Source organism: Agarilytica rhodophyticola (assembly GCF_002157225.2).
In the GTDB taxonomy this organism is placed as follows: Bacteria; Pseudomonadota; Gammaproteobacteria; order Pseudomonadales; family Cellvibrionaceae; genus Agarilytica; species Agarilytica rhodophyticola.
The window spans coordinates 3,435,795-3,551,137 of the sequence record NZ_CP020038.1 but is presented as its reverse complement, the minus strand read 5'-3'; the positions used below and the strand labels follow the sequence as shown (position 1 = coordinate 3,551,137).

Below are 115,343 nucleotides of genomic sequence, written 5' to 3'. Positions count from 1 at the left end.
CTTCGACAGCGAGTTATGCCTTAGAAAACCTCTCCCAGGACATCACTAAAGACTATCAAAGCAAACTCGGACCATTGTTTGAGCACTTTCACCGCAACCCCGAATTATCTCACTTAGAGTTTAAGACATCTAAACGCCTGGCCAAAGAACTTAGGGCTGCAGGCTTCGAAGTGACCGAGGGCATCGGTAAAACAGGTGTGGTAGCGATTATGAAAAACGGCAAGGGCCCACTAGTGATGATGCGGGCGGATATGGATGGTCTACCGGTAAAAGAAAAGTCAGGACTAAAATATGCATCGACTAATACTCAAAAAGACTGGGATGGTAACCTCGTACCTGTTATGCACGCCTGCGGCCATGATGTTCACATTACCAGTTTGGTAGGTACAGCAAGACAGATGGCAAAGCACAAAAAGGAATGGTCTGGCACTTTGATGCTTATTGGTCAACCCGCCGAAGAGCGTGTTGGTGGCGCCAAAAGTATGATGCAAGATGGTATCTGGAAGCGTTTTGGTCAACCTGATTATGCTATGGCGTTTCATGTCAGCTCTGAAATTGAAGCGGGTAAACTGGTGGCTGTGGAGGGATCACCCTACTCAGGGGTGGATACACTCGATATTATCGTACCGGGCATTGGCGCCCACGGTGCTTCTCCCCACCGCGGCAAAGATCCGGTTGTTATTGGCTCACAAATTGTTATGGCCTTACAAACCATTGTCAGTCGAGAAATAGCGCCCAAAGAGCCTTCTGTCATTACCGTTGGATCATTTCATTCCGGTAGCAAGCACAATATTATTTCTGATCAAGCAAAACTGCAGGTAACGGTACGCAATGATAATTTGGAAACACGTAATTATTTAATTAAAGCCATCGAACGTGTTGCTGTAAATATAGGCCGTGCCGCGGGTCTTCCTGAAGACCGTTTACCAAAAGTTATTATTGCTGATGAACCCACACCGCCCACAGTAAATGATATTCCCATGACCCAACGATTAAAAACGGTATGGCAAAAAGAAATGGGTGAGGATGCTTTTGCTAAGGGTTATAAACGTTTGGGAATGGGAGCTGAGGATTTTCCCTTCTTTACCACAGACCCTTATATTCCCTCTGTTTATTTTGCGGTAGGTGGCACATCTAAAGAAGATTTTGCAACGGAAAAAGCTGGTGGTGCAGCTGTTCCAAGTCACCACAGCCCTCTGTTTAAGATTACCCCTGAACCTGCCGTTACCAAGGGTGTTGAAGCAACCGTAATTGCATTATTGGAATTATTGAAAAAATAATGGTGATTAATAAAAAAGGCCATTGGCAACCTTTGGCCTAAAACAAACTGATGGTGGCACAAGTAGCTCCTGCCACCATCATCAACGACACAACTAAGACTTCTTTAAATCACGCCTTACCTATTTTTACTGCTGGAAAAGATCGCGCGTAAAGTTGATTGGAAAAGAAAGATGCTCGTGATGAACCATTAAGCTTAATGAACTCTCAAATGTTTCCCCTTCCCTACTGATAAATGTTGTACTCACGTTCGCCGCGTCAGGCACACCAGCATAGAGATTGCTATCCGAGTGGAAAGCTGCCGCTACCCACAATAACTGGGACTCGTTTTCCGTGGTTTCTGATGGGCAAAAAGCTAAGTCTCTAACAAACTCCGCACGACCGTGGCGGTCTGGTACAATAGCGTTGGGCACACCACCGAAAGGCACAGGTAGATCGACAAAGACACCGTTGGGTAATGGCGTCTTCCATATTCCCCAAACTGAGTACACACCGTTGGGAATCAGGTTACGCATTCTAATACGCACTTGAGCACCGCCATCATCGTTACAGCGAAACGTTAAACGACCTCTCGCTCTAGCCCATTGGCCAAGGGTGATAGGATCACTATCACGGGTTTGCACGATAGGAAAAGGATCAACGGGAAAATCCCCAGCAGGCTCTATAAAATTACGAATTCCATTTGTTCCCCCCTGCAATATGCCCGCATTTTTAGGCACATCTCGTAAAGGAACATTCTGCAATCTTGAGTCTGGCTCTGAGGTAATAGCCGGCGCTGGGCCTGGAGGATCAAAACTTAATTGAGGATCGTGAGTACTGGCGAGAATAGCATCTGGTGGACAGACTTCAGCGCTTAAAACAGTAGGAAACTCTTCACCGGGTGCATAGGCAGCTACTTGACGAAAGCTTAACGGATCTATGCCTTGATCCTCAAAGCTCCAGCGTTGCTGGCCACAAAACTGATTAGCGCCGGTTACCGGAACACCTCGAACAGACTGCGTTGGCTGCCATCTGTAAGAATAAGCCGAGCGATATTTTTGAGCTTTGAAGCTGTGACTTATACTGTCTGCCGATACTATATTCGATACCGAAGCGGCAAGTACTGATAATGCAGGTATGGCAAGCAAATGTTTGCCTTTTTGCAAGCGTTTGCATGTTCGACTAAAGAGGTTTTTTACACCCTCGACAGCTGAAATATTATGGTTCATTACTTATCCTCGTTGTCTCTGATTAATTAAATTTTTTTTAATTTACTTATCAACGTATTCTTTTTCTTTGGTCGATCTCTTAGAGTTTTAAACCACTAATACTTAACAATTTAAGCTTTCATCTACCACAGAAAACTTTACCAACTTTTATTTTGTGAAATAAAAAACCCAAACACCCGATATGCCAAAAATTAAAAATAGAAAACATATAAATCGATAGTTGCACTATGAAGAAAACAGCCAGTATATAATTCATATTAGTTATTTCATTACTAAGCGACGACAAAGGCTTACTAAAAATAGACGCTTAGAAAACAGCATCAGGCAAAAACACACATGTGTGTTAGAAGGCTTGCTGATAGGCCTAAAAACAAAGATACAGGATAGACCGCAAGAAAATAAATAAAATTTTTGTCACGAAAAAATCAACAAAAATAAATCTTATGATTTTATGAACAAATACATTGTAAACAATCACTAAAATTGTAAAGCACCACACAGAATATTTTTAAGAGATGTTTTTTTGTTAGACGAAAGCTAAACAATAGAGCAGGAAATTAAAGCCAACATATTATCTATAGACAGATAGTGACTAAAAGCGTAATAGATGAGTGAGTAAATTTATGAAAGACTTCACAAAAGCGAAGATGACAAACAATGGTGCCTAAGCTTTATTTCTAGGGCCTGTTCACACTAATGGAATCGCACCTGCTAGTAAGCATTTTTTCGACTAGCTAGGCAACACAAACGCCGTTTAGTTATTCTCGGCAATTGCTCCTGCATTGCTCTAATTACCTGTATCCATACAGGCATAAATAAGTGCGTGTTAACGACGCTAGGCGGAAAAATGCTACCAGCCCTTGGCAGTTGCTCCTGCACTGCCCTAATACACCACATCCATGTGGCTATTCGGGTTTGCACTCAAAGGCGCTACTCTGCGTTACTCATCGCTCATTTAGAGCGACTAAACTACACTCTTCGCGCCTTGATTAGCGCCTTTGAGTGCAAACAGGAGCGGTTAAATTAGTGTGAACAGGCCCTAGGACAGACTCTGATCACTCTTCTAATTTCCGATATAATGATCGGATGCTTATACCGGCAATTGTTGATACTTTTTCTTTATCGCCAGAGAATTTCGCCATAAGTTTACTTAGGTAGTTTTTTTCTGCTGTTTTTAAATCAACAAGTTCATTAAAACTATCCACTTCGTCTTCTATCGATACGACTGGATGAAAATCAGCACTAATACTTTCCGTAATAATATTCTCTTCTAGCATATTAGTGTCTGCCAAAACAATGGCCCGATTTAGAATGTTACGCAGTTCGCGAATATTACCTACATAGTGATGTTGTCTTAGCACTTTCATCGCTGAATCTGTTACATAGTACTCTTTATTTGGACTTATCTGGTGTATGAGTGTTTTGACTAATAAAGGAATATCTTCTTGCCTTTCAGCAAGTGAGGGTGTGCGAATGGGAAATACATTAATACGGTAATATAAATCTTGTCTAAAAGACCCCTCCTTCACCATATTTAAAATATTTTTATGGGTTGCACAAATCAAGCGAAAATCGGCACGTTTCACTTCAGCACTACCAACCGGGCGATAGCTTCCACTCTCTAATAAACGTAACAGCTTTACTTGAATACTTAATGGCACATCGCCAATTTCATCGAGAAAAAGCGTGCCGCCATTGGCCAATTCTGCCAGGCCTTGTTTACTATTATGCGCCCCGGTGAACGCCCCTCGCACATGCCCAAAAAGCTCACTTTCAAAAAGCGATTCAGTTAAACCAGCACATTCTAAGGTTACTAGTGGCTTATCTTTTCTAACACTCGCCATATGAATCGCTTGTGCCGCTAATTCCTTACCTGTACCCGACTCTCCGAGCAATAAAACCGATGTTTCGGTAACCCCCACACGGGCGATCTTACTTAACATGTGATTAAAAGCCTCACTCATACCCACCAGCTTCTTCTCAGAATCCTTGGCACTGGCTAATGGCACTGCACGCAAAAGCTCAACGAAAAAAGACAAACGATTGTTTTCATCAAAAATAGGCAGCATTTCCACATTAACATGCTCACGGCCACGAGGCGTTTGATGTATATGCAAAACCCGCTCGCGATGCCCCGATGCGCGTGCAGCACTTAGTGGACAGTCTTCGCCAGCTTGATCACAAGGTACTTTATAGCCGTGGGAAACTTCGAAGCAACGGGGCTTATGATTGAGTTCAATTTCGCCAAAGGCATCGCGATACAAATTGTTGGTCGCCAAAATTTGATAGTCCACCGAAACCAAGATGGCTGGACAGTCGTAGCCTTCAAGCATGCTTCTCAGAGGTGAGGTAGCACGATCACTTGCAATCAATTTCATAAAGATTTGCCATTTTTGTCAAAGTTATCAGTCAAAATTGACAAAGTCTCAGTAGCAAGTCAAGAACAAAAAACGGTCAGATATTTATAAACCCTTTAAAAACAAATAGTTATAAGCTTATACAAAATTGGTATAAGTTGTGCTCTATGCAATTTTACTATGTATACATACCCGTTTATTTGATTTGCTTGGAAAAAGAGTAAGAAAGATGACTACATCAGAAGTTTCACCCACAGCAGTGCCACCTATTGTTGCGCCATTTTTTGATTCTGACTCAAATACCTTCTCCTATGTTGTGCAAGACCCGACCACAAAGAGCTGTGCAATTATTGATGCGGTCTTAGATTTTGATTATGCCTCAGGAGGAATAGGCTTCGAGTGCGCTGATCGTATTATCGAATATATTGAGAAAAAGCACCTCACTGTGCAATGGCTTATTGAAACCCATGTACATGCCGATCACTTATCTGCGGCACCTTATATCCAAAGTAAGCTTGGAGGCACGCTCGCCATCGGCAAAAATATACAGGTGGTGCAAGAATCGTTCGGGAAGATTTTTAATGAGGGAAGTGAATTTGAACGAAACGGTTCGCAGTTTGATCACTTATTTGAAGATAATGAAGTTTACAAAGTGGGTAATGTAACGTGCAAAGCAATTGCAACACCGGGCCACACTCCCGCATGCATGACACATGTTATAGGCGATGCAGCGTTCGTTGGAGACACTTTATTTATGCCAGACAGTGGCACAGCCAGAGCCGACTTTCCAGGTGGAGACGCCGCCACTCTTTATGATTCTATTCAGAAAATATTTAGTTTACCCGAGCAAACTAGGCTCTTTATGTGTCACGACTATTGTCCTAATGGGCGGGACTTAGAATACCAGACTACGGTAGAAGAACAGCGTCAAAAAAACATTCATATTAATAATCAAATGCTAAAAAATGCTTTTGTAGAATTGCGTACCGCACGTGACAAAACGTTATCAATGCCTCGACTTATCCTGCCTTCACTACAGATCAATATGCGCGCGGGAAATTTTCCTAAACCCGAAAACAATGACACCGTTTATTTAAAAATCCCTATAGACGCGTTCAAATAATCCATAAATTTGCCCACATAATAATGAGACAAGAAGGTAACAACATGAATATTACGCAACTCTCCAACAAGGTATCGGTATCGGGACAACTGACGTCTAATGATATTTCTCAACTTGCTGACATGGGCATTGAGATCCTAATTTGTAATCGTCCCGATGGCGAAGCGGCCGACCAGACGTCATATAATGATATCGAAACTGTAGCCAAAGGTTTTAACATAGAGTGTATATATTTACCTTTTACCATGGGTAATATGGACAAGCGCTACATCAGAGAGTTTTTAAAATACCAAAACGCCGGAAAAAATATTCATGCTTATTGCCGCACGGGCAGGCGCTCGGCTCACCTTTGGGAAGAAGCACAAAGCCAAGCCAATGACTCGTCAGCTTCTAAAGTAGATAACAAGCGAAGCAATATCGCCAGTGAGCGTTTTGATGTTCTTATTGTCGGTGGCGGTTCAGGTGGAATAGCTATGGCATCCAGCCTTTTAAAAAGGCAACCTAAGCTACTCATTGCCATTGTAGACCCAGCACAATATCACTTCTACCAGCCTGGATGGACCATGGTCGGCGGAGGTGTTTTTGACGTTAAAACTACCCGACGAGAAACACAAGATCTAATTCCCGACGGCGTTTCCTGGATACAACAAAGCGTGGAAGGTTTCCAGCCCACAGAAAATAAAGTGCAGCTAGATAACGGTAGCCATATTTATTACCAACACTTAGTTATCGCACCCGGTTTAAAGCTTGACTGGCAAGCCGTTGAAGGCTTATCAGAAACCTTAGGAAAAAATGGCGTCACCTCTAATTATCGCTATGATCTGGCTCCCTATACTTGGCAGTTAGTGACAGAACTAAAACAAGGAAAAGCGATTTTCACACAACCTCTTATGCCTATTAAATGTGCCGGCGCGCCACAAAAAGCCTTATATTTATCTGCCGACCACTGGTTCAAGAACAATCTACTCAATAATATCGACATACATTTTTACAATTCTGGTGGCGTATTATTTGGTGTAAAAGATTATCTTCCAGCGCTTGAATCTTATATGCAGAAGTATCAAGCCACACTTAATTTCAATCAAACCTTGAAGAAAGTGGATGGCGAAAATAAAAAGGCATGGTTTATATCTAAGGATGAAGAAGGCAATGAGGTCTTCAATGAAACTGACTTTGATATGTTACATGTCTGCCCTCCTCAAGTGCCGTTAGATTTTATCAAGCACAGTGAATTATCTGATGACAAGGGCTGGTTAGAGGTTGACCCTAATACTTTGCGTCATACACGTTATGACAATATTTGGGGGTTGGGCGATACTCTCAATACTCCCAATGCGAAAACTCTGGCAGCCGTTAGGAAGCAAGTTCCAGTAGTGGCAGAAAATATTACCGACTCCATGAATCAAAGAGCAATGTCAGCGGCTTACGATGGTTATGGCTCTTGTCCATTAACCGTTGAACGAGGCAAAATAGTGCTCGCAGAATTTGGTTATGGCGGCAAACTCCTGCCAACTTTTCCAAGCTGGATAAATAATGGTTTAAAGCCAACTAAACTCGCTTGGTTTCTAAAAGCACGTATGTTGCCAGTAATTTATTGGCAAGGCATGCTCAAAGGTCATGAATGGTTGGCAAAGCCAATAAAACGTTGAGTTAAAATGGAAAACATATCTCATTATCTGCCTATTTTAAAGTGGTTACCGAGCTACAATAAATCCCTATTAGTCAGTGATTTAATCGCAGGCTTTGTAGTAACGGTATTATTAATTCCACAATCTCTGGCCTATGCAATTTTGGCAGGTGTTCCTGCCGAAGTTGGTCTGTACGCCAGTATCACGCCTTTGGTTATTTATGCCTTGCTCGGCAGCAGTAGAACTTTATCTGTGGGCCCAGTAGCTGTTATTTCATTAATGACCGCGACAACATTGGGAAATATTGTGGCACAAGGTAGTAGCGAATATCTTAATGCCGCCATCACCTTAGCCGCACTATCTGGCATCATGTTGTTGTTAATGGGAATACTAAAGTTGGGTCTTATCGCTAACTTTTTATCTCACTCGGTTATTTCAGGCTTTATTACTGCGTCGGGGGTTATTATTGCTCTTAGTCAGCTAAAACATATTTTTGGTGTGCAGGCCTCCGGGGATACACTAAGTGAGATCCTTCATACTTTTTCTACCCACGCTCACCAGACCAATGTCATAACATTAATTCTTGGTTTGTGTGCATTATTGTTTTTAATTTGCGCAAAAAAATATGCAACGACCATGTTAAGGGCGTTTGGCTTGAGTGATAGAACCACCCTATTTTTAGCAAAAATATCACCTATCATTGCTGTCATTAGTACCATATTAGTGGCCTACATCTTTGATCTTCAAACATATGAAGTTGCTCTCGTAGGCCATATTCCGTCAGGCCTTCCCACTTTTTCATTGACTCTACCATCCTGGGAATTGGTGAAAACCCTCACTCTTCCAGCCTTTTTTATCTCTATCATAGGCTATATTGAGTCGGTATCAGTAGGGAAAACTTTGGCGGCAAAACGGCGGCAAAAAATTGATCCTAATCAGGAATTAATTGGCTTAGGTAGTGCAAATATCGCCTCTGCGATCGCCGGCGCTTTTCCAGTAACCGGGGGATTTTCTCGCTCGGTGGTAAATTTTGATGCTGGTGCATCCACTCAAGCTGCGAGTATTTTTGCGGCCATTGGCATTGGTCTGGCCGCACTGTTTTTAACTCCCGTACTATTTTACTTACCAAAAGCGACTTTAGCAGCGACGATAATTGTCGCGGTTATCTCGCTTATTGACCTATCTATTTTTAAAAAGACCTGGAAGTACGATAAACATGACTTTCTTGCCGTCAGCGCCACTGTCTGTATCACTTTATTTTACGGTGTTGAGAAAGGTGTCTCGGCAGGAATTATTGCCTCCATATTATTGCATCTATATCGCGCGTCAAAACCTCATATTGCAGAAGTAGGCTTGGTTGCAGGCACAGAGCATTTTCGTAACATTCGTCGTTACCATGTGCAAACCCATCCACATTTGCTGTCGTTGCGTATAGATGAGAGCTTATATTTTATTAACGCAAACTTTTTGGAAGATGCCATCTACAGTGCCATCTATCAACGGGACGAAATTTACCATGTTATTTTAATGTGCAGTGCAGTTAACGAAATTGACTACAGCGCACTTGAGACTTTGGAGACCATTAATACACGTCTAGCATCACAAGGTGTGACATTGCATTTGTCCGAAGTTAAAGGCCCGGTTATGGACGCATTAAAAAAGTCCGGCTTTCCTAAAATGCTTTCGGGTAATATATATTTAACCCAATTTCAAGCAGTAAACGAAGTACTCAAAGATAAAATAAATTGTAGATGATGAACGACTATATACTCGCCTCTATTGGCGGTTTACTCATCGGGCTTGCAGCGACATTAATGCTGTGGGCACTTGGTAGAATTAGCGGTGTTAGCGGTATTTTTTGGGCCGCCATAAGCCGTCCGCAGGATGGCTTATGGCGCCTTGCCTTTTTACTTGGTTTACCTCTAGGCGCTGGACTGTTCCATTGGCTCAGTCAAATGCCACCACCTGCTGCGAATGCTTCTTATATTGCAGCATTAGTTGGAGGCTTCATCGTCGGCATAGGTGTTCAACTAGGTAGTGGATGTACTAGTGGCCACGGTGTATGTGGTATTGCTCGCCTATCACCGCGATCTATTATTGCAACCATCATTTTTATGCTTGCTGGAATAATAAGCGTAACTTTAATTAGGTTTTTCTCATCATAGAAAATAATTTATAAGACACAAAGCCACTTCTAATTATCAGAGGTGGTCATAACAAAACGAATATCAAAATGAAAAATATCTTTTCTTTACTTGCAGGTATTTTATTTGGCGTAGGACTGGCTCTATCAGGTATGACGGATACGAGTAAAGTGCTGGGTTTTTTAGATGTATTTGGCGCCTGGACTCCCGATCTTATGTTTGTTATGGCTGCGGCACTGTGCACAACGCTCTTATCTTTTAGCTTTATTATGAAAGGCAAATCACCGCTATTGGACAAAGAGTTTTATTTGCCTAGCACAAAAGATGTGGATAAAAATTTAATTTTAGGCGCCCTACTCTTCGGCATAGGCTGGGGTATTTATGGTTACTGCCCGGGGCCGGCAATAGCTGCTCTGGCGTACTTACAACCAACAACCTTGGTATTTTTATTAGCGATGAGCGCCGGCATGCTAGCGGCTAATATGATTTCGAGCCGAACAAAAGTATCACACACATAAAAACGAGCATCAATATGAGTTTCTTCCACCCATCGATGGGCAACCTTGGACTTAAAGAAGATTTTTTTATCGCAGGTGATTTAAGAGCCCAAAGCATCCAGTTCAAAAAGAACGATGCTTTGTTTCGTCCAGGAGATCTAAGTAAAGCGTTTTTAATTATAACCAAAGGCTCAGTGCGAGTTGAGCTAACGTCTCGTACAGGAAGGGACATTCTGCTATATCGTATGAGTGAGAATCAAACTTGTGTTCTGACGACATCAGCACTACTGAGTGATCAAATATATGCCGCACGCGCGCTGGCAGAAACAGATATAGAAGCGGTTGCCCTACCCTCAGATCAGTTCGAGAAAGCACTACGGATATCAGACGAATTCAGCCAATTTGTACTGCGAGATTACGCCCAGCGCGTCGCGTCATTGGTCTCCTTAATCGACCGCATGACATCACGTAATATCGCAGCAGAAATGAGTAAACTGCTGCTGGAGAAGTGTGATGCCAACCACTGTGTTAGTATGACCCAGGAAAAAATTGCCAAAGATATTGGCTCGGCAAGAGAAGTGATTGCCAGAAAGCTCTCTAAGCTGGAAGCAGAACAGGTTATTAAAAAGCAACGAGGCAAAATTATTATTACTGATATAGACGCCCTTAGTCGCTATGCAAAGGCTTGTTGATAAGGGCCAAGCAAAATTAAGAAAGCTCAACAGTAACTTGATCACATGACTCACTAAAACGCCTATGTGAGTATTAGTAGCGAGACTATTAATACCAAGACGCAATACATATTTATGTGTCGCAGCACTATTTACTTCGAAGGAGTTACATCATGTTTACTACTAATGTTGGCAGTATCGATAGAATTTTACGCATTATTGTTGGTCTATGCTTGTTGAGTTTAGCCTTTATTGGACCGAAAACTCTATGGGGCTACGTTGGCATTATTCTTATTATTACTGCTTTTATAAATTTTTGCCCGCTGTACAGTGTATTTAAGATAAATACCTTAACTAAATCAAAGTAAGGATTTAGGAGTAGGCGGTTAAGAATTTAAGGAGTTAGGAGTTTATAAAGTTAAGAATAACAGAATAAAGTAGCCCCTATCTCAAAATTTAGGATGTACCATCGATGTTAGAAAGTACCGCTGTCCGTTTAAGTGTGTTTTTAATTGTATTGCTACTTATGATAAGTATCGAAGCGCTCTTACCTTATAAGAAGAGAACACAAACCCGCAGCAGACGCTGGGTCACCAATCTAGGGTTAGTTTTTTTAAACAGCCTAGCCCTAAAATTATTAGGTCCAATAACAGCAGTGGGAGTTGCGGCATATGCCTTAGACAATGGTTGGGGGCTGCTCGCTTTGGTGCCACTGCCCCTTTATTTAGACATTATAATTGGTGTAATACTGCTAGATTTTGCGATCTATGTGCAGCATGTATTGTCGCATAAACTGCCTTTATTATGGAAATTACACCGAGTGCATCATTGTGATCGCGATATCGATGCAACTACTGGGATTCGCTTCCACCCGATAGAAATCCTATTCTCAATGATATATAAATGCTTAATCGTAGTTATTTTAGGCCCTCTACCCCTCGCAGTGATCGCCTTTGAAGTGATTCTGAATGCTTCAGCTATGTTTAATCATTCAAATATTAAATTGCCTTTAGCCGTTGAAAGAATCGTAAGGCTATTGTTTGTGACCCCAAGTATGCACCGAGTTCATCACTCTATTTTCCCTCACGAAACCGACAGCAATTACGGATTTTGCTTATCAGTATGGGATAGATTATGTCGCACCTATATTAAAGATGTTCAAGGAGGGCAAGATAACATGACAATTGGTTTGTCAGAATATCAAAATGACTCCCCCTCCTCCATCGTATGGTGTTTAAAACTTCCCTTTAAAAATAACCCTAATTAAATAGATTAATCACTATGACACTATCCAAAAAAGCAATAACACTACTACCTTTAATATGTATGTTATTCGTATATTCACTATTTACCAAGGCTGGCGATACCGGAGTAATCCATTTAAGTCAGCAAGAGTTTAAGGATAAAATCGCAGCGGATACTAAAAACGTTACTGTTATCGATGTTCGTACACCATCGGAGTTCAAGCGTGGGCGCGTACCTGGTGCGATAAATATTCCCCATGATCAAATACTTGATAATATATCTTTATTGGATAAGTTCGCTGATAAAGACATTGTATTTTATTGCCATAGTGGTGGTCGCGTGGGACGTGTTACTGATTACTTAGAAGATGCAAATTATTCAAAAGTATATCACCTAAAAGGAGATTACCGGGCTTGGCGAGCCAATAGCCAGACGATTGAAAAATAGCTGACGGGCAGCCTAAGCATCATCATTAGACTGCTCGACATATTAACCTGACAAACCTATTTTCCATGTTTTGCAGGTTAATAGTAGTTTTAGAAAAGAAATAACTTGGCTGTTGACCATAATCCTAGAGCCAAGGAAATAAGCACAGCCAAGCCTGCTAGAGTATTCGAGCCACTCAAGCCAATAGATACAAACGCATCACTTAGAGCCTCCCTCACCCCTTCACCTACAGACTGCGTATTAAGCCTGTCCAACTATACCACTCCATATGTATAGTTAGACAGATTAGCGCCGGCCGTTTAGCTTAGAGCCTGATAAATAGACGACGAGATACGTTGTAGATAGTCTTGCGGTGAAATATTGAGAGAATTGAGAGCCGGTTCTATATCGGCAAGTAAGGTGTCAATATCATCAAGATATGAATCACAAGATCGCAGAAGCGTTTGCCTAGATGCTAAGGTAAATTTTTGCTCAGCAATATAGCGTTCACCAAAGGTATGATGTGCTTTCTCTTGATTTAAAATAATGCGTCTGACTTTATGTAAACCAAAGCGATATTTTTCTAAGGTAATGTCCAAATCATTCAGTGCGCACTCACCAAGTTCTTCAATCATTACCTGTAAACCGAGAATGCTCTCCTCTATCCTTCCATGATCAATGGCATCTTCTAATTGCTTTTGCATATTGGTGAGAATAGGATGCTCTTTATGCGTATAGCGTGACTTAGGATTAAGCCATAATAAAGAGGCACGAAATACGCTGGCATGGAAGCTTTCTTGTCGAGACTGTGCCTTTAAAAAGCGTGACACCTTAGGGTTACTGGATTTCAAAAACTTTGACTGTTTAGCACTGACCGATGCCGCGAGACGCTCACCCGCCAGAAGTACAAAAAGAAAGTGTTCAGTTTCAATACTTGGATTAGCTATAGTGATCACGCTATTTCTTTCCGTTTAGTGACCAATCGTATTTCTTATGTTTAATTTTAAAATCATCATTCAATAACAGCGTCTTAATTTCTTCATCTTGCATATATTGCGCAATATAGGACTGCAAACTCATATTTTCGGTGAAGTCTTTTTTAAACCAGTCAAATATTTTTGATACTTTTGCTTTCTTTTTGCTGGCATCAAAGATGTTTTTTTCCTTATCGTTAATAAAGTCGATCGCATTTTCATTGAGCTGTCGATCTAAATCCTCAGCCAGATACACTTCAGATCGTAGTTTTGGACAAGAGTGTGAAGCACACACTAAGGCAAAGTGAATTCTAGGCTCCCCTAAAGGACGTATAACTTTATGTTCAAAATTATATAGATTGATTTTTTTGCCAGCAATTTTATACTTATTTAAATAAAAATAACGTACTTTACTAGTAAATGAAGATGGGGAATAACCGTCGATAATGCCTTTAATCGCCAATGCGTTATAAGCATTTATGTAGAATGCTAGCTTTTCTTCTAGGGAGAGATCTTCAGTTATTTCTTTATTTGCGATATCTTTAATATAATTATTAAAGCCTTCGTTATTAACAAATGCACTATAGTTAACAAAACCATCTTTGACATTGTTTTTCAACAGTTCTGAAAAGGCCTCTTCTGAAGCCATCGCGGCGGCGGAATATAAAGAGCATAACATTGTGAGTAATATTGAGAACAACACTATAAAGCGTTTAAAAAAAAAGGAGACTGCTTTCATTAACTCATCATCCTATCGATATATATTTGCATGTATAGTTGCACTACTAACGAGTATAACTGCTTTTTCTGATGAAACATCGCAACATGACATTCATCAAGCTGATAATAAAAAGACCCAAATAAGCGATATAAGTTTCGACAGTAACTGGAAAACACTGGGATTAAAGAAGAAGTCCGAAACCGTGTTTATTCCCATAAACAATAGGCTTAGATTGGAGTCTAAACAAGCCGTGGCATTTTACTATTACCACCAAAATGAAGTATCACAAAAGCCTCACTCAATACCTACATCAGGATATATGCTCACCGACCACTGGGGTTTGTCCCCTAAGTGGCAACAAACATTCACCAATCCGTATCTGTTGGTGCGTGCATATATCAATATACGCCGACAAGAAAGTGAGATCGGCGATATATGGCATAAGGAAAGTACAAACCTCAGACAAGATATACAACGATACGTCAACTCGGAATTGACGCAAAAGAAGCGCTACTTGGCCGTATCGGCATATACTGAAGATAGCATGGAACACATAATTGCAGAAGTTAAATACTTTAGCTTAATCGCTAGTAACTGCAGCCATTCATCAGAGCATACAACGTGAGTCAAAGCATTTACCTATCCATAATTATCCCCACTCTAAATGAAGCGAGTAATATTGGACAGTTACTTAAAACCTTACCTTACCATAGAACAGATATCGAGATTATCGTCGTCGACGGTGGTAGTGACGATGGTACACGAGATATTACTCAGCGCTTTGGTATACCCTGTTTCACCTGTCCCCCGAGTCGAGGTCGTCAGCTGCAATTAGGTGTACAACAAGCTAGAGGTGATGTGTTTTGGTTCTTACATGCCGATAGCCACGTTGATAGCCGTCATGTGGATGTAATCATAGAAACATTGAAAGCTAACACTCAGATTATTGGTGGCAATTTTGCTATTACTTTCAGCGACAACGACCCTTTTAGTCTTTGGCTAAATAGATTCTATAGCCATATACGAGACCGTGGTTTTTACTATGGCGACTCAGGGATATTTATCAGAAGACACATTTTAAATGAGTTAGGCGGTATTCCTGCCAAGGACTTAATGGAAGATTATGCCCTAGTCAGGCGCATGCAAAAACACTCGTTGCCCACCACTTGCATTAATCATCCACATATCGTTAGCTCCTCTCGACGTTTTCAAGGGCGATCTAGAAAGTCTATTATTGTTGGTTGGATCATGATTCATATTATGTTCTATCTGCATCTCCCGGATAGCTGGTTGGCTTATTTTTACGACTCAAAGCGCAAACGCTCCAAAGCCTACCCCAATCTTGAAAAGTAATTTCTGGCTGTTCTAAGTAAAAATACAATTTTATATGGTGATAACAATTATCTTGTTGTCACCGAGTGATGGAAAGAGCGAGTGTCGAAAAGATTAACACGTGTTATTAGGTAATTTATATATACTTATTTGGCTAAGGCTAAAGTGAGCAGCGCTTATTGAATAAATTGCATGGTATAAACTTGTTACTACCCATTAACACCGTATTGTTTTTAGTGTATGTCGCTAAAAATAAATGATAGAAAAGGTTAAAATAAAAAACCACGATTTTTATATACCATTTCAAATATCTACTGACTTAATCAGCATCAATGCTTGATTGGCAGCCTAAGGCGTATAAGCTTTGCCAAGAAAAAAGCAAATAATGTCACTATTTGTAACATAAAAAGTTAAAGGGTTAAAAAATAAAAAATAGCGTAGATTTAAAGGTCAAAATGAAATAAAAAGTCTTTTTATACAACTAACTCGACATTTATAAACAGGCACTAATGCTGTAGACAACGAAATAGGTGCTAAATCTCGATTTTTGATCAAATGTATGAGTTTTATTTGCACCAGATCCTATTGGTTTCAGGCTTATTTGTTCCAAGAAAGGTTATCAAATACCAGTTTCATAAAATCCTCCTCTTAGCGCTACTTCCTATGCTTGAATTAAATACACGTATTCATGTGTAGAAATACATAATAGAGACTGAAATATATTTATCCAAATAGCCAATGAAAACAATAAAGTGTATTAATAATGGGCAAGTACGGAAGAAATGTTCATTATTTTAGAGAATAAGTACAATATAAAATATCTTTTTACTTCCGTTGAGAGTAGAATCCGCCAGCTCGACCTCCCGTGTTCGTTATTTTACCAATGCCAAAAAGTTGATATCATTTATACTAGTATGTGTGATACTCCATATGACTCGAACGTCAACACCGCAACTAGTTAAATTTTAACCACTTCCGAGAAGCTCAGCCGTGGCTGTGCTCAACTAGTGTGTTGTTTGGGTGTTATTTGTACACCCCTTATACGGAACTGAACAAAATCGTCAGTACTCTGTATACATAACTTTATAAAGCATTTGAATACGGGGTTACCCTTATTGGTTTACCTTGAAGTAAAACAATAAGATATTTGGTGTGGCTTATTTAAAGTAGAAAAATTAATCAAAGTTTATATCGAGGTAGAAGCAGGTTTGAAACATATTGCAGTGCGCTTGAAACGTTTTGTGGACTCTGAAATCGCATTTGGTTACAAAGAAACACACAAGTATAAAAGGCGCTTGGTAAATTCAAATATTGATCAGCGAGACCCAGCATTAAGGAACCTCACTGAGGGCTTGTATCAAAAAGGGCTCAGTTATGTTGTGGATGATTGCCAACTATACTGGTTTCAGATTGAGGATGGCAATTCGTTAGAATATTACCAAGGCAAAAACGAGGTGGAATGTGTATTTTATAGCGATTGGTTTGAAGAGCAAAAAACCAAAATTCGCTACTACCAAGGTATTCGTTATGTTGACGAATGCATTGCCTTAGCGGACCATTTTGATATTAAAGACCAGGATAGAAAAGTCGACTATGTCATATAAAACTGGCATAGATAAAAACTTATTCTAATAAGCTATACACAACATAAAGCCATTTACTTACTTAAAATCCCTTTATTTTGCCAAAAATAAAGGGCTGCTTGGCTAAACTCTGTGGCACTCTCTAACTGAGGATAATGGCCCACATCATGTAAGCGGGTTATATCTGGTTGAGAAATCAATTTCTCATAGTGGGCTGCCATATGCTCGCCAGAAATAGGATCGAGCACTCCTACGATTAAATGCAAGGGTACCGAGGCTTTTTGTAAAGCGCCAACCCAACGCTCTCGGTATTTCTTCCTCTCTTGAATATAGTAAATAATACGATGAAAATTCGTTGTACCGTTTTTATATCTCATCAGCAGCCACAAGTTTTGTAACTCTTCTTCGTTTATTGGCTTCGCACATATATGATCAAAGTTTTTTTTAAACTTTTTATAATTTGTTAATTTGCTAATTAAAAAACCGATAGGACTAAGAAGCAGCTTTTGCAACAGAAGAGGTCGATGCATTTCAGGAAATAATCCACCGTTACTCAGAACAACACTCAATACCCTACCCGTCTGCTGATGACGTGCTAATAGTTCTTGAGCAACCGTATCACCATAGTCGTGAGCCATTACATGAAAATGATCTATACCCAAACGCGCCAAGATTGCATCAAATATATCCGCTTGCTGCATGATAGAGTACTTTTGTCTAGGCTTATCACTAAACCCAAAACCCAGCATATCCACCGTCAATAATTGAAAATGTTGTTGTAAGTCAGCCCAGATTTTAGACCAATCCCAACTACATGTGGGAAAACCATGAACTAATAGCAGTACTGGAGCATCTTTATTAGCGTGAAACCGGTAAAATATCTCATGATCTTGAAAGTTAAAATATTGTCCTCCCTTTTCCCATTCACTGACACTTTGTTTCATCATATTATTGTTCTCATACATTGTGATAGGAGTAGGTGAACCTTCTGCTAAAGAGCTAAAAGACACAGAAAAAAGGCAAGAATAGCAGAAACACTTAGGGTCTGCAGGAAAACGCTAAAAAATAGAATTCGCTGATAAAATAGCGCGAGGGAGAAAAACGCTGAAAACGAAATAAACCTATAGTGATACCACTATAGGTTTATCGAATAACAGATAGTTAACTAGTTACAAGGTGAAGATCCGCACATACATACGCTAGCGTTGCTTCTACTGTTCTTACAATCAGTAGCGCGGTTACCAAAAATGTTCTTACATTGCTGCGTAGTGTCACACTGATCAATAATACTACCTCCGCCGGTGCGCACAACATCAATCCAGTTTAAATTGAAATTGCCCGATTGCACTTGAATCCGCAAGGTCTTATTGCCAGTAGAAAGCTGACCAATAGAAGTGGATTTGGTTTTCCAGCTTTGCCAGCCACCTGTAGACTCAACGCTTATAGCATTGCCGCGAGATACACCGTCAACTTCTATTGAAAACATACCGTTTCCAGGTTGAGAAGCCACTCGGGCATCAATTCTATATTCACCCGCCTGAGTAACGTTGATAGGAAATTCGAGCCACTCATTGCCATCTATCCAACCAACATTGTATCCACCATTGGCGTCTGTGGTAGTTTGAATATCGACATTATCACTACGGTAGGCGCGCCCAGCATTGCCTGGCGTCGTATCATAAAATTTGCTGTAATCTTCGGCTTGGATCTTGGCGGGCACAGATGTTCTGCCACCGGTGTTGCCACCTCCGCCAGAACCATTGTCGTCAACGAGTCGATAAGAACGAACCCAATCATAGAAAGTAGTTCGATCCTGGAAAGAGCCATTCATGCCGCCGTTGGCGGGAGGCGGGTTCCAATCATAGGTTTCAACAACCATTCTAAGATACATATCCAGGCTGAATTTAGCCGCAGGATTAACTCTGAATTTCTCGACACCGTCGAGGTAGAAGATGACTTCGGTAGGACTTTTCCACCAAGCACCATAAGTGTGGTAATCAGCAGAAGCCAAGCCACCAAGGTTGGCACCACCACCCTTCTGCCCTTCAGGATCACCACATGAAACGCGGCGACTGTGAGTATTTGAGTTCATGCGCCTCATTGTATTATTAATCCAGCTCTGACCACCGGAATTGAATCCCACAGTCTCGGTGATATCCAGCTCTGTTACTCTGCGATTACAACCAGTTTCCTCATTAGCATGATTAATTAACCAGAAAGTCGAGGACATAAACGTTTTATTCGCTTTCATTCTTGTTTCGAAATAGCCACGAAATGAAGCGGGTACTTTATTGATGGAGCGAACCAAACCACCTGCATGAGTCCAACCATTTCTTCTTTCATTAGGAGGTAGTATATCCGCTGTAATTCTTAGATTACCATTTTGTACCGTCACCTGGCTGGTTTTGAAAAGCCCTGGCTTTCGTCCAGCCCAATTAGGAGTATTCTTTGCCCACTTATTGGTGTTAAAGCCATTATTAAATTCGTCAGAAAGGTTATCGATAAGTTGCCATTTCTTTCCGGCCGGAGGAGTAGGAAGTGAAAGTGCGGTCTCGGTCATGAACAGCAACCCTACACATAGCAGCATTTTTTTCAAAGGTTTCATAGGTAAGTCCCGGTTGTTAAATATTACTTGTAATTGAATTTATCTTAATATTTAAATTTTTAGAATTAATTATTACAACATTAAAACACTAGTCGAGCTTCCAAAACGTGATAACGTTAATATATTAAGTATAAGAAAAACCTAAAAGCTAGTTAATAAAATATTTTCCTAAAAAATATTCGCTATATTCGCTCTTGGTCATACCAAAATCATATCTTAGAAAATCACAATAAACATTTGATAATTTATTTTTAAAACTTACAAGTATATTTTTTCATGTGGCTTAAAAAAATATAATTACTTGTATTTTTACAACCATCCCCTCTATGTTTTCTATTTTCAAAAAAGAAAAAATTAGAAAAACCTAACCAAAAAACACTTAAAATATAGAAGTAAAATTTTCGCAGTTTTCAAAGAAATAGATAATAAGAAATATATCTCTTCGATAAAAACACATACCTTAAATGTTTTTATCGAACAAACCTTACGTTAAAAATTTAGCAATAGTAGCAGAATACATATATTTGATTGTTGTAAACCTGTAGTCAGGTTTTCAAGAAATAGATTGTTTGATATAACATTATAGATTTTCCGACTTACTAAGAGTATGTAAAAAAATGTACGAAATTATTCATAGCCTAACAACAGGCACATTTATTGAAGCACATTACTCATAATATAAGTTTTTACTAGAGTTTATGCACCTTATAATCAACCAGATAACCGTATGGACAAGTATTTCTCACAAACAGATCTGTAAGTGTTCTCTAGAGAACTAGAAGAGCGCTACGCGGTTTAACACTAAGCGCCTTCAGCAGGCTCTAAACTATTTCAACAATCTTTATATCGTTAATAACAATACGATTAATCATCTATGTATATTAGAAGAGCTTAATAAGCACTTGAGAGCCCGGTGATGATGTTATATATCGAAGTGAAAATATTCGGCCCTTTGGCTATGATACATTTAAAATGCATGATGCGTCTCTTTTACTTTTTATATAGATTTGTGGTCAATCACAATTAATTCGGTACTGGCACACATTTTTTCATTGCACTTTCAATTCACACTCTCAATTTGCACTTCATTTTCAATCGCTGTTAATACTTGGGGAAATTTAGCTCCATCCCAATCTATTGAAAAAGTTATTGATTGTAATTCGCTGCAATAAATTCAGCATAGAAACTGGTATGTATAGAAAAATGATCATTTCATAAATAGGCAATACCAAAAATATACAATGATATTGTTTTATTCATTCATATAGAGGGTAAACGAAGCTTAGGATGAGCTGAACACCCATTACGTTAATTCTGAATCGATTGTGATGTTATTTTCTAGCAGAGGTGCTTATAAGGCTTCGACTATATGATATCTAAACCCATGTATTCCTATCACGTCAGTTTATTTAGGCTTTCAATATTTAACATTTATGATATTCATGCAATGATATATTTATACAACTATATGGAAGACTGTATAAGTAAAGCCTTAAACGACCAATGATTACCTTATACTAGTAATTAATAGGGTAATCCTTATAAGTATGCATGCAAATAATCGATGACCTTATCACTTTCTGCACGGATTTTATCGAGTTTCTCTATCGCATTAGCAAGGTTACCATCTCTCGATTGCGCTTCTAATTCCCAACTACATTCCACTAACTTAGCTGCACCAAAATTGCTCGCACTGCCTTTTATTGAATGAGAGAACAGCCTGGTCTGTTCGCTATCGTCATTAATAATTGCCTGCTCAAGCAGCTCTAAATTAGATTTTAATTGATCGTGGAAGCTGCGTACTACATCATTAATGGAATCACCAAGAAGCTGCTTGAGTTCACCAAATACCTTGGCATCTATCACTTTTAGCTCAATCTCCTCTTCAGCTTTGGGCTCTTCTATTCGGCGATTAGGAATATACTGATTACCATATTCGCGTGTATTGTTCTTCAATGAGAGTGTGCTGGGCTCCTTCGCATCTGCTTCTAGCCAACGTGCTACCGTTTCACCTAATTCGAGACGACTCAGCGGTTTAGGAAGATAATCGTCCATACCATGCGCTAAGCATTTTTCTTTTTCTCCACTTGAGTTATTTGCCGTCATGGCGACTATGGGGATATGCTCATCTTTTCCTTGCTCTTGTTCACGAATATTCATCGTCGCTTCATAGCCATCCATTACGGGCATATGACAGTCCATAAGCACAAGATGATATGTTTCTTTGCGAAGCTCATCCAGGCATTCTTTACCATTATTAACCACCTTTGCATTGCAACCTAGGGTTTCAAGCATTCTAGTTGCCACTAACCAATTAGTTTCATTATCTTCACAGACCAATATTTTCTTATCACCGTAAGATTCTTTCGGTACTTCGAGTACATGTACGTTACTTTCGGCGCGATGTGAATATGAGGGATCATCACAATATAGCGCGTCAACCATACAATCATACAATTGCTTACGCCTGATAGGCTTAGATAAATAATGATTAATTTCTACATTCTTAACAAAAGATGAGGTTACCGAACGCTGTGCCATCACAATGACTGAAATGGAGCGCAAATCCAATACTTGGCCAAGTTTTTCTATCAATCGATTAAACTCACTAAACTCTTCATCAATGATAATCACATCATATTTGAGATTTTCTCCCTGCGGCTTTTCTGTTTTTCTCAAGGTATCTGTAATCGCCGTGGTTACATCTATGGAAGTCGCATAGGGTTCTAACATATTGCATATACTTTTACTTAATATGGGCTCCTCATTAACGAGCAATATATCGAGTTTGGCATTTGTCAGGTTTTGATATTCCTCTTCAACATAGTGCTTATCATCAGGCTCGAGGGGCAATTTAAACCAAAAGTTACTGCCGCTACCCAACACACTATCAATCCCGATTTCGCCATTCATAAGGGATACCAGTTGGCGAGAAATTGATAACCCTAAACCTGTGCCACCAAAGCGTCGTGTTGTAGAATTATCAGCTTGGGAAAATGCTTCAAATATTCGCTCTTTCGCCTCATCTGAAACGCCTAGCCCGGTGTCTTTAACATTAAAGATAATAATGGTGTTGTTGTCATTACTTTCAACTGAGATACCCACATACACATACCCCGCTTGAGTAAATTTAAGAGCATTACCTACCAAGTTTATTAAGATCTGCTGTATTTTTTCAACATCACCAAATAATCGATTAGGCACATCAGCATCGATAATATAAGAAAACTCTATACGCTTTGATTGTGCCTTACTGCCAAGCAGCGCAATAATATCATCGAGTAAATCCACCAAATTGAATTCACAAATTTCAACGACAGCATGCTTAGATTCACCTTTAGAAAAAGCCAATACATCATCAATCAAGGTCAACAGCGACTGAGCAGACTTCTTGGCAATTCTGACATACTCTGATTGGGTTTCCGTTAGACCGTAATCGGGCAATAGTTCAAGCATACCTAACACGCCATTCATAGGCGTACGTAATTCATGACTAACATTGGCAGCAAACTCGCCCTTTGCCCGCGCAGATTCAAAAGCTTCATCTCTAGCCAGTTTTAATTGTTTCGCTCTATCATTCAGAACATCCATCATCGAGTTAAAAGCTTCTATCATCTCAAAGATATCTCTCGGCCCACCCAAAGTGGCCCTTACCTCTTCCTCCCCTTCCTTAGCCGCCCTCATAGTTCTAGATAGATTATTTATAGGATTAGTCAAACGTTGAGTAATAGCTAAAAGGGTGAGTAGCAAAATAAAAGCAAGTATTATAGAAATAAGGAGGTTGTATGAAAAAATATCAGACGTTATCTTGTTAAGAGATTCCTTACCAATATACAGTTTGACGTAACCTATTAGCTGTTTATCATCATCAACACTGATACCATCGGATTCAATTTCAAGATCCTGATCTTCATAGAAGACATCATCCAAACCTTCATCGTCTTGCTGACTCTCTTGTTCCCGACCAGTATACACAGGAGACACAAATTCCCAGCCCCGGCTATCTTCTGATAATAATGATGATTCACCGGGCAATAGCAGTTTTGAATCTTGTTTCTTCGAGTATTTACCAACGTTATACAGCACCGTCATATCTCGTTGTATAACCTCTACACCGAGAACATCGGGAAAGGATAAAAATACGTCGCTCACCTCTGCAGCGCCATCATGACTTTGATAAAGAAGCGCCAGTGTACTTTGTTCAGCAAAAGTTTCTGTCAATTTCAAGCCTTCGCTAACGATTCTTTTATACATGGCTCGTGAGGAGACGTTCGAAATTACAAGCGTCGAGACAAAAGCCAAAATTAAAATACCTGCGCTAAAGATAATACTTAATTGATGTTGAAATTTTAATTTGCTAAACATTTTTGCCACTTAAGATATAATGTTCATTTCGAAGTTTTCTCATTTCAGTTGCGGTGGAAAAATAAGGGAGTACCGCCTTTTTTTATCTTCATCAAAATGGATACCTAAATGAGAGGCAGTACGGATATTAAGACCAGCATTTAGCTCTTTGGAGAGCACAACATGCGGCTCTATATCAGGATTGCTATGAATGTTGTTTAATATTTCAATCAAATATTCACCCGTTTTCTTATTATTTGGGTACAAAGAAAATAGTGCGCCTTTTTTTACATCAGTTAAATTACTTGAAAAAACAATAAATTTTTTCTTCCAAGCATCTCGTAATATTTCATTTAGTATGGCTTTTTCTATAGACTTTCCCGTTTTTGCCATCCAGAGAGCTTCGGTTTTAGGGTTTATTTTTCTTAGAACACTACGGTACATTTCAGCCATTTCGACAACATCTGACGCCCCCAAAGTCACTAGGTTAAAACCTAAATCATGTGCACTTAATGCAGCGATATCCATAAGTTCATCTTGTTTCCCTTCTTCAAAAACCACATATATCGTTTTAATAGCTTGATTGACAGTGCCAAGCTCTTGAAATAACTTTTTAGGTTCAGGCACAAGTGAGATAGCAAAAAAATCCCGTGACTTGTCTGGGTTAATGGCCGACACACCAAAGACTATCGATAAATCATCCTTATTTTCTAATTGATAAACTATATTAACTCCCCTATTACCTAGACCAACAACCTTGACCACCTTCTTTTTATCTATCCATTTTTTAAGCTTTTCTGAGGTTGCACCTTTTTCCACTTCGTACATTAGAACATTATTATTTGTCGACGCTTTTATTTCATCGATTATCGAAAGGAATATCTTGTTGTAAGGAGCTCTAACTTTAGGATATACAACGGCTACATCGTCTTCCCCTGCAAACGTCAAAGAAACGTTAACAGAAAGGAAGATACTAACTAGCAATAAAAAAACATAAGTCAAGTGAGAAAAGAATTTTGAGAAACGATATTCTATCCGATGAGCGCCTACTGAAGTTTTACAATGACTCTCCTCTGGGTAAGGTTTTGCTTGCCTAAAAAACTTCAATTTCATAGAACGGCGATAGAATTCCTGTTTGAAAACTCATACGATTTAAAAACAAATTGCCATCTTGTAAAACCTTATTAAGACAGGCGCTTAAATCCCAGATAACCACTATGCCCTACTATATATATTTGACTAAAAATCATTAGTATTAAACACCCACGAGCATAATAAGCTGCCCGTCTATGGGACAGTTAACTTGAGTATAGATATAAAATTGATAGTTGATAAAAGAAACCACGCGAACAGGCGCGGTTTTCAAAAAAGAGTGGCGCTGCTACTATTAGGCATTAACAACTGCCTCTAAAAGCACTTCTAATGATTGATTCCCGCGGTTCTCATGGGGCCCCATTATCATCTAAGGAAAGCCTATAGAATACGCTTTATATTACTAATACATATATCAAGCTGAAGCATATAAACCATTCTGCGAATGTAGAATGCAACTTTTAGAGAACATCAAATAGAAAATGGCAGCATAATAACTAAAGGAAATTAAAAATATAAAACTAAAGTTCTAATTCGCTTTGTTCAGCGCTTTAATTCTGACACCAATAGGAGGCACTTCCTCACAGTCCACCCTAACATCCAATAATATCGGGCCCTTACTCAGAGTGTTGTGATCAAAGCAAAGTTGTTGTAGATCTTGTGGCGACTTTATAAGATGGCTTTTAATCCCCATCGACTGCCCCCAAAGAGAAAAGTCAACACTTGGCAAGGTTGTCCCTATCATTTGTGCCCCAGACATTCTTTGACCGTGCTTCACCATCCCTAGTGCACTGTCATTCAATATAACAAACACAACAGGTAAATTGTGTTGTAAGGCTACAGTAACTTCCGAGCCGTTCATCAGCATACTACCGTCGCCCGTAATGCATACTACGGGGCGTGAAGTATTGGCAAAGGCTGCACCTATAGATGCCCCTATCGCCCATCCCATAGAAGAAAACTCTATCGTTACTTGAAATAAATCAGCATTATTTTTACGACGCCCCGACTTTATTCTCTCGGCGTATTTATCATAATCGTGGATACCACGCCGCTCGGACATACGTTGATTTCGAGGGTTGAGATAGTGTATTGCCCAAGCCATGCTACTGCCTGTATCGGCAAAATATCCAGTACCTACAGGAAACATCTCCGGAAGATATGTCATTAGAAACTGGGGCTTAATTTTATCCTCTGATGCCACCAAGTGCTCGGTTAGTTTACGATCCATGTATTCCTTAAATATTTTCTTATTATTGCTCGTTTGAGCTTTTCGATAATTTTCTTGTAAGTATATAAGTAGAGACTCAAATATGGATTTAACATCACCCCGAACATGCAAACGAGCCATCGGAGAATAGGTTAAATTCTTTATCATTGAGTCGACGTGTATTAAGCGATCACTAAAAAGTTCTTGCCAATCCCAACCATTACTTGACCACTCACCTAAGGTAGTGCCGGCAGCAACAATTAAATCTACATCTTCTTCCAGCATAACTTCGTGTGCAATTTCATGACCAGCGAATCCGACAACTCCTCGATAAAGCGGATGATCAACGCTAATTAGCCCCATCCCATCAGGGGTTGTCACCATTTGCGCATTTAACAAAAAGGCAATCTTTTCTATAATACTGACAGCGTCGTAACACTTCACTCCAACAATAAATACAATCTTTTTTGCTCTGATAATGTTGTCATATAAACTATCTAACGTTTTTTTATCGGCATTACCTTCTGGAGTAATGAGTGAGAGTGGTGTTTGGTAATGAGGAAACTTATCCGCAGGGGTTCTTAACACGTCGATGGGAATACTGATATGTGTTGGACGAGATTCGCTCATTGCCATCATTATCGCAGCGGTTAACTTTTGCTGCAGCTGGTCTACATGGCTAACCATGGTGTTGTAAACTGTGCAATGTTTAAACATACCGATAATATTAATGCCGGTATCTGAAGATTCCTGAAAAGCTCCACGACCAAAGTTGCTTAATGCTGTTTGAGCGGTGATAACCAACATTGGAATAGAATTTTCGTAAGCCGCCGCTACACCTGTAATTAAGTTGGTAGCACCGGGGCCTGTTGTCGCACAGCAAACCCCTAATCTACCACACGAACGCGTATAGCCATCGGCCATAAACGCAGCCCCTGTTTCATGGCGAGTGACAATGATTTTAGTTTTTCCTTGCCTTTCGCTTCGCGCTAACGAATCGAATAAAGGTTCAATTGCTCCACCAGGAATGCCAAAAACGTATTCCACACCAATATTGTGCAAATAATCAATGAGTACGTCACCGGCAGTCAAACTATAACTTTCGATAGCTCGATCCTCAAAGTTAACTGTTAAACAAATATAAGAAGCAATGCTCACTGACAGCAACATTATTTCTTAAATTAATTTATAGCCGCAATAAAGATTACAATTTGAATTGAAAGCACGATAAGTAATGAGTAACAAAAAGCTAATCACCAGCAAGTTAATTGCCAATAAAAGCTATCTCGAAGTAGCGTTATCCTAATCAACATCCTATCTAAAACTCTTCCAAGCCTCAATCCAACTCCCTAAAGCCCCTTAAATAATATAATTTAAGCCTCACATTGGCTTTAAACTATTACAAAATTATTTTTGATAAACAATTCATTTGTACTTATTATCTGAAACAACTTAATACCCGAAATAACTTAATATCTGAAACAGCTCAATATTAAATTTATCTATTGATCAAATAAAACTACTACTGCAAATAAAACCATTACCAAAGTAGTATTATTTAGATTAAACAAAATTATCCTTTTAATCGTATCGTGTCGTCCAAATAAAATCAATCGCTTGCAGATGTAATATTTGAAACACTTTTGTTTAAAATGATTTATAGCAAATAAATTTTCATCGAAGAAAAAATAAAAAATGATTCTTGCGCCAAACAGCAGCTAATGTCGAGCGCCGCCAATGGCGCGAATTAACATATAATATTTTATAATAAAAATCTAAAAGCTTTTTTATTCTATGTGGAGAGTTTTATTTTACTGGCATCGCGAAGAAGTTTGAGGCGGGCTATGAGAAGCTTCAAAGTTATTATGAATATTTAGTAAATGTTTCAAACTATATTCATACATTGATTCAGCCCGGCGAAGCACCAGGCTGAATGTGAATAAAATACCAATCCAAGATGAAAAAATAAAAATTAAAAACGTACAGCCACACCGAAACGAAATGTCCTTGGTGCTTGAAAGGATGTGGGAATACCGTAACGAATATCAGCGACGCCGGGTGCGGTTTCAGCATTCTCAAAAACTTCTAACTCGGCTTGAGCGTCAAAGAGGTTGAACACATCGGCTCTTAATTCTATATTCGCAGCGCCCCAAGCCAACGAGTAAATCGCCGCAAAGTCTACACTTGAAACCCAACTGGTTCTCCCCCTACTTCCTCGAGGTGTTCGAAATAGCACATCATCCGCAGTACCAACATTACCATCGATACCGGGACTTGTAAGATAGTATGTTTGACCATAGGCAGGCGTCCCGTTGGGGTGGCCTGTGCCAAATGAGTTAATGGGTCGACCAGATTGCAATAGCATATTCAACCCAAGGGTTAAATTCTCTGTTGCCTGCAAGCTGCCAAATATTTTAAATTGATGAGTCCGGTCGTTAGGCAAACGACCAAAGGCACCGTCAGTGAGTTCAGGGAAATCAAAATCCGTGGTAATCCCTGCGTCATCTTGGCCATTGTCCGATTTAACATAGCCTTCGGTATTACCTTTGCTACTAGACCATAAGTAGTTTGCACTGATTGTCAAGCGATCAAAACTCCGTTGTGTGCTGAATTCCAATCCCTCATACTCCCTCCTAGCACGAGGATAATTGAGGATATCAGCAGAAAATGTTGTTTGCACAACATCACCACTGTTATTTAGGTAGGGTATTGTAATGCTTGACCCGGGATTCGCCAGCACATAATGATTGCCACCATCCAGAGGTAAGCCCAGTGCTTCTATAGCATGATCTAGAATCACGTCGTCGATATGGCTTTTAAGTTCACGCTTGATATATTTAACACCCACTAGCCAATCTTCGATTTCCCTCTCGTAACCTAAAATAAGTTCGTCTTGATGCATAGGGTCGATATCTCTATCGGCCAATTCCGCACTATTTGGTACGACTCCATTCGCCGTTACTAGCACTGAGCCAATTTCTTGAGTAGTCGGTAGGCCAGTATTGGCATCTCGCGAAACAGGTGCAAAGGTGTTAGCTTCAAATTGTCCATCAAAGATAAAAAAACGTTGATTGTCAAACTCATTACCCGAAAGCCTTACATTTGTGTTGGCAGCGACAGGTAGAAAGTAACGTCCCCAGTGTGCGTAAACCCGTGATGAACCATCTCCATTAGGGTCCCACGAGGCGCTCAATCGTGGCGCCAATTGCTCATCAATTTCAATAAAGGTATCACCATTGGAGTTTAAGTTTTCAAAAGTTTCGTTACGCAAACCTGCAGAAACGGTCCAATTATCATTAATCACCCATGTATCTTCGATATACCAAGCACTTGCTTTAGTTTCGAAAGCACCGCCAACCTCGCGAATACGATAGCGTACAACAGTAACATTCGAACCGTCACCGTTAATATCGGGAACAATCCCCCCATTTGCCAACTGGGAACCCACAGCAGCATCAAAATATCGATAGAAAACACCGCCATCTTGCCTCAAAGCACTACCTGAATAAGTCTGCAAGGAGTCTGACTCGTTATCTTCGTTATCCACACCAAAAGCAAGGGTGTGCCCTCCTCCTATTTCCCATTCAAAGTCCACTCTTAATGCTTCACGCTTATCTCCACCAATTTCAGCAACGGCATTGGTTTCACAGCCAGGACGAGATGAAGTCGCCACAGCTCGAACATCCACTACCAGAGGACAAGTAATATCGGTAGAAGCTTGATTGGTAAGATTGTATTCATTTTCACCCCACAATACTGAAAGGGAAAGGGAATCGCTGAGCTGACCATCGTAGCGCACGAGCATATTGTCGCCACCCCGCTCTTCATTGAATACGCCGACAAAATTGCCTCTTGATCGATTATCCACATCATATTCAAAAACACTATTCTCTCGAGTTCTTTCGTCACTAAATGCCACTAGAGTTAAGGCGTGATTATCCGTGATATTCCATACTAAGCTTCCTCCCCAAAAAGGCTCTTCTGTAACTCGGTCATTAAGCTCATCAGGCGTTCCACGTGTATTAAACTCTTCGCTGGTATCGGAATACTCATACAAAGCATAGAAAAAAAGTTTATCTTGGATAAGAGCACCACTCACATACAAGTCACTAACAAATATTGAGCGTTCATTTTCACTATTTAAATCGTATAGAGAGCCGTTATTACGTAATACATTTGAAGCATTTTCTCGTAACGCAGCTGGCTCATAGTAGGAAACCAAACCGTAATTAAAATCGTTGCTGCCCTTTTTGACGACAGCATTTAATACACCACCTAAGGAACGGCCAAACTCAGCCCCATAGCCACCACTTTTAATTTGAAATTGATCATAAAATTCAAAAGGAACGGAAGAACCACCTAAACCGTTGCGGAAATTGGTAACATTTAAACCGTCAATAAAATATGCATTTTCACCAACAGATGAACCAGAAAAGGAAACCAGGCTCTTATCTTCGCCAAAATCTGAATCACCTAAAACCGTTCCCGGGGCTAGTAACGCGACACTTTCAATTGTTCTTGGAACGGGTAATTTCGCCACTTCCTCTAAGCTAATATTAAGCGAAGATTCTGCGGTGCCGGTTTTTATAAGCTGCGTTGCATTTCCTACAACCAGAACCTCCTCCATCGCTCCTTCTTGCAAAACAATTCTGACCGGCGAACTTGTACCAATAGCGACGGATACTTTTTCGATAGTCACCGACTCGTACCCCGGACGAACGCTGCTGACCTTATAATCACCACCAGGTACGTTTATTTTAAAGCTACCGTTGGAGCCTGTAGATATAGTGCGTCGAAATCCTTTTTCTTCATTTGTAATGGTAACTTCAACACCGGAAACTTGGTTGCCGTTGGCGTCTACAAATCTACCATCGATCGAACCGTTAACATTGCTTGCGGCAAAGCTGTTAGTCGCCATAGAAAGTACAAAAGAAAACCCCAATAGTTTTCTCACAAAGTCTTTTTTGGATATATAAAAGTTAAAAATAAAACACCCAAAAAAATAAAAAAACACCGGTTTTCTTACCATAGAAACCCCCAATAAAAAAAATTTAATTAACATGATAATTTATATTGTATGAACGCATGCTGTGCGCAAGATAAAAACGTATAAAACTTTACGTTTTTAAAAGAATAAAAATCGACACCCTATAAACCTTTGAACGGTCGACAAGTGGTTACCCTCAAAAATAAAATTAATAGCTAAAAAGCCAAAAAATAAAATTGCAGACAAACTGTCGAATCAATAGATTTTAACGACAAAAAGCTATACAAAATGAGAACAAAAACCTAACGTGTCGTCATTATTCTCTTAACAATAAAAACAAAGAGTTATATCCAGATGTAAAAAAACTAGGCTTGTTATCTTTGAAAGAAAATTAAAAAAATGGCGGAGCGAAGCTAAAAATATTTCTATAGAGATAGCCAAGCACCAAAAGCGATCAAGAAATAATGATCAGCAACGATTAACGAATTTAAAATGGGCACACATGTTAGGAGAAGGGAATTATCATATAAAAATTTGGCGAGCCAATATGAGCACACTCAACATCCAAATCGATAGGTAACATGCTGAACATAGGAAAAAGCATATTTACCTCGTTAAAGCCTATAAGCTTAAATGATGCCGATAAGGGCTATAGAATTTAACATCATTGCCCAATACCTATATTCCCGATGTTGATATTTATTGCATCTGTAGCTCTAGATGCTTGGCCGTTTGTTTATACACTATTGTATCGGCAAGAATAGAATACCTAACGGCATAACTGAAATAAGTACTGACATTAAAAGCACTAATCAGGCACAGAAAAAATCCATCCATAAAGTAAGCGTTTAGGAGCTTATATATTTTTCGTAAAATAACCACGGTTACAAATATAGACAAGCACTAAGAGTGGGCATAATTACTGTTATCATATCAATACATTCGAGCATACAAACCACAAAGACAGGTGAAACGTATTAGTTTATCGCGACCTTGTCCTGGCTCGTATAAAAAGACTGTATACAGAGTTTTCTACCATATAGAAGTACTTTGCATCTCGACAATATGTCAGAAATATATAAACTTGTACACTTAATAGCCTTGATTTCATCTAAGAAGCACTTTAAGTTTTTGTTTGATAGCTTCTTACTATTGAGTAACCGAATGTTTTTGATATAGTGGATGACATAGAAATGTCATAAGAATAAAGTTTCATTCAAAATTATAGGAGCCTAACCATGGGAAGAACAAATAAACGTGATACATTGCTTGATACCGCAGAATTATTGTTCGAGAAGAATGGCTTTGTTGCAACAGGAATTAACCAGATCACTCAAGAAGCTGGGGTTGCACCGATGACGCTTTATAACAACTTTGCCAATAAAGAAGAATTGGTTGTTGCTACACTAAAGCGCAGGTCTGAAAGGTTGTTAAGTCAAATAGAAGAAAAAATTGGAAGCTGCCAAGAAAATCCTAAACAGTGTATCTTGTCGATTTTTGACATCATGGATACCTGGATACGCGAGGAGCAAGGCAAGCAGACAGGTTTTGCCGGCTGTACTTTTGTTAAAGCAGCCATTGAATTTGGCGATCGCTCTCACCCATCGAGAAAGACCGCCATTGACTATAAGCGTCGAGTTATCGATATCTTTGAAAGCAAAGCAGAGGCTATGGGCGAAGGCAATCCTCGTGAACTGGCGCTTAAGCTGCACTTGCTTATGGAAGGGGCAATAACTCAGGCGCAGTTATTAGATGATCCAGAAAGCCTCAAACGTGCTAAAGATATTGCCGAGGTCTGGCTCAATCACTAGCGTTAAACAGAACCAGTAAAAAAGCACTTTTTGAGCGGTAGCGCTGCAGCCCCTACCGCTCCTGCATCACTAGAATCGGAGATGACAATGCGAGGGACTGGGCGCGGCGCAGAGCGGCGGGCATCATCATACACTTCAATATGAGGAATCACCTTCTCTGCCAACGAACGAGGTATTCGCCCTCCCAGCACTATTGCTTCGGTATCCAAGATAGCGGACAACGCCGAGATAATAAGAGAGAACGCATCCTGCGTTCGGCTTATCCATTCATCGACTCCAGGCCATGTGGGGTCAAAGCGCGCTAACATATCTGACAAGCCATCTACATGGACACCATTTTGAATGAGTGTCCTACGCAGCAGATCTAAGGTAGGATGTAAATAAACATTGCTCGGCAAAATTAAGCCAACTTCACCACCATTGCCATGGCAACCCCGCAGCAGCTCGCCGTTTATAATCACTCCGCCACCAATACCTGCGGCGATGTAGAGATACACGAAATTGTTATAAACCCTACCCTGGCCCACTAGGCTTTCACCTACGGCCGCTGCGTTCGCATCATTCTCTACCCAAACAGGTAAACCAAATTGTTCGGATAAAACATCTTCAAGATCAACTAGAGCCCAATCATCCAATGCCAGTGGCGAATTGTAACGACCATGCCCACCTAAACAGTAGCCTGATATACCTAGGCCGATACCAAAAATTCTCTGCTGTGGGATATTAAATTTTTCAATGAAATCATCGAACAGAGCCTGAATCTTGGGAATAACCACACTGCGGGTCATGGATACCGTATCACAGTGAACTTCATCGAGCACAGCGCCAGAGAAATCCATAAGTGCGACCGAAAAAGCATCGGTCATCAATACGATACCAAAGCTATAGGCAAAGGTCGGTTCAACCCTTACGGTCATGCTAGGTTGCCCACGCCGCCCATTGGATACACGGCCACCAACAAATGCGCCGCGATCGAGTAGGCCTTTGACAATGCGTGAAACACTCTGCTGTGCGAGACCTGTTTTATGGGCAATATTAGGCTGCGATATTTCGCCACTGCGTAATACAACACCCAATACTGTTTTTTCACTTTCCGACGTCACAGGAAAGTTATTGTCAGAAAAAAAGGGCAACACCCGTTCGGTTTCTGTATTGTTAGTGATTCTATTGGAAATTCCCATTGGTAATGTGCCCTACCATGAATACAATTTTATCCAGACTGTTGGTGACTAACATTTTCATCCACATACTGCTTAGCTAATAGTATTGCGCCCTGTAAAGCCCCTTCTCCATCAAGCCCAGCGGGCACAATAACCTCTTGCAAGTTTAAGTTATTACTAGCCAAATCAATATACCCTGCTAGCAGTGAGGTTAATTCTTCGCGGATAATGGGGAAAAGCTGACGCTGATTCATCACTCCGCCCCCCAGAATAATGCGTTTGGGAGTAACACTGAGCAATAGATTCATGCAAAGTGCTGCAATATAGTAACCTTGGATTTTCCAGGCTTTGTGGTTTTTATCAAGCTCAACCGCCTTACACGCCCAGCGTTTTTCTATCGCAGGACCTGAAGCCAAGCCTTCAAAACATTGTCCACCATGAAAAGCACAAATACCGGGAAAATCCTGATCATCAGGGTGTCTTACCGCAAGCATATGACCAATTTCAGGATGTGAATATCCCTGGATCAGCCGACCTTTATTCATTAGCCCACCACCAATACCAGTACCAATGGTAATATAAGCCAGATCCTCAACGCCTTTGCCCGAACCGAAAGCCGCTTCACCTAAAAGTGCACAGTTTACATCTGTCTCTAATGCCACATCAGTATTAACCGTTTTGCTAATAGCCTTAACAATATCAAAACCCGCCCAACCTTTTTTGGGCGTTGCGGCAAGCTTACCGAAATCAGCCGATTGCCTAGAAATATTAATCGGACCAAAAGAACCTAAACCAATAGCCCGTAACGCACCATTCTCTTCAATCTGTTGCAAGAAAAATTCATTGACCTTCGCCAGTGTTTCTTGTGGCGAGGTTGTTGGGAAACTGACCTTTGCCAACAACTTATCAGGTGAAGGGCCTACTGCACATATAAATTTAGTACCTCCGGCTTCTACTGCACCAAACATATTTCTCTACGCCTTTATCAAATAATGTTTATCTAAAAATTGCATCCTGCCTGTATTCTAGAAATCTTAAACCTACAACTTAATTTGAGCAGCACATCCTTATAATCTAGTCAGTAGTTATCTATTAACTACAAGACCACCTCCAAACAGTAACTAACTGGTACGGCCGTAACGGTCGTCGTAACGAGTGATGTCATCTTCATCTAAAATATCCCCAATTTGAACTTCAATAAAATTCATGTCCTCGCTACCGATATTAGCAATACGATGCTTCGCACGTTGAGGAATAAACACAGACTCATTAGCACCTAACTGCATTTTCTTATCGTCCAAGGTAACTTCTGCTTGCCCCGAAACAATAATCCAGTGCTCAGCGCGATGCTCATGACTCTGTAGCGATAAAATTTGATCAGGTGTTACAGTGATTTTTTTAACAATATGTTTTTCACCCACATCGACGACCTGCCATGCTCCCCATGGTCGCGTATTACTATCACCTATGTTGTATTTAATATCTGACTCTTTCACAATTAAAACTCCTTATTATTAAGTAATTCAAATGCTCAATAACCTTGATAATTTAATGATACGTAACTTCCGCTAGACAACTTAGAAGCTATATATCCAACCAATACAACCAGATTGCCGCAGTCCAGGTAAAGTGATCACCACCTGTTCCAGCTCCAGTGAGAGGACAAAATGCCTCGTAAAAACCAGATTCTTTAACAAGTGCTCGCGTATCATCTAAAATTCTCTGTGCCCAAACAGATTGTCCGCATTCTTTTAAACCTAGCGCAGCCAAATAATTTACCACACTCCAAACCGGGCCACGCCAATAACGCATGGAATCAAATCTATCTGACTCTGGATCTAAACTGGGTATTAAGTATTTAACTTTACTAGCGATGCGATCGAGGTGCGCCAGCAAATATTCACGTTGCTCTTGGGAACCAACATCCGCATAAAATGCTAAAAAAGAGGCACTGGTAATATGACCCGATGGCAAACCGCTAATAAGATCTTTTGAACAAAATGCCTTTAACTGATCGTCCCATAGATAATTTATATTATTTCTTGTCAAAGCAATTCTTGTTTTTAACTCTTCAACAATAGCCGCCTCACCTAACTCTTCTGCAAGTAGCATCAGGTCGTGATCAGCTCTTGATAAAATCATCGTCATGCACACATCGATGACTTTAAAAGGACTTTCCTTAGCAATACGATCATGATCCCACTGCGTAGCTCGACCAAATTTCAGTAAAGTGATATAGCGATCATACTCCTCATCCAGCGGCCGCATATCTTTATTGACATGAGTAATGTCTTTACGTTGATAAGTTCCCACTTCTGACGTATCAATACGTCGCGCAGCCGCATCCCATTCAGGCGAATTATCTCGTCCGGTTTCCCACGGGTGTACAGTTAACACCAAGCCTTTATTTAAAGGATCGCGCGTGCGATAAAACCAGCGATGACAAGCCACTAATTTCGGGAAAATAGCTTGCAAGCGTGCTTTATTTGCACGCTTATCTCCACTCTTCCACAAAGCCAAAATCATACTGGCGGAAACAGGCGGCTGAGTGATGCCGGTACATTCTGGTGAAGTATTACTTTGCCAAACATCGGGCCCAGGAAAATAGTTAGGATCTTGCTTATGAAAGATAATATGGGGCACAAAACCACTTTGCCACTGGGAAGCAAACAATGTTTCAATTTCAAGCCAGGCACGATCTTCAGAATAGGTATTAAAACCAAGTGCACAAAACGCTGAATCCCAATTCCATTGATAAGGATACAGCCCCTTAGTAGGTACGGTGTAATTGCCTAAATCATTATCCTGCATTACTTCTCGTGCGCGAGAGTCTAAATCCACAGTCACATTCGCCTCTTTAAAATTTTATAATTTCACTTTCATCAATTTATTAACAACTAACCACTAGTTATTAGTTTTCTCTGGAGTCCACTAAAATAATACGAATATCATTGACATTAGTGCCTGTTGGCCCAGTCACAATTAGATCACCTAGCGCTCGAAAAAGCTCATAGCTATTATTAGTGGCCAAATATTCTTCAACATCAAGGCTTGCGTCTTTCGCTCGTGCCAATGATGTGGAATTAATATAACCGCCAGCATTATCTTGCGAGCCATCAATGCCATCACTGTCACACGCGATAGCTTCAACATCATAAGGGGTATCCAACGCTAGCATCAGGCCCATAAGATATTCTAAATTGGGACCACCCTTACCTTCTGAATTGCGTACTTCAACGGTTAATTCACCACCTGAAATCAAAGCATAAAGGCCGGGTGTTTTACATCGTATATTAATTTCTTGGGCATGCAGTCTACCGATCTCACTGGCATTTCCTTGCCAAGCATCACCAAGAATAATTGCCTGCCTGTCACTTCCATTGAGATTTTCAGCAATCACTCTTAGAGCATCCATATTTTTTGCAACAACATGCACATCTCCACCTGCGTCGCTGGCAGAGGAATTATTTAATATGGCTTGTTTCACTTGATTAGAGATAGCAATATTGTATTTCGCCAATATATCAAGTGCCTGTTTGCGACACTCTGCTGTATAGACTGTCGGCCCAGAAGCAATATCTGCAGGGTCATCTCCTACAACATCAGAAATAATATAAGTAGATAACCGTGCTGGACTGACACTTGATGCAAGCCTGCCACCTTTAATTTTGGAAAGGTTTTTTCTCACCAAGTTAATATCAGTAATTGAAGCACCACTTAATACTAGTGATTTGGTGATTGCTTTTTTTTCATCAAGAGTAATGCCCTCACAAGGGCTGCACAAAAGCGCCGAACCTCCACCTGAGACCAAAAATACAACATGGTCATCGGCAGTAGCGGTCATCGCTTTTTCTAAAATACGCTGTGAAGCTAAAATACTATTATTGTCGGGCACAGGATGGGAAGCTCTGATCACTTCCACCGCTCCGGTATCCACATTTTCACCATAGCCATAACGGGTAACAACGGCGCCCTCTACAGTGCCTGTTAGATGTTGTACTGCAACGGCGGCCATCTCCGCTGCCGCTTTACCCGCCCCTAGGACAATCGTTTTTCCTTTTGGCGTTGAAGCTATTGTTGATAAAGCATCCGGCAAGCTATTTTTAGGGTGACAACGTTGTGACCCTAATAAAAAAAGCTCTGTAAGCATTTGTTTCTGATTCATAATCTAAAGGCCTAAAGCAACACTAACAGCGATAATCACGATAAAATATACGATCAAACTGATACTAGTTTTCAACTTTCCTGTGAGGACTTCAGTCTGACTGTGATTTTCAACCTCCTCTATCAACTGCACACCCGTCTCATTATTAGATAAAGTTTGACTTACAATTAAAGCAAGTACAGACGTAACGACTAGACCAATAAAATTCCACCACATCCAAAACACCTGTGGAACAAATAGCCATAAGCAAACATTGACAAATAAACCCGCGAGCAATCCGATATTAACCGCTAGACCATTGACTTTTTTATTAAGTATGGCGATTAAAAACACCCCTAAAATAGGCCCGTAAAGTGCAGACCCTACCTTATTAATCGCCTCAATCACGGTCGGAGCAATATTGCCGGCAAAGGCAGACAATGTGAGTATTACTATCCCCCAGAAAAAAGCCACATAGCGAGAAAGCAGAACTTCTTGTTTCTGGTCTATGGCTTTTATATTAAGCATCGTCAAATCTTCCATAGTAACGGCCGAGAGCGAGTTAATTGTCGAACTTAAAGTCGACATCGCAGCAGCCAAAATAGCTACTAACAGAAGGCCTATAACACCATTAGGTAGATACTCGATAATAAATATAGGCATCATAAAATCTGGCCTATCTGCGGGTATTTGTTGCATAAAATCTGTGTGTAAAGTCGCAAGCACACCAATAACTAAACCGGCTGTACAATACAGTAAGGTAATTGGAAAACGTAAAAAGCCATTAAAGAATAATAACTTTCTAATATCGCCCAGGCTTTTCGCAGAGAGTGCTCTTTGGGCTTGCGTCTGATCGCATCCGTAGTAGGACGCGTACAAAACAAAACCGCCAAAAATCATCGGTAAAAAACCAAACTCATCTCCAGAAAACCCAAAGGAGGAAAAATCAACAGCATATAAACGCTCAGGATCAACCTCTTTAACAAATTCACCAAAACCGCCTAATTCGTTTAAAGCGAAAAAGATGCAAAGGGTTAAACCAAAAATAATGAGTATCATTTGTACCGCATCACCATAAACGACAGCCTTCATACCGCCTTGTAAAGAATAAATAATGGTGATAACACTGATCAATAATATTGACTGCCAAAATGGAATTCCCAACACCGCTTCAATAATAATTCCGGTGGCGTAGACCATAATACCGGTACTAAAGGAACGGGCAATCTGAAAAGCAACACTGATAAACAAACGTGTTGAGCGACCAAATCTTTTATCGAGATAATCATAAATGCTGACCACACCCGCGCGGTATAAGGCCGGCATAATGACGAACATAACCAAAATCATCGCCAACGGTACGGAAAATTCATACGTTAACCATTTTAGCCCCCCACCTTCTCTCAAACCGACGAAGCCAGGAGCCGAAATAAAACTAATCGCCGATAATTGAGTGGCCATTGTAGATAGTGTTAAAGGCATCCAGCCTAATGACTTACCACCTAAAAAATAATCTTCCTCGCTGGATTGATCACGCAGAAAAAAACCAAAAGCCAGCATTGCACCGAGGTAACCAACAACAATAAGATAGTCAAGAATATTCATTTATTTGTTCTTTTTTATATAGTTTCAGATATGCTCACTTAAACTTGCCTCAAAAGGAGGCAAACAATGTAAGTACAATTCTTCATTCGTTGGAAAAGCACAAAAGCATTATAAATATCGGAGGCAGGAGGCGCGACTATAAATATAACCCCCTGCACATGTCATATTAAAAACTATATGTTGCCCGGAATGTTATGCGACGCGGTAAGATAGGTCGCCCTACCGCAAAATCCCCTTGTGGACCTGTACCCGCTCTGGGGTTGCCTTCGGTAAGACCATCCTCATCGGTAAGATTAAATACAGAAAGACTCAAACGCAGCTCTTCGTCATCCGCCATGGCAATGGTATACCCGGCATCAGCACGCCAGAAACCAAAAGATTCTAGTTCTCGTGTATTGGCGTCGTTACCAAAGCTATCGCCACGATAACTGTAGGTGATACTTGAATCAATTGTGTCGTTATTAAAGATTAAACTAAAACCGCCGAGGATATTGGGTTGACGCGAGATTTCATTACCCTCATTTGGCCCTTCGGAAAACTCGTGATCGGCAAAAGTTAAATTGACATCCAAATCGAGGTAGTCGTTAAAACTAAAAGTACCACTGGCATCAATACCGGTAGTTTCAGTATCAGAAATAACCGTCACTGCAGTAAAGGTTCCATCGGCATTTTCCAACTGCTGGAAAGTTGTGTTATCACTCAATGTTAAATAATAGGCACCGATAGAACCATCAAAGATACCGGAAGAAAACTTCAAACCAATTTCAGCACGATCAATCGTTTCCTCTTCAAATTGATCTTCAACAAAACTCACAGGATCAGCGAGGCTTGACAAACTATTAACACGCCCAGGTAAGGTACGGGCTTGCGGCCAGAAAAAACCGCGAGAAATATTACCAAACACATTAAGCGAATCATTGATACGATAAAGACCAGCAACCGCAGCTGCCCACGCAGTGCCATCCACATCAAGGCGAGTAAAGCGTCCATTACCCACCGTATCTGTTTGCAGGTTAGGCAATACACTATCGCCATCTGGGATTGCGTAAAGGCTAGGATCGATGGCTGCACTGGTGGAGCCTTCAGAAAAATATTCTGCATCAAATTGCTCAAGGCGTATACCTAAGTCTAGGCTCCATCTATCTCCTTCTATTTGATCGGCAAAATAGGTGGCAATACGATTGGCGCTGCCGCCAGCGTTAACATGGCCACCGGAGCCGGCAAAACCATTAACAGAATAATGACGAGTTCCTGTCTCGATAACACCAGGGGTTGCTGAATTATCACCCGATACACTCAAGGTTAACAACCGAGGCCGATTATTAAATTCGCCGAGATAAAATAAACGGTGATTAAAATCATCCGCTTGTGCACGTGACAACCATAAACCACCGGTAAAGGTATGAGTAACACCACCTGTGTCAAAGGATTTACTAATATCAAACTGAGAAGTGTAATCTTGAGCTGGACGAATTCTATCCCAGCCTTGGGTACGATAAACAAGATCAGTATCGCTTAATTGTTCCCCTGTATCCAAGACCGCAAACGACGCATTATCATAACCATCAAGACCTTGTTGCTGTAAAAAAGCTTGTGTGGTTAATACATTATCACCACCGGCGGGAATAAAGAGATTGAAGTTATGGGTATATTTTGAGTATTTACTCTTAATACCAAGACTCCAGCCACTATCGTATTCTTTATTTAATTCAAAGGCCAAGGAACCGCCTTTGGTTTCAACACCGTCACCTAAACGCAATTCGCGCAAACCATTGGCAGTAGGATAAACAAAATTATCAAGCTGATCGGTCTGTATTGTTTGCACTTCATTGCCATCATTACCGCTCGCAAACTCATTACTATCGGCATCTAATGGCAAAGGCAAATAAAATTGAACCTTATCGTCAATAGCTTGGGCAAAGATAGTAAAAGAGCCTGAACCATCGTCAAATTCGTGTCTAAAGTTTCCCTTAAGCTGGAAGCCATCGGTTTCTAAACCTGTATCTATCGGGCCTTCGTCGTAACGATAATAACCTGAAAGCGCATAATAATTGTTGCCTTCGCCGTTGCCCACAGGGCCGCTGGTAGCAAAGTTTGTCGCCACACGATTATCTTGTGCGACTTCTAATTGCACCTTACTTTCAGCTTCATCTTTACCTTGTTTACTAATGTAATTAACGATACCAGCAACAGAACCTGGACCAAAAAGATTAGAAGCACCACCACGAATAAACTCCACCCGCTCAACACCTAAATCAGTGCGATGGTAAACATCGAATGCTGAAGAGTTAAGACCAAAGTAGCTAAACGTTGTAAAACCATCAAAGTTCAAAGGGGTATAGGCATATTGTCCACTGGCAGGTAAGCCTGGAACAAATAAATTGACCGCCACTTCACCGCCACCCCCTTCGGCAGAAATACCAGGAACGTTGCGTAACAAATCAGCGTTACTACTGGCCGCTAAGCGAGTAATATCTTCTTCATCGAATGAATTCACGGATGCTGGAGTATCAAAAGAAGATCGGGCAATAGCACCTACTCCCGTAACGATCACCTCTTCCACTTCTTGATCTGTGTTTGCCGATTGCTGCGCATATAACAATGGCGTCTGTGCAACGCCAATAAGTGATAAGCTGATAGCTAAACTAAGTTTATTGCGATTCATATGACTTCTCTCCAATACAATTATTATTCTAAGTATCTAAACACGTCACAGGACGGCGCAATCTTTCTACAACCCTCTTTTTATGCCCCAATAAAAAGTAAAATTAATTAGCTACTATTAACCTGGCAGCTAAATATATCGTCCTGATATATTTAGCCATCGTCCCTTAAAATACGGCGCCATTATGCGAAACGGCTTGATTTTAAGAGGCTCGCGCATATCTATCGACACGCGGCGGAGCTTCCATGCACCACTACTAATCCGACATATACTACCGCCGGATTAATAACGACCCACTAGCAAATAAATTAATGCCATATAACAAGACTATAATGGCTTGAGCAACATATGGGTTAGGCAACATATTCGTTGAACAATGTATTTTTATATGAGCCACTTAAACTAGAACAATATTGAGCACTTTTTTATTGTTATGTTTTATCTCTTAAGAGAGCACCCATCGCACATCAACACTTTTAAACAACTTTAGGCTTAAGGCGAATCAGATTACAGGCTAACTATAAATCAATAAGGCACCCAAATACAACTCATCATGAGTTTTATTTAGAGATAAATGTTGTTAAAAGCTCATTGATACGTGTAGAACCGCTATAAAAACCGTATAACCTTCAACCAAAACCGTTTAAAAAATATCATTTCAAGTTGAAATCACACCATAAATGTTATGATAAAGTATTGATTTATAAGAAGTTAGCACTCCACTATCTAAATATTAATCTTACATGGATACAAAATGGACTGATTGGTCATGCGCCGGGCATTATTACCATTAATACTACCAATAATGGGTTTTAATTGCGTTTTTAGCGGCCAAAAGCCTATCTGCCTTTTACATAAAGGTGAAAAACACAAAAGTGATAGTAGGCATTATGAAAACAGAGGTGTTTAAGAAGGGTTTGTCTTTGCGCTTAGCGGCTTAATATTTTGGCAATGCCAGTACCTAAGGTATTAATCATTTATCGGCGGGCATGTGAACTTATCCATTTTACTACAGGCTTATTTATTTTCTTGCTGGCCATAGCTGAGTCCTTCAGAGACCATTTGCAATAACTCTTCGTTTTGCCAAGGTTTAGTCATAAAAGAATATATCTTACCATCATTGACGGCTTGATTAATCGAACTAAACTCCACATCTCCGGTAATAATCATCCGCGTTGTCGATGGGCTTTTACGTGCAACTTTCGCCAAAAACTGAGCGCCATTTTCACCAGGCATGTGCATATCACAAAGCACTAAATCTATTTTGTTATTATTAATAACAAACTCACCCTCAATGGCATCGGCGACACTCATAACCACATGATTAAGTGGACGTAGAGCCCTGGTGAGAGAATTTAATACCTGCGGATCATCATCTACCACCAGAATATTTACTTTCGAATTAACATGAGTTGCCATAAGCATTTGTACCAAAATGTCGCTTAAAAAAAAGTAAAACTGTTTAATGCAAATGTTCATTGTCGTTTATTTGATAGGCCGTAACAGCATCTTCAATAAGCGCTACCAATTCGTCATCAAAACAGGGTTTATGAATACAGTGCCAACTCTCAGTAGCACTATTGCCATCTAAATTATCAAAGTTACTCAAATAGCCGCTTAACATGATTTTCACGGCATTAGGCTGCTGCTCATGGGCATGTAAAAGGAAATGATCACCAGACATTCCAGGCATGCGAAGATCAGAAATAATCACCGCGAAGTTTTTCTTGGCCAGTTGCTTGATTGCATCTTGACCGCTGTGAGCAATACTTATAGAAAATGGCTGTTTGCGAAAGAGCCTGGAGAATGCACGAGTAAGTAATTTATCATCATCAACATAAAGAATAGAGTCATTCATAATAATACCTGCATCTATATTTAACATGTAGAGACTAAAAGGGCTTGACACCAAAAAGCTCGTCAACCTGGAATCTATAATAAATACAAATGTCTTTAATGTCACAAATGTCATTATATTGTTTTTTTCTAGTTTCAGTGATTTACTGTAAAAATGTATTGGAAATTTTCACTTCAATACTATTAAAAACCTTATTGCAAACTAATTGACATTGGATATAGGGGTTAGCTATTAAAAATGACGGATAAGCAACAGCGAGTTCTAACAAGTGGCGAAGTAGCGAAGTACTGTAGTGTGCACCTTAGAACAGTCATACGGTGGATACAGCAAGGGGATTTAAAAGCATATAAGCTTCCGGGGAGAGGCAATAACCGTATTGAAGAAAAAGATTTTTTAGCGTTCTTAACATCTAATGGTATGCCGATACCCGATGACTTTCAGGTATCCAAACCTCGTATCCTAATAGTCGACGATGAAAAGGATATGGCAAAGTCGATTCAGCGTGTACTGCGTAAAGAAGATTACGATATTTATATGGCCCATGACGGCTTTGAAGCCGGAGCACAACTTGGCATACTCAAGCCGCAACTTATGACACTTGATTTGAGTATGCCCAAAATGAACGGTTTTAGTGTTCTAAAATTTGTACGTAATCAGAGTGAGTTTGACAATTTAAAAATTGTTGTTATATCAGCACTAGATAATAATCAGCTAAAAAAAGCAGAAAAAGCGGGAGCAAATGCTAGCCTTAGCAAGCCTTTTGATAATCAAACACTTATTAACACCGTAAAACAGCTGTTGGAGCCTGTTAACACTAATTAAAATATGCTCTCTGGCAAACATTTTTTCGCATAGCAAACAAGGCTGGTCAAATTGCTGTTAACACGCCCTAGGTAAATGAGGCACATAAGCGTCATAAGTTTAAAGAGCGATATGGTAACCTATATGATATTGCAGCAATACCCATGCTGTCACTTCTAGGGCATCAATCACAGCATTAGGCTTTGGATCAACAGGCACCTGCGGTAAATGATTAAGAGCAGTAGTAAAAGTTGAATATTTAACAGAGTTTCTGTCTGCGTTTGTGCCTGTATCAACACTTACATCAACTGACTCTATTTTTTGATAGACACTTTCGTACGCTTTTTTCTCAGCGTACACACTATTGCACATCATAGTAATAACAAGCAGCGTCGAGACGAGTATCTTTTTCATAAAGGTGACTTTTTCAGTATACGAATACACGAAACTATAGCTTGTACTTTATGAATCACAGCTGAATAGTTGTATTACATTAGGCTTTAGGAAAGCGCCCAAGATTTAAAACGGTCGATCAATCGCCTTACAAATAAATGATAACAACGGCGATACCGCAGTAAATGTTTTTTTAACTTCATTCATCCACGTTTTACTCATGGCCATTTCTGGCGTGCTGGTTTTCATGGCAAAAAAACTTTTGCGTTTAATATCCTCGATAAAAGGTAGATCTGCATCAAAACCTCGAGGAGGACGTTTAAGGCCTTCGCCACTTATGCCACCAAAGATCTTTACCAATTGTTTATCGTTACAAACCTTCTGCCACTCTTGAGGTTTTTCTCGAATACGATCTCGTATAGCATAAAGGGTCTCGCTATCGGGTGCCCAAATACCACCGCCATAAATCACTTCCTCAATCCCCAGGTGTACATAAAAAGCCGGCGTATGGACATCTTTAGCCGCACTGTGTAAAAAACGACAGGCAGTATGTTCTTTGTAGGGGGTATCATCTTTTGAGAATCTCGCATCTTTGTAAATACGAAATAATGAACCGCCATGGGCTTTGGGAATAGCTAGAAAATGAGGTGATATATCAGCCAAGGGTCCAGATATAGCCACAATAAAATCCAGCATAGGAGCGACAACATCCGTTTTATAACGAGGCTTATTTTCAGTAAACCATTCCTTATTATTGTTGTAACGTAACTCTTCTAAAAAACGAAAAAGCGAAGGATCAAAATGTTTGAATTTTGCAGTACTCATGAAGATCTCAAGTAAGTATCATTATAGGTTTTTTATCGCACAGGCGGGGTTTAAAAAGATGGCGCACGCTTATATGCACCATCTAGGATTCGCTAACACATATTTATAACCGCAAATTAATTATCACCATCGAGGAGATCGCCAATACCTCCTAGTATCGAGCCTTCACCTCGACGACTGCCACCAGCGCTTGGTGCATGTTGCAATATACGATCACATAAACGCGAAAATGGTAGGCTCTGAACCCATACCTTGCCCGGCCCTTTCAAGGTAGCGAGAAACATCCCTTCACCACCGAAAAACATACTCTTAAGCCCTGAGACCATTTCAATATCGTAATCGACGCTGGAGGTAAAACCTACTAAGCAACCGGTGTCTAAGCGCAGCGTCTCACCGGCGGAAAGATCTTTTTCCACCACAGAACCACAGGCATGTAAAAATGCCATGCCGTCACCGTTGAGCTTTTGCAAAATAAAACCTTCACCACCAAAAAAGCCTGTACCCAATCGGCGATTAAACGCAATACCCACACTTGTTCCTAAGGCTGCGGCTAAAAATGAGTCTTTCTGACACAGAATCTCTTCACCGATTTGCGCCATATTGACAGGAATAATGGTGCCAGGAAATGGTGCAGCAAATGCCACACGCTTTTTGCCACTGCCTGTATTGGTAAAGTGCGTCATAAATACCGACTCGCCAGTAACAACACGTCTGCCCACACCCATTAAGCGCCCAAAAAGGCCTTGATCAGGTTCCGAGCCATCGCCCATTTTAGCCTCAAAGGTGATACCGTGTTGCATATAGTTCATAGCACCTGCTTCTGCAATCACAGTCTCCTTTGGGTCTAGCTCCACCTCAACCATCTGCATATCGTGGCCAATAATTTCATAATCAACTTCATGACAGCGCATATTCTTTCCTTTTTGTCTTATATCTAATCGGTTCTGAGAGTATTTGAGTTTATCAACAACGCCCCCATATTCATTCTATCAGCGAATGATTTTTGTAGAGACATAATGTTCACACTCTTGTTTTAGAGTTCGGCCCCAATCAACACATTACTTTTTACACTAACATCGAGCAACTCAATACCTTCAATACGACATAAATATACGCCATATGGATACCCCTCTACCGCCAAAACGCACAAATGCATTAAGAGTTATGCTGGGCTTTGTGGCGCCCTATCGGCTGCCTATTGTTATCGCCCTGTGTGCCCTGCTATTTACCTCGGGCATCACATTATTTATGGGGCAAGGTGTTCGTCTGTTAATCGATGAGGGCTTTGCTACCAGCTCTCCAGAACTGTTGCGTCATTATATATTGATTTTCTTTGGACTTATTGGTGCTCTAGCATTGGGCACCTTCATGCGTTTCTACTGGGTAACCTGGTTAGGTGAACGTGTGGTGGCCGACATACGTAGAACAGTATTCAGCCACATTATTGATTTGCACCCTGAATTTTTTGATAGCAATCGGGGCTTAGAAATACAATCTCGTCTGACAGCTGACACCACCATCTTACAATCTGTCATCGGCTCGTCCATGTCGGTGGCTCTGCGCAATTTTATTATGATGATTGGCGGTGTGATTTGGTTATTTATTACCAACATCAAGCTTACGAGTATCGTTGTTATCTCACTCCCATTAGTCGTTGCCCCTATTGTTATTTTTGGTCGCCGGGTGCGAGGTCTATCACGCCAAAGTCAGGACAGAGTCGCCGACGTCGGCGCTTATGTTGGCGAACGCTTGACGCAAATTAAAACGGTTCAAGCGTACAACCATCAGTCCATTGATAAAGCCACATTTAGCGCACATGTGGAGGAGGCATTTAGTATTGCCAAGCAACGGATTGTACAACGCGCAATGTTGATTACTCTTGTTATTGTGCTGGTACTAGGGGCTATCGGTATGATGCTATGGGCAGGCGGCATGGACGTTATTAATGGCAATATCAGCGGTGGTGAATTAGCGGCATTTGTCTTTTACAGTATTATCGTTGGTTCCGCACTGGGCGCTATTAGTGAAGTTATCGGTGAGTTACAACGCGCCGCCGGGGCAAGTGAAAGAATTGTCGAACTGCTGGAGGCACAAAATAATATCACCGCACCGAAGGAACAGCAGGCCTTCTTGCCGCAAAGAGTCTCTGGACGCATACAGCTGGACGAGGTCAGCTTTCATTACCCCAGTAGACCAGAATACAATGCCATCGACCGATTAAGTTTGGATATTCATCCTGGAGAAACCCTGGCTATTGTCGGCCCCTCTGGCGCAGGTAAATCCACCTTATTCGACCTGCTACTGCGTTTTACCGATAGCAGTAGCGGCCGTATTTATTTAGAAGGTGAAGATATACGACAACTCGACCCGAAAGATCTTCGTAAGTGTTTCGCTTTTGTATCCCAACACCCTGCCCTGTTCTTCGGCTCGATCAAAGATAATTTAGCCTTCGGTCGACCTGAGGCAACGCAGGAACACATCGAAACTGCCGCCATAGCAGCCAATGCTCATGATTTTATTTCGCAACTACCGCAAGGCTACGACACTGATCTGGGCGATAGCGGCTTAGGGCTTTCTGGAGGTCAAAAACAAAGATTGGCAATCGCCAGGGCACTATTAGTAGATGCACCGATACTGTTGCTGGATGAAGCCACTAGTGCCCTCGACGCTCATAGCGAATATTTGGTGCAACAAGCCCTCGATCATTTAATGCAAGGCAGAACTACACTGGTTGTGGCACACCGTTTGGCCACCGTAAAAAATGCCGATCGCATTGCCGTCATGGACAAGGGAAAATTACTGGCCGTTGGCACCCATCATCACTTAATTAAAAGTAATGCTCTCTATAAACGACTAGCAGACTTACAATTTCAAAGTTAGTCATAAAACGCTGGGCACAACAAAACGTATTTATAATAAAATAGTGCAGACAAATCTGGATGTAACAAAAAGTATGCAGTAGCTATTTCCATCACATGCGATTCGATATTTTATTCCAGTTAAAGAAGTTCGGAGAAACGACGGTATTTTCGAACCTTTTCAAACAGCCGTATCGTCACAAATTCAAGACGAATCACCGGAAGGCTCTAAACCCCGCCAAAGCGATCAAAAATTAGCCGCACATAACATCAAAAAGATTTACCTAAACGATGCCATTTAAGTTGATCAGATATAAGTTATTTATTTAAATATCAGAAACGCAATACCTCTTTCGACAACATGTTAATTTAGGTAACACATTAAATATAATTATCTCTTTAATAATTTTTTCCTATTAACTGCAACGAACTACGATACTCTTCCGTACTTAAATACACATAGGGCATACAGTTCTTTGGGAGTTTTTAAAAGATTCGAGTAATTAATGCGCTGAAAATCGTCTGAAGAAGATTTTCACATGTATTTCTACACCTTTATTTTTCGAACTTGTATTTTATATTAAGGAAGTAATAAAAATGGCTTATCAAATATTTGATCCGGCAAATCCTAACAATTATCGCCAGGTAAATGCACCGGCGAATCCACCGTGGAATCACCAACCTATCGGCATTGTGAATCAAACTGGCGAAGTAGTTTACGGGCCATTGCAGCAACGTAATCAAATCGGTGCGGCTACGCCACAAATTCGACGCTATACCACCCAAGAGTATAAACTACGACGTAAATATTGTGACTCGGCACTGGGGATGCTTATGATCGACAACCCCCAGTTTACACAGGCTGCTCGCACCCGAGTGACGGAAGGCATTCGGCAGTTTGTAGCCAATATGCCACCGCCGCCACCACCAACACCGCCAGGAGCAACCTTTGCTCAAAAAATGCAACGTGTACATCACTTAGCGGCGCAGCCTTCATGGGGAGCGTTGGTTCCTGGTAGAAGAGGCCCCATCAACACGGTAATGCAAGCCGGTCGGCATTTAGGTAGCCCTACCAGCTTTGGTCGGCATTTTGGACCGGGATTTACCCCAGTAATACAAGCGCAGCCTATGGCAAATATTGCCCGTTGGATTCGGGTTATTAATGGTGACGATGTGCCAAGAAGTATGTCGCTTTATGATGTATTTTTTGAGATTTATGTCACCATAGAGAGCCGACGTCCTGGTTCCGCAGTATTAGACACCACACGAGATGAAGCACGCAGACGTGGCGTGCGTGAGGCTTGGTTCGATCAGGGCGGGCCGCGTGGCCGCGCTAATCGTAATCCCAAAGCTCCGACACATAGTATTCCAGGCATCATTCCCAACACACCAGGCATTGTTCCAGGAGCCAGTATGGCTCAGGGCATTGCCGCCTTACAACGTGCTGGTGTTGGCAACAATGGTTTAGGCAATTATCCAACTGCTCAAATGACGCGACGCCGTGGTATCGATATGTTTGCCGTTACAGGCGCCCTGCACACCCCCTATGCGCAAGGTTTAGCAAACAATCGCCTTAATTTCAGTGCCTCAGCCTCAGGTACAACAAGTACATTAATAGCATCGGCCATGTCATTTTTTCCAGGTATTCTTACTAATAATGAATTTTATAAGCAATATGTCATGGCCTGTGTAGCCTATCTTGTAGGTGGCGGCATGCACACCTGTCACGAAGTTTTTTACACCGCAGGTTTAGCCGGCACTGTTGCATATATTCCCGGCACTTATCTTAACATGTTACCTTTTTCGTTTAGAAATTCTCCTGCCTATACTCAATGGCGAAATGAATTTTGGGATGTGGTGAGGTAGCTGTGAGATAAAGGTAATTCGACTATTTATTTTACTCGACACTAGTGACTGCACAATAGTGGCTGCAGACACTGATAGCTGCGCAAACTTTTCAGTATCAAAAAATGTTTTGCGCAGCTACAGTCAAAGATATGTTAATTTTATACGCACAAAGACAATGTGCGCCAAAATGTTGATTCTAACAACTTTTTCATTCCGCACTTGATTAATTGAGCCATATCATCGTCGTATACTATGCCAGTAAAACTAAACAGATTCACTGTTTGCAATTTAAACAACGGGGTTAAGCAAAATAAAATAATAAGTGCCCCTTATACATGTAAGTTGACTATATGGCGCCAATTACTTTAAGCAATGTTTTCGGAGTAAGTTATACACTTCACATATTAACGGATAACGCCTCGGCAAATAGAGATCCACAACAATTTAACGATGAATTAAGTGCACTGCGTTTTCTCAACAATTTTAACCGGGAAGACAAATATTGGTTGACATTGGTATCTGAGTTTACTGTCAAGGGCTATATTACAAGTAACCAAAATCATCATATTCCGAAACATATATTGGCGCAGCTTATGGTTGCCGGCAAAATAAAATTTTATAAAAATATACACACAGGCATCCTTTCTATACCCATCGAACAGCGAATCGTTAAAAACAAAAAAGGCATAACTTTTATACTTTCTCATACAGATGAGAAAACACTTATCAGTAAGAAAAAGCCCAACGTTCTGACTACCCAAAAAAACACCGAAGAATTTGTTGATGAAGTTCTCTCAGATGACTCTCAGGTAGATCTAATTACCAATATCTTGTCTGTAGATAATGATATAAATAATACTTCACCAAATAAAACATATACACCTAAGCTCAAAACATCCCAAGTATCTACAGCAAATAATACCGTTAAACAAAAGCTGACGGAAAAAATATTAAACAAAGAAATTATTATACTCGAAGACAGCGAGCCGATTAAGCCCGATGAAAAACCTATAGTGCAAGATGGTGTATCAAACCTACCTGGGGTGCGCCCTCATGAACTTGCACCCGAGACTCAACCTGAAGATCCCAAGAAGATCAATATTACCCCCAAAATTGACTGTGAATACCTTTTAATATTGCAAGATAGAAATGTTAAACAAAAAAATGCAAGCAAAGACAATAAAATCTTAACTCAAGCCACACGAATTGAGCTTTCCCTAACTCAAGACAGCCCCTCACCTGTTTTTGACAAGGGGGCCAGGTTTGAAGTTTCAGGGGCAGGTAAAATAGAGCTTTTCGAAGATGAAAAACTTACCAAAGTACTGAATATAAAAAAAGTAATAGACAAAAAACATATCACTGGAGGTAAGAAGTTAGAAGTATGGTTGAAAGGTAAGACATCGGGAAAAATAACCTTAAAGCTTACAGCAGAAAAATCATCTAATAGTGACTTTATTATCAAGCCTCCAGCAACTCAGGAGATGGGGGTTGCTGAGTTGATCTTAGAAGTGTACAAAAATGACATATCAAAACTCAATAAAGTCAAAATAAACCCAAATGTTGATCCTATAGACGACTACCATAAAAAACTCAAAGATGAAAAAATTCCTGACCAAATTAAGTTATCCGATGATGATAAAGTCAATAAAGGCCGTGTTTTACATGTGCAGAATAATGCTAACCATGACCGGGGTAAAATCGTTCTTAAAAAACTGGAAAAATCACACCTACCGAAGGGGTGTGATGATTACGATATTATACTCAGTGAAAAAAACACATCGGGAAGCACGACAATCTTTGATCAACAAGAAAGTGGCAAAAAAGCCACCTTCCCGGTCAAAGTCAAATTAAAAGACTTATTGGTCGATAACAAAGAGTTTTGGGTTGAAGGTACCACCGCGTGTCAAAAACAAGGGGATGTGGTGCTTGACCTTGGCCTTGACCGAAAACAAGGTGGTTTAAGCAAAACCCCGAAAAGAAATGCTGATTTTGCTGTGTTCAGTCCGATCAAACTTGAAGATATTGCCCTTGACTATACACCGACCCCAGGTAAGGCTGCGGCCTGGGACGCAAGTAACAAACGCTACTACATCAATTTAGACAGTGTTCCCAAAGGTAGAAAAATCACACTTAAAGCCAAGCTTAGTACAAAAATTAAAGATATCGACGTGCACTTCATGTTAGCCGCGAATGCCAATAACAAGAAAGCCGCCAATTGGGGGGCAAAAGGTCTACCCAAGACCTGGAAGTGGGACAAAATAGACAGTGATGTTAAACATAAAGACAAAAATAAAGAAGACGATTTTTTACATCTTTGTGGGAAAACAGATAGCAATGGTGAAGTGTCGCAAGAGGTAGTACTCAGCCAATTTGGCGGCGATATATTTACACCCGCCTGCTATATCAACGAAGATCCCCATTTGGCTAAATATATACCAGGTCATACTGATTTAGCGAAGAGAAAACCTGTAAGTGCCAAGGACGCCATTAACGTGTGGCGAAAGTTTTGGTGCCAATATGTAAAAGTCGATGGCATTAACATGCCAAGCTTAGCGCCGGCAATACAACAATATGACAATGTCAAAGCCTTCATGGATGAAGCGCCAGAAATAAAAGTTTCTACACAGCAAGTTTCTAAGTTCAAGCCACAAGCGCTCTATCCAGAATACATGGTGCGAGTCAATGGCGGAACAGATAATGTATTGGTGGTATCAGAAAACAATAAAAAACATTTTTTTAAAGGCGATGGCCCAATAGCGGATACTCCCATAAAAATTCCTATTCTGGTATGTGATGCTCAATGGGATCCGGATGGCAAAACCAAAGCTAAGAGCGCGAAAGATTACGCAAATAAATTCCCGATAGATATTGAGACAGATAAACTTGTTATAGATCCCCCTCTCCAAGGTAGAAATCTATTAGTGAGTGGCAAATGGGTTGCAGCAGAAAAAGTAAGCTCTAAATATGTTAATGTCAGACGCGGTAAATTAGGGAAAGGAGATATTACAGTCAATCAAAAAAGAAAAAAATTAACAGAAGTGACGGTTAAAACCCCTAGCAAATTAAAAGGGATTAAACCCAATACTCACATATGGATAGAAGATTTGGTTATTCAAGGCGCTGCTGGCTATTTAGGCGAATCATTTATGAAACGTATTTTAGCCGTTTATAAGGCAAAAGGCACACAGTTAGAAAAAGAGGATTTTCAAAATACCATTGTACATGAAATCGGCCATGCTTTCAGACAAGTCGTTGAGGGTGACCCCGCTGGTGGAATTAAAGGCATTCCGCGACATCCGAATCAGAAAAATGCAAATAATCAAGGTAATCACTGCCGCTACCTAACTAACAAGTGCGTGATGTACGATGCAGGACCAATAAAAGGATCGCTTAACCGTTATTGTGATGTATGTCACCCGTATTTGCTTGTACAAGATATGTCAGACATAGTATGAATATGTTATGAGTAAAAACTCGCTCCAACGGGCAACAAGTTGATCGATGAAAAATATAGGTAAAAAAAGACGAATATTAATAGCTCTGGCTTTTTTGTGGACGTCAGTGTCTTGCGCTAACCCCATATCAATGCCCCCGCCTTCAATGCAACAAGATCTGAAATCGAAGGCACAGCAAACCAGAACACAACAAAAAGGTAAAACGGGAATGAATGAAAAGCATAAAGTAATCAGTGATGTCTTAGACTTCTCTGATGAACAATATTTTCATATAAACGAAGAAGACAAAAGTGCTTACGAAGTAGCAATTGCGAAAGCTCTACGTGGCGATGCTATTTTTTCTGACGCTGAACCAGAAATCGTCTATGCCGTTAGCGCCCCCAAGAATGTAAATGGTAAAAACCATAGCCAATTACCGATTATATTTGTGTCTCATACAAGCACCCTGCGAGATTGGCAAGTATCGGAAGTGCTTAATACACATATCATCTTAGTCAATCGATCTTCAGGGCAAGTTAAGGTAGCACGCTTTTCTAAGAAAACACCATCCGGAAAGCGGCTTATGGTGCCCCCACCCTCACAAAGTAAAGCCAAGCCTTCAGAAGCGCGTGGGAAAGATATTGGCACTGGCATCAAAATCATAGATTTAAAAGATTTTTTTGATATTCCCAATATCAATGACGCTTACAGTGTTATGGTTATCTCTTATGACCACGGGAGCAATATTGAACACTTTAATATTACCGGTTACCCCTCCTTTATCGATGCAGACGCCCAAACGAGTAAAGTAAATAGCGAAGCAAAAGTTCCCTCTCCTTTTGTTAGCAATATCATCGCTACGGATACAACAGAAACAAAGCTGGCAGTTACAACAGAAGACGCAAAAACACATAGCCTCAATTGCCAGATATCCCTACCTAGCGAAGAGTTAAGTTTAATTCATGCTGACAAAACGCTATTACCTGCCTCGTTGATTTTTATGAAACTAGACCAGGAAGAGCCTTTACAAATAGACTTCTACGTAGATGTCTCTACTGGCAACATACAACAATTAAATCTTCAATGGCAGGTAGATATTCAACAGGGATTATCCTTACAACACGCTCAAGAGCAAGGTCTGGATCTCAGCTCAGAAGAGTTACAACAAATACTAAATGGAAATTGGCAAGTCTACCTTGTTGTGGGTAGTTTTCTATCTCAAGCACTGCCTGTTCAATTTTAATGTAGCGATTTGTGTTAACACATCCTATCCAGCCACCAATGTAAATTATTGGTGCGCTGCAAATCTAAGCTTTAAACACGAACTTGCACTTATAGCTTGTACTTACAGATATTCGAGACCTCTTTTTCTTGAGTAAAGTTTTGTACATAACTCATATATCAAATACCACAAAGACGTTGCGCTAAAAGCTGTTGGGTAGCAGGTGTTGGTGCCCTCTCAAAAGCAGAGATGCGGTATTTTTCTGCCTGTTCAATATCGCCGGCAACCTGATATAAATACGCTAACACCGCCGCCCACACAAAGGAATTCAGCAACCACGTGGGTGCATCAAAGTCTGCAAGAATTTTTAACCCAGCTTCTGCCCCTTGCCATTGGGCTAAGGCTACAGCACGATTTAGACGGTGTATTGGAGAACAGACTGTTTGCTCAAGTAGATAATAGTTATCACATATTCTATCCCAGCGGGTATCGGCGAACGATGTTGCCAAGCAATGCTCAGCAGCAATTGCAGCTTCAGCGTGATAGCGTGAAAAAGAATGTCCTTGTGCAGATTTTTGTAGCCATTCAAACCCGGTATATATTTTTGCTTTATCCCAAAGAGAACGATCTTGGTCTTCTAGTAAAATCAAACCACCAGAAACATCTTGTCTAGCATCCAGTCTCGCTACATGAAAGTACATTAGTGCAATAAGACTGTAAGTTTCTGTCGCTTGCCCATGTGGGCTGTTAGCCAATAGCAATGCTAAACGAATAGCTTCATCGCACATTTCTTTGCGTAGACTATGTGCTTGATTCACAGACAAATATCCCTCTGTGAAAATAAGATAAATAATACGATGTACAGCAGGCAACCTTAAAGGATATTTTTCCGCAGCGAGTTCAGCAAATTCCAGAGCATGTTGTTTTAAATAATTGCGCGCTCTACCATAACGTTTATAGGCGTTAGCTTCAGAAATAAATAAGCGCTGGGCAATTTCTTGGATGCTAAAACCGCACATGGCCTTAAGGGCAAAAACCAGTTGCGATTCTCTCGGCACCTGTTCGTGGCAACAGACAAATAACATCTTCACCATATCATCTTGAAATTCTTCACTAAACGAAACTTCAGGCATCAATGCCACCTGATCTAGCAAGGTCTCTTGCTGCCTTGCGAGAATATGCTCCCTGCCGCTTTGCTTGCGAATTTCATCTATCAGGGTATTGAGCGCTGTCGTATAAAGCCAAGCAGAGGGCTTATCCGGTATGCTTGCTACTGGCCATGACTCCATAGCAGCGAGCAGAGCTCGCTGCACGGCATCTTCGACACTATCAAAATACTCCGCTCCCACGCGGCGACATAAGGTCGCCACCAATTTGGCATATTCATGTCGAAAAAAATGCTCAGCTAAAGTGGTATTCTTCAAGAGCTAATAATCTCCCTTACTTCCACACTTGAACCGGGAAAGACGCCAGGGCTTTGACGAGCAACTTCAGTAGCTTCTTCAATATTTTCAGCCGCCACAATCATAAACCCGCCAGCGATTTCTTTCGCTTCCACAAAGGGACCATCACTTATCTGCTCAGTGGTCACCACTTTACCTTCCCCTAACTTGCCTCCCATATCGATAATATTGTCTTTAAAGGTTTCTTTCCATTGGTTAAATTTCGCCATCATCTCTTCCATTTGCGCGGGTGAAGGGGCTTGTTTTTGCGTGTTTTTTTGTGGCTGACTACGCATAATACATAAATAGTTTTTTCTAGACATCGTACTTCCTATTTGATCAAATTTGTAAAATCGATTCGGTTGTTACACTGTGACGTGTCAACATCACGGTTTTGGACACACAACTTAAAATTTTTTAATTAACACACACTTATTGCGACAAAATGCCGCATTGTGCGAAAGTCACATGCCTTTATACTCCCCTTCAAAAATATCTCCCATAAAAATTTATTTCGTTTCACGAAACAACATTAGTCAATAAATACAAAAAAGTTTTAGGACGTGGCAATGCGCGTAATTTCAATATTAGGCAGTGTGTTTTTAGTCAGTGCTTGTATAAAAGCCCAGGCAGAAAACAACGAAGAGCAGCTTCTGATTATTAGTGACGGGCGTATTAAAGATACTTCAGTAGTGAGTCCAAGTAGCCGTATTAGCGCACAAGAATTACAAAGCATTAGCTTTAATACTGTTGAAGATGCTATCAGCCATGAACCCAGTGTCATTGTCCGCCGCCGTTTTATAGGTGACCCAAACGGAGTTATTGGCATTCGTAGCTCCAATATGTTTCAAGGCACCCGCTCTATGGTGTTTGCCGATGGCATGCCCTTGCATTATCACTTGCAAACGCGCTTTTCAGGCTCACCACGCTGGTCACTGGTGTCCCCCGCTGAAGTAGCAGAAGTGGAGTTGATCTATGGCCCATTTTCAGCGGAGTATAGCGGCAATGCTATGGGCGGCGTGGTGAATATGACCACCAAAACACCCACAAAACGTAAAGTTATCTTGCAAGGTAGCTTGTTCAGTCAGGATTACAGTATTTGGAGGACCGACGAGAACTTTAATGGCGGCAGAGCCTTTATCGCTTATGAAGACCGTTTTGAGGACTTTAGCCTACACCTGTCCTACAACCATCTGGAAAATGATAGCCAACCCCAAACGCAATACAATGCAGGTATTATCACAAGTCCCACCGCTAACGCCAGAACAGTCAGTGGCGGTTTTAACGGATCGAACGAATTCGGCCAAGCTGTTATCTATTATGCTGACTCCGGCCCCACTAACGCCGTAACTGATTTATTTAAAGCAAAATTTACCTATGATATTAACAATCTAAAGTTACGTGGCTCCATTGCCTATGAAGAGCGCGATCGTAAGCAGGACAGCGCCAATAATTTTATTCAGGATGAAAATGGCAATACAGTATGGAATGGACTAGTACAATTAGATGGACAAGCATTTAATATCAGAGGCAGCAATTTTCAAAACCGTGATCAGGATCGCAACAGTCTACTTAGCGGTCTGGGCCTAAGCGGCGATATCAGCAGCACATGGCTATTCGATGCATTTTACAGTAATTTTAGAATATTAGATGACAGTGAAGTACGCACAGGACGCAACCCTCTCGACCCAGACTTTATCGCGCAAAATAATGCATTTCGAGGCCGTATTACTGAATTTGAAGATACTGGCTGGGATATTTTCGATATCAAATTTGGCACACAAGAATTATTTGGCAACCCGAGCCAGCGCATATCCCTTGGCTTTCATGTCGATAGCTATGAATTAAACATCATCGCCGACGACTACAACTCTATTGACAATATCCGCCCTGCCGATGAAACAGATGGCGATCTTAGTAGCGGCCGTTCAGACAGCGGCGGTAAAGCAAGCACTCTCGCTCTTTTCGCCCAATATGGCTACACCCTTTCAGAGCAATGGGATCTTGCACTAGGGCTGCGTTACGAAGACTGGGAGACGAAAGACGGCTACTCTGGCGGCAACACTGTAGAAGACCGCACTGAAAGTGGCTGGTCACCAAAATTTTCCTTGGGCTTTACCCCTAACGACAGCATCGCTGTGCGCTACTCCTTAGCACGCGCACTGAGATTTCCTATTATTGAAGAGCTTTATCGTAACGACGGTGCAACCAGCGACGGTTCGGTATTTATCTCAGACCCGAGCTTGCAACCAGAAGATGGTATTTTTCACAACTTGTCTTTCGAACACACCCTAGCAAGCGGCAGTGTAAAAGTTAACGTGTTTTATGATGTTGTAGACGATGTAATTTTCAATCAATCCACCCGTACCGATATTGGCAGCATCACCACTAGCTTGCCCGTAGACGAAGTGACAACAAAGGGTGCCGAGTTCACATTGCAACAACAAAATATCTGGGGAAGCCTGCTCGATATTCGTTATAACCTCAGTTACATAGATACTGAAATTACCAAAAATATATTAAACCCAGAAATTGTAGGCAACGACTTTCCCCGTATGCCAAATTGGCGCAGTAACTTAATCCTAAGCTATCCCCTTAGCGATAAGTTTAAAATGAGTGGCAGCGTGCGCTATGCCAGTGACAGCTCTGGAAGACTCGATAATAACGACACTGAAGAAAATGTATTTGGTGCTCATGATGAATTTATTTTCTTCGGTGTTAAAGCCAATTGGCAGCTGGCTAAAACCACCTTGCTAAGTGCTGGAGTTGATAATATCGCCAATGAACAAGCCTATGTATTTCATCCCTGGCCCTCTCGTACATTTTACTTAGAAGCAACACACACATTCGGCGAATAAACTTAACATATTAAGGTAACCCTCTGTGAAAAGACAAAGCTATTCACTATTGCAACAACGTATATGGCGCTGGCATTTCTTTGCCGGCCTAATGGTATTACCTTTTGCAATGGTGCTAGCGATAACAGGTGGCATTTATCTTTTTAAACCACAATTTAATGCCTATTTCGAACGTTATATCGATAGACAGGCGGATACCAGTAGCGGCGAAAAATTATCAGAAGACGCCCTTGTCGCCAGTGTATTAAGCACCTATACCGGCGCAAAGTTTAAACGCTATACGCTACCAGAAAACGGCAGTGCTGCAGTTAAAATTGAAATCGACTATCAAAATGATCGCCTTGTTACTTGGGTCAATCAATTTAATGGTGAAGTATTACACGAGTCACCTCGTGGGCAGCGTTTTATGAATTTAATGTCTCGTATACACGGCGAGTTACTGGTAGGCAGACGTGGCTCCTACTTGGTGGAATTTATGGCAAGCTGGATGATAATTCTCATTATTAGCGGTGTGTTTTTATGGTGGCCACGTGCGCAAGAGATTTCCCATAGCCCCGGTGCAGCGATAAAACGTGCATTAGGCCCACCTAGTGCACCGATTAAAAAACGTAACTTCTGGTACCACTTGCATGGCGTCACAGGTCTATGGATTTCAGGCTTTGTTCTGCTGTTGTTGTTGTCAGGATTACCTTGGACAAAAGTCTGGGGAGGTCTTTTCCAACAAATACAAAGCTACATGTCTTGGGGAGGTCCAGGCCAGGAATGGAATATTACCTTAACCTCTCAAGACCCGCATGAGCATCATAAGCAAACGTCAAACAAAGACGACGGCATTGACCTTTGGCAATTATCTAACGATGAGGATATTAAAGTCACCCTTAAATCCAACGCTGAAAATAACACCGACACAGCATCGGTATTACTTTCAGATATTGTACTTAAAATTCGTGACTTTGATTTGCATCCCCCCATCGAGATCCATCCACCAAGAGGAGAAAATGGTGTATGGACAGTGCGCTCCATGACTCCCAACCGCCCTCTTCGACAAACCCATCACTTTGATCGTTGGAGTGGCGAAAAGATTATGAGTATTGTGTTTACAGACTATCACCCAGTGAAAAGGCTCGCCTCCTATGGTATTGCTTTTCATGAAGGCGTGTTATTCGGTTGGCTAAATCAGCTGCTGGGGCTTATCGCCACCTTGGGAGTGATACTACTAAGTATTACCGGTTTCTATATGTGGTGGAAGCGACGCCCTGAAGGCAAACTCGCCGCACCCGGCATTCCCTCTGGAAAACATATTCCAGCCTGGGTTGTGATTACTATTTTAGGCTTTGCTTTATTCTTGCCTTTGTTCGCCCTTAGCTTAGCCATAATCCTTCTGTTTGAATTCAGCCTGAGCTTGTTTAACTCTCGTATAATGCCGCAACTTAAAATAGACAAGGGGGAGTAAAGATTTAGAGGGTTAAACTTCTACAATATCGCTTTTTAATGCACCGACAAAAGCAACTATTTCTTGTACCTCTTGTTCCGGGATATTTAACCTTTGCATCGTAGCTCCAGCATGTTGGCAAAAAATATCCCAATCTTCTTCGTCGATATTCATACCTCTGTGCGTTAATAGCATATCCCTACCAGTGTAGTAAACGGGGCCTCCGCATTTATAACAAAGGTAATCGATAAGTAATTGCTTTTCCCTTTTTACACCGTCATCTCCACGATTCTGCCAAAACCGACCAAGTTTCTGGTCTGCTTTTAAACGCGGTAATAAGTTATCGACAAAAGTTGTAATACCATCATAACCGCCTAAGCGCTGATAAAGTAATGTTGCTGTCATATATGCCGTACCTCATGTCGCACCGTATTTATCATTAAAAGAAAAATACCTAAATTTGGGGAGTTGCCTAGATAGGTATTTATAAAGTATAGCGCGATATATGCCAACTAACATTGGATTAGAAAACAATCATAATCTTAAAATTTAAAATCGATTTATAATATTTAAACTCTTTCTCAAACTTTAATCGCACTGATTTTATCTTTAGAATAAAGATCTTAAGAAGCTTGTTTACTCTGACAGCTTCAGCAAAATAACACCGTGTAAAAATCTAAGGTTTAGGGCTTATGACAACTCCGAAAATGGGCAGGCCACGTCAATTTGATCCAGACAAAGCGCTGCGCGATGCCATGCATGTATTCTGGGAAAAGGGATATGACGGCGCCTCAATGGGAGATCTTACCCGGGCAATGGGCATTAACCGTCCAAGCTTATACGCTGCATTTGGCGACAAATATGCACTCTACCTTAAGTCCATTGATTGTTATATTTCAGACAACGCTTGCGCCCCCTTAGTGGCATTTGACGCAGAAAAAAATATTACTGAGGCGGTAAGAGCTTTTCTTAAAACCTCTATTGAATGCGCCACAGGGCGAAGTGAAGGTAAGTTAGGTGATTTTCTCGGTTCTTGTGTATCAACAAATTCAGGGGGACTAGAAGGAATACAAGAACGTCTACAAGCATCCATTGCACAAACAGACGAGCGCCTAGAACAACGTTTTAATCTAGAGAAAGAAAATGGCGTATTGGCAGAAAACTTTCCCTCTTTGGAAAGAGCCCGCCTGATGTATGACCTTCGACAAGGTCATATTTTTCGTGCACGCTCTGGTATTAAACGAAATACCATGCTCGAAGATATTGAATATCGAGTCAAAATTGTACTTTTGTAATTAACAGAGTTATTGTCCTTAATAATTTAATCAACGCGTCTAATATATTCACCTGATTAAATTTAACGAGTTAGCTACTAAAGATGGCCCCTATAATAGCGACTAATAAAAAAACAAATAACAGTGCCATCGCATACATGGCGATAAATTGAAAAGCAATTGCACTAAACCCTATTGCCATTGCACAAGCAGAAACACGAATAGGCTCCTTGAATACAAAACTAAATACTCCCATCAAAATAGCAATAACGGCGACAATAGGAATGCTAATATCAATTACTTTATCCACATTCCACTTGCTTGTCGTCGGATAACTATCTTCAATCGGCTCGCCGTTAAGTGCTTTAATTGCGGCATCTTGCAGTGATAACACTTTTTCAGCCAAAGCTTCTTCTAAGGTTGGCTGCTCAGCAAAAGGGCCACCCCAAAAAGCGATCAGTGCAATTAAAAGTGCAATGCTTCCCAAAACAATTCCCACAAGCCCCAATTTTACTTCTGACATGTTCATTCAGTTCTATATACCTTTATTAATAATCGTTTACGCTTTGTTACTAAGTAAATAACACATCCCATATAGTGCTATCTATATAAAATCATTCATAACTATATTTCGTGCTACCTAATGCTAGGCATAGTAAACCAAAGAGGGAAATAATAAAAACGAAGGGATTTTTTTAAATAAAATACTGATATTACCAGAATAAGAACTGGCATTTAAAAGGACGAGTGTCGTTTTCAATTGTGAGATATTTCACATTTAATATAACAGCAAAATATCCCAGCAATAGGTATTAATTGTTGGAGTCTGAATTCTCGGGGCTCAACGCAGCCTCAGTACTACTAGTATTAGAGGCAGATTCTGTGGCGGAGTTCGACACGTTAGTCGGCACCTTAACATCTTGTACAGTTGCGCCCTCCTCGGAGCTCTCTAGCCCACCCTCTAGCCCAACTAGGCCTGGATCAGCTGGCACAACCTGAAGCTTATAGGCGTTCGCCATTTCCACGTAATTGTTGTAATCCACCAAGCTAACATAACCATCTTCAGCCAATGCCGACTGGATTAGCGGCACATGCGGCCCAGGTTTGGCCAGCAACATCGCCACTGACGTGTCATGTTGTTGCTTCGCAAAAAAACTATAACCCGCCCCCCAACATATGTAATACCCTAAAATAGCGAAAAGACTTATAAATGATACAACCACAATTATCTCAATATTACACGCAGCCAGATCGCGTTTACGTTCTTTTTCTAATGCTAACTTTGACTCAAGACATTTCTGATCCAGCAATGCTTCAAGATCTGCAGTATTCATGGCTATTTATCCCTCATAAGTAACCCAAAACAACTGGCGTTACAGTTAAATTAATATCCCCCATACAGCCACAGCTCCCTGGAGTTTTTCCTAATATAGCGCCATCATGCTAACTTTTTACACGCCATACAACGACTTTTTATGACAAATCGTGTATTTTTTAGTAAAAAACGACCTAGATCACCCCTAAAACACTAACTAGTATGAAAACTCATATTAAAGATAGATCAAAAACCAGCAGACTTATTACTCAAAAGCACTTCCAGCAAAGTAAAAACGTGACAAAAGCATCAAGACTTGATATCGTGCGCGCCCTCTCGCAAGCGATATGAACTAGACTGCTTGCAACACGCCCAGGTGGTGAAATTGGTAGACACGCCAGCTTCAGGTGCTGGTGGCCTTACGGCCGTGGAGGTTCAAGTCCTCTCCTGGGCACCATTTTCAAGTTTTGTTTAAAATTCTCAAAAACTCTAAATACATCAGATATTTGCGGTGTTCGATACATACCTAAACGATCCCATATAAGACGATTAGGAAAGGTGAGTTTTAGGACGGCTCTTTTCCCTTGGAACCCGCCGTTAGCCCATACTTTATAAGGGTTTGATAAAAACTCAATGGGTGTTCGATACATTTGCTCAAACGGTCTTTGTGGCTTGCCTGTATTTGCAATTTTCTCTGTTAAAACAAGTTTTTGTTTTTCGAGCTTTTCGATCTTGTCCTCGAATGCCTTTCTAACTGTGGCACTATCTGTTTCGATAAGGCGCTCTAGCATTTTGTTAATCTCTTGATCCAGCTTGTGCTGGTTTTTAATAAAGTTTGCTTTGCGCTGCTGTTGCGTCTTTGCCATGTGATCCCACAAGTCTTTGAACATTGCGCTTGCTAAGCTTAATACGTTCCGTGAAGGCTTTAGGCTTTTAAGCAGTTTTTCAAATTCCCCTTCTAAAACATCACGGCGAATAGATTTTCCTTTGTAGGTGCATTTGCGATTTTGGCATACATAATAAGGGTGGAGCTTGCCGCTTTTGCTTTTTGACCAAGCGGCGGTGAGAGCATTACCACACTCACAAGAAACGGCACCTCTTAAAGGAAAGTCTTTATTCAGGTCTTTGCGCGCGGGTGCATGCTTACGCCCCAATAGGCGCTCTTGTATTTTTAGGAACGTTTGATAGGTGACCATGCCTTCATGGTTGCCTTGGCGGAGTGTTATTCCCCACGGCTTATATTCAATCATTCCGGCATAGAGTGGATTAGTCAGCATCTTATCAACTTGGTTATTCCCAATCCTGCCACTGGCAGTTTTGGGAAATTCTGGCGCTGCTTCCAGAAAATATTTACACTCGCGCTTGGTTTGAAACCGTCCTGATGCAAAACCCTCCATCATCTCAGCGATGACACTCGCTGTTGGTTCATCTTTGACGAGTGTCTTACCACGGCCTTTGACTTTCTCGTACTTAAAGCCTGCGGGCGCAATAAACGCATGAAACCCGGCCTCAAGTCGGGCTTTCGTTTTTTGCTTGGTTTGGCGCGCAATTGACTCACGCTCATATTCACCCGCAGCAACGGTAATAGATTGCTGAAATCGTCCTTCTGGCGTTTTTTCAAAAACAAAATTAGGTGACATCGGGTCTGCACCATAGACATCTAATTTTTTGATCAAATCCCAATAAAAATACACATCGCGGGAAAAACGTTTTATATCATCAAATATCACCACATATTTTTTATCTTGATTAGCGGCAAGATAATTTAAAATTTGGTTCATGGCTGGGCGTTTATTAAAGTTTCCGCCAGCGGTTACATCGTCATGAAAAATTTTTTCAATGATTAAGCCTTTTTCTTCGGCAAACTGAATACAGCGATGTTGCTGGCTTTCCAAGCCGTGCCCTTCGGTGCGTTGCTTGGTATCTGAAACGCGGCAATAAGCTAAAGCATATCTAATCATTTTCATTCCTTTCGTTGATTGCGTTTATTTGCTGATTGAATATATCCGGTAATACGATATTCAATATATCCACACCCCAGCCGATATCTACCATTGTGGACATGATCTGCCAAAGCGTTGCCATGAGTTCATTGGCTTGTTCTTCGGTGATATCCATATTTTCCAAATGGTGGCGGTATTTATCCGGGTCAAGTTTCAGCCTCGGTAAGCCCTCAGCCTGTGACGATGTATTTTTATCACGTAAAAATAAAGTATCTGTCATTATGGCTCCTTTATAGTCTTATCATATGTCTCCCTTTCCGTTCAATAAAAAAGAACAAATAAGGAACATATTTATACAGCTAAAATGTATCTTTGAAAGAATAAATTCCTACGAATAGAAATTCATGCACAACAAAAATAATGCAAGGAGACAATAACCCGCTTTTATACAGAAGTTGGGAAATAGATATGATTTATTCTTGATCCATTCTTGGGTGTATTAAGAATAACTAGATAGCAGGGCCATTATCTAGAGTTGAATGGCCTCTTTGGTTTTTAGTATTTATTTTGACATCTTTGTTGATATTTTTTGCCGCATTTTTTGTGGATTCTTTAAGATCCGATGATTTTTTCGGGGCATCAGGAAGTTTTTTATAGGCAGAAAGCATGGCTTCATACGCACCTTTAACGGAGCTTTTTGACTTATTTCTTACTAAGTCCGTAGCTTTACTTTTATTGAACCCATCAATTTCTTTCTCTAATAGGTCAAACACAATGGCGCCACTCTTACCCGTTCTCTGAGCTTCTGCTTGCAATTTCTGGCTTTGTTCTTCGCTTATACAGTCCATTTCAAATACAAGTTTCTTTTTCGGGGCATCAGGAAGCTTTTTATAAGTTGCCATCATACAGGCATATGTGCCTTTAGGCGGTTTTTTAAGCGTGCCCGTTAATAGATTTTTAACCTTATGTTTATCAAGCCCTTCAATTTCTTCTTTTAGGAGATTAAAAATACCTACCCCGCCTTTACCTGTACGCTGAGATTGCGCTCGCAATTCCTGGATTTGCTTTTCAGTTACAGACTCTTTTTCAAATATAAGTTTCTTTTTCGGAGCATCAGGAAGCTTTTTATAGGCGGCAAGCATGGCTGCATAAGCGCCTTTAGGCAGGTTTTTAAGCGTGCCAGCTAGTACTTTAGGAGCGTTACAGGAATTAAGTCCTTCAATTTCCTCTTCTAGCAGATTAAAAATAGCATAACCGCCTTTACCTGTGCGCTGAGATTGCGCTCGCAATTCCTGGATTTGTTCATCGGTTATAGTTTCTGTTTCAAATTCAGGCTCATAATCAGGTAATTCTTTACAGGTGGCAAGCATGGCTGCATAAGCGCCTTTAGGAGCGGTCTTTAATCCACCACTTACAAGGTTATCAGCCTTACGTTTATCAAATCCTTTAACACCTTCTTTTAGGAGATTAAAAATACCTACCCCGCCCTTATTTATGCGTTTGGCTTGTGCTTGTAATTCTTGGATTTGTTCATCGGTAACGAGTTCAATGCCCGTTTCAGCAGCTTCTTCCATATCTTGGGTAAGTTGGTAAAGGTCACTGATCTCGGCGTGGTATTCAACATTTGGGTTGTGTTCTAATGGGTTGTTAGGTGCACTTGGTTTGCCAAATGTGGGTTCGATATGCCCCAATGCAATGCGAAGCTGTTTTGCCATTTCACGTTTGTAGGTTTGTCTTGCAAACTGTTTTGTAGTGCGATCTTCAAATAGCTTCTTTGCAAGCACCTGTGCTTCGTCATTCAGTTCAACATAATCAAGCGCTTTACCTTTGCCGTTAAAGATGCGGATATAGAATTGGTCTTTTGCTTTTTGTTGAACAAATACTTTTTTTGTACCGGTTTCTGGAAATATTCCAGATTGATCGAGTAATCGCACGCTATAATCTTTTGGTGCTGCAGGACTTAAAACAGCGGTGTCTTCTAAAATATGTTCGGTAAGAACATATTTGCCAGAATACGCATCTTCGAGTAATTTTTCACGAAGTATCGCATCTTCTTCTGGATCGTTAGAGCCGATGTAGATTAGCGTATCAACAATGGTTGAACCTTCGTAGCGTCCTTTGGCTTCGTTATACCATTGACGCGCTGCACGTCCGATAATTTGCTCGGTATCAACAAGAGAGCTACTAGGCACACGAAAAATAATTTTTAGAGGTTTATAATTAAAACCTTCTTTGAATTTACTATCTCCCGATAATGTTTGATATTCATGATGTTCTTGTACATCTTTAAACCGCTTTTTTTGCTCTCGTTTAGAGATTTTATTGGTATGAATAGGAACAGAGGGTTTTTTATTCCCAAGCTGTTTTGCTTTTTCTATAAAAAATGGGTCTTCATTTAACCGTTGTGAAACCTTATCAGCTTGGCGTGTTCTGGATGCGAAAAAGCCAGCAATATTATCGCTTAGCGGATCACCGGTAATTTGATCAATTCCGTGTTTATAAACATCAACAACAGCATCAACCCACGCCTCTTCCATGATTTTTTGGCGATAATCCGCTTTTTGGGCAGCGGTGGCATTTTGAAACTCTTCAGACAATTCCAGATTATCAGGGTCAACACGGATAATGAGAAGCTGAGATTGAACGTAAGAGGCACCACGCCCCTTTAAAATAGCATCGCGTAGTCTCAGGCCGTAAATTTCACGTTCATGCGTTTGTTTAACTGACTTTTCTTTATCAAAATGTGCCGTCGCAGTCACAGCCATTTGTATAATGTTTCTGTCGTGATTGTCGAAATTTTCCTTTTTGCGTTCAACACGACGTTCTGAGGTCGAACGGTGCGCCTCATCATCAAACATACCATCCATGTTATGAGCGCCAATAAGTCCCGCATCAACAAGTCTGTCACGCGCAACAGTGTTCATGATTGTGAGTGGTTTGGTTAAGTTCTCTTCTTGGTCGCCACAAATACCGATTTTACCTTTTAGGCTTGGCGAGAATTCCATAAGGTCTTTGGGCGTTTGATCTAAAAGCTGGTTAGTCGGAACAGTTAATCCAAATTTTAAGTGATCATTATTTTCTTTTGCTATACGAAAAAGATTGGCAAAAAGACCAGAAAGAAACGCACTCTTACCTTGTCCCGTTGCAATGTTGAAATAACCTTGGAGTTTTTGTGCGGTGGTTAAATCCGAGCGCTTGAGATAAGTATCTAACGCTTCATATGCTTCTTGTTGTGTGTCATTAAATTTAAAGCCATTTTCAAAATGGCCTTCTTTCAAGAGCAAAGCAACAGCTTGTTGCATATATGATAGTAATTTATCTTCATCCATGACGCGAATATGAATACATAAATTATGTCAATAAAGTCAAGAAAAAAGTATTACACTCTCTCTTTATTCACATATCGCAAACTAAGTGTCATGATCTGATTTGTTTGTTTTGACTTTCACAGTGAAACATAATCTATGATTAGCTTTTGCACGAAACCAAACCACGTTGCAATTCTATGCAAGCTGTGCGTTGTACTACACGCCGAACAAGTTCGGCAGTACAACGCGCTTGCCAAAGGGGCGCTACGCCCCCTGTTGGATACCCCCGTGACACGTAAAATAATAAATATTTTGCGCGCCATAATCTGATGGCAGATTAATCACCAATCAGGGGAGCATTCAGTGCGGCACTAGGTGCAAAAATACTGGATAAGGCATATATGCACTGCTTTTGACGACACACAAATGATGGACATGTCATATATCTTCGAGACTTATGAAATTCTTTACCATGAGACGAAAACATGTTTTATATTATCGTCAAAGTTGAAAGTAGTTGCGACTCGGCAATAACACTTTGCTAGTGGTTCAAGCTAGATGCTGTTAAGTAATTTAATATAAGTTTTACTAAGTTATAGGATTAGGGAACTTTTCGATGAGGTCATCTTTAAAACTGTTAATACAAGAAACAATACTATTTAAATATGAGCTACCTAATAATAAAGCTAGCATTTCAAAATCTAAAATATCTACAGGCGACGATTCTTGTTACTCTGTAAAAAGCAATAATGACCTAGCCAATATCATTTACAACGCCGTAATTGAGTATGCTTTTAATGAATACCAAATAACTGAATCCGATTTCGATACCCTACATAGGAGAGCATTAACTAGAAAATTAAAGTTTAATGATAATAGCCCTGACACACAAAAGCTAAAATATGGTTTTTATGGGGAAGTTGTTCTATATTGCATGCTTTACATTTTCTATAAAGCACCACCGGTAATTGCCCGTGGCCACCTATATCAAATCCTTGAAAACGGAGAGACTAAGGGGTATGACGCGTATCATTTAATAGATAATAAAGATCAATCAGAACTGTGGTTTGGTGAAGTCAAGTTCTATGCGAACTTTGCTGCAGCCACGACAGGTAAGAACGGTGCGATTAGTAATCTCAAAAAAGTTATATCAGATGATTATCTGAATATGAATTTAATAGCAATTTCAGAAAGGGAGAATGACCTTGCAGCCAACAGTTCGACTATAAAGCCTATTTTAGATTATATCAAAAAAAATCCCGATATTAATATTTCAGAACTTTCCAATAAACATAATATTAAGTTAGTCTATCCAATATTGATTTTATTTGACAGTAACGAAGAGTCTTATGATGAAACAATCAAAAAAGCAATTGAACACATACAGAGTGAAGCTGAAGAAATGCGGTTTGATATATCCATAAAAGTATCGCTTTTCTTTATACTAGTTCCCGTAGGAAGTGCAAAAGAAATAAAATCAAAGGTGCTTGAATGGATAAAAGACAAAGAACCATTGATGTTGTAAAGGCATTACACAACTATCAGGACAAAGTAATTGAGACTTCTGAGATGATCAAAGTTGTTTGCAATTACTATGATTTCATTAAGGAGCATAAGCTTTTCGAGGGGGACTTACAATTCCTAAAAAAAATTGCAAATATTGTCGGCATTCCTCACTATTTTGATCATCTCAACAATTTCCAAAAAGAAAATGTTTTTTTAAACACATTTTCTTTAAGCACGTTTGCTGCACAAATATATGAAAGCACTCTCCATACAGGTGAAGATAGCAAAGTACATCAATACCAAAAAGATATATTGTCTCTCTTTCTGACAGGAAAACAAAATCGTTATTTTCTTTCTGCTAGCACATCGTTTGGAAAAACCCATTTAGTCTATGAAATAATGAAGAAAATGAAATACAAGAATATTGTTCTTATATTTCCCACTATAGCTTTACTGTCAGAAAATCTAGAGCGACTGCATTCAGATGAGTTATATAAATCGTACAATATCCATACTCTTAGTGATGTCACTCAAGAAGAAATAGGCTCAAGTAATATTTTTATCTATACACCAGAGCGTTTCTTGTCATTTCTTGAAAAGTTGAATGCTCAACCTGAATTCGATTTTGTATTTATTGATGAAGTTTATAAGATTGATAATGAGTATATTATTGATGAAGAGGAAAAGCAGGAAAATGAAAGAGATGTTTCTTACCGTATCGCCGCATATTACTCTGTTCTAGGTAGTGCTGATATATTATTAGCTGGGCCGTATATTGAAAGATACAGTAGTTCATTTGAGCGTTTTTTAAACGACAACAAAATCACAAAATGTGACTTCAACCAATATGAAATCGTAAGCAAATCATATCATCATATTAAAACAGCTAAAACGGTAGATATTGGTGGAGGCACAGTATTCAAATTTAATGAAGATGAAACAGGTAAACAAGATCGTTTAAAAATAGTAGTCAAAACCTTGTATGAAAGAAACAAAGATGAAGGATGTATTGTTTATTGCTCTAGACCATACTACGCAGAAGAATACGCAAAAAACCTACCCAGCTTGATAGACTATCAATCGACTCCAAAGAACTACCAATTTTTTGTTGAGCATGTTTTAAGAGAATATGGTGAGGATTGGGTGGTAACAAAATCTTTAAAAAAAGGTATTGGTGTCCATCACGGACTGATTCCTAAGTATATTCAAAAGGAAATAATTTCTTTTTTTAATGAGGGATTAGTGAAGGCACTTACATCAACAACAACTATTACAGAGGGTGTTAATACATCAGCTAAAAATCTGATAATAACAAACAACAAGAAAGGTGTTAAATCTCTCAAAAGGTTTGATGCTAAAAATATTGCGGGTAGAGCGGGACGGTTTGACAAGCACTACAGCGGACGTATAATTGTCTTACAAAACAAGTTTTTAGACGATATAAATGCAGAGAAAGAGTCCATTCACCACAAAAACTATGATTTAAATTCCCAAAAAAATGAAATTGACCTATTTTATTCATCTAACGAGTTTTTAACAGATGAGGATAAGTTAAAACGAGATAAGATAGTGACGGAACAAGAGAAGCGTGATATTCCAGACAATGTTCTTAATATGTTTAAAATTGTCAGTAAAGCAGATAAAATTAGAGTATATGATCATATTGCCCTGCTAAAGAAAAATCAGCACAATCACATCAAAGTTTTAATTCAAAGGATAAACACTCCTTCAAAAGTTGGTATTGATTGGGATGGATTTCAAGTTATATTAGACTGCATACTTTTAATCGTAAGCCCTCCGTTAGATGGCTTGATTAAACAAAAAACAAATAAAGGAAAAGGGAAACATTCTGTTTTAGTCCCTATACTTCATAACTATCTAGAAAAGGGCTTTAAAGGCTTGGTTAACTATAAAAGAGAAAATCAAGGTGAAAAGATTGATCTAGCGACAAGGAATACTGCTAAGTTTGTTTATAATACAGCTAAATATTAACTAGTTAAATATTTAGGTGTCTTCAATGTGATGTATAAATTTCATCAATCTAAATCTAAAGATGTTGAATTTGAAAGCATACCAGGTATCGATCGGCTGCTTACAAAACTTGAATACAATGCTCTAACAGAGTTGGGGCGAAAAGTGAGCGACTATGGCGTACCCACTAAAGTACTTCAGTACTATGAAAGTCAACAAAACGCAATTACCAAAAGCTCTTTTGATGAGTTTGAAAAAAAAGCCTTCGACAACGTTGAAAAAATAATTAATCGTTGATTGTTATAACGTTGGTTAAATATGTCTTTACACACCTAAATTTGACCTGCTTACCTCTACCTCCATTGGGGCGCTCACCAAAAACAATGTGTTCTGATCCGCTACAGCCCTGATTATAAAACACAGTGAGAACCATGCCTTCAACCCCGCAAGGGGGTATTCCGGCAGAACCGTCACTATGTTTTATCGGTCTTGCGCGGCTCCAAAAACAATGTTTTTTCACATCATCTTACAAAATATTGATTGCCTGAAACCTCACCCGCATGCGCCATCCCCATTGGCTTACAGGCTGCTAATGTAAAAAACAGGGCTGCATATAACAAAAAACTCTTTAAGAAATATATAAAAGATGATAAGCGTATAATAACTGAGTAACAGCAAGGCGTTAGAGTGCGCTTCCTCACCATCCCGCGCAGCAAAGCGCCTTGCTAATTCATTGATATATTTAGGATAAACCAGACATGCCAACTTTTATATAAAAGTTAATGAGCTGAAAAACTCCTAATATTTTCAATGCAATAAGGCATGCCATTATGCGTAAGAGCAAGAATTCTAATCATCCTGCCAAGGGTGCATCGATCAAGGTCGAGCCGATACGCACGTTAGAGGATATTGAAAGGATCAAAACCATGTTACAGGGACAGCCAAGGAATTTATGTTTATTCACACTGGGGATTAATACGGCTTATCGTGCGGGTGAGCTTTTATCCCTACGCATTGCCGATGTTATAGATTTACGTCCTGGCGCTGTTCTTGATCTTAAACAATCGAAAAATAAAGAATACCGCCAAACCGTGATGAATAAGACGGTTTATCACGCCATACAAAACTGGTTACAGCAGCATCCCAAACAAAATGATTTAAACGCACCGCTGTTTCTATCACAGCGTAAAAACAAATCACTGACAGTAGCCGCTGTTAATTTATTAATGAAAAGCTGGTGTTATGAGATTGGATTGATCGGAAATTACGGCTCGCATTCTTTGCGCAAAACTTGGGGCTATCACCAAAGAGTAACGCAAGGCCAATCGCTGACATTAATCTCGCGTGCACTTGGTCATGCCACCGAAGCCGACACGCTGCGCTATCTTGGACTGCTGCCTGATGAAGTTGGCGCTTTGTATCTCAACATGGAGCTTTAGGGATGAAGAGCAAGAAAGGCAGCGTCAATGACCGTGATAAACACATCGCTAGAAAAGTGCGTGAGGCACGCATCCAGCGCGGTCTGTCTCAAAAAGCATTAGCAAAACAACTAGGGATTACCTATCAGCAGCTATATAAATATGAGCACGCCCAAAATCGCATTTCCGCTTCCCGCCTTGAAGCGCTCGCAAACGCACTGAATATGCCCGTGGTTGATTTTTATGCACCATATAAGGCAGATACTAACCAACAAAATGACGCATCCCTCAAACCACACGAACAAAAACTCATACAAACCCTAAGAACCATCAACAACCCAACCATCAGCAAATCCCTGAATAAACTACTAACCGCTTGCCTTAAGGCGCAGTAAATAGTGTTTTGGGCTTAGATATGCAGCGTGGGTTCCATAGACTGGTGCAGCACATCAATAATATCAATATGCATGCCGCGTATGCGGTAATAAATCATGTGCTTTTCAGCTTTGATACTGAAATAGCCGGCCTTTATATCGCTTCGGTCTTTGCCTTTGTGGGGCTCTTTTGCAGCAGCGCGCATCTTGGTATGCAGCTTTTTAAGATATGATTTCCTTTGCTGTTCACCAAAATTTTCACGTGTGTAATGACTGATTTGTTTTAGGCTGTTTTGCGCTTGGGGAGAGAGAATATAGGTCGGCATTATTAACCAATCAAATCAGTCATAAATGCTTCACCGTCTATGCCTTGCCCTTGATCAAGCTGCTTTTCGCCCGTTGCCAGTGTTTGGCGCAGTAAATCAAGCTTGGCTTCTTCTTGCTCAAGCAGCCTCAAGCCAGCGCGAACCGCATCGCTTGCAGACGCATAGCGACCAGCTTTGACACGTTCATCAACAAAACTTTCAAAGTGATCACCAAGTGAAACGCTAGTATTTCTAGCCATAACCTAACCTTTCTTTAAAGAATAGCTTTCTTTAATAGTACCAATTATTGGTACTATTGAAAAGAAAAATCGACCTACCACTCCATTTTAGGGGTGCGGTGTAGCCGTTGTTGTTTTCTAAAACTCAGATCATCTTGTTTGTTTTTGGCGATGTCATTAAAGGTGGTGATATCGTTTGTGAGTTCCTGTTGTTTTTGCTGGGTGAACTTGTGCAAGCGTTCATGGCGCTGATCTAGCTGTCTGCGTTGTTCAAGGTGGTTGAAGATAAGATCATCTTTTTCTTTGCGGTCACGCTCTAGCGCTTGTAAGATATCTTGCTCATTGTTGCGGGTGATGGTTTTGTATTTACCTGTTACGCGATCCATCAGGCCGCGTAAACCTGTGCGGTAGCGGCTTTGTCTGATCGCACGTTCTTTTTCCAGTCGCTCTTGCTGTATTTTCTCCAGATGGTCGCGCTGCCCTTTATGTTGCATGACCATCTCCTGGCGTTTGGCTTCTATAGCTGTCTTGCGCTTTTCTATGGCGTGTTCATGTTCGCTCTTTAGCTTAGTAAGCTGCATTTGCATGTATTCGCTAATATCAGTTTTGGCTTCATCAACGCTTGGTAAATTGTCAGTATCTTTCAGCTTGGCTTTAATATCCTTTGTGGTTACGCCGATCCATTTCTTAGCAATGGCAAAGATTTCACAGTGCTGATTGATGGCGACATAGCCGCGTCTGTCCCCTTTGGCTAATGTGTAGCCGCGTTCTTTTAGCGCATGGGCGAAACTGTCGCGGCTGTCACTGCTTGCCCAGCTATCTTGCAGCGCTTGCTTAATCTCTTTGGGGTTTTTACCAATCCTCTTAGCTTGCTGCCATTGCGCCAGCGTAAAATTATGCGGATCGCGCTCTTGCTTATTGATCATGCCTTTTGGCATTTGCCAGCCATGCTGGATATATAAATCCCTTGATATCTCCATGAGCTTTGTTTTGGTATGGGAAAGCTGTATTGCGCGTTTATGTTTGATATCGGTGCGCGACCAAACAGTGTGACAATGGCGGCGGCCTTGCTTTTCATGAAAGATAATAGCGCGGGGCTGTCCTGTCAGGCCAAGTTTATCCTCAACCCGCTTAATCGCCTCTTCAAAACTGGCTGTAGAGACTTTAGCCTCTGGCGGCGGGTTAAGGCTAAGCGAGAACATAAACTGCTTGGCTTTGGTGGCTTTGCTGACGGCGTAAGCTTCGCGCAACGCGCCATGTAAATCATTAGCAACAAAGCCGCGCAGTTCATGCACGGTGACATGGTCATTTTCGTCTTTCAGTAAATGATTGGCTAAATCCGTAGCGCCGCCGCGTTGATTACCTTGCAGGATCATGATTGACCACCCGATCCCGCTTTCATACCAAGCGCCAGCAATAATGTATCACGCATAGTGATAATAGCTTGATAGGCGTAATCAAGCTGCTGTTCGGTGTTTTTAGACACATCAAGCGTTCCCATATTCGCGTGCTTGGCAAGCTGGTTGAGGTTTGAGGATAAATGCGTCTCACCAAGCGCTGCTAGTACCTCGGCTATTTTTTGTTCATCAATTTGCGGCTTGCGTAAGGTTTTGCGTTTGTGTGCGCGATCACCGAGCAAAACACTGCGAATATAGGTACTTAAGGGCTGATGACCTGCAAGCTCTTCTAAATATGCTCGTTCCTCGGCGCTCAACCGCAAGGAAAATGGCGGCGGGTATTTAGATTTGGCTTTTGCTTTCTTGGGTTTAGGGCTAGAGCCAGCCTTAGCGCTATTACCAGTAAACATATTCACTAAAGAGGATCGCTTCATGGCTCAATCCCCCCAATCTCGGCATCATCAGCAGTCTTATCATCCGCACCAGCATCCACACAGCCATCACGGTAATAAGGCACATGCTCCTCTAAATACTCATTCCATTGCTCTAACTCTGTAAAAAATTCATCAATCTTTATATCTTCAGATTGGTCATTTGTGTCTGACAAAAAAAGCTTGCTATTACTAAACTGTTCGGATAAAAGATCATCATCAAGCGTGTTCGAGCTAAAGCCCTTGCAGAGCACCATAGATAAAAGCTCCGTACATGCGGGGCTTTTTTTATGCACGGCGGTAGATGCGAGATGAGAACCGCCGCCCAAGTTCGATAAAATGCGCCAGCATTTTAAACCAGCGACAGCGCCGCCCTAAGGGGTGTAACAGCCCCTAGGCTGTTACGATTATTCCGCTTATGGGCACCACTATTTCCCAAAATAAGTATTAATTTATAGTAAGGCAACCCCCCAGTATCAGATCCCAATTGGGAGTTATCTATTAAAAATCTATTTTTTAATAGTAATAGATTTCTAATAAGACCCAAGCCCTTGAATTGCTTACCATCTAACTGAATGTAGATAGAAGAGAAGCATATGACTGTTAAAATAAAGAACCATAAATTAAAACTACTATCGACTTGTACTACGATACTCGGATTCGCTATACCAACAGTACAAGCTGATACCACTGAAAACTTTTTTGTTAGACTTAAAGCTCATTACGAGCAAGCGCCTAAACTTGAGGTTTTTGGTCTTAATTATCACTATTTAGGTTTAGGAAACCCTTATCAAAGTTGGGATTATCAATCACCTGCAAGGTATATGGCTTTGCGAATGGTTGAAATCGACTTAAAGAAAAGACAGTTTTTTGAAAGAGATATTCATCATTTCCCAGATGGTTTGACTGCCAATAGAGTGCAATTCCAGAATGACAATCAGAGTCTGTTTTATGATAAAAATGGCATTTCATTGGGAAGGGGTATCATTGATCAAGGAATGAACACATTTGACGAGTTTAAATCTCAGGTTTCTATGAATCTCGATTTTCTCGCAGTAACGCCACTGCTGGAAGACAGTAATTTAAATAACAATACCACTATGCAGTGGGATAACACTTCAAAAACAACGACAATTACGCACGCTACTCCTGATAACGAGTCAGTTGAATATGTATTTGGCGAAAATCCATTTCGATTGCTCTCAATCAACAATCTATCATCGCAAAAAGTTTTTATTTATGACAATTACCAAACCACTAACGACATCACTTTTGCTCGCTCCATTCTGAAGTATTATGACGGCTCAAGTAGACCTAGTTTTGTCCATAGGATAGATCAATTACACTTACTGGATGAAATTGAGCCAGTAAGGTTTGTAGTACCAAAGGATTTTGGGCCAATTTTCAATGAAAGTGATAAAACTCTGATTTCAAGCGAAATTGCACCGGATCTCTACCTTGTAACTAGCGCATCAGCATTGCGAAATAATTTATTTAAAGTACAAGGAAATGAGATCACAGTTTTTGGGGGAGCATCTAGTCCCGAAAGAGCTGAAGAAACAATTAATCTAATCCTTAGTCAATTTCCGAATCGGAAAATTTCGTCCGTGTATGTGACACACCCACATAGTGACAATATTGCTGGCCTACTACCCTATGCGAAGCGAGGGATTCCAATCAGAACCGATGAATACACAATGGCAGCCATAGGAGATTATCCGCCATTCTCAGAGGAAATTGACAAGTTTAAATTTCAAAAAATTGAACACAATGCATTGATCGATAACATTGAATACTTTGTGCTAGAGAACTCTCACTCTAAGCGACAAAGTTTCGTCTATTTTCGTGATATTGGAATTATTTTTCAAGCTGACTTTTTACGAGTTGGTTTCGATAATTCTATTCCTCAAGTAATACCAAATTTCACGATATCTTTTATTGATTTTGTTCGACGCAATGGGCTAAAAATCAATAGAATTGTAAGCTACAGTCGTAATAATGATATTTCGGTTGAGGTTATGAACAATATCTATGACGCATACTAGCACAAGGGATATCGTTGCTCTAGATCCAAGAAAAAGCCTTGTGCAGGCTATTTTTCAAAAGAAGCTTGGCTAATACACATTAGTGTTTTCATTTATATACTGGGAATAAAAGTCACAGTTTATTTCTTGATTGCATAGCAGTTTTGCACTAGCCAAGCTGAGTGTTCGGTCTCCTGCCAGTTGTGCTTGCTCAAAAGAACGTTGCCCATACTCTTCTATTTCATGTTCGTGTTTTTTAGCTATTGCCATCAATGCTTTTAGGTATGAGTTATTGCCATTATCAACTTTAATACTATCAATTAACGTCTGAGCTTTATCGAGATGTTTGTGACTAGTGTAATATTCCATTAATTGTCTTCTACTTTTTTGTGCAATCCAATGTTCTGGAGTTATCTCAGACAGCTTAAGTACATGGTTTAGATGAGGCTCTTTTTCCGAAAATACTTTAGCGAAAGTGGAATAGCGATAAGAAATCTTGGCAAAGTGATAACTTGGTAAATGATAATTTGTCATTTTGTTTTCCGCCAACTCTAGATAATAGTATTTTTCCTTCTCATTATTATAGTAGTTTGCCAGTGCTACAAGTGTTGTTAGAGCTTCAATTTCACCAAGCTTGTTATTGACTGCATAGGCAAGATTGGCTGCTTTGAGTAAAGAATCTCTTGTAGTGGAGTAGTCACTGAATTCATGCCGAAGAAGTGCATGATTGAACCAAGCTTGAGACTGGTGTTCTAAGTCGTCTATTTTTTCGAAATATTCAATTGATAATTTCAACTTTTGTGCACTTAAATCTAATAACTTCTTGTTTCTAAGTATTTTGCTTTGAAAAAGCAGAGCCCGTCCTACATGTAGAGGATTTAGTTGATTCTTTGCAACGCGAATCAACTTATCAGTCATCGCCATCGATTTATCTAATTCGCCAGTCTTATAATAAACTGCGCTCAGCTTTAATAAGATAATGAGATCGTTAGGTGAGTTTTGGTGAGCAAGAGTTAATTTTGCTAATTTAAGCTCCTTAGAGTGTGGGTTGCTTATTAGATCATAAATAACATTATTTCTTAAATGCGACCTTAATTTTGCAATAACTGATGCTTTTGATTGTCCAGAAATTTGACCTTCCCAATAAGAAAACGGCCCCTTTAATATGAAGTCTAAGTAGGTCAGATTTTCATGAGTACGGATTTTACCTGTTAATACGAAAGGATGAATAGGTTCCAGATTTGGGTAAACGACCTCAATTGCATTGATAAAAGTCTCAGCATCTAATTGTTTTAACTCAGTAAAGTCAAAGCCCTCACTATCTTCAAGAGCAATGGCTTTATGGCTGCTCTCACTCTTTTCGTCTAGATTGATAAAAGGTATGTAAGCCAACTTAATAGCAGAATTAGATACCTTCTGCGTGTAATTAATTTGTACAAAAACAGTACATACCACAAAAATTACACTAGTCAATACACACACCAATGGCCAATAAGAACTTTTCACATTGGTGTGTCTAAAAAGTCTATTTGAAGGTGAATCCGGCGAATATTGGTGGCGCAGTTTAAGAGTTTCATTTTGTACGTTAGACGCAATTACTTCAGTGTGGATTTTCCATTGGTAACCGCGCTTGGGGAAGGTCTTGATCGCTTTAGAACCAAATAACCTACGTAGAATACTGATATTTTGAAAAACTACCTGATCAGATACTATTTTATCTTGCCAAACACAAGAGAGAATTTGCTCTTTACTTAAAACAGCATCTCGATTTTCGAGCAACATAGTTAAAACTCGTGCTTCAGTGTGGCGAATCTCTAGCTCTTTGCCATTTTTGGATAACGTTAGATGTACGCCACTAAATTCATATCCATTAAATCGATAACGCATTCTTACCTTGACCTCTGCTTACAATCTACGCCTTATAATAACTCATTAATACTAAATGACTATCGTTATTCAGCAGTCCATACCAAAATATCTTCCTTTAAACTTCCATGGAAATTTTATATTCCGTCAAAAACTCGCTCAATGTATTGTACCACCACGGTACAAATAACAATGATGTTTTTGTAACATACGCAAGCTGCGCTTCAGTGATATCTCGATGACCTTTACAAAAACTCTTGTGCAGGTACAGCCGCAGTTCGGCGTTTTGAAACAGGTATTAATTTATAGTAAGGCAAACCCCTAGTATTATTTCCTTGGTAAAACTCCAGGTTTATATGGAGTTAAACTTCTAACTTGTACATCAAGTAGTCGATTAGCGGAATGAAAGCCCTCCCCTAAAGTCAATAGACTAGCTTGAAGATCATATAAGAATCCGTCCCATTGCTTACGTTCATTCGCAATTACACGCGTATTACACACGAATAGCACATAGGCTTGTTTAAGCATATTCAGAGAAACAGAAGCTTTGTGTGTGTTTTTATGTCTGCTCACAAGTCATTTCTGCTTTTTTAGAGAATTTTCTGCACAGTTTTAGTTTTTTAAGAACTCTTGAGTCTCTCTTTTTAACTACTTTGGCATGAGCGTAGTGTTATACTTGACTATTACACTACACATAATTAAAGTAAGCCATGTTACTAAGTAACAAGGCAACTATGTCAATTAAGGAGAAGCGATTCATCGACAACATGAAACACATATCAAGGACTTTATACTTGAAGAATATTTTGAAGAAAGCACTGCTCTGTCGGCTAATGGAGAATACACATTATGAAAAAAATAATACGCTGGTTTTATAATGGTAAACCGCCGTTGCTATTGATTGTTTTCACTATTTTTGGCGCTCACTCTGAAGAAAGCAACGACTATCGTGCTTAAACTGCTTAAGTGCTTTTTATCGTATGCTACATTAATTAATGAGTAAGAAGTAACTTATGTGGGAATCTTCCAGTATTCTCCAGACATAGTGAACTCAAGTCTCAATTCAATCCCGGATAAAACTGAAGATCCAAAGAAAATGTTTCGTTTGATTATTCAAGAGATGGAAGGCATGTTAGTCGAAGTGAGATCGTAGCAGATAATGACGCCCAGGTGACACTATGCTGATGTTATCGGACATTGCAAGCGGCTAAAAATACGAAATTTTAACAGACAGAATAAACATGAAAACAGATAGAATAAACATCAAATTGTATTTAATTATTTTCTCTCTTTTACTGCTAACTGCTTGCGGAAGTCATTTTATACCTGATGACAACTTACCACTTGAAGATAAAGTGGATGAATATTTTAATTATTTAAGCAACGAGAAAAATTTTCACGGAGTTGTTTTAATTTCTAAAGACGAGAAGATATTAATTAATAAGGGCTACGGAAGCGCCTCAGATGAAAAACAATTATCAATGAAACCCGAAACCATTATGGATATTGGGTCTATAACCAAGCCATTTACTTCAACGGCGATAATGAAATTAGTCGAGGAAAATGCGTTAGATACAGAACAAAAAATTGTCGATTTTTTCCCAAATGTTCCCGTGGACAAACAAGCTATTACTGTTCATCAATTACTGACACATACATCAGGATTTCCCTCTGACTTTGCAGATGACCTAGACACCCTAACCAAAGAACAAGCACTAAAAAAGATATTAAGTAGTGAACTTGTGGCTCAACCAGGAGAAAAATATGAATATTCGAATACAGGTTATGCTGTCTTAGCACTCATAATCGAGAAAGTTACCGATAAAAGTTATCACTCTTATGTGAGAGACAATATCTTTTCAAAGCTAAATATGGATTCATCGGGTTTTTATGGCGATAATCATTTATCAAAGAATTTATATTACACTGGGTATATGAATACTACTAAAACTGATTACACCTCTATTAATGCTTCTTACTTATATGGAGGCACCTTGGGTAATGGAGGCATATTATCTACAACAAATGACCTGCTAACATGGATAAATGCTATTACTGACAGTTTTTTCAGCCCAACGATTAAAGAAAGAATATTTACCAGTGCCAAAGATGGTTATGGCTATGGATGGGTGGCAAACTCTACAGATTACGGCAAAAAATTCTGGCATGATGGAGGGGGACTTGGGGGCAATTCTTATATAGCGATGTATCCCGAAAAACAAATTACAATAATCATTCAATCTAATCGAATTACTTACAAAACTGTGTTCGGTATTCCGTTGAAAGTGTTGATACCTGCTGACGAGGCAGGAAAACAAATAATGGAGAACATGATGAGTAATGACTTTACGAAAATGCCTAAGAAAACTTTCCCAGGCGGTAGATGGTAGATTCAATAAGCGTTTTTTTTATGTATTTTGAAGTGCCTAGCTAAAGCAGTTGCCGACACCTCGTTCTACACAGGTTAAATCTACTGCCCTACAAACTAATATAACTGAAACTAAACTTCCTACTTTTCTTAACATAAGGCGAACGATCAAGCAAATACTCCTAATCTAACTTAACAGTAAAACGACACGTAATTTTAGGAAAATCACTTATCAACCGAATCAATTACATTATTGAATCGACTACCAATACACCTGGGTGTATATTTTCGTTATTCTCACGCCACCATGCTCAAGGTGATTTAAGATGCGTTCAGCCGCTGTATTTTTAAGTTCAGAAGAGTGTTTGCAATCAATAAAAGGGGTAAAATAACCAATCGAATTGATATAGGATTTCTCTGCCTATTTATGTTCAGTGATAAGTTCAATAATAAATAGTCATGAGCATTTTTTAATATATAAGTACTGTTTGGTTGGTGTTGAGAGAAACAAAATGAAAGAAAAAATAAATAACGACCGCAGAGATATACTAACAAAAGCGGCTGCAGTAGCCACTGTTGTTGCAACCGGCGGCATCTCAAATAACATAAATGCACAACCGCAAAACATTGCCTCCAATGCTAGTAAGGAGGAATCCAAACATATACCAATACCAAAGCAAGCTCCTGCCAAAGAAGGTGTTTTATCACTTTCAGGTGGTGCTGGCTTGTATTACTGGGATACAGGTGGTGAAGGTCCCGCAGTTGTGCTATCTCATCCTGGTAGGGGTAGCGCGTTAACTTGGCCATATCAACAACCAGTGTTTGCAAAAGCAGGATTTAGAACCATCGCATATTCAAGGCGAGGATATTTTGGCTCGCCAGCCGGTTCAAAAAATGATACCGGTAATTATGCTGACGACCTTAATGCCTTGGTTGAGCATTTAAAGGTGGACAAGTTCCACATTCTAGGTCTGGCAGCGGGAGGGTTTGCCGTCTCAGACTATCTGGTTTCCTATCCCGAAAAGCTACTAAGTATGACTATCGTCTGTAGCCTCTTTGGTCTATGGGATAAAAATATCGATGAACGACTAGATTTTATCCTTCCTAAAAGTTTTAGTGATTTACCCCCTGAATTTAAAGAACTGGGGCCTTCCTATCGATGGGCACATCCTGAAGGAGTAAAGGAATGGCTTGAAATGGAAAAAAAATCTAGAGGCGATGGCGTTAGGCATGGTCAAAAAGCGAAAAATAGTATCACTTGGGAGAAAATTCGAGCCGCTAAGGTGCCTACTTTCTTTATCGCCGGTGGAGCAGATCTGTATCAACCTCCCTCAATGATGCGAGCAGCGGCACGTGAAATACCGGGTAGTGAAACACTAGTGGTTGCAGAAGCTGGGCACGCTATCCAGTGGGAGCAACCTACTTTGTTTAATAGCGTGGTGATGGCGTTTTTCAAAAAGCATAGTTAAGCATTTATTTGCGTGTTAATGGAGATCAATGTATATAACCTAAACTGAAGCATAATGCCTTTCTGAGTAAATGCTTTTCTGAGCAATAATTTCTTGCGTTAGTCCGAGCTAACCGTCTTATTTTTGCCAAAGACATACCTCCGTTAGTTATTGCGATAAATTCACCTTTTATCCCAATAGATACAAGTCATTTTCCACTAAGTTCCAGCTTTATATTTCACTCGTTACCAGAGAACACTCCTTTCATCGCATAACGTGTTGTATTAGAGATATAGATAAGCTTATATAGCGTAAACCTATTAAGTTTCGAATAATCCTGGTTATTGATGATGAAAAAAATAATTCAACTTATCGCTATTTTTTGTTGGTGTAATTTTGCCATGGCGTATAAGCATGATGGGCATAAAGGGTTTGATATTAAAGTAACTGATCTTGGGAGTGGTATTTTTGAATTAAGAACAGACCGTTCAGGCAACGTTGCCGTGTTAATCGGTGAAGATGGAGTTTTTATGGTTGATACACAAATGGAGCATTTAGTCGAACTTATTGATGGTGCTCAGAAAAAGCTATCGGACAATCGCGATGTCGACCTTATCCTCAATACGCATTTTCACCGAGATCATGTCAGAGGTAATGCGTACTTCAAGAAACGTGGAGCCATAATTATGGCGCACCCCAATGTCCGTAAATACCTAGAAAATCCTGGAGCGATCAAAGCATTGGGTCGCAAGGCTCCCTCATTTACACCGGAATATTACCCTACTATTGACATAACCGAAGACGCGTCAATAAAAATGAACGGCCAAAGTATCGAACTTTATCACACACCAAACGCTCATACTAATAGTGACCTCTTTGTGGTGTTCAAAGAAGCTAATGTCATACATGGCGGAGACCTTGTTTTTGCTAAGCGTTTCCCATTCATTGATATTGATAATGGTGGATCGGTAGCGGGTTTCATTGCTGGTATTAGGCAAATAATTACAGTCGCCAACTCAAATACTAAAATTATTGCGGGACATGGACCAATAGTGACTATTGATGACTTAGAAGCAACTATTACTATGTTGAATGAAACACACGAAATTATTAGAAAATTAACCGAGAAAGGTTTATCCCTAGCTGCTATAAAAGCGCTAGATCCATTGAATGGTTATACAGAAAAATGGGACTGGGCATTTATCACCACTGAGAGAATGGTAACGACACATTACTACGATATAACAGGACTGCTGGAATAGCTATTGATAAATAAAAGAAACTTCTTCATATCTAGCTTTTGATCACTACTCACTTAAAACGAATATTGATAATCCAATAACAGCATTCATGATACCCCCAAAAGAAGCAACAAACTATTTCAAAAACCTAAAAACACTTAGGCTTTTATTAACAACCTGTAAAGTTCATCTTTCAATACAGAGCGGATATGTTTTTTCTCACGCATAATATCATCACCAATAGGAGAATCTCGTAGCTCTAGCGAGCGAATTTCTTCATCGATTGCGTCATATACCTTCATTTTTTCTGAAAACTTTACATCGCTCTGTAAGAGTTCTTTTATTTTATCAATATATTCTGGAAATTCATGAGTAAGAGAATGATTTTCACCTAACATATAAATATCTTTTTGTTTGTTTAGATTAACGTAAGAGTGCTAATACGATGTATCAATAAATGCACGTAGCGAGAATAAAGTTCTCGCTATTTCTTAATATATTTTGATTTTCGTAAAACTCTTGCACAATAGAGTACTTTAAAACATAGAGTACTTTAAAACGGTGCAAATTGATCCTTTGGAGAACTGGGAACTGACCAGCGTTTATCCGCAGACAAGCTCGGAGTCTGCTTAACATTATGTGCAATTTGACCACGATCGCCATAGAGCCAAAGTACCATATTTGTGCGCTCACCATTAGTAATCGAGCGTGCGGCATGTGGAATATGTCCTCGATGCATGACAGCCACACCAGGGGCAAATGTAAACTGATTGACCTCGCCATTTGTCGAATTAAGAAAATCAACGGCAGAGCCATCGAATATCTCATTTGGTAAGTTCAAATTAATATTAAGTGTAATAGAAGATGCATCGGTGTGAGGCTGTATAGAGGTATCTGTACTTGGCTGATAACGAATAGAAAAGCCAAAGGTTTGTGTATCGTAGCCAGTAATTTCTGGAAACAGTAAACGCGCAGTAGGCCTTACAAATTTATCCATCAAGCTATTATAAAATGACTGGAAACCCGGTGCTGCAAGGTAGCCCGGTGAGCGTCTATCCAACATCATTCCAGCTCGATTCAAAACAATACCGTAAGGTGGACGTAAAGGTATACTTGCGTCTGAAGCACTATCCAGATAGCTACGTAGGTCTGTTAAGCGTTCAGGATCAAAGAACTGACACTGATAAACATCCGGCGATACTTCATGCCATAAATCCCTGACAGCTAACTCTTTTGTTGGGTTCTCCCAAGCCGCCAAGATAGCCTCTCTTAACCTTGCGTCTAATAGTGAGTCATCAAGCGTAACAAGATTCTGTTCAGCACTCTGCTCCCACTGTTTCCATGCCTCAACAAAAAGAGTATTATTTTTTTCCCAGAATTGTTGAACAGAGGGGGCTCTATGCAACATGTCCTCTCGCGTCGGTAATTCTAAATTTCGTGCTTTATTTAACTCAGTAAGAGATACCATTTTATCCAACTCTTAATTGTTTAACATCACTATCTCTGCGAAGCCAAACTAAACAATCTAGGATTATTTAAAGTAATTAACTTCATTAGATGTAGGTAACAACTCGACTTTTATGCAATTATCTTTGAGGCGAGTTAGAAGATCCCGCAAGCTACTTTATTGATCTCACGAGACCTCTAGTTTTTATGAAGCCGTTATTTTATTCCTTGCACCTGCATAACCATTTCTTCCCAGTTACGCTGATTCTCAATGTCATGCTCAAGACCTTGCTCATCGGCAGTTTGGAAACGCTTAAGCGCTGGTGTTTTACTGGTTGCTTGATATAACCAGTATGCTTCAGCTTTCAAAGCGTCTTCGATAGGTTTATCGATTGACTCATACACCATTTGCTTACATGAATTGATTGATTCGGCGGGGAACTGAGCAATACGTTTTGCCAAAGTATCCACGTATTCACCAATTTCGTCCGGCTCTAACGCTTTATTGATTGTTCCCATTTGCTCAGCTTCATCTGCATCGAAGTCACGCGCACTTAAAATTATTTCAAGTGCCCTTCCTAAACCGGTTTGTCTTGCCATACGCGAAGCACCTCCGCCACATGGCAAAATACCCATACCCACTTCCATCTGCATGAACTTGAATTTACCACGAGCAGCAAAGCGCATATCCAATGCTAGAGCAAGTTCATGACCACCACCACGAGCAAAACCTTCCAACTTCGCAATTGTCGCTTGCGGAACCTTACTAATTCTCTCGCACACTGCTTGGAGATCGAGTAACTTAGCTTCTTCTCTTGATACAGCTTCATCGGACATATCCTTTAAAAGTTCTGTATCGTAATGGCACACCCATATTTCAGGATTTGCCGATTGGAAAACAACTACTTTAGTATCGCGGTCACGCTCTAATCGCATTGCCAGACTATTGAGATCAGCTAACATTTCTTGCCCTTGTACGTTCACCGTACCAAAGTCAAAAGTAACCGTCAGAATGCCGTCCGCTTGCTGAGTGGTAAAGGTAGTAAATCCTTCGTATTTCATATTTTTTCCTCTTAGGGTTTAGTTGTTCATAGCGACACTCATGTATCACGGTCTAGAGCTATCATCTGAGAAATTACTTAAACTAAGCTAATCTCAAATTTACTAACGATTGTGTCAATCGCATCGATTAACGCCTTGTTTCTGGCGTCATCTAAGGCATCGGGATGTGGAGATGCCCAGCTGCCGATATCGTTGTCAAAATATTTACCTGAGCTATCGGCAAAGTCACTGTGTAATGCTGCTCGGGTCAACACTTCAGCACCGATGCTTAAATCTTTACCAGCAGTACCGTAGGCTTCTTTAACCATTTTGCTCCCTAAAAAAGAAGCAGGATTAATAGCGACAATAATTGGCCCCGCGTCCCCTACCCTCTTAGCCATATGAAATGACCACATGGTAATAGCGAGTTTGCTTTGGGCATAGGCTTCGTTGTCTGTTAAGTGGTGATCACCAGCCAACGCTTCGAAATTCACTCGTGATTGAGCGGCAGAAGACAAGTTGACCACCCGGCTATTACTGTTAAATAATGGCAACAACTTGTTAGTAAGAATATAAGGCGCGATAGTATTTACTAAAAAGCGTTTATCGTAGCCGTTATGAGAAACCGGATTCGGGATTTTAAATACACCAGCATTATTAATAAGAACATCTAAACTGCTGTACTTCCCGATGATATCTAAGGCAAGCTTTGCAACATCCTTAGGCTCACTCAAGTCGGCGCAAAATGTATCTAACTGGCTATTGCTCCCTAATTTAGCTAGCTCATTTTTGGTCTGCTCAAGCTTATTCTCATTGCGCCCGTGTAAAAGAACGTTATGGCCTTCGCGTACAAGTTTTTTTGACGTTTCAAAACCGATGCCATCAGTGGCACCTGTAAGTAAAATAGTTTTTGCCATTCGCAAATCCTTGGTATAAGTTTCTATTCAATTGCAAATAAGTTATTACCACTAACCGGTTAGCAAGTTTTTACAGCTAAACGCTAGGTTTTATATTAATATCTCACTAAAGTGCGAGTCTCGATGCTCTTTCTAGGTACATTTGTTGGTGCCTGTCCCACAACATCCAGAGCACTATGTGCTAAGTAGGGTCGCCCTCGGTTATCGTAGATATTAAAAATAATGACCTCTTCAGGTGTCATTTTGGATTGATAAAACCATTCATGATTATCATTGGCTGCGACGCCAAGAATTTTTCCTAATCTATCTGGATAAATAAGCTCGATATCCATCCAATCATCAGATTTCATAGAGCTTGGGCGAATAAAACCCAGTGGTGAGGTTGTTATTTGAAAATCTACGGGGCGCCAAATATTGACAAACCCGAAGTGGCCCTGCTGATATACTTGTGCTTGGTCTTTACCAATCAAGTCAATTAAACGTTGGTCGGCACCTTTTGCACTGTAATCATTGTGAACGTTGCGCGCGGGTTTTCGTGCTGCATCCAACTCATCAATACGGATAGTGTGGTCGAAAACCAGAACTTCTTTTGCGCCAATTTGATTTTCAAGTAATGCAGTGATTTCATTATTATAGGTTTTCGTCCAGCTTTCTTGCGAACCAAACTTAGATACAGAAGATGGAGCACTGACGAATGCTATTCCATCTTGCTCAAAATTGACGGTACAGTGCCTGTCTCTAACATCATTAACTTGCACATTCCTACTTTCTAGTACAGGAGAAACCAAGTTGCCAATAATGCCATCCACATCAAACTTAAACGCTTGTGGCTCTTTACACTTGATATGGTAGTTAACTAATGCGCGTATGCTCATGGTTATTTCCCAAGATGCCTAAAGTTTTAGTTAATAAACTAAGTTATAACATCCTATTATTTTTCATAACCTGCTGAAATAGTGTATAAAGATAATCAGAATTCTGATTTGAGATATAATAAGTGGATACTAAAGCAATTAGGCTTTTTGTGATGTCAGCCGATATGCAAAATATTAGTGCAGCAGGCAGAAAATTAAAGCTTACCCCTTCTATGGCAAGTGCTAGATTGTCAAAGTTGGAAGTTCAGTTAGGTGCGGATCTCTTTCATCGAACAACACGAAAGATTTCTTTGTCTGTTGAAGGAGAAAGTTTTTTACCCTACGCAAGAGAGATCCTTGCCCAGGAAGATGCTGCCTTAGGTACATTAGGCAGAGATCATACAGATGTATGCGGGACACTTAGGTTTGCAGCTTCAAGCTCATTTTCTCAGCGTTTTATTTTACCAATTATGCCTGACTTCTATAAACGCTACCCACATATCAATTTTGAGCTTAAACTCTCTGACTTACGCTTTGATCTTATCAATGGTGGTTATGATTTGGCACTACGAAATGCTGCTATTACAGACAGCAGCCTGATTAGTAGGCGCCTTGCCAGGGATAAGCGTATTCTATGTGCATCGCCAAACTACCTTGAGCAAAATGGAATACCAAAAACACCTGCTGATTTGAAGCTACACCAACTGATTTTGTTTGCTCACTCTAATCCTCGAGTACTTCATAATAAGATAACTATGGAAACTAGCATTTTTCCTCCAGCTCAAACAAAACCTCGTATGATTTGCGATGACGGTACGAGTATGAGAATTGCCGCCGAGTCAGGCGTAGGTATTTGCATGAGTTCTATGTGGAATGTGCACTCGGAATTAAACGCCGGCAAGTTAGTGCGAGTACTTCCAGAATACAGTATTGAAGATAAAACCGATATTTGGCTAGTTTACCCAAAGTCCAATGTGATAACAGCTAAGGTCCGTGTATTTATTGATTACTTGGTAGAAAAAATTGGCGATCCACCCGTGTGGGAATTGTAATTATATATAAAATCAATATTCACATTCTTCATTTCGAATAAAAAGCGCTAAGTGTTTTCAACATTGCGACAATAAATGTTAATACTTAGCGCTCGGCATTAGATTATTTATGGCCTTTATCAAGATGTTTGTGAATCACATCAACATATATCCACACAATGAGATTTAAACTCAACGCGTTTAGTTATTTCTGCAATAAGATATTCCGAGAATACACATACACGTTTTGGCTGCGCTCTGCTAGGTGGATACAGTAACTGCAAAGGTGTGGGCTCGGCGCTATACTGTGTAAGTAACGGCACAAGCCTTTTTTCATCTATGTCTTTTTTAATATCCAGTTCGGACTTCATCATAATGCCATAACCATTAATACACCAATTTCTCATCAATTCACTATCGTTTGCAATCCTATTGCCAGATACCTTAATTTCTTGTTTTGCATTTCCTTGACCTAAATACCAAACGTTATCTAATTGGCGACCAAAACGCATAATTAAGCAATTATGTGCTTGTAAATCTTCTGGCGTTTGAGGCTCACCATGGGCTTTGATATAAGCTGGTGAAGCACATACAATTCTTGTTATATTCGCAACACTGCGTATTCGTAAGCTACTATCACGGACAAAACCAAACCTCAAAGCTAGGTCTATCCCACTGCCAATCATATCGACAAACCCATCATAAAAATCTGCTTCTACTACAACGTTGGGATAGTCTTTAATAAATTGGTCAATCACATTGACAACTAGGTTTCGGCCAATATCAATAGGAGAGCTGATCCGAATTAAACCCGATAAACTCTCTGCTCCAAGTCTAATCTGACTATCTAAATATTGGATCTCGTCCAGGAGTCGACGTGCCCCTTCAGCAAGCACCCGCCCTTCTTCAGTTAAACTCACAGATCGGGTAGTTCGGTTTAACAGCACCACACCGTAGTGGCTCTCAAGAGTAGCTAAATTCTCAGAAACGGTTGCAGGAGAGAGACCTAACTCTTTAGCTGCCGCTCTCATACTGCCTTTATCAACAATTTGTAAAAATACGGTAAGGTGATGCGTGTTCATTATATATGATTAACTTCATTCTGTTTTACAAAAAAAACATCTTGTTTAAGCAGACCAAACAATTAGCCTTCATAACATAATGTAATTTAGGAGGTATTATGTCAAAGCTCACTATTACTGGAAACATCAAGGTTAAATCCGAGCATGTGGATTTTGTAAAACGAGAACTATTAAAGCTTATTCCAATTACTCGTATAGAGAAAGGTTGTATTCAATACGACCTGCATCAGGATAATAAAGACTCCACCTATTTCATGTTCTACGAAAATTGGGAATCGCGTGATGTTTGGCAGGCCCATATGGCCAACGACCATATTAAAACCTATGTGGATGCAACAAAAGGTATGATTGAAAACTGTTGGCTACATGAATTCACCCATCATGAATTCACCCATATAGGTTGACGCCCACCCAACACCAGTCGCATCAGTTAAAATACCAGCGGCATATAATAATTTTTTAGAATACCTTAATAGTCATATCTATATTTGCAAACGTTTTCCCAAAAGTAAGCTTTAGTCATTGTTCGGGAAAACCGATAACACATACCGGCTTATGCCCAGTTATCACATTAACCCTATGAACCTATGATATCCATCGCGACCAGCATTTTTCATGCCGGTGATTAAATGTTATGCAACATGACTTGCTTTAAATGGGGAAAATAATGATTTTAAGAAAATATTCAAATGTAGTGATTGGGCTCGCGCTGGGGATAACAATATATGGAGATAATGTCCAGGGCGAAAATAAAAATAGCGCTGTCGATAATAAAGGAAAACATTTGCCAACCGTAGAGGTTGTCGCTTCTTTACCTGTTCGTCCAGGTAACCTTAGTATAACCCCATCTGGCCGGATTCTTTTTACCAATTCACCTTTAGCATCGCCAGAGGTCAAAGTTGCAGAGTTAATGAAGGATGGTACATCTAAACCTTATCCCAATGCGGCCTTCGCCGCCGGTAAAAACTCTAAGATTAAAGGGGCTATTGGCATTAGAACAACGAACGAAGGAATTACTTGGCTGCTCGATATGCCGACGCATACTTTCTATGCTATCGATAACAATACGGATAAAGTCACCAAAATAATAGAGTTACCTGAAGCTGTCGTAAAACCGACAAGTTTCTTACAAGACTTTGCGTTAGACCAAAAGAGAAATCGCGCCATCATCGCAGATATGACGCAGGGAGATCTTAAGAGCCCCCCTACTCCCGCATTTATTTCAGTAGACCTTAAGACAGGTGCAGCGAAAAGAATTGCTGAAGGACACGCTTCGATGATGCCCGCTGATAAAGGAGGATTTGCGTTAAATCCTATCACTATTGACCCGCAATACGATTTTATTTATTTCGGCGCTCTAAATGGCAAAACAATTTATCGTGTTCCTGCAAGTGCATTTAATGGCGACGGCTCCGCAGTCAGTCAAACCATCGAGCCCTACGGTCCGAAAACATCCAGTGACGGGATTAGCATTGATGGTTCAGGCAATGTGTATATAACAGATGTTGAGCATAAGGGCTATGGCGTAACAACAACAGACGGTTATCGCCAAATAGCCAAACTCCCTAAGGGACAATCATGGCCTGATGGGCTGAGCTTTGGTGTAGATGGCTATGTTTATGGCACGGTTGACCAACTTGACCGCACAGCAGCGCTGTCAGGTAAAGAAACCGGAACAGGAGAATATCTGATAATTAGATTCAAGCCTGTCGCTCCAGGAAAACGGGGTCGTTAAGCCCAGCATTTTTTGGCGGATAGTATCCGCCCATTAACACCACAAAGCGATATATGCCAAACAGGAGAAATGATGTGGCAGAAACAATAGTCGTTGGTCATATTGACCTTTCTTTCCATGACGCAGCAGCTCGCGAGGTAGAAATCATATTAGAGGAAAACGGTCATGCAGTGATGCGTAAAACAGCGCACCATGAAGAAGCGTTTAGGATGTTAGGCGCAGGCGAAATAGATTTTCTTTGTGCGGCCTGGTTACCCTCTAGTCACACTATGTATCTCAATCCTTTACTCAACCAAGTTACTAAGGTGACGGTCCTTTACGAACCTTATTGTATTTGGGGAGTACCTCACTATGTTCCCGAAGATGATGTCAGCACAGTATCGGATCTGCTTGAGCCTGTTGCTGAACAAAAAATGGAAAGGCTCATTCAAGGTATTAATCCTGGTGCGGGAATAAGTCGATTTTCAAAGGCTATGGTAAAAGAATATGGCTTGAATACCTTAGGGTATCATTTCAACCCCGGTACCGAACAGGAGTGCTTTCAGAGATTCATTGATGCTTATGCCGATAGACGCTGGATAGTTATTCCGTTGTGGCACCCACAGTGGCTTCATAATCGATATCGCATTCGCGCCTTAGATGAACCCAAAGGATTATTAGGTGGCCGTGATGAAGCGACATTAATCATGCGTAATGATGCTGAAAAAAAGCTCGCAAGCGGCGTACTGGACAAGCTTAAAAAACTTTACTTAGGCAATAGTAAAGTCAGCGAACTGGACGACTTAATCCAAAAAAACAATCAACACACAAAAATCTAAAGAACCATAGAAGATCAATAATGGTTTGATTAGTTTTGCATTTTTACATAATATTTTGGAGATAAAAGTAGCTATTAAATATATTATTTAAATCGTCGTATTTTTTCACATAATAGAAATTGTGTTTCTATTTTCAAACTCTAATAACCGTAATATATTTCTGTCTTATTTATCGATATCTATGTAAAGATCAGACATCTACAGTATTATTAAATAATACTGTAGATTATCTGTGCCGATATTGTTTTTGTAGTCGTTGTTTATTCATGAGAGGTAAAAAAAAATAAAAAAATAAAGAGAATAAAGTATTTTCGTAAGAATTTATTTTACCATTGGCCTTTAACTACTGTCGTTTCACATTATTGTATTAAATACCGCTTGGCTATCACGTCAGAGGACTTGTCTGATTGATTAAGCTGTTTTTAATGCAACGCCGTTTGTTTGATTTTTTTCGTGTTTGCCAAGCCGGCGACTCAACGTATTGTCGATCGCAAAACTTCCGCTGCCTTGAATGGTAAGCGCTAGTGTCGCAGCGAATAAGCTAAGTGCAAACTCGTAGCCGTTGTTGCTCATAAATAGACCGTTACTAAAATGAACACTAAATATGGCAACCAACATGGTAAACGCACTTATTGCCGCCGCAGGCCTTGTTAGAAAACCAAAAATCAAAGCTAAGCCACCGAAGAACTCGGCGCTACCTGCCATAAATGCCATCAGGTAACCGGGCTCTAAGCCTATGCTTGCCATCCACTGCCCGGTACCTTCAAGTCCATAGCCACCAAACCAGCCAAATAGTTTTTGTGCGCCATGGGCTGCTAATACAATACCTACTGGCACCCGCAGCACGAGAGAACCTAGATTGGTATCTGATTGGAGAATTTTGTCGACGATTAGCTTGTTCATTATTCATTCCTCTTAAACGGTAATGAGTTATTTATCTGGGGGGTATTCACTTTCGATCAGCGTTAAAACAAGGTTACTAACAATATATTTAATAATAAATAATGAATTTGTTGTATTATTATCAACACTATGTTGGTAAAAAATGAAGGCGAGTTAAAAAAATGGATAGAATCGATACAATGAAAGCCTTTATCACCGTATCAGAAGAAGGTAGTTTCACACGAGCGGCAGATAAATTGGAAACCTCTAATCAGCTTATCAGCAAATATGTATCTGATTTAGAAGAGCACCTGGGAGTGAGGTTGTTTAATCGAACCACACGTACTGTTCGCCTCACCGAAGCTGGTGAGCAATGTGTACAACACGTTAGACACATATTGGAGAGTATTCAGGATATGGAGGGAAATCTTGGACAGCTCAAGAATGAAGCCCAGGGTCTACTGCGCGTAAATGCTCCCGTCTCTTTTTCAATTAAGCACTTAGCGCCATTGATCAAGGACTTTAGGCAACTTAACCCAGGTGTCAGAATCAACTTACAGCTCAATGACCGCAAAGTAGATTTGGTTGAAGAAGGGTTTGATTTAGCCTTGAGAATTGGTTATTTAAAGAGTTCATCTCTAATCGCAAAACGCCTCGCGCCAATACGGCTCGTACTATGTGCCGCGCCCAGCTATCTAGAAAAAAACGGCATCCCCGAACATCCTGATCAGCTCATTCTTGAGCACTTTTTGCATTACAGTTACATGTCTCATAACCAGGACTCATCTCCCCTTATGACGATGTTTAGGCGTTCATTACAGGATGGTAAAGCGAGCGTATCTTGCAATAATGGCGATATTCTCTTAGAAGCTGCCATTATGGGAGAAGGATATGTATTATTACCCACTTTCCTCTCGGGAGAAGCGATAAGACAAGGTAAACTGAAAATTATTCTTAGTGAGTTTGAGCCGAAAGCATTGGGTTTATATGCGGTGTACCCTCATCGAAACTTGATGGCAACCAAGCTGAGAGCATTTATTGATTTTATCAGCAACTACTATGGTGATGTTCCGGTTTGGGATCAATTCTGACCATAAACAGAAAATACCAATTTACTCATTAACGTGGACGCTTGTTTTCACCTCACATTCTTTGTATCTAGTGGACAGATGGTTGAAGGAAGCATGTTGCGGTCTGGGGGTAACACCAACACCAAAATGTGCGACATTTCACTTTATAGCGAAATACGATGTTGATTACTCTAACTTTCCTAGCGTTTATAAATTACAAAATTTTACCTTATTTACTCCTCGGCATAAAAATTAATAGTCAGTCAATCCAACTCACATTTAGTTTTTATTAAATAGAAACAATAACGGGAGTAATAAATACTATTTTCTATCCGCTGTGCACATAACGCTTTATAGACAACATACTCACTGTAAACATGCAGGCAGCCATTGCTGCATAGTGGCGCCATACTTAAGCGCCTTTAACACTAACAACTACGAAAATAATAAAAAAATAATGATGAGAAGATGAACTCTCGATATAAAGAGTCCACCAACAGATGAGGAGCAAGTGTGTTTTGTAGCTTTAATTAGATCGCTCCAACGTGACAGTAAAATGGTATCGCCAAAGGCTTAATATGAACCACCTACTTAAAGAAGAACATTACAATTTAATGGATATCGCGCTACACCAGTGGGGCGAAAAGCTTGTAACACAGTGGCTTGATCTTGGTCACATGAGAAATAATAGCATAAATGATCTAATAGATGAGAACGACATCTCAATAAGTGATCGGGATCAAGAAAAGCTATCCAATTTAATGCGTGATATTAAACAAGACAACCGTGAGGTTTTCTTACTGTGTAAAAGGGTTTACGTCGACGGTCTTAATCCTAAAAAAGGTGACACTGTCTCCATCCTAAAAGGAATCCAAGCAAATTTATTTGCCGCAATATGGCCGGATAAAGTTGTTGCATTAGAGTTAGAGCAAGGTCTTAACTTTATACATGAACACGGTATGTATAGCTATTTACACTGCGGTAAGTGGCAAGATAATATGCTCCCACAAGAAATTCAGAAACACTAGTGATCAGTATATTTAGGAAAATTTAGCTACTCTACTAGTTTTTTTAAAGACTGATCAACAATAGCAATGGCAAGGTGCAAACTAGAATTAAATAGCAGAATTAAATAATAGAAAAATCATAAAACGCACTTATTGAATAATAGTATTTACCTTAGAGAAAAAGCTTTTCTATGATTATCCTCAACCACTATGTAACATAAAGATAGGCTGGGATCTTTGCTATCCTTTAACACGCGAATAAATATGTTGGGTTTTACTTGAGTCGCCAATGCTGTCAGAGATGGGATATCGCCTTTAAGTGATGGACTACCGAGTATATAATCTTTAAAGGTACCCCGTTGCGCCATTACTACGTAAGCACCAAATGCTCTACCTAGAAAGTAAACAAGATACGTATGATTGAGAGTATCTGCTCGGTAGTTCTTCTCGATATATGCCATAACATCATTACCAATAAAAACTAGCTGCTTGCGTGCTTGATCAAATGAATATTTCTTTTGATGTTCAAGTTTACTTGACTTTTTTATTGAGTAACCTCGGCATCGACTCATATGGGCTTTGCTTACCTTTTTATATCTTTCTGTTAGTAAATAACTGCCAAAGTCACTTCTTCGATAAGGTACTTATTAGCAGCAAAGAGAATTTCGATATGCCATACCGCATCAGTAAAATAGATATCAGGATATTTCTTCTCTTCGCTTTTTAAATACGACCAAGGCAATCCTATATAAAACTCTATTTATCTAATATTGTTTTTTTAACTAAGATGAAAGTGCTAAATTTAACCAATAAAAACTAAAATACTTTAGGATATACTGATTTTTTGCTGATATCTTGCTGACAACACAAAAGTCCAATACTATCAACCGCATAAAAGATAGAACTTAGTTAAAACCAGGAAGAGGTTTAATTAAGGATTAAAGGTATATTGACGATATAATAGCGCTATCATCAGGTGTAGACGCAGGTTTGAGCATTAGTTTTCATCCAAATAGAGGTTATATGACAGAGCAATATTGGATTGGTGGTTTTTTTATCGACGTATCCAGAAATCAAATCACACAAAACAAGCAATCTCAAACACTTGCTCCCAAAGCCTTGGCGGTGCTCACTTGCTTAGCGGAACACCAAGGAAAGGTGGTGAGCCAGGAAGCATTACTGGCTAAAGTTTGGCCAAACACCGTCGTCTCCCCCAATACCCTACAAAGAAGCATCGCCCAGTTAAGGAAAGCATTGGGCGACGATGGCAAAGTGCAAACCTACATTAAAACACACGCGAAGCAAGGTTATAGCTTGGAATGTGATGTTCGATGGCATGATAAGCTCAACGAGACAGAATCCGTTAATATGGAATCCGATGGTGATGTTGATGCGAACGAAGTTTCTACAAACAATGTTTCTGCGATTAATGTTGCCGCGATGGATGGTCCGCAGGATGATAATTCTGAGGCTACTAGTAACGCGGCTAATCTTAATGCTATTTCAACACATGATGAACATAAAGAACAAGCCAATGATCTCGCGACAAAACCTGCTGTACTCACTTCGAAGTTACCAAAATCTTCTGTAGGCCTTGTATCCATTGCTGTTGTAATAGTAATTTTAGGCGTAATAGGATATGGCTATCTCGCCTTTGATTCCCCTTCTGCACATACTCCTTCAGTATTAACTTTTGACCGCTTACGCTCGTTGACAGCCACCGACGATAAAGAGTTTGATGCAAGCTACAGTCCCGATGGTCAATACATTGTTTTCCATCGCTATTTAGGTAAGCAATGTATTAATCGAGTCTGGGCAAAAGACGTGACTACCCAAGAAGAGATTTTGCTAACAAAAGAATGGGGAGCTTACAGTAGTCATAGCTTTTCTAAAGATGGAAAGCAATTGGTGTTTTTGGCCACAGAAGCCTGTCGCGAGCCAGTCACACAAAAAAGTTGCTATGATTTAGTGAGTTTAGATTTTGAGAAATCCCTTAAAAGCCCCCAAAAAACAAACTTAATGCTGCAATGTCAAAATTCAACAGTAAGAGATCCCACCTGGCTCAATAACAATCACATAGCACTATTACAGAAAAAATCCCAGCGTTGGAAATTAATCAGCTATTCTATTAGTGATAATAGCAGTACCGTATTATACGATTTGAAACCAGGCAATTTGCTGGGGTTTAGTTATTCAAGTAAAGAAGACCTCATTGCTGTTACAGGTGTGCATGGGGATGGGCAGCACTATCTTGATATGCTTAAACCCGACGGTCATCTAGTATCTAGTCATGTGCTAGATCGTCCGCAAGAAATACCTCCATTCAGGCCGATTTATCCCAGCTTTGATCCTTTAAATAAACAACTGCTATTCAGCACGGGCAGGCAACTATTTACCCTCTCCTACCAAGGTAAAATTGCAAAAATCAGCCAACCGTTTGCTGATAGAATGGCCGTACCTAAGTTTCATCCCGAAGGTAAAAGTATACTTTTTATTAAGGGGCCATATGACAGTGATGTGGTATTACTATCGCTGAACCAACTGGCCGATAAAAATGCTTCAGCACAAAAACAATCCAGTCAATCGCCAAGTGAATACGTTTATCCCAGCTTCCAACGCTCAACGCAAGGTGAGGATTACGCCATTTTTCAACCTGATGGCGACTTAATTGCATTCTTATCTGAACGCACTGGAGACGAACAACTTTGGATAAGCGGTAGCGATGGACAAGGCACCCAAAAAATTACTGATTTCCCGGTAGATACCTATATTCGCGGCATGGATTGGGCTGCAGACGGAAATAGTCTTTTAGTGAACGCCAATAACGTTCTTACCCAAGTATTTTTGGATTCCTCTCAACAAACTATTCCAGTGAAGTATCCCGTTATTCGACTTTTCCAATGGGATAGCATTCACAATACCGCTTTATTAATTGTGAGTGTAAAAGGAGTATTAAAGTTTGTTGAATACGATTTAGCTAAGGCAGAAATGAAAGAGCTGGCCGATAACAAAAGAGTCATCTGGGCACTTAGAAGTGAAGATGGCCGGTTAATTTACAAAGACCACCTAAACCAACTATGGCAACCCGGCCCCGCCGAAGACCAACGCATAGAAGCATTAAATCAAGAGGCAACAAAAGCCAAAACCTTCGTAATAAACGACAACGTGATTTACGCCATCAATACGGATAATCAGTTATGGTCTTATGATCTAAATACCGACACTTTTAACATTCTTGGTGATGTGGGTGAAGATGTGGATGATCTAACCGATATTAACAAAACACAGTTATTAATGAGCATTCGAGTTTCCGCAAAAAAAGAAGTGGTTGAACTTGTGGTGAGTGAATAAAGTCTTTTAAAAATAACGTTGAGTGGTTATATCTATTGTAACCACTACCAGCTCCTAACTATTTTACTGCTTGCACTTTTATTCCTTCCACTCAGGTTTATATTTTAGAGATTTTCTAAGCGAAGAAAAACCCAAATAAAATAAAGCTAACGAACATACAAAGTAAATACCTATAAATAGCCAATAGTTATCTGGCTCTTCAGCTTTAGTAGCCAAGTAATAAGAGTATTTAGAAGGAGCAGGAACTTCATCTGTAATTAACCCAAAGACTATAAACCCCAATAAGATATTAGCAAAAACAATATGTGCGACTGAATCAAAAATTTTACATAATTTGCTCATCAATACTATATCCGTTTCTATTTAAGTTTTTGATAGATGTAAAGCTAGGGCCTGTTAACACTAATTTGATCACTCCTGTTTGCTCTCAAAAGCGCTAATCACCAACAGTAGGCGCTTTAAGCGAGGCGCGAAGAGCGCAGTTTAGTCATTCTAAATGAGCGATAAGCAACGCCGAGTAGCGCTTTTAAGTGCAAACCCGAATAGCCACATGGATGTGGTGTATTAGGGCAGTGCAGGAGCAACTGCCAAGGGCTGGCAGCATTTTCCCGCCTAGCGTCGTTAACACGCACTTATTTATGCCTGTATGGATACAGGTAATTAGAGCAATGCAGGAGCAATTGGCGAGAATAACTAAACCGCGTTTGTGTTGCCTAGCTAGTCGAAAAAATGCTTGCCAGCAGGTGCAATTTAATTAGTGTTAACAGGCCCTAGTAATTTAGGCAACAATAAGAGCATATTACCGACTCTAACTTATAATACAAAATGCCAGTGCATAGAATTTTAGTAGCGAGGCCGTTACTGCTAAAAAGATACGACTAGAATATACAATGCAGTCAAACTAATACATAAACCTGTAAACCTTTAATGCAAAATACCGATATACTTTAAACATCCGGAGCATTCCCACAAGGCAAACCTACCCGCTTGCGGCCTTCCGGTGTTTTTAATGAAAAATCTGTTCCGGCAAATTCTCCGCCTTCTGGGCCACATAAAAAAGCGACACCTTCTGCTGCCCATTCAGGGGGGATGTGGGCTTGCCAATCAAGGTAACTCACTGGATTAATCTTGGCATCGCGAATTTTTTCCATAAGTTCAGTGGCTACGGTGCCGGGGGATAAACCTACCACACGTATATTGTTCTCGATCATCTCTTTATGGGCGACTTCGGTAAGTTTTTTAGCGGCAGCTTTAGTTGAGCAGTAGTGGCTCCAACCGACAAGCGCACTGTTGGCCGCACCTGAGCTTATATTGACAATCACGCCGCGCCCTTGTTTTAAAATGACAGGCTGTTTTAACATAACAGGAAGCGCTGCGCGCATACCATAATAAACACCTTTGTAATTAATATCGGCTGCCCGCCCCCAGAGTTTTGGATCGCTATCTACAAGATAATTAAGAGGTTCAATAATGCCGGCATTGTTCACTAAAATATCCAGACGGCCTGTAGTTTCCATGGTAAATTCCACGGCACCGGCTACCGAATCATAATCACTTACATCGCAGTATTGAACAAAAGCCGACTGTCCATTTGCCACCATATTTTTCACTTCTATCTTAAGAGTCGTAAGTGATCGTGCAGCCAACACGACCTTGGCACCATAAGAGGCAAGTGTTTTTGCTGTCGCCAGCCCTATGCCGCGACTGGCCCCCATAATTAGGGCCGTATGCCCGGTAAAATCTAAATTCTGTAATCGCGTGTTAGTCATGCTTATGCTCCTGGAATTAACGAGTAAGGGGTTAGGTAAAAACATGAAATACTTTAATAAAACACGAAATCGCAATAAACTAAACCATAAGCAATTTACTAATGCAAAAAATGCAATTATGAATACGGACTATATCAAGACCTTTCTCGCTGTTTATCGCGCCGGCAGCTTTATCGATGTGGCCAAGGAGAAGAATCTCGCCCCTTCATCTGTGTCCCGTTCCATCAACGCCCTGGAAAATATGCTCAAAATACGTCTTTTTCAGCGAACCACACGTAATTTAACACCTACCCAGGCAGGTGAAGATTATTTTAAGAGGATGGCACCTCTGATGGAGGAGATGGATTTAGCTCATCAATCGCTACTGGAGACAACAGCTTCGCCTTCAGGGCGTTTACGAGTAACCGCCTCAGCATCTTTTGGCCAGATCGTTATAGCCCCCAAGTTAAAGGCGTTCCGCACTCTTTACCCCAATATTTATTTAGAACTGGTGCTATCGGATCAACGCTTGGATATGATTAATGATCAAATAGATGTAGCGATTCGGCATGGGCAGTTAAACGATAGTAGCTTAATTGTGAAAAAATTAATCGATGTGCGCTACTACCTCGTATGCAGTGCCAATTATCTTGAAGCACACGGCACACCACGATCGCCACAAGACCTTGAGCAACATGAATTGATGACTTTTGGGTATCAAGATTTCCGCCATAGTTGGACTTTTGTTAATCATGAACACTCTCACACTATTGCAATAAAACCAGTACTTACCGTCACTAATGCCGCTACTATCCGACAATGTGCGCTCAATAGTGTAGGTATCGCACTGCTCGCTGATTGGACGGTGGCTGAAGATATAAAAACAGGAAAGCTCGTGCAGTTACTTCCAAACTGGCATGTCAGTGGTGCATCTTACAATACCGCTATTTATTTACTGTACCCTTCGCGCAATTTTATCCCGGCAAAAGTACGGGTTTTTAGCGACTTTCTTATTAATAATTAATATATTAAAGAATAGTGTATTTAAATTTTTTCATTTTTTTTTCCGATATTTGAAAAATAAAAATCCAAGAATACTAGCACCAGTAAACGTTAAACCAATTACTATAGACGATTGCCAAAACACTATATCTGCGCTTTGTTGTTGTAGCATTTCTGGCGTGGGATCTTGGTAAGGAATGACGTGGCCCGATAATATAAAGAAACTTATGAGTGTCCAGATAAGTCCTATAATGGCAGTAATAAAAGCGATCCGCATAGTTTTCTGATCCGCATTATGTTGACAGTATTTAAGACGACGTATACTCAAAGTGTTGCACTAGACAGTCAATAAGTTTGCGTTTAGCAACACTGAGGTATTGTTGGCTTGGATAAATAAGGGATACCGGTGCAGTGCCAGGCAAATATTCTTCCAATATCGGTTGCAGCTCTCCCTTAGTAATTTTATCTTGCACAATTAGCGAAGGCACATAAGCAATACCTAAACCTGCGCAAGCATAAGTACGCAGTATCGCGTCACTATTGACCTCTACTCTACCGCGAATTTTAACAGAAAACTTACGCTTGTTTTCTGCGAAGTTCCAGCGGTGGGGTGAACTTACTAAGGTGTTAATAATGCAATCATGACTGGCCAAATCTTTCGGGTGTAAAGGCCTTCCATGGTGAGCAAGATATTGAGGTGAAGCCACAACAGAAATCGAAAATTGTCCCACTTTGCGAGAAATGAGATTGGAGTTTTCAAGGGCGCCAACCCGTAAAGCAAGATCATACCCTTCTTCAACCAAATTAATTTCTCGGTTCACTAGGCTCAAAGATAAGGATACATTGGGAAAACGGGTTAAGTATTCATTAATTACCGCCATCATGGCATCATCAACCAATATAGGGGGAGCAGTAAAATATATATGATCTTCCACGTGTTCATCATCCCTTGCAAGATCCATCAATTCACTCACGTTTTGGCTGATCATCTCCATTTTACGCAAGTAACGTTTACCCTCCTCGGTCAAGCTGATTGAGCGAGTTGTCCTCTGGAGAAGCCTAACACCCAGGTGTTTTTCTAGCTCATTTACTTGGCGACTAACTGCAGAAGGCACAAGGTTGAGCGTATTAGCCGCCTGGCTAAAGCTCATCTGTTTGCATACTTCACGAAATATTTCTATAGACTTAAGTAAATCCATTATTCAGTTTTTTTGATTATTAATTTCATATAGCTATTATTTATCCTTTTTTCTGAATTGTCTATGATGGCGTCTTACATACCATATTAACTATCACCTCAATCGAAAAAACGGACAAATACTATGAAAATCGCAGTTATTGGTGCCACAGGAACCATTGGACGTAAGGTTTGCGAGCGACTTAAAACAGATCATGACGTCATTCAGGTGGGATACAAGAGCGGCGATTATCACGTGGATATCGCCGATAAAGCCTCTATCACCCATCTCTTTGAGCAACTGGGAAACGTGGACGCTATTATATGTACCACTGGACTTTCCGCCTTTGCGCCATTACAAGAGCTAACAGATGAGCAATTCGAGTTAAGCTTTAACAACAAGGTGATGGGCCAAATCAACATCCTACGAATAGGCCAACACCATCTGCGAACAGGTGGCGTCATTGTCTTAACTACAGGTGTACTTGCTGACCACCCCATTCCAGGTTCGGCCGCTACCAGTGCCGCCAACGGTGCTGTTAACGCGTTTGTCAAAGCAGCGGCGCTGGAACTAAAAGACAAACTACGGATTAATGCTGTAAGTCCTGCTTTCATAACTGAATCATTGCAGGCAATGGGCGTGGATAGTAGCCAGGGAGTCAGCGCTGCTGACACTGCCACAGTTTATGAAAAAGTGGTGACAGGTTCCTTAAGTGGCCAAATTATCGATGTAAGAAATGCCCTATCACAAGAATAAGCTGTCACAATATTTAGCATCGGTGGTCACTGGCAATGAATACAATGAAACCATTAAGTAAAACCACACTTGCCTTGCATTGGCTGGTAGCCATGGCCATGTTGGGGCTCGTTGGTTTGGGTTGGTACATGGCAGAATTTAAGCAGTATCAATACTATCATTTGCACAAGTCTATCGGTTTACTGGTCATAGTATTAGTACTAGCAAGAGTTGGCTGGCGCATTAGAAAAGGCTGGCCAGAACATGTGGTAAACTATAGCGCTAGCGAAGTACTACTCTCTAAAATAGTACATTGGGTACTGTTGCTTTCCACTCTATTAATGCCAATATGGGGTATGCTGTATTCCGGTGGCAGTGGCCATGGATTTGGTATATTTGGCTTGGAAATATTTCCCAGCAACCACAGTCACGAAGACCCTTCGGTCATCATACCCTTAAGCGAATTTTGGAGCAACCTTGGACATGTGGCACACAGATACAACGGCTATATTTTTATAAGTGCTATAGCCCTTCATATTATCGGCGCACTAAAACATCATATTATTGATAAAGACTTTACCCTCAAACGTATGTTGGGGAAAAACCCTAATTAAATTAGCAAGCTTACTTACAGCTAATATAGATGAACTTAATAAAAGCACTTGTATGATCTAGACACATCTAAACCATATTTGTAATGAGGCCGTATAAAATATTTTAAACTGAATTGTTATTGTGTTTGCCATTGATAGCGAGAAATATGAAAAGTTTAAATATTGCAATTATAGGAGCCTCTGGAGGTATTGGCTCTGCCTTTGTCCATGCTTTAGCTCAAGAAAAATCCAATGTTATCTACGCTTTTTCAAGATCAAAAGCTAAATTTGATTACGACAATGTAAACTGGTCACCTATTGACATATGCCAGGAAAGCTCTGTTCAAGATGCCTCTCATATTGTCTCATCTTCAGCAAACAAGCTTGACCTTGTTGTGGTTACCAGCGGCGTTTTGCATGATCAAGATCTATCGCCAGAAAAATCTTTACGCGATCTAGACCTTACAAAACTTGAAAAGTACTTTCGCATAAATACTATTGGCCCTATGCTCGTCGCAAAATACTTTTTGCCTTTACTACATGCCAACAAACGCAGCATCTTTGCTGTGTTATCAGCGAGAGTTGGCAGTATATCAGACAACAGGCTAGGCGGTTGGTACGGTTACCGTGCCTCCAAAGCAGCACTAAATATGATGTTAAAAAATGCAAGCATTGAAATAACTCGCAATAAAAAACAGGCCATTGTTGTTGGCCTTCATCCAGGTACAGTAGATAGTGACTTGTCACGTCCATTTCAAAAAAATGTCCCCGCCAAACAATTATTCACCGCCGAATATTGCGCTGAAAAATTATTAGATGTTATTAACACATTAGCAACCGATGATAGTGGCAAAACATTCGCATGGGATGGCAAGGCTATCAGCTACTAATTTCTTCTACTGGAAGCCACAGAAGCTTTTGTGAAATTTAAAGTATTTTTATCAGCGCCAAGGCTCTATGTCCATTTGAACTGCCGCAATAATATTAAATATAACTTTGAAACCTTAAGTACCAATCTGGTATCTTTTAAGAAAAAGACTAATCCATAGAGTAGCATAATGAAAATCGCAATTATTGGAGCAGGCCTGGCGGGCATGACAACGGCTCAGCAATTAGTCCAAGAAAATATCGAAGTTGATGTTTTTGAAAAGTCTCGAGGCTTAGGCGGCCGCCTCGCCACTAAACGTCTAGAATGGGCACATATCGACACTGGCGCACAGTATTTTACTGCCAGGAACGAAGCTTTTCAAAAGCAGGTTGATCAATGGATAGAAGACCGCGTCGTGGCGCCCTGGCACTTTTCTCCCTATAAAGTTATTGACGAGGAACTGCGTCCATCGAGTGACAACATTGTTCGTTATGTGGGCTGTCCGGGAATGAGTAGTATTGTAGGAGCACTAGCGAGGGGAATTAACGTACACCTTAACACCCTTATTGTGAGTGTAGATAAGAGAGAGGAAAAATGGCAGCTGCAAAGTCAGAAAGGTGAACGTTACTTGGATTATGACTGGATAATTACCAGCCTGCCAGCGGAGCAAACAGCCTCACTTTTTACAACAGAGCATGAATCATTATTAAATATACCTGCTTCACCTCATTTGCCGTGCTGGGCGCTAGCCTTAGCCACAAATGGTAGCGTTGACGCTCAAATACAAGGAATTTTTGGTGACAAGGTTGTTTCTTGGGCATCTCGTCTATCTTCTCGTCCACCGATGAAAGATTTAGATAACTTGCATCATGATTATAATGATCTATGGATGTTACACTTTTCTCCTTCGTGGTCACTGGAAAACCATAAAGAAACTGATACCGATATTGTCGCTACTGGTTTGCATTGGCTACAAAATTTATTACAAACATCTCTTACATTAAAATATGAACACCGTCATTATTGGCGCTATGCCAGTGTCAAACCCGAGGCCAACGCAGGTATTTGCATTAACCATGACATGAAAATAGCAGCAATAGGTGCTTGGTGTTGTGGTGGTCGCGTGGAAGGTGCTTACCTATCGGCTATGGAATTGTTGAATAACATCATTTATCCGAATTAAGTCACTTCTAATAGCGAAGTAAACAAAACCTCAAAAACCTTAGTGTGATTGTCGCAATGTTAACTGGCCACAAGACATGTAACTATCATTGCTGCTATAAAAAATGAACGTTAAACCAAGGAGCTAGTTGTATAAAAAGCGCTCTGTGTTGTAGTTAATGAATCATTGCTGCTATGAAAAAAAAACCTTTGCTATGTGCAGGATCTATCTCGGCGTTGCTTGTATTAACAGGTGGTTATTTTGTTAACCAAAAAGACATAACATTACAGTTAGACAAAGCTAATAATAAATATACGCCAGCATCAGAGCATACCCCACCTGCCTTTATAACCCCCTCTCAGCTGTCGCGCAAAAAAACTTCCAATGACATACACGACCAAAATTTAACCTGCACACAACTGACGCATATCTCGCTATCCAATTGGCAGAACTCTACCTATCAACATTTATCAAGCGATTTATTGGAAAAATGCCTTTCACAGCTTATTGCCGATGAATCTGCCAATGTGGCAGCAATCACTCAGCTAATATTGGTCTGGAGCGAAATCGACCTGCTACAAGCATTGAATTTCGCATCACATCTGCCCTCTCCTATGACGAATTATATTATGCCTTCACTCATTGAACATGCGATGGCTACCAACCCTTCTGCTATGCACGATTGGCTAAGTGGATCAGACAACTTTGATAGCTTTGAAATACGAGAAGCATATTACAGAGGACTAACAAAAATCGATCCAGAGGGTGCCCTCTACGACATCATAACGAATGGGTTTGGCAATGAAGACAATATGGAAATGAAAAAAAGACTACTATCTGCCGTATTAGAAGAGTGGTCTAAAATCGATGCAAAAAAGGCATTTAACTGGCTCGTGCAACAAAAAAATGAAAATAATCATTTGTTTGATGTAACAGAGGATCTGGAAATCAGCTTACTGTTCAATCTTATTGAGCAAAATGATCAGTTGGCAGAAACCACCATTCTCACATTACCACCTAGCCCCAAAAAGACGCGTCTTTTACAGTATTTTGTTAAGTTTATGTCTGAGCTCGATCCTCACATGGCGATGCAATGGGCACAATCCATCAGCGAAAGCAACAGTCGACATATAGTCATGAATAGTGCCATTCAATACTGGGCTCAAGGTGACACTTCCAGCCAAGAGATTATTGAATTTATCCAAGCTGAACAAGACAAAGCACTGCGTAATGCGCTTATGGAGGAAGCCGCTATATCACTTGGCGACAGAAACAGTGCAGAATTGGCGAGTATTTTTCATCGTTTTTCTGAAGAACACAAACCTATTGTGGTAGATAAGCTAACAAGAACATGGATCAATAAAGATTACACTGCCGCAAGCGAATGGATATCAACGCTCTCCAGTGGCTTAGCGCGAGACATTGCCGTTAAGAACATGGTGAGCTTAGGCTTGAGGAATTTTAACGATGCTGCAAACGCCGTAGTCGTAGCACAAACAATTGAAGACTCATCTCTACGTTATGAAGCCAGTAAAGATATCTTATTAACTGTTGCACATGATAACCCTCAACAGGCACACATACTAATAGGAGAAATGAGTAAGTTATCGAAAGAAGAACTAGACTACTTAGCGACATTAATTCCCAACCATTAATTCTCAGCAAATAAAAAAACTGTAAGCCTATATACTGGGCACCCTCAGCAACATCCAAAACATTCAATCTATTCTTTGTGCGGATAAGAATTCCCACAATTTAAAAATTGGCCTGACATTTATTTAAAGAAAAAATGGTAGACCACTTTCTCGATTTATTTCATTCTTGTAAATATTCCTTACTAAAACATCCTCACACAAAAACTGTTAAAAAATGTTTAAGCGATAAAATAGTTAAAAAAAACCGAAAGCCCAAAAAATACAGAATGGTTTATATATTTAAAAAAACAAAAAAACTAGACAAAAAATAAAAATTAAAGCAAAAAAATATTTATGAAAAAAACTAATAATAGCAAAAAAACCATTTATAATTAGCCATCACTAACAAAGGAGGTAGCTATTTTTCTATCCACTTCTAATTATATTACATAAAATCAATCATACTAAAAAATCAATGAAACAAATAATTTAAAAGAAAAATTAAATTATTTAATTCAACCAAAGCCAGCCCATAGCATTTACCAAAGAAATATATTATAAATTTTCACAACATCGCTTGCAGTTTAAAAAACGCTAACCAATCGAATTAACAAATTTAAATTAAATCTTTATAAATTTATTTTCAGTTTTACATTAGTTTTATCAATAAACGATATTTTCGTTAGTTTTAATCATTCAACAATCTACTATTCGACAGCAAAATAATGAGGACTAAAATGAAAAGAATTGCTAAATATTTAATTTTTGGGGCTTTTTCTTTGCCATTACTTACACCGTTAGCAACAGCACAAACCATGTCCGAGGCAGGCCTTTCTAACCGCGTTAAAAACTATATAAACTCATCAAACTATAAAAAACAAATTACTTCAGATTCACGGTTTAAGAACGCTTTGAAGGGAATTATCTCAAGTAAAAAGACGCCGGCGGGAGCCAAAACAATATGGAATGAAAACCAGCTTAAATCGATGAAAAGCGGTAACACATATGTAGTTAAAGGTAATATTACAGTTAGTAGTAATATTAATGTACCTGCTAATGTGAGGGTTTATGTCGAGGGGTCTGTCCATAAAAATGGAACCTTTAATCGTAATGCAGAAAATAAAACAGACGTGATATTCGATATAAGAAATTCATCTGACGTTCACTTCTACGGGGTTAATAATGCGAAAATTTCTAGTAATATGAAAGCTGTAGCCTTTCATATTACTGGCTCTAAGAATATTACTATTGACGGTTTTCGAATTGAAAACACTTGGGAAGCGATATCGGCACAATGGAATGCAGATGAAGTAAAAATGTTTAACAACTATATTCTCAATACTACCCGTCGAGCTATCTGGATGTTGGGTGCTGACAAAGCTCAAGCTGTTCATAATTTTATTGAAAACGCTGGCTGGGATGGTTTCGATTGGGATGCCTATGCCAGCGATAATATCGCTTTTGAAAATGTCGTCGTCAGTGCTGGACGATGGAATGGCTTTGTAGAAGAAGGTGCTCAACGTAATCAAATTGTCCGTAACTTAGGTGTAATGGCAACACTTGTACCTTATACTGGTTTTCAAATGGGATGGGCAGACAACGGCACCACTCAGCTATTTCTCAATGGTAGTAACGGTCGCTTAACTAAAGACAACTACTTTATTAATAACGCCATCTATAAACCCACTAGCTTTAAAGGTGCAGGAGGAGATTATTTTTCCCATATCAATAAAGGCAAAGGACATACGTATTTTTGGGGCAACGATGCTATTGGAGCAAGTCGCGCCACCAGTTCAACGCACTGGGCGAAAGCCACTTGGAGTAGCGATATACCCTCCACCGGCAGAAAGACAATAAATGATTTAGATAAACAATATAACTCTGGAGGTGGCGGAAACAACCAACCCGGGGCTGGCATTGTACCCCCCTCTTCTGCGACTCGACTTAAAATAAAACATAGTAATAAATGTATGGATGCGTCAGGTACGACCAATAGCTCAATCATACAGCAGTGGGCCTGCCATAATGGCAGTAATCAGAAATTTAAATTTGAAAGCAGAGGCAATGGCTGGTACGCACTCGTAGATCAGCGTTCTCGTCGCTGCGTAGATTTAAGTGCGGGAAATAGTGCTAACGGTACTAATATCCAATTATGGGACTGTAGTAATGCGAACACTAATCAACACTTTAAAATCGTCGATAAAAGCAATGGTTGGTTTAACCTGGTAACGCGCAATGCAAATAAATGTATTGATGTTTCAGGTAACACCACTGCAAATTTTCAAAAAATTCATCAGTGGGCATGTCATGGTGGTGCTAACCAACAGTTTAAATTTGATTAACCTTTAACAACTACTCGAATGTAGGAATATAAGTTCAAGCCGGCATTATCCGCTTGAACTTATTGTAGTAGTATTTTTTATTGTAGTTATCATAACCCTATACTTAACTTTCTAAAAAATTTTGATGTTTCAGCCACATGAGAGATAAAATTATTTAGATCAATCTCTGATGTTACTGGGGCTAACTCATCAAGCTGGTGCTGTTCACAAAGGCAGATAAACCGCCTTTGTGAACAAGGTGTCATTACAGGTTTTCTATCTTTATAATCTGGATAACTATATGAATTTATTTGGGTGTCAACCATCGTGATGACCAGCAGAGGTTCGCATAAGAAATTCTCCACCCCTAGGTATATGCGCTCTATTACCAACAGTTATTACATGCTCTCTACTCTAAAGATCAGGCAATCAATTCTTCATCTGGCCCAAAAAATTCATAATGTACTTGGTCTTTAGGAATACCCAGCTTATTCACTATTTTATATACCGCATTCATAAAAGGCTTCGGCCCTAAGAAATAAAGCTCTACATCTTTCGTATCAGCCAGTTGTTTTTGCAAAATATCCTCGGTAATAAATCCTCTCTCGTCATAAACACATTGATCACTGGGGTCACTGTAAATATACAGTGAAGATACCGAAGTATTATTGTGGACGATACTATCTACATGCTCTTTAAAAGCATGTACTTTGCTGTTTAAAGCCGCGTGGATAAAACGAATATCCCGATTTGATTTTTCAGAAGCATTTAACATGCTAATTGCGGGAGTTATGCCAACGCCACCAGTCACCAATACTAGAGGCTTTTGATTATCGCGCAAGGTAAACTCGCCACAAGGGGGTAATAACGTAACGGTGCTTCCTACTTTCAAAGTGTCATGTAAATAATTAGAAACCAAGCCGTTAAGTTCGCGTTTGACACTAATTCTTAAATACGGCGTGCCTGGTGCATCCGATAGACTGTAGTTACGTCGAACGCTATGACCATTGATATTCAGCACGACGGTAGTATATTGGCCTGCCTTAAACGTAGGTACACCCTGTGCATCTGTTGGTTCAAAGTAAAATGAGGTGATAACATCGCTCTCTTGGACACGCTTGACGAGAGTAAAGTCTCTTTCGCCGCGCCAACCACCTAATTTCTGCTCATTGTTTGCATAAATGGCTTCTTCTGCTGTCATCAATATTTCTGCCAATTGATGATAAGCCTTACCCCAAGCATCGATAATCTCTTCGGTGGCAGCATCGCCCATTATTGCTTTTATAGCTTGCAATAAACATGTACCAACGATGGGGTAATGCTCCGGAAGAACCCCCAAAGAACAATGTTTCTGTATGATCTTAGTCACTGCACCATCTAAATTGCCCAAAGCATCAATATTCTCACCATAAGCGACAACCGCTCTTGCCAAAGCTTTTGGCTGCAAACCTTTACCTTGATTGGTTTGATTAAAATAAGGAATCACCTCTGGATATTGCTCAAACATCAAAGGGTAAAAATGGGCAGTAATAGCATCAGAATTTTCTTTTACAGCGGGTGCTGTCGCTTTAACAATATCGATAGTTGCTTGATCTAACATCTAAATATCCTTTAGTCAGTATAAAATATAGACATGATCGTAAAAATGCATATAAAAAGCATGTTTACTAAAATGCATACTAGATGTACTTTATAGCGATGTCAATTTAACCCTGTGGAAAAAACAGTAGAAAACCGGAACAGAAATCGATCAAAAACCTATGCAGCTTACAAAATACACCGATTACAGCCTACGTTTACTAATATATTTGGCGTTAATGCCGAAGGATAAATTAGCAAGCATCGACGAAATCAGCGCTATTTATAAGATTTCACGCAATAATGTGAACAAAATTGTCCACCAGCTAGGAAAAGAAGGGGTTATTGAAACCAAGCGTGGTAAAGGTGGAGGCTTTTATTTAAAAAGAGATCCAAAAGAGATTAACTTAGGTGAAATGGTCGCCATGCTAGAAAATACACTGGAAGTCATTGATTGCCAATCGCCACTGTGCCCTATCATGCCTGCTTGCGACCTCAAAAAAGTGTTAAACAAGGCCACAGAAGCTTTTATGAATGTCTTAAAACAATATTCTCTTGCTGACTTAACTGAAAGCCGGCAACAAGAATTGGTTAACATTCTTAATCTAAACCAAGAACACGAAGAACGTATCCATTGATCTACGTCTATAGGCCATCATAAACCGTTGGCCGCATAGATATAGAATGCAATAGACCTTGCCAAACTTGGTCGCAATGCTGGTGATTGCCTTTAGGACATTGCATTTTAATAAGTATTTCAGGTTTGAGTGGATTAGCCGTTTCTCCGGGGTAGAACCAAGTGTAGGTTAACTCACTATCGTTGTTGGTTTTATCTTTGGTTAAGAGCAAGCCCTCCTCGCCCCTTAATGACATAAGTTCCCTACTTTCCCGCCTAGCAATACGTGTTGAAACATCGCCAAAAAATTTTGATAACAAGTTTCCAGAAAAACCACTAAGAGGGCCATCCTCTAAATGCTTACCTGGTGTTTGTGTGCTTATCATAAGCTCACATCGAAGTGTGGAGTCTTCAAACGAGATACGCGCCTTCTCATTAGCACTCGGCTCACCAATTAAAGATCCC

The 115,343-nt window shown here is 40.1% G+C and carries 98 protein-coding genes and 1 tRNA gene (2 of these 99 cut by a window edge); 47 read left to right on the top strand and 52 right to left on the bottom strand.

Annotation, left to right across the window (positions count from 1 at the left end):
* Window positions 1-1,280: the 3' portion of an amidohydrolase gene (locus BVC89_RS14840; protein WP_086931942.1), read on the top strand. It extends 37 nt beyond the left edge of the window; the window shows 1,280 of its 1,317 coding nt (coding positions 38-1,317); its start codon lies beyond the left edge, outside the window; its stop codon occupies window positions 1,278-1,280.
* Window positions 1,281-1,406: 126 nt separating this feature from the next.
* Here BVC89_RS14840 and BVC89_RS14835 read toward each other — a convergent pair whose 3' ends face one another.
* Together BVC89_RS14835 and BVC89_RS14830 are read right to left on the bottom strand one after the other, a co-directional pair.
* Window positions 1,407-2,486, bottom strand: coding sequence for a hypothetical protein (locus BVC89_RS14835; RefSeq protein ID WP_086931941.1), 1,080 nt, complete (start codon window positions 2,484-2,486; stop codon window positions 1,407-1,409).
* Window positions 2,487-3,541: 1,055 nt separating this feature from the next.
* Complete coding sequence (locus tag BVC89_RS14830; RefSeq protein ID WP_216824982.1) at window positions 3,542-4,864, bottom strand: sigma-54 interaction domain-containing protein; 1,323 nt, start codon at window positions 4,862-4,864, stop codon at window positions 3,542-3,544.
* A gap of 208 nt (window positions 4,865-5,072) precedes the next feature.
* On the opposite strand from BVC89_RS14830, the gene BVC89_RS14825 reads away from it, so the two are divergent.
* From BVC89_RS14825 to BVC89_RS14785, 9 genes are all read left to right on the top strand, one after another.
* On the top strand, window positions 5,073-5,966 hold the full coding sequence (locus BVC89_RS14825; RefSeq protein ID WP_086931940.1) for an MBL fold metallo-hydrolase: 894 nt from the start codon (window positions 5,073-5,075) through the stop codon (window positions 5,964-5,966).
* Window positions 5,967-6,010: 44 nt separating this feature from the next.
* Window positions 6,011-7,615, top strand: a complete 1,605-nt coding sequence (locus BVC89_RS14820; RefSeq protein WP_086931939.1) for a bifunctional protein tyrosine phosphatase family protein/NAD(P)/FAD-dependent oxidoreductase — start codon at window positions 6,011-6,013, stop codon at window positions 7,613-7,615.
* A 6-nt stretch (window positions 7,616-7,621) separates the two neighbouring features.
* Window positions 7,622-9,349, top strand: coding sequence for a SulP family inorganic anion transporter (locus BVC89_RS14815; RefSeq protein ID WP_086931938.1), 1,728 nt, complete (start codon window positions 7,622-7,624; stop codon window positions 9,347-9,349).
* On the top strand, window positions 9,346-9,759 hold the full coding sequence (locus BVC89_RS14810; RefSeq protein ID WP_245929089.1) for a YeeE/YedE family protein: 414 nt from the start codon (window positions 9,346-9,348) through the stop codon (window positions 9,757-9,759). The genes BVC89_RS14815 and BVC89_RS14810 overlap by 4 nt, the downstream gene beginning before the upstream one ends.
* 68 nt (window positions 9,760-9,827) lie before the next feature.
* On the top strand, window positions 9,828-10,256 hold the full coding sequence (locus tag BVC89_RS14805; protein WP_086931936.1) for a DUF6691 family protein: 429 nt from the start codon (window positions 9,828-9,830) through the stop codon (window positions 10,254-10,256).
* Between the two features lie 14 nt (window positions 10,257-10,270).
* Complete coding sequence (locus BVC89_RS14800; RefSeq protein WP_086931935.1) at window positions 10,271-10,927, top strand: Crp/Fnr family transcriptional regulator; 657 nt, start codon at window positions 10,271-10,273, stop codon at window positions 10,925-10,927.
* Window positions 10,928-11,079: 152 nt separating this feature from the next.
* Window positions 11,080-11,274, top strand: coding sequence for a YgaP family membrane protein (locus BVC89_RS14795; protein WP_086931934.1), 195 nt, complete (start codon window positions 11,080-11,082; stop codon window positions 11,272-11,274).
* Between the two features lie 104 nt (window positions 11,275-11,378).
* Window positions 11,379-12,173, top strand: coding sequence for a sterol desaturase family protein (locus BVC89_RS14790; protein WP_086931933.1), 795 nt, complete (start codon window positions 11,379-11,381; stop codon window positions 12,171-12,173).
* 14 nt (window positions 12,174-12,187) lie between these two features.
* On the top strand, window positions 12,188-12,598 hold the full coding sequence (locus BVC89_RS14785) for a rhodanese-like domain-containing protein (RefSeq protein WP_086931932.1): 411 nt from the start codon (window positions 12,188-12,190) through the stop codon (window positions 12,596-12,598).
* An 89-nt stretch (window positions 12,599-12,687) separates the two neighbouring features.
* On the opposite strand, the gene BVC89_RS29790 is transcribed toward BVC89_RS14785, so the two are convergent.
* The 3 genes from BVC89_RS29790 to BVC89_RS14775 are packed head-to-tail and all read right to left on the bottom strand — an operon-like array spanning window position 12,688 to window position 14,200.
* Window positions 12,688-12,852, bottom strand: a complete 165-nt coding sequence (locus tag BVC89_RS29790; RefSeq protein ID WP_158657958.1) for a hypothetical protein — start codon at window positions 12,850-12,852, stop codon at window positions 12,688-12,690.
* Between the two features lie 45 nt (window positions 12,853-12,897).
* Window positions 12,898-13,533: a hypothetical protein gene (locus tag BVC89_RS14780; RefSeq protein ID WP_086931931.1), complete on the bottom strand. Its 636-nt coding sequence runs from the start codon at window positions 13,531-13,533 to the stop codon at window positions 12,898-12,900.
* Window position 13,534: 1 nt separating this feature from the next.
* A complete protein-coding gene (locus BVC89_RS14775) occupies window positions 13,535-14,200 on the bottom strand; it encodes a DUF547 domain-containing protein (RefSeq protein WP_158657957.1) in 666 nt (221 codons plus the stop codon).
* A 31-nt stretch (window positions 14,201-14,231) separates the two neighbouring features.
* On the opposite strand from BVC89_RS14775, the gene BVC89_RS14770 reads away from it, so the two are divergent.
* From BVC89_RS14770 to BVC89_RS14760, 3 genes are all read left to right on the top strand, one after another.
* Complete coding sequence (locus BVC89_RS14770; RefSeq protein WP_086931929.1) at window positions 14,232-14,897, top strand: hypothetical protein; 666 nt, start codon at window positions 14,232-14,234, stop codon at window positions 14,895-14,897.
* Window positions 14,894-15,625 carry a TIGR04283 family arsenosugar biosynthesis glycosyltransferase gene (locus tag BVC89_RS14765; RefSeq protein WP_158657956.1) on the top strand — a complete coding sequence of 244 codons (732 nt, stop codon included), beginning with the start codon at window positions 14,894-14,896 and terminating at the stop codon, window positions 15,623-15,625. The genes BVC89_RS14770 and BVC89_RS14765 overlap by 4 nt, the downstream gene beginning before the upstream one ends.
* A 1,187-nt stretch (window positions 15,626-16,812) precedes the next feature.
* Window positions 16,813-17,208 carry a hypothetical protein gene (locus tag BVC89_RS14760; protein ID WP_086931927.1) on the top strand — a complete coding sequence of 132 codons (396 nt, stop codon included), beginning with the start codon at window positions 16,813-16,815 and terminating at the stop codon, window positions 17,206-17,208.
* 53 nt (window positions 17,209-17,261) lie between these two features.
* Here the strand turns inward: BVC89_RS14760 and BVC89_RS14755 are convergent, their stop codons facing one another.
* From BVC89_RS14755 to BVC89_RS14730, 6 genes are all read right to left on the bottom strand, one after another.
* Window positions 17,262-18,134 carry an alpha/beta fold hydrolase gene (locus BVC89_RS14755; RefSeq protein WP_086934627.1) on the bottom strand — a complete coding sequence of 291 codons (873 nt, stop codon included), beginning with the start codon at window positions 18,132-18,134 and terminating at the stop codon, window positions 17,262-17,264.
* 218 nt (window positions 18,135-18,352) lie between these two features.
* On the bottom strand, window positions 18,353-19,792 hold the full coding sequence (locus tag BVC89_RS14750) for a carbohydrate-binding protein (RefSeq protein ID WP_086931926.1): 1,440 nt from the start codon (window positions 19,790-19,792) through the stop codon (window positions 18,353-18,355).
* A 1,539-nt stretch (window positions 19,793-21,331) separates the two neighbouring features.
* The gene (locus BVC89_RS14745) at window positions 21,332-24,157 is read right to left on the bottom strand and encodes a response regulator (RefSeq protein WP_086931925.1); all 2,826 of its coding nucleotides are present in this window, start codon (window positions 24,155-24,157) and stop codon (window positions 21,332-21,334) included.
* 39 nt (window positions 24,158-24,196) lie between these two features.
* Window positions 24,197-25,249, bottom strand: a complete 1,053-nt coding sequence (locus BVC89_RS14740) for an ABC transporter substrate binding protein (RefSeq protein WP_086931924.1) — start codon at window positions 25,247-25,249, stop codon at window positions 24,197-24,199.
* A 508-nt stretch (window positions 25,250-25,757) separates the two neighbouring features.
* Window positions 25,758-27,608, bottom strand: coding sequence for a thiamine pyrophosphate-binding protein (locus BVC89_RS14735; RefSeq protein ID WP_086931923.1), 1,851 nt, complete (start codon window positions 27,606-27,608; stop codon window positions 25,758-25,760).
* Window positions 27,609-28,410: 802 nt separating this feature from the next.
* Window positions 28,411-31,392, bottom strand: coding sequence for a TonB-dependent receptor (locus tag BVC89_RS14730; protein ID WP_158657955.1), 2,982 nt, complete (start codon window positions 31,390-31,392; stop codon window positions 28,411-28,413).
* 1,271 nt (window positions 31,393-32,663) lie between these two features.
* On the opposite strand from BVC89_RS14730, the gene BVC89_RS14725 reads away from it, so the two are divergent.
* Window positions 32,664-33,236 carry a TetR/AcrR family transcriptional regulator gene (locus tag BVC89_RS14725; RefSeq protein ID WP_086931921.1) on the top strand — a complete coding sequence of 191 codons (573 nt, stop codon included), beginning with the start codon at window positions 32,664-32,666 and terminating at the stop codon, window positions 33,234-33,236.
* A 2-nt stretch (window positions 33,237-33,238) separates the two neighbouring features.
* Here the strand turns inward: BVC89_RS14725 and BVC89_RS14720 are convergent, their stop codons facing one another.
* The 9 genes from BVC89_RS14720 to BVC89_RS14680 form a co-directional block, all read right to left on the bottom strand.
* Complete coding sequence (locus BVC89_RS14720; protein ID WP_086931920.1) at window positions 33,239-34,417, bottom strand: ROK family transcriptional regulator; 1,179 nt, start codon at window positions 34,415-34,417, stop codon at window positions 33,239-33,241.
* A gap of 29 nt (window positions 34,418-34,446) precedes the next feature.
* A complete protein-coding gene (locus BVC89_RS14715) occupies window positions 34,447-35,364 on the bottom strand; it encodes an ROK family protein (protein WP_086931919.1) in 918 nt (305 codons plus the stop codon).
* A gap of 153 nt (window positions 35,365-35,517) precedes the next feature.
* On the bottom strand, window positions 35,518-35,892 hold the full coding sequence (locus tag BVC89_RS14710) for a phosphomannose isomerase type II C-terminal cupin domain (RefSeq protein WP_158657954.1): 375 nt from the start codon (window positions 35,890-35,892) through the stop codon (window positions 35,518-35,520).
* Between the two features lie 88 nt (window positions 35,893-35,980).
* A complete protein-coding gene (locus BVC89_RS14705) occupies window positions 35,981-37,237 on the bottom strand; it encodes an MGH1-like glycoside hydrolase domain-containing protein (protein WP_216824981.1) in 1,257 nt (418 codons plus the stop codon).
* A gap of 70 nt (window positions 37,238-37,307) precedes the next feature.
* Window positions 37,308-38,561: a glycerate kinase type-2 family protein gene (locus BVC89_RS14700; protein WP_086931916.1), complete on the bottom strand. Its 1,254-nt coding sequence runs from the start codon at window positions 38,559-38,561 to the stop codon at window positions 37,308-37,310.
* Between the two features lie 3 nt (window positions 38,562-38,564).
* A complete protein-coding gene (locus BVC89_RS14695) occupies window positions 38,565-40,145 on the bottom strand; it encodes a sodium:solute symporter family transporter (RefSeq protein WP_086931915.1) in 1,581 nt (526 codons plus the stop codon).
* Window positions 40,146-40,311: 166 nt separating this feature from the next.
* Window positions 40,312-42,810, bottom strand: a complete 2,499-nt coding sequence (locus tag BVC89_RS14690) for a TonB-dependent receptor (RefSeq protein WP_086931914.1) — start codon at window positions 42,808-42,810, stop codon at window positions 40,312-40,314.
* 1,017 nt (window positions 42,811-43,827) lie between these two features.
* Window positions 43,828-44,229, bottom strand: coding sequence for a response regulator (locus tag BVC89_RS14685; protein WP_158657953.1), 402 nt, complete (start codon window positions 44,227-44,229; stop codon window positions 43,828-43,830).
* Window positions 44,230-44,272: 43 nt separating this feature from the next.
* Complete coding sequence (locus BVC89_RS14680; RefSeq protein ID WP_158657952.1) at window positions 44,273-44,668, bottom strand: response regulator; 396 nt, start codon at window positions 44,666-44,668, stop codon at window positions 44,273-44,275.
* A gap of 237 nt (window positions 44,669-44,905) precedes the next feature.
* Here BVC89_RS14680 and BVC89_RS14675 point away from each other — a divergent pair, with 237 nt between their 5' ends.
* A complete protein-coding gene (locus tag BVC89_RS14675; protein WP_086931911.1) occupies window positions 44,906-45,490 on the top strand; it encodes a response regulator in 585 nt (194 codons plus the stop codon).
* Between the two features lie 99 nt (window positions 45,491-45,589).
* Here BVC89_RS14675 and BVC89_RS14670 read toward each other — a convergent pair whose 3' ends face one another.
* From BVC89_RS14670 to BVC89_RS14660, 3 genes are all read right to left on the bottom strand, one after another.
* Window positions 45,590-45,883 carry a hypothetical protein gene (locus BVC89_RS14670; protein ID WP_158657951.1) on the bottom strand — a complete coding sequence of 98 codons (294 nt, stop codon included), beginning with the start codon at window positions 45,881-45,883 and terminating at the stop codon, window positions 45,590-45,592.
* A gap of 105 nt (window positions 45,884-45,988) precedes the next feature.
* Window positions 45,989-46,687, bottom strand: coding sequence for a DUF2461 domain-containing protein (locus tag BVC89_RS14665; RefSeq protein ID WP_086931909.1), 699 nt, complete (start codon window positions 46,685-46,687; stop codon window positions 45,989-45,991).
* A 116-nt stretch (window positions 46,688-46,803) separates the two neighbouring features.
* The gene (locus tag BVC89_RS14660) at window positions 46,804-47,598 is read right to left on the bottom strand and encodes a TIGR00266 family protein (protein ID WP_086931908.1); all 795 of its coding nucleotides are present in this window, start codon (window positions 47,596-47,598) and stop codon (window positions 46,804-46,806) included.
* 208 nt (window positions 47,599-47,806) lie between these two features.
* Between BVC89_RS14660 and BVC89_RS14655 the strand changes: the two genes are divergently transcribed.
* The 4 genes from BVC89_RS14655 to BVC89_RS14640 all read left to right on the top strand — a co-directional run bounded on the left by BVC89_RS14655 (window position 47,807) and on the right by BVC89_RS14640 (window position 56,070).
* Complete coding sequence (locus tag BVC89_RS14655; RefSeq protein WP_086931907.1) at window positions 47,807-49,567, top strand: ABC transporter transmembrane domain-containing protein; 1,761 nt, start codon at window positions 47,807-47,809, stop codon at window positions 49,565-49,567.
* A 575-nt stretch (window positions 49,568-50,142) separates the two neighbouring features.
* On the top strand, window positions 50,143-51,411 hold the full coding sequence (locus BVC89_RS14650; protein ID WP_086931906.1) for a hypothetical protein: 1,269 nt from the start codon (window positions 50,143-50,145) through the stop codon (window positions 51,409-51,411).
* 332 nt (window positions 51,412-51,743) lie between these two features.
* Entirely contained in the window at window positions 51,744-54,848 is a 3,105-nt protein-coding gene (locus tag BVC89_RS14645; RefSeq protein WP_086931905.1) for a hypothetical protein, read from the top strand.
* 46 nt (window positions 54,849-54,894) lie between these two features.
* Window positions 54,895-56,070 (top strand): hypothetical protein, encoded by a 1,176-nt coding sequence (locus BVC89_RS14640; RefSeq protein ID WP_086931904.1) that lies wholly within the window; start codon window positions 54,895-54,897, stop codon window positions 56,068-56,070.
* A gap of 158 nt (window positions 56,071-56,228) precedes the next feature.
* On the opposite strand, the gene BVC89_RS14635 is transcribed toward BVC89_RS14640, so the two are convergent.
* Window positions 56,229-57,473, bottom strand: a complete 1,245-nt coding sequence (locus BVC89_RS14635) for an RNA polymerase sigma factor (protein ID WP_086931903.1) — start codon at window positions 57,471-57,473, stop codon at window positions 56,229-56,231.
* Window positions 57,470-57,814, bottom strand: coding sequence for a YciI family protein (locus BVC89_RS14630; protein WP_086931902.1), 345 nt, complete (start codon window positions 57,812-57,814; stop codon window positions 57,470-57,472). The genes BVC89_RS14635 and BVC89_RS14630 overlap by 4 nt, the downstream gene beginning before the upstream one ends.
* A gap of 246 nt (window positions 57,815-58,060) precedes the next feature.
* Here BVC89_RS14630 and BVC89_RS14625 point away from each other — a divergent pair, with 246 nt between their 5' ends.
* On the top strand, window positions 58,061-60,349 hold the full coding sequence (locus BVC89_RS14625) for a TonB-dependent receptor (RefSeq protein WP_086931901.1): 2,289 nt from the start codon (window positions 58,061-58,063) through the stop codon (window positions 60,347-60,349).
* Between the two features lie 25 nt (window positions 60,350-60,374).
* Window positions 60,375-61,802, top strand: a complete 1,428-nt coding sequence (locus tag BVC89_RS14620; RefSeq protein WP_086931900.1) for a PepSY-associated TM helix domain-containing protein — start codon at window positions 60,375-60,377, stop codon at window positions 61,800-61,802.
* A gap of 12 nt (window positions 61,803-61,814) precedes the next feature.
* Here BVC89_RS14620 and BVC89_RS14615 read toward each other — a convergent pair whose 3' ends face one another.
* The gene (locus BVC89_RS14615; RefSeq protein WP_086931899.1) at window positions 61,815-62,186 is read right to left on the bottom strand and encodes a group I truncated hemoglobin; all 372 of its coding nucleotides are present in this window, start codon (window positions 62,184-62,186) and stop codon (window positions 61,815-61,817) included.
* 287 nt (window positions 62,187-62,473) lie between these two features.
* Here BVC89_RS14615 and BVC89_RS14610 point away from each other — a divergent pair, with 287 nt between their 5' ends.
* Window positions 62,474-63,076, top strand: coding sequence for a TetR/AcrR family transcriptional regulator (locus BVC89_RS14610; protein WP_216824980.1), 603 nt, complete (start codon window positions 62,474-62,476; stop codon window positions 63,074-63,076).
* A 70-nt stretch (window positions 63,077-63,146) separates the two neighbouring features.
* Here BVC89_RS14610 and BVC89_RS14605 read toward each other — a convergent pair whose 3' ends face one another.
* Window positions 63,147-63,578: a hypothetical protein gene (locus BVC89_RS14605; protein ID WP_158657950.1), complete on the bottom strand. Its 432-nt coding sequence runs from the start codon at window positions 63,576-63,578 to the stop codon at window positions 63,147-63,149.
* A gap of 289 nt (window positions 63,579-63,867) precedes the next feature.
* On the bottom strand, window positions 63,868-64,389 hold the full coding sequence (locus BVC89_RS14600) for a hypothetical protein (RefSeq protein WP_086931897.1): 522 nt from the start codon (window positions 64,387-64,389) through the stop codon (window positions 63,868-63,870).
* A 351-nt stretch (window positions 64,390-64,740) separates the two neighbouring features.
* On the opposite strand from BVC89_RS14600, the gene BVC89_RS14595 reads away from it, so the two are divergent.
* Window positions 64,741-64,827, top strand: a tRNA-Leu gene (locus tag BVC89_RS14595).
* Here BVC89_RS14595 and BVC89_RS14590 read toward each other — a convergent pair.
* From BVC89_RS14590 to BVC89_RS14580, 3 genes are all read right to left on the bottom strand, one after another.
* On the bottom strand, window positions 64,790-66,331 hold the full coding sequence (locus BVC89_RS14590) for a recombinase family protein (RefSeq protein ID WP_158657949.1): 1,542 nt from the start codon (window positions 66,329-66,331) through the stop codon (window positions 64,790-64,792). The genes BVC89_RS14595 and BVC89_RS14590 overlap by 38 nt on opposite strands.
* On the bottom strand, window positions 66,324-66,593 hold the full coding sequence (locus tag BVC89_RS14585) for a hypothetical protein (RefSeq protein ID WP_086931895.1): 270 nt from the start codon (window positions 66,591-66,593) through the stop codon (window positions 66,324-66,326). The genes BVC89_RS14590 and BVC89_RS14585 overlap by 8 nt, the downstream gene beginning before the upstream one ends.
* 229 nt (window positions 66,594-66,822) lie before the next feature.
* The gene (locus BVC89_RS14580) at window positions 66,823-69,642 is read right to left on the bottom strand and encodes a DEAD/DEAH box helicase (RefSeq protein ID WP_086931894.1); all 2,820 of its coding nucleotides are present in this window, start codon (window positions 69,640-69,642) and stop codon (window positions 66,823-66,825) included.
* A 595-nt stretch (window positions 69,643-70,237) separates the two neighbouring features.
* Between BVC89_RS14580 and BVC89_RS14575 the strand changes: the two genes are divergently transcribed.
* The 5 genes from BVC89_RS14575 (at window position 70,238) to BVC89_RS14555 (ending at window position 74,911) form a co-directional block, all read left to right on the top strand.
* Entirely contained in the window at window positions 70,238-71,146 is a 909-nt protein-coding gene (locus BVC89_RS14575; RefSeq protein ID WP_086931893.1) for a HamA C-terminal domain-containing protein, read from the top strand.
* The gene (locus BVC89_RS14570; RefSeq protein ID WP_086931892.1) at window positions 71,113-73,119 is read left to right on the top strand and encodes a DEAD/DEAH box helicase; all 2,007 of its coding nucleotides are present in this window, start codon (window positions 71,113-71,115) and stop codon (window positions 73,117-73,119) included. Before BVC89_RS14575 ends, BVC89_RS14570 begins: the two co-directional genes overlap by 34 nt.
* A 27-nt stretch (window positions 73,120-73,146) precedes the next feature.
* Window positions 73,147-73,395 (top strand): hypothetical protein, encoded by a 249-nt coding sequence (locus BVC89_RS14565; RefSeq protein WP_158657948.1) that lies wholly within the window; start codon window positions 73,147-73,149, stop codon window positions 73,393-73,395.
* 533 nt (window positions 73,396-73,928) lie between these two features.
* Window positions 73,929-74,537 (top strand): tyrosine-type recombinase/integrase, encoded by a 609-nt coding sequence (locus BVC89_RS14560; RefSeq protein WP_086931890.1) that lies wholly within the window; start codon window positions 73,929-73,931, stop codon window positions 74,535-74,537.
* A 2-nt stretch (window positions 74,538-74,539) separates the two neighbouring features.
* Complete coding sequence (locus tag BVC89_RS14555) at window positions 74,540-74,911, top strand: helix-turn-helix domain-containing protein (RefSeq protein WP_086931889.1); 372 nt, start codon at window positions 74,540-74,542, stop codon at window positions 74,909-74,911.
* A gap of 14 nt (window positions 74,912-74,925) precedes the next feature.
* Here the strand turns inward: BVC89_RS14555 and BVC89_RS14550 are convergent, their stop codons facing one another.
* The 5 genes from BVC89_RS14550 to BVC89_RS14530 form a co-directional block, all read right to left on the bottom strand.
* Entirely contained in the window at window positions 74,926-75,216 is a 291-nt protein-coding gene (locus BVC89_RS14550; protein ID WP_086931888.1) for a type II toxin-antitoxin system RelE/ParE family toxin, read from the bottom strand.
* A gap of 2 nt (window positions 75,217-75,218) precedes the next feature.
* The gene (locus BVC89_RS14545) at window positions 75,219-75,455 is read right to left on the bottom strand and encodes a type II toxin-antitoxin system ParD family antitoxin (RefSeq protein WP_086931887.1); all 237 of its coding nucleotides are present in this window, start codon (window positions 75,453-75,455) and stop codon (window positions 75,219-75,221) included.
* Between the two features lie 74 nt (window positions 75,456-75,529).
* A complete protein-coding gene (locus tag BVC89_RS14540) occupies window positions 75,530-76,810 on the bottom strand; it encodes a relaxase/mobilization nuclease domain-containing protein (RefSeq protein WP_086931886.1) in 1,281 nt (426 codons plus the stop codon).
* Window positions 76,807-77,265: a hypothetical protein gene (locus tag BVC89_RS14535; RefSeq protein WP_245929087.1), complete on the bottom strand. Its 459-nt coding sequence runs from the start codon at window positions 77,263-77,265 to the stop codon at window positions 76,807-76,809. Before BVC89_RS14535 ends, BVC89_RS14540 begins: the two co-directional genes overlap by 4 nt.
* Complete coding sequence (locus tag BVC89_RS14530) at window positions 77,262-77,519, bottom strand: hypothetical protein (protein ID WP_158657947.1); 258 nt, start codon at window positions 77,517-77,519, stop codon at window positions 77,262-77,264. Before BVC89_RS14530 ends, BVC89_RS14535 begins: the two co-directional genes overlap by 4 nt.
* Window positions 77,520-77,858: 339 nt before the next feature.
* Between BVC89_RS14530 and BVC89_RS14525 the strand changes: the two genes are divergently transcribed.
* Complete coding sequence (locus BVC89_RS14525) at window positions 77,859-79,307, top strand: MBL fold metallo-hydrolase (protein ID WP_086931884.1); 1,449 nt, start codon at window positions 77,859-77,861, stop codon at window positions 79,305-79,307.
* 69 nt (window positions 79,308-79,376) lie between these two features.
* Here the strand turns inward: BVC89_RS14525 and BVC89_RS14520 are convergent, their stop codons facing one another.
* Both BVC89_RS14520 and BVC89_RS29785 read right to left on the bottom strand, forming a co-directional pair.
* A complete protein-coding gene (locus BVC89_RS14520) occupies window positions 79,377-81,173 on the bottom strand; it encodes a winged helix-turn-helix domain-containing protein (protein WP_086931883.1) in 1,797 nt (598 codons plus the stop codon).
* A 306-nt stretch (window positions 81,174-81,479) separates the two neighbouring features.
* The gene (locus tag BVC89_RS29785) at window positions 81,480-81,725 is read right to left on the bottom strand and encodes a hypothetical protein (protein ID WP_158657946.1); all 246 of its coding nucleotides are present in this window, start codon (window positions 81,723-81,725) and stop codon (window positions 81,480-81,482) included.
* Window positions 81,726-82,393: 668 nt separating this feature from the next.
* On the opposite strand from BVC89_RS29785, the gene BVC89_RS14510 reads away from it, so the two are divergent.
* The 3 genes from BVC89_RS14510 to BVC89_RS14500 all read left to right on the top strand — a co-directional run bounded on the left by BVC89_RS14510 (window position 82,394) and on the right by BVC89_RS14500 (window position 86,230).
* Window positions 82,394-83,542 (top strand): serine hydrolase domain-containing protein, encoded by a 1,149-nt coding sequence (locus BVC89_RS14510; protein WP_086931882.1) that lies wholly within the window; start codon window positions 82,394-82,396, stop codon window positions 83,540-83,542.
* 490 nt (window positions 83,543-84,032) lie between these two features.
* Window positions 84,033-84,989, top strand: a complete 957-nt coding sequence (locus BVC89_RS14505) for an alpha/beta fold hydrolase (RefSeq protein WP_086931881.1) — start codon at window positions 84,033-84,035, stop codon at window positions 84,987-84,989.
* Window positions 84,990-85,315: 326 nt separating this feature from the next.
* The gene (locus BVC89_RS14500) at window positions 85,316-86,230 is read left to right on the top strand and encodes an MBL fold metallo-hydrolase (RefSeq protein ID WP_086931880.1); all 915 of its coding nucleotides are present in this window, start codon (window positions 85,316-85,318) and stop codon (window positions 86,228-86,230) included.
* A gap of 137 nt (window positions 86,231-86,367) precedes the next feature.
* Here the strand turns inward: BVC89_RS14500 and BVC89_RS14495 are convergent, their stop codons facing one another.
* The 5 genes from BVC89_RS14495 to BVC89_RS14475 all read right to left on the bottom strand — a co-directional run bounded on the left by BVC89_RS14495 (window position 86,368) and on the right by BVC89_RS14475 (window position 90,488).
* Entirely contained in the window at window positions 86,368-86,607 is a 240-nt protein-coding gene (locus BVC89_RS14495) for an HP1242/YdcH family protein (RefSeq protein WP_086931879.1), read from the bottom strand.
* A 155-nt stretch (window positions 86,608-86,762) separates the two neighbouring features.
* Window positions 86,763-87,677: a 2OG-Fe(II) oxygenase family protein gene (locus BVC89_RS14490; RefSeq protein ID WP_086931878.1), complete on the bottom strand. Its 915-nt coding sequence runs from the start codon at window positions 87,675-87,677 to the stop codon at window positions 86,763-86,765.
* A 194-nt stretch (window positions 87,678-87,871) separates the two neighbouring features.
* Window positions 87,872-88,717: an enoyl-CoA hydratase/isomerase family protein gene (locus BVC89_RS14485; RefSeq protein WP_086931877.1), complete on the bottom strand. Its 846-nt coding sequence runs from the start codon at window positions 88,715-88,717 to the stop codon at window positions 87,872-87,874.
* 77 nt (window positions 88,718-88,794) lie between these two features.
* Entirely contained in the window at window positions 88,795-89,613 is an 819-nt protein-coding gene (locus BVC89_RS14480) for an SDR family NAD(P)-dependent oxidoreductase (protein WP_086931876.1), read from the bottom strand.
* A gap of 95 nt (window positions 89,614-89,708) precedes the next feature.
* Window positions 89,709-90,488, bottom strand: a complete 780-nt coding sequence (locus tag BVC89_RS14475; protein ID WP_086931875.1) for a CmcJ/NvfI family oxidoreductase — start codon at window positions 90,486-90,488, stop codon at window positions 89,709-89,711.
* A gap of 122 nt (window positions 90,489-90,610) precedes the next feature.
* Here BVC89_RS14475 and BVC89_RS14470 point away from each other — a divergent pair, with 122 nt between their 5' ends.
* Entirely contained in the window at window positions 90,611-91,519 is a 909-nt protein-coding gene (locus tag BVC89_RS14470; protein ID WP_086931874.1) for a LysR family transcriptional regulator, read from the top strand.
* A gap of 140 nt (window positions 91,520-91,659) precedes the next feature.
* Here the strand turns inward: BVC89_RS14470 and BVC89_RS14465 are convergent, their stop codons facing one another.
* Window positions 91,660-92,580, bottom strand: a complete 921-nt coding sequence (locus BVC89_RS14465; protein WP_086931873.1) for a LysR family transcriptional regulator — start codon at window positions 92,578-92,580, stop codon at window positions 91,660-91,662.
* A gap of 98 nt (window positions 92,581-92,678) precedes the next feature.
* Between BVC89_RS14465 and BVC89_RS14460 the strand changes: the two genes are divergently transcribed.
* The 3 genes from BVC89_RS14460 to BVC89_RS14450 all read left to right on the top strand — a co-directional run bounded on the left by BVC89_RS14460 (window position 92,679) and on the right by BVC89_RS14450 (window position 95,133).
* A complete protein-coding gene (locus BVC89_RS14460) occupies window positions 92,679-92,984 on the top strand; it encodes a putative quinol monooxygenase (protein ID WP_086931872.1) in 306 nt (101 codons plus the stop codon).
* Between the two features lie 263 nt (window positions 92,985-93,247).
* Window positions 93,248-94,315, top strand: coding sequence for an NHL repeat-containing protein (locus tag BVC89_RS14455; RefSeq protein ID WP_086931871.1), 1,068 nt, complete (start codon window positions 93,248-93,250; stop codon window positions 94,313-94,315).
* 74 nt (window positions 94,316-94,389) lie between these two features.
* On the top strand, window positions 94,390-95,133 hold the full coding sequence (locus BVC89_RS14450) for a glycine betaine ABC transporter substrate-binding protein (RefSeq protein ID WP_086931870.1): 744 nt from the start codon (window positions 94,390-94,392) through the stop codon (window positions 95,131-95,133).
* Window positions 95,134-95,544: 411 nt separating this feature from the next.
* Here BVC89_RS14450 and BVC89_RS14445 read toward each other — a convergent pair whose 3' ends face one another.
* Entirely contained in the window at window positions 95,545-96,036 is a 492-nt protein-coding gene (locus BVC89_RS14445; protein ID WP_086931869.1) for a DoxX family protein, read from the bottom strand.
* Between the two features lie 161 nt (window positions 96,037-96,197).
* Between BVC89_RS14445 and BVC89_RS14440 the strand changes: the two genes are divergently transcribed.
* Both BVC89_RS14440 and BVC89_RS14435 read left to right on the top strand, forming a co-directional pair.
* Window positions 96,198-97,106 carry a LysR family transcriptional regulator gene (locus BVC89_RS14440; protein ID WP_086931868.1) on the top strand — a complete coding sequence of 303 codons (909 nt, stop codon included), beginning with the start codon at window positions 96,198-96,200 and terminating at the stop codon, window positions 97,104-97,106.
* A 557-nt stretch (window positions 97,107-97,663) separates the two neighbouring features.
* Window positions 97,664-98,113, top strand: coding sequence for a hypothetical protein (locus tag BVC89_RS14435; protein ID WP_086931867.1), 450 nt, complete (start codon window positions 97,664-97,666; stop codon window positions 98,111-98,113).
* Between the two features lie 146 nt (window positions 98,114-98,259).
* Here the strand turns inward: BVC89_RS14435 and BVC89_RS14430 are convergent, their stop codons facing one another.
* On the bottom strand, window positions 98,260-98,664 hold the full coding sequence (locus BVC89_RS14430; protein ID WP_086931866.1) for an alpha/beta hydrolase: 405 nt from the start codon (window positions 98,662-98,664) through the stop codon (window positions 98,260-98,262).
* 451 nt (window positions 98,665-99,115) lie between these two features.
* On the opposite strand from BVC89_RS14430, the gene BVC89_RS14425 reads away from it, so the two are divergent.
* The gene (locus tag BVC89_RS14425; protein WP_086931865.1) at window positions 99,116-101,443 is read left to right on the top strand and encodes a winged helix-turn-helix domain-containing protein; all 2,328 of its coding nucleotides are present in this window, start codon (window positions 99,116-99,118) and stop codon (window positions 101,441-101,443) included.
* A gap of 78 nt (window positions 101,444-101,521) precedes the next feature.
* On the opposite strand, the gene BVC89_RS14420 is transcribed toward BVC89_RS14425, so the two are convergent.
* From BVC89_RS14420 to BVC89_RS14415, 3 genes are all read right to left on the bottom strand, one after another.
* A complete protein-coding gene (locus tag BVC89_RS14420) occupies window positions 101,522-101,785 on the bottom strand; it encodes a hypothetical protein (RefSeq protein WP_086931864.1) in 264 nt (87 codons plus the stop codon).
* A gap of 116 nt (window positions 101,786-101,901) precedes the next feature.
* Complete coding sequence (locus BVC89_RS29780) at window positions 101,902-102,075, bottom strand: hypothetical protein (RefSeq protein WP_158657945.1); 174 nt, start codon at window positions 102,073-102,075, stop codon at window positions 101,902-101,904.
* Window positions 102,076-102,390: 315 nt separating this feature from the next.
* Entirely contained in the window at window positions 102,391-103,212 is an 822-nt protein-coding gene (locus tag BVC89_RS14415) for an SDR family oxidoreductase (protein ID WP_086931863.1), read from the bottom strand.
* Between the two features lie 43 nt (window positions 103,213-103,255).
* On the opposite strand from BVC89_RS14415, the gene BVC89_RS14410 reads away from it, so the two are divergent.
* Entirely contained in the window at window positions 103,256-104,215 is a 960-nt protein-coding gene (locus tag BVC89_RS14410) for a LysR family transcriptional regulator (RefSeq protein WP_158657944.1), read from the top strand.
* A gap of 286 nt (window positions 104,216-104,501) precedes the next feature.
* Here the strand turns inward: BVC89_RS14410 and BVC89_RS14400 are convergent, their stop codons facing one another.
* Complete coding sequence (locus BVC89_RS14400) at window positions 104,502-105,392, bottom strand: LysR family transcriptional regulator (RefSeq protein ID WP_086931860.1); 891 nt, start codon at window positions 105,390-105,392, stop codon at window positions 104,502-104,504.
* Between the two features lie 123 nt (window positions 105,393-105,515).
* On the opposite strand from BVC89_RS14400, the gene BVC89_RS14395 reads away from it, so the two are divergent.
* The 6 genes from BVC89_RS14395 (at window position 105,516) to BVC89_RS14370 (ending at window position 112,705) form a co-directional block, all read left to right on the top strand.
* The gene (locus BVC89_RS14395) at window positions 105,516-106,127 is read left to right on the top strand and encodes a short chain dehydrogenase (protein WP_086931859.1); all 612 of its coding nucleotides are present in this window, start codon (window positions 105,516-105,518) and stop codon (window positions 106,125-106,127) included.
* 35 nt (window positions 106,128-106,162) lie between these two features.
* Complete coding sequence (locus BVC89_RS14390) at window positions 106,163-106,720, top strand: cytochrome b (protein WP_086931858.1); 558 nt, start codon at window positions 106,163-106,165, stop codon at window positions 106,718-106,720.
* A gap of 146 nt (window positions 106,721-106,866) precedes the next feature.
* Window positions 106,867-107,589, top strand: coding sequence for an SDR family NAD(P)-dependent oxidoreductase (locus BVC89_RS14385; RefSeq protein WP_086931857.1), 723 nt, complete (start codon window positions 106,867-106,869; stop codon window positions 107,587-107,589).
* 168 nt (window positions 107,590-107,757) lie between these two features.
* Window positions 107,758-108,750, top strand: coding sequence for an NAD(P)/FAD-dependent oxidoreductase (locus BVC89_RS14380; protein WP_086931856.1), 993 nt, complete (start codon window positions 107,758-107,760; stop codon window positions 108,748-108,750).
* Between the two features lie 173 nt (window positions 108,751-108,923).
* Window positions 108,924-110,384 carry a hypothetical protein gene (locus tag BVC89_RS14375; RefSeq protein ID WP_086931855.1) on the top strand — a complete coding sequence of 487 codons (1,461 nt, stop codon included), beginning with the start codon at window positions 108,924-108,926 and terminating at the stop codon, window positions 110,382-110,384.
* A gap of 716 nt (window positions 110,385-111,100) precedes the next feature.
* Complete coding sequence (locus BVC89_RS14370; protein WP_158657943.1) at window positions 111,101-112,705, top strand: RICIN domain-containing protein; 1,605 nt, start codon at window positions 111,101-111,103, stop codon at window positions 112,703-112,705.
* A 400-nt stretch (window positions 112,706-113,105) separates the two neighbouring features.
* Here the strand turns inward: BVC89_RS14370 and hmpA are convergent, their stop codons facing one another.
* Window positions 113,106-114,284 (bottom strand): NO-inducible flavohemoprotein, encoded by a 1,179-nt coding sequence (gene hmpA / locus BVC89_RS14360; protein ID WP_086931852.1) that lies wholly within the window; start codon window positions 114,282-114,284, stop codon window positions 113,106-113,108.
* Between the two features lie 160 nt (window positions 114,285-114,444).
* On the opposite strand from hmpA, the gene BVC89_RS14355 reads away from it, so the two are divergent.
* On the top strand, window positions 114,445-114,900 hold the full coding sequence (locus BVC89_RS14355; RefSeq protein WP_086931851.1) for an Rrf2 family transcriptional regulator: 456 nt from the start codon (window positions 114,445-114,447) through the stop codon (window positions 114,898-114,900).
* Window positions 114,901-114,907: 7 nt separating this feature from the next.
* On the opposite strand, the gene BVC89_RS14350 is transcribed toward BVC89_RS14355, so the two are convergent.
* Window positions 114,908-115,343 carry the end of a T6SS immunity protein Tli4 family protein gene (locus BVC89_RS14350; protein WP_158657942.1) on the bottom strand. 455 nt of this gene lie beyond the right edge of the window, so 436 of the gene's 891 nt are visible here — the last part of the coding sequence; its start codon lies off the right edge, out of view; the stop codon is at window positions 114,908-114,910.

Coding starts and splice junctions, on each gene's coding strand:
- BVC89_RS14560 (WP_086931890.1), top strand. CDS start 73,929: ATGCGTAAGAGCAAGAATTCTAATCATCCTGCCAAGGGTGCATCGATC.
- BVC89_RS14550 (WP_086931888.1), bottom strand. CDS start 75,216: ATGCCGACCTATATTCTCTCTCCCCAAGCGCAAAACAGCCTAAAACAA.
- BVC89_RS14740 (WP_086931924.1), bottom strand. CDS start 25,249: ATGAAATTGAAGTTTTTTAGGCAAGCAAAACCTTACCCAGAGGAGAGT.
- BVC89_RS14425 (WP_086931865.1), top strand. CDS start 99,116: ATGACAGAGCAATATTGGATTGGTGGTTTTTTTATCGACGTATCCAGA.
- BVC89_RS14670 (WP_158657951.1), bottom strand. CDS start 45,883: ATGAAAAAGATACTCGTCTCGACGCTGCTTGTTATTACTATGATGTGC.
- BVC89_RS14745 (WP_086931925.1), bottom strand. CDS start 24,157: ATGTTTAGCAAATTAAAATTTCAACATCAATTAAGTATTATCTTTAGC.
- BVC89_RS14375 (WP_086931855.1), top strand. CDS start 108,924: ATGAAAAAAAAACCTTTGCTATGTGCAGGATCTATCTCGGCGTTGCTT.
- BVC89_RS14455 (WP_086931871.1), top strand. CDS start 93,248: ATGATTTTAAGAAAATATTCAAATGTAGTGATTGGGCTCGCGCTGGGG.
- BVC89_RS14540 (WP_086931886.1), bottom strand. CDS start 76,810: ATGATCCTGCAAGGTAATCAACGCGGCGGCGCTACGGATTTAGCCAAT.
- BVC89_RS14505 (WP_086931881.1), top strand. CDS start 84,033: ATGAAAGAAAAAATAAATAACGACCGCAGAGATATACTAACAAAAGCG.
- BVC89_RS14445 (WP_086931869.1), bottom strand. CDS start 96,036: ATGAACAAGCTAATCGTCGACAAAATTCTCCAATCAGATACCAATCTA.
- BVC89_RS14400 (WP_086931860.1), bottom strand. CDS start 105,392: ATGGATTTACTTAAGTCTATAGAAATATTTCGTGAAGTATGCAAACAG.
- BVC89_RS14415 (WP_086931863.1), bottom strand. CDS start 103,212: ATGACTAACACGCGATTACAGAATTTAGATTTTACCGGGCATACGGCC.
- BVC89_RS14820 (WP_086931939.1), top strand. CDS start 6,011: ATGAATATTACGCAACTCTCCAACAAGGTATCGGTATCGGGACAACTG.
- BVC89_RS14465 (WP_086931873.1), bottom strand. CDS start 92,580: ATGAACACGCATCACCTTACCGTATTTTTACAAATTGTTGATAAAGGC.
- BVC89_RS14610 (WP_216824980.1), top strand. CDS start 62,474: ATGACAACTCCGAAAATGGGCAGGCCACGTCAATTTGATCCAGACAAA.
- BVC89_RS14735 (WP_086931923.1), bottom strand. CDS start 27,608: ATGTTGCTGTCAGTGAGCATTGCTTCTTATATTTGTTTAACAGTTAAC.
- BVC89_RS14390 (WP_086931858.1), top strand. CDS start 106,163: ATGAATACAATGAAACCATTAAGTAAAACCACACTTGCCTTGCATTGG.
- BVC89_RS14715 (WP_086931919.1), bottom strand. CDS start 35,364: ATGTTTGGTGCAGTAGAAGCCGGAGGTACTAAATTTATATGTGCAGTA.
- BVC89_RS14460 (WP_086931872.1), top strand. CDS start 92,679: ATGTCAAAGCTCACTATTACTGGAAACATCAAGGTTAAATCCGAGCAT.
- BVC89_RS14685 (WP_158657953.1), bottom strand. CDS start 44,229: ATGGCAACTCATGTTAATTCGAAAGTAAATATTCTGGTGGTAGATGAT.
- BVC89_RS14570 (WP_086931892.1), top strand. CDS start 71,113: ATGGATAAAAGACAAAGAACCATTGATGTTGTAAAGGCATTACACAAC.
- BVC89_RS14785 (WP_086931932.1), top strand. CDS start 12,188: ATGACACTATCCAAAAAAGCAATAACACTACTACCTTTAATATGTATG.
- BVC89_RS14355 (WP_086931851.1), top strand. CDS start 114,445: ATGCAGCTTACAAAATACACCGATTACAGCCTACGTTTACTAATATAT.
- BVC89_RS14630 (WP_086931902.1), bottom strand. CDS start 57,814: ATGTCTAGAAAAAACTATTTATGTATTATGCGTAGTCAGCCACAAAAA.
- BVC89_RS14665 (WP_086931909.1), bottom strand. CDS start 46,687: ATGAGTACTGCAAAATTCAAACATTTTGATCCTTCGCTTTTTCGTTTT.
- BVC89_RS14495 (WP_086931879.1), bottom strand. CDS start 86,607: ATGTTAGGTGAAAATCATTCTCTTACTCATGAATTTCCAGAATATATT.
- BVC89_RS14545 (WP_086931887.1), bottom strand. CDS start 75,455: ATGGCTAGAAATACTAGCGTTTCACTTGGTGATCACTTTGAAAGTTTT.
- BVC89_RS14530 (WP_158657947.1), bottom strand. CDS start 77,519: ATGGTGCTCTGCAAGGGCTTTAGCTCGAACACGCTTGATGATGATCTT.
- BVC89_RS14585 (WP_086931895.1), bottom strand. CDS start 66,593: ATGACAGATACTTTATTTTTACGTGATAAAAATACATCGTCACAGGCT.
- BVC89_RS14525 (WP_086931884.1), top strand. CDS start 77,859: ATGACTGTTAAAATAAAGAACCATAAATTAAAACTACTATCGACTTGT.
- BVC89_RS14810 (WP_245929089.1), top strand. CDS start 9,346: ATGATGAACGACTATATACTCGCCTCTATTGGCGGTTTACTCATCGGG.
- BVC89_RS14695 (WP_086931915.1), bottom strand. CDS start 40,145: ATGAATATTCTTGACTATCTTATTGTTGTTGGTTACCTCGGTGCAATG.
- BVC89_RS14795 (WP_086931934.1), top strand. CDS start 11,080: ATGTTTACTACTAATGTTGGCAGTATCGATAGAATTTTACGCATTATT.
- BVC89_RS14520 (WP_086931883.1), bottom strand. CDS start 81,173: ATGCGTTATCGATTTAATGGATATGAATTTAGTGGCGTACATCTAACG.
- BVC89_RS14750 (WP_086931926.1), bottom strand. CDS start 19,792: ATGAAACCTTTGAAAAAAATGCTGCTATGTGTAGGGTTGCTGTTCATG.
- BVC89_RS14385 (WP_086931857.1), top strand. CDS start 106,867: ATGAAAAGTTTAAATATTGCAATTATAGGAGCCTCTGGAGGTATTGGC.
- BVC89_RS14690 (WP_086931914.1), bottom strand. CDS start 42,810: ATGAATCGCAATAAACTTAGTTTAGCTATCAGCTTATCACTTATTGGC.
- BVC89_RS14645 (WP_086931905.1), top strand. CDS start 51,744: ATGGCGCCAATTACTTTAAGCAATGTTTTCGGAGTAAGTTATACACTT.
- BVC89_RS14660 (WP_086931908.1), bottom strand. CDS start 47,598: ATGCGCTGTCATGAAGTTGATTATGAAATTATTGGCCACGATATGCAG.
- BVC89_RS14775 (WP_158657957.1), bottom strand. CDS start 14,200: ATGGCTTCAGAAGAGGCCTTTTCAGAACTGTTGAAAAACAATGTCAAA.
- BVC89_RS14500 (WP_086931880.1), top strand. CDS start 85,316: ATGATGAAAAAAATAATTCAACTTATCGCTATTTTTTGTTGGTGTAAT.
- BVC89_RS14485 (WP_086931877.1), bottom strand. CDS start 88,717: ATGAAATACGAAGGATTTACTACCTTTACCACTCAGCAAGCGGACGGC.
- hmpA (WP_086931852.1), bottom strand. CDS start 114,284: ATGTTAGATCAAGCAACTATCGATATTGTTAAAGCGACAGCACCCGCT.
- BVC89_RS14830 (WP_216824982.1), bottom strand. CDS start 4,864: ATGAAATTGATTGCAAGTGATCGTGCTACCTCACCTCTGAGAAGCATG.
- BVC89_RS14650 (WP_086931906.1), top strand. CDS start 50,143: ATGGCTTATCAAATATTTGATCCGGCAAATCCTAACAATTATCGCCAG.
- BVC89_RS14725 (WP_086931921.1), top strand. CDS start 32,664: ATGGGAAGAACAAATAAACGTGATACATTGCTTGATACCGCAGAATTA.
- BVC89_RS14655 (WP_086931907.1), top strand. CDS start 47,807: ATGGATACCCCTCTACCGCCAAAACGCACAAATGCATTAAGAGTTATG.
- BVC89_RS14435 (WP_086931867.1), top strand. CDS start 97,664: ATGAACCACCTACTTAAAGAAGAACATTACAATTTAATGGATATCGCG.
- BVC89_RS14605 (WP_158657950.1), bottom strand. CDS start 63,578: ATGTCAGAAGTAAAATTGGGGCTTGTGGGAATTGTTTTGGGAAGCATT.
- BVC89_RS14430 (WP_086931866.1), bottom strand. CDS start 98,664: ATGAGTCGATGCCGAGGTTACTCAATAAAAAAGTCAAGTAAACTTGAA.
- BVC89_RS14370 (WP_158657943.1), top strand. CDS start 111,101: ATGAAAAGAATTGCTAAATATTTAATTTTTGGGGCTTTTTCTTTGCCA.
- BVC89_RS14555 (WP_086931889.1), top strand. CDS start 74,540: ATGAAGAGCAAGAAAGGCAGCGTCAATGACCGTGATAAACACATCGCT.
- BVC89_RS14815 (WP_086931938.1), top strand. CDS start 7,622: ATGGAAAACATATCTCATTATCTGCCTATTTTAAAGTGGTTACCGAGC.
- BVC89_RS14440 (WP_086931868.1), top strand. CDS start 96,198: ATGGATAGAATCGATACAATGAAAGCCTTTATCACCGTATCAGAAGAA.
- BVC89_RS14825 (WP_086931940.1), top strand. CDS start 5,073: ATGACTACATCAGAAGTTTCACCCACAGCAGTGCCACCTATTGTTGCG.
- BVC89_RS14590 (WP_158657949.1), bottom strand. CDS start 66,331: ATGATTAGATATGCTTTAGCTTATTGCCGCGTTTCAGATACCAAGCAA.
- BVC89_RS14575 (WP_086931893.1), top strand. CDS start 70,238: ATGAGGTCATCTTTAAAACTGTTAATACAAGAAACAATACTATTTAAA.
- BVC89_RS14600 (WP_086931897.1), bottom strand. CDS start 64,389: ATGAATACTGCAGATCTTGAAGCATTGCTGGATCAGAAATGTCTTGAG.
- BVC89_RS14800 (WP_086931935.1), top strand. CDS start 10,271: ATGAGTTTCTTCCACCCATCGATGGGCAACCTTGGACTTAAAGAAGAT.
- BVC89_RS14625 (WP_086931901.1), top strand. CDS start 58,061: ATGCGCGTAATTTCAATATTAGGCAGTGTGTTTTTAGTCAGTGCTTGT.
- BVC89_RS14475 (WP_086931875.1), bottom strand. CDS start 90,488: ATGAGCATACGCGCATTAGTTAACTACCATATCAAGTGTAAAGAGCCA.
- BVC89_RS14410 (WP_158657944.1), top strand. CDS start 103,256: ATGAAATACTTTAATAAAACACGAAATCGCAATAAACTAAACCATAAG.
- BVC89_RS14790 (WP_086931933.1), top strand. CDS start 11,379: ATGTTAGAAAGTACCGCTGTCCGTTTAAGTGTGTTTTTAATTGTATTG.
- BVC89_RS14580 (WP_086931894.1), bottom strand. CDS start 69,642: ATGGATGAAGATAAATTACTATCATATATGCAACAAGCTGTTGCTTTG.
- BVC89_RS14615 (WP_086931899.1), bottom strand. CDS start 62,186: ATGACAGCAACATTACTTTATCAGCGCTTAGGCGGTTATGATGGTATT.
- BVC89_RS14640 (WP_086931904.1), top strand. CDS start 54,895: ATGAAAAATATAGGTAAAAAAAGACGAATATTAATAGCTCTGGCTTTT.
- BVC89_RS14720 (WP_086931920.1), bottom strand. CDS start 34,417: ATGGGAATTTCCAATAGAATCACTAACAATACAGAAACCGAACGGGTG.
- BVC89_RS14755 (WP_086934627.1), bottom strand. CDS start 18,134: ATGATGAAACAAAGTGTCAGTGAATGGGAAAAGGGAGGACAATATTTT.
- BVC89_RS14480 (WP_086931876.1), bottom strand. CDS start 89,613: ATGGCAAAAACTATTTTACTTACAGGTGCCACTGATGGCATCGGTTTT.
- BVC89_RS14675 (WP_086931911.1), top strand. CDS start 44,906: ATGACGGATAAGCAACAGCGAGTTCTAACAAGTGGCGAAGTAGCGAAG.
- BVC89_RS14490 (WP_086931878.1), bottom strand. CDS start 87,677: ATGGTATCTCTTACTGAGTTAAATAAAGCACGAAATTTAGAATTACCG.
- BVC89_RS14420 (WP_086931864.1), bottom strand. CDS start 101,785: ATGAGCAAATTATGTAAAATTTTTGATTCAGTCGCACATATTGTTTTT.
- BVC89_RS14680 (WP_158657952.1), bottom strand. CDS start 44,668: ATGAATGACTCTATTCTTTATGTTGATGATGATAAATTACTTACTCGT.
- BVC89_RS14510 (WP_086931882.1), top strand. CDS start 82,394: ATGAAAACAGATAGAATAAACATCAAATTGTATTTAATTATTTTCTCT.
- BVC89_RS14535 (WP_245929087.1), bottom strand. CDS start 77,265: ATGAAGCGATCCTCTTTAGTGAATATGTTTACTGGTAATAGCGCTAAG.
- BVC89_RS14805 (WP_086931936.1), top strand. CDS start 9,828: ATGAAAAATATCTTTTCTTTACTTGCAGGTATTTTATTTGGCGTAGGA.
- BVC89_RS14395 (WP_086931859.1), top strand. CDS start 105,516: ATGAAAATCGCAGTTATTGGTGCCACAGGAACCATTGGACGTAAGGTT.
- BVC89_RS14380 (WP_086931856.1), top strand. CDS start 107,758: ATGAAAATCGCAATTATTGGAGCAGGCCTGGCGGGCATGACAACGGCT.
- BVC89_RS14835 (WP_086931941.1), bottom strand. CDS start 2,486: ATGAACCATAATATTTCAGCTGTCGAGGGTGTAAAAAACCTCTTTAGT.
- BVC89_RS14700 (WP_086931916.1), bottom strand. CDS start 38,561: ATGAATCAGAAACAAATGCTTACAGAGCTTTTTTTATTAGGGTCACAA.